The organism is Paenibacillus sp. FSL R7-0210 (assembly GCF_038009085.1).
Classification (GTDB): Bacteria; Bacillota; Bacilli; order Paenibacillales; family Paenibacillaceae; genus Paenibacillus_AQ; species Paenibacillus_AQ silagei.
In genome coordinates, this window is record NZ_JBBPAR010000001.1 from 7,321,575 (window position 1) to 7,436,917 (window position 115,343).

The 115,343-nt window shown below is 48.3% G+C and carries 124 protein-coding genes, 14 tRNA genes, 4 rRNA genes and 1 pseudogene (2 of these 143 cut by a window edge); 133 read left to right on the forward strand and 10 right to left on the reverse strand.

The genetic code is table 11. The annotated features are described in order from the left end of the window. From rpoB to tuf, 7 genes are all read left to right on the forward strand, one after another. A protein-coding gene (gene rpoB / locus MKY64_RS31290; RefSeq protein WP_036721858.1) for a DNA-directed RNA polymerase subunit beta crosses the window boundary here: on the forward strand, positions 1–1,326 show its final stretch. 2,220 nt of this gene lie to the left of the window's left edge; 1,326 of the gene's 3,546 nt are visible here — the last part of the coding sequence; its start codon lies off the left edge, out of view; it ends in the stop codon at positions 1,324–1,326. 113 nt (positions 1,327–1,439) lie between these two features. After that, complete coding sequence (rpoC, locus tag MKY64_RS31295) at positions 1,440–5,051, forward strand: DNA-directed RNA polymerase subunit beta' (RefSeq protein ID WP_036721855.1); 3,612 nt, start codon at positions 1,440–1,442, stop codon at positions 5,049–5,051. Positions 5,052–5,230: 179 nt separating this feature from the next. Beyond that, entirely contained in the window at positions 5,231–5,482 is a 252-nt protein-coding gene (locus tag MKY64_RS31300) for a ribosomal L7Ae/L30e/S12e/Gadd45 family protein (protein WP_036692367.1), read from the forward strand. 134 nt (positions 5,483–5,616) lie between these two features. Beyond that, entirely contained in the window at positions 5,617–6,036 is a 420-nt protein-coding gene (rpsL, locus tag MKY64_RS31305) for a 30S ribosomal protein S12 (RefSeq protein WP_036721853.1), read from the forward strand. A 45-nt stretch (positions 6,037–6,081) separates the two neighbouring features. Further along, on the forward strand, positions 6,082–6,552 hold the full coding sequence (gene rpsG, locus MKY64_RS31310; RefSeq protein ID WP_020427074.1) for a 30S ribosomal protein S7: 471 nt from the start codon (positions 6,082–6,084) through the stop codon (positions 6,550–6,552). Between the two features lie 47 nt (positions 6,553–6,599). After that, positions 6,600–8,678, forward strand: coding sequence for an elongation factor G (gene fusA / locus MKY64_RS31315; RefSeq protein WP_036721851.1), 2,079 nt, complete (start codon positions 6,600–6,602; stop codon positions 8,676–8,678). Positions 8,679–8,786: 108 nt separating this feature from the next. Next, positions 8,787–9,977: an elongation factor Tu gene (gene tuf / locus MKY64_RS31320; RefSeq protein WP_036721850.1), complete on the forward strand. Its 1,191-nt coding sequence runs from the start codon at positions 8,787–8,789 to the stop codon at positions 9,975–9,977. A gap of 91 nt (positions 9,978–10,068) precedes the next feature. Here tuf and MKY64_RS31325 read toward each other — a convergent pair whose 3' ends face one another. Further along, entirely contained in the window at positions 10,069–10,410 is a 342-nt protein-coding gene (locus MKY64_RS31325; protein ID WP_036721849.1) for a cupin domain-containing protein, read from the reverse strand. 33 nt (positions 10,411–10,443) lie between these two features. Continuing rightward, on the reverse strand, positions 10,444–10,860 hold the full coding sequence (locus tag MKY64_RS31330) for a V4R domain-containing protein (RefSeq protein WP_340957836.1): 417 nt from the start codon (positions 10,858–10,860) through the stop codon (positions 10,444–10,446). Between the two features lie 254 nt (positions 10,861–11,114). Between MKY64_RS31330 and MKY64_RS31335 the strand changes: the two genes are divergently transcribed. The 35 genes from MKY64_RS31335 (at position 11,115) to rpsI (ending at position 29,230) form a co-directional block, all read left to right on the forward strand. Next, complete coding sequence (locus MKY64_RS31335) at positions 11,115–11,774, forward strand: Crp/Fnr family transcriptional regulator (RefSeq protein WP_340957837.1); 660 nt, start codon at positions 11,115–11,117, stop codon at positions 11,772–11,774. Between the two features lie 236 nt (positions 11,775–12,010). Then, positions 12,011–12,319, forward strand: coding sequence for a 30S ribosomal protein S10 (gene rpsJ / locus MKY64_RS31340; protein WP_017692074.1), 309 nt, complete (start codon positions 12,011–12,013; stop codon positions 12,317–12,319). Positions 12,320–12,357: 38 nt separating this feature from the next. Then, entirely contained in the window at positions 12,358–12,981 is a 624-nt protein-coding gene (rplC, locus tag MKY64_RS31345) for a 50S ribosomal protein L3 (protein ID WP_036721840.1), read from the forward strand. Positions 12,982–13,006: 25 nt separating this feature from the next. Next, entirely contained in the window at positions 13,007–13,630 is a 624-nt protein-coding gene (gene rplD / locus MKY64_RS31350; RefSeq protein ID WP_036721837.1) for a 50S ribosomal protein L4, read from the forward strand. Next, positions 13,630–13,923 carry a 50S ribosomal protein L23 gene (rplW, locus tag MKY64_RS31355; RefSeq protein WP_019908225.1) on the forward strand — a complete coding sequence of 98 codons (294 nt, stop codon included), beginning with the start codon at positions 13,630–13,632 and terminating at the stop codon, positions 13,921–13,923. Before rplD ends, rplW begins: the two co-directional genes overlap by 1 nt. A gap of 27 nt (positions 13,924–13,950) precedes the next feature. Beyond that, on the forward strand, positions 13,951–14,781 hold the full coding sequence (gene rplB / locus MKY64_RS31360; protein ID WP_036692392.1) for a 50S ribosomal protein L2: 831 nt from the start codon (positions 13,951–13,953) through the stop codon (positions 14,779–14,781). Positions 14,782–14,858: 77 nt separating this feature from the next. Then, entirely contained in the window at positions 14,859–15,137 is a 279-nt protein-coding gene (rpsS, locus tag MKY64_RS31365) for a 30S ribosomal protein S19 (protein ID WP_036721834.1), read from the forward strand. Positions 15,138–15,168: 31 nt separating this feature from the next. Beyond that, on the forward strand, positions 15,169–15,501 hold the full coding sequence (gene rplV, locus MKY64_RS31370; protein ID WP_019908228.1) for a 50S ribosomal protein L22: 333 nt from the start codon (positions 15,169–15,171) through the stop codon (positions 15,499–15,501). A 13-nt stretch (positions 15,502–15,514) separates the two neighbouring features. Beyond that, positions 15,515–16,180 (forward strand): 30S ribosomal protein S3, encoded by a 666-nt coding sequence (gene rpsC / locus MKY64_RS31375; protein WP_036721832.1) that lies wholly within the window; start codon positions 15,515–15,517, stop codon positions 16,178–16,180. Positions 16,181–16,182: 2 nt separating this feature from the next. Then, positions 16,183–16,617, forward strand: coding sequence for a 50S ribosomal protein L16 (gene rplP / locus MKY64_RS31380; protein WP_020427064.1), 435 nt, complete (start codon positions 16,183–16,185; stop codon positions 16,615–16,617). Then, on the forward strand, positions 16,607–16,804 hold the full coding sequence (gene rpmC / locus MKY64_RS31385) for a 50S ribosomal protein L29 (RefSeq protein WP_019908232.1): 198 nt from the start codon (positions 16,607–16,609) through the stop codon (positions 16,802–16,804). The genes rplP and rpmC overlap by 11 nt, the downstream gene beginning before the upstream one ends. Before the next feature lie 43 nt (positions 16,805–16,847). Beyond that, positions 16,848–17,114, forward strand: coding sequence for a 30S ribosomal protein S17 (gene rpsQ / locus MKY64_RS31390; protein WP_036692400.1), 267 nt, complete (start codon positions 16,848–16,850; stop codon positions 17,112–17,114). Between the two features lie 40 nt (positions 17,115–17,154). Next, complete coding sequence (gene rplN / locus MKY64_RS31395; RefSeq protein ID WP_036680556.1) at positions 17,155–17,523, forward strand: 50S ribosomal protein L14; 369 nt, start codon at positions 17,155–17,157, stop codon at positions 17,521–17,523. 56 nt (positions 17,524–17,579) lie between these two features. Next, the gene (gene rplX, locus MKY64_RS31400) at positions 17,580–17,933 is read left to right on the forward strand and encodes a 50S ribosomal protein L24 (RefSeq protein ID WP_019908235.1); all 354 of its coding nucleotides are present in this window, start codon (positions 17,580–17,582) and stop codon (positions 17,931–17,933) included. A gap of 30 nt (positions 17,934–17,963) precedes the next feature. Beyond that, the gene (gene rplE / locus MKY64_RS31405) at positions 17,964–18,506 is read left to right on the forward strand and encodes a 50S ribosomal protein L5 (RefSeq protein ID WP_209878863.1); all 543 of its coding nucleotides are present in this window, start codon (positions 17,964–17,966) and stop codon (positions 18,504–18,506) included. A gap of 44 nt (positions 18,507–18,550) precedes the next feature. Next, positions 18,551–18,736, forward strand: coding sequence for a type Z 30S ribosomal protein S14 (locus tag MKY64_RS31410; protein WP_036589425.1), 186 nt, complete (start codon positions 18,551–18,553; stop codon positions 18,734–18,736). A gap of 32 nt (positions 18,737–18,768) precedes the next feature. After that, positions 18,769–19,167 (forward strand): 30S ribosomal protein S8, encoded by a 399-nt coding sequence (gene rpsH, locus MKY64_RS31415; protein WP_036692403.1) that lies wholly within the window; start codon positions 18,769–18,771, stop codon positions 19,165–19,167. 30 nt (positions 19,168–19,197) lie between these two features. Then, positions 19,198–19,740, forward strand: coding sequence for a 50S ribosomal protein L6 (rplF, locus tag MKY64_RS31420; protein ID WP_036721827.1), 543 nt, complete (start codon positions 19,198–19,200; stop codon positions 19,738–19,740). A gap of 84 nt (positions 19,741–19,824) precedes the next feature. Then, on the forward strand, positions 19,825–20,193 hold the full coding sequence (rplR, locus tag MKY64_RS31425) for a 50S ribosomal protein L18 (RefSeq protein WP_036692407.1): 369 nt from the start codon (positions 19,825–19,827) through the stop codon (positions 20,191–20,193). Between the two features lie 26 nt (positions 20,194–20,219). Beyond that, entirely contained in the window at positions 20,220–20,717 is a 498-nt protein-coding gene (gene rpsE, locus MKY64_RS31430) for a 30S ribosomal protein S5 (protein ID WP_036652980.1), read from the forward strand. Between the two features lie 14 nt (positions 20,718–20,731). Next, positions 20,732–20,917: a 50S ribosomal protein L30 gene (rpmD, locus tag MKY64_RS31435; protein WP_019908243.1), complete on the forward strand. Its 186-nt coding sequence runs from the start codon at positions 20,732–20,734 to the stop codon at positions 20,915–20,917. A 41-nt stretch (positions 20,918–20,958) separates the two neighbouring features. Next, complete coding sequence (gene rplO / locus MKY64_RS31440) at positions 20,959–21,399, forward strand: 50S ribosomal protein L15 (RefSeq protein WP_036692409.1); 441 nt, start codon at positions 20,959–20,961, stop codon at positions 21,397–21,399. Continuing rightward, positions 21,399–22,697 (forward strand): preprotein translocase subunit SecY, encoded by a 1,299-nt coding sequence (gene secY / locus MKY64_RS31445; RefSeq protein ID WP_036721825.1) that lies wholly within the window; start codon positions 21,399–21,401, stop codon positions 22,695–22,697. The genes rplO and secY overlap by 1 nt, the downstream gene beginning before the upstream one ends. A 98-nt stretch (positions 22,698–22,795) precedes the next feature. Continuing rightward, positions 22,796–23,440, forward strand: coding sequence for an adenylate kinase (locus MKY64_RS31450; protein ID WP_036721823.1), 645 nt, complete (start codon positions 22,796–22,798; stop codon positions 23,438–23,440). Between the two features lie 4 nt (positions 23,441–23,444). Beyond that, on the forward strand, positions 23,445–24,197 hold the full coding sequence (gene map / locus MKY64_RS31455; RefSeq protein WP_036721822.1) for a type I methionyl aminopeptidase: 753 nt from the start codon (positions 23,445–23,447) through the stop codon (positions 24,195–24,197). A gap of 11 nt (positions 24,198–24,208) precedes the next feature. Next, positions 24,209–24,517 carry a KOW domain-containing RNA-binding protein gene (locus MKY64_RS31460; RefSeq protein ID WP_036721819.1) on the forward strand — a complete coding sequence of 103 codons (309 nt, stop codon included), beginning with the start codon at positions 24,209–24,211 and terminating at the stop codon, positions 24,515–24,517. A 2-nt stretch (positions 24,518–24,519) separates the two neighbouring features. Further along, on the forward strand, positions 24,520–24,735 hold the full coding sequence (gene infA / locus MKY64_RS31465) for a translation initiation factor IF-1 (protein WP_018753971.1): 216 nt from the start codon (positions 24,520–24,522) through the stop codon (positions 24,733–24,735). Between the two features lie 53 nt (positions 24,736–24,788). After that, positions 24,789–24,902 carry a 50S ribosomal protein L36 gene (gene rpmJ, locus MKY64_RS31470; protein ID WP_003322638.1) on the forward strand — a complete coding sequence of 38 codons (114 nt, stop codon included), beginning with the start codon at positions 24,789–24,791 and terminating at the stop codon, positions 24,900–24,902. A 19-nt stretch (positions 24,903–24,921) separates the two neighbouring features. Beyond that, positions 24,922–25,290 carry a 30S ribosomal protein S13 gene (gene rpsM / locus MKY64_RS31475; protein ID WP_036721817.1) on the forward strand — a complete coding sequence of 123 codons (369 nt, stop codon included), beginning with the start codon at positions 24,922–24,924 and terminating at the stop codon, positions 25,288–25,290. A 19-nt stretch (positions 25,291–25,309) separates the two neighbouring features. Beyond that, positions 25,310–25,705, forward strand: coding sequence for a 30S ribosomal protein S11 (rpsK, locus tag MKY64_RS31480; RefSeq protein ID WP_020427052.1), 396 nt, complete (start codon positions 25,310–25,312; stop codon positions 25,703–25,705). Between the two features lie 131 nt (positions 25,706–25,836). Then, positions 25,837–26,781: a DNA-directed RNA polymerase subunit alpha gene (locus tag MKY64_RS31485; protein WP_036692422.1), complete on the forward strand. Its 945-nt coding sequence runs from the start codon at positions 25,837–25,839 to the stop codon at positions 26,779–26,781. Positions 26,782–26,823: 42 nt separating this feature from the next. Then, on the forward strand, positions 26,824–27,189 hold the full coding sequence (rplQ, locus tag MKY64_RS31490; protein ID WP_019908254.1) for a 50S ribosomal protein L17: 366 nt from the start codon (positions 26,824–26,826) through the stop codon (positions 27,187–27,189). A gap of 179 nt (positions 27,190–27,368) precedes the next feature. Beyond that, positions 27,369–28,148 carry a tRNA pseudouridine(38-40) synthase TruA gene (truA, locus tag MKY64_RS31495; protein ID WP_036721814.1) on the forward strand — a complete coding sequence of 260 codons (780 nt, stop codon included), beginning with the start codon at positions 27,369–27,371 and terminating at the stop codon, positions 28,146–28,148. A gap of 231 nt (positions 28,149–28,379) precedes the next feature. Next, positions 28,380–28,817 (forward strand): 50S ribosomal protein L13, encoded by a 438-nt coding sequence (gene rplM / locus MKY64_RS31500; protein ID WP_209878867.1) that lies wholly within the window; start codon positions 28,380–28,382, stop codon positions 28,815–28,817. Between the two features lie 20 nt (positions 28,818–28,837). Further along, positions 28,838–29,230, forward strand: a complete 393-nt coding sequence (gene rpsI / locus MKY64_RS31505) for a 30S ribosomal protein S9 (RefSeq protein ID WP_036692433.1) — start codon at positions 28,838–28,840, stop codon at positions 29,228–29,230. Positions 29,231–29,297: 67 nt separating this feature from the next. Here rpsI and MKY64_RS31510 read toward each other — a convergent pair whose 3' ends face one another. Together MKY64_RS31510 and MKY64_RS31515 are read right to left on the reverse strand one after the other, a co-directional pair. Next, positions 29,298–30,191, reverse strand: a complete 894-nt coding sequence (locus MKY64_RS31510) for an ImmA/IrrE family metallo-endopeptidase (protein ID WP_340957838.1) — start codon at positions 30,189–30,191, stop codon at positions 29,298–29,300. An 86-nt stretch (positions 30,192–30,277) separates the two neighbouring features. Beyond that, entirely contained in the window at positions 30,278–30,676 is a 399-nt protein-coding gene (locus tag MKY64_RS31515; protein ID WP_340957839.1) for a helix-turn-helix domain-containing protein, read from the reverse strand. A 204-nt stretch (positions 30,677–30,880) separates the two neighbouring features. Between MKY64_RS31515 and MKY64_RS31520 the strand changes: the two genes are divergently transcribed. The 20 genes from MKY64_RS31520 to MKY64_RS31615 all read left to right on the forward strand — a co-directional run bounded on the left by MKY64_RS31520 (position 30,881) and on the right by MKY64_RS31615 (position 52,197). Then, positions 30,881–31,402 (forward strand): sigma factor-like helix-turn-helix DNA-binding protein, encoded by a 522-nt coding sequence (locus MKY64_RS31520; RefSeq protein ID WP_340957840.1) that lies wholly within the window; start codon positions 30,881–30,883, stop codon positions 31,400–31,402. A gap of 97 nt (positions 31,403–31,499) precedes the next feature. Further along, positions 31,500–31,922, forward strand: a complete 423-nt coding sequence (locus MKY64_RS31525) for a hypothetical protein (protein WP_340957841.1) — start codon at positions 31,500–31,502, stop codon at positions 31,920–31,922. After that, entirely contained in the window at positions 31,919–32,191 is a 273-nt protein-coding gene (locus MKY64_RS31530) for a hypothetical protein (protein WP_340957842.1), read from the forward strand. Before MKY64_RS31525 ends, MKY64_RS31530 begins: the two co-directional genes overlap by 4 nt. Positions 32,192–32,194: 3 nt before the next feature. Further along, positions 32,195–33,640, forward strand: a complete 1,446-nt coding sequence (locus tag MKY64_RS31535) for a phage tail sheath family protein (protein ID WP_340957843.1) — start codon at positions 32,195–32,197, stop codon at positions 33,638–33,640. A gap of 14 nt (positions 33,641–33,654) precedes the next feature. After that, the gene (locus tag MKY64_RS31540) at positions 33,655–34,173 is read left to right on the forward strand and encodes a phage major tail tube protein (RefSeq protein WP_209878874.1); all 519 of its coding nucleotides are present in this window, start codon (positions 33,655–33,657) and stop codon (positions 34,171–34,173) included. Between the two features lie 12 nt (positions 34,174–34,185). Beyond that, positions 34,186–34,506, forward strand: a complete 321-nt coding sequence (locus tag MKY64_RS31545; protein ID WP_051477757.1) for a phage tail assembly protein — start codon at positions 34,186–34,188, stop codon at positions 34,504–34,506. Positions 34,507–34,655: 149 nt separating this feature from the next. Continuing rightward, the gene (locus tag MKY64_RS31550) at positions 34,656–37,586 is read left to right on the forward strand and encodes a phage tail tape measure protein (protein ID WP_036721800.1); all 2,931 of its coding nucleotides are present in this window, start codon (positions 34,656–34,658) and stop codon (positions 37,584–37,586) included. Further along, the gene (locus tag MKY64_RS31555) at positions 37,583–37,783 is read left to right on the forward strand and encodes a tail protein X (protein ID WP_209878878.1); all 201 of its coding nucleotides are present in this window, start codon (positions 37,583–37,585) and stop codon (positions 37,781–37,783) included. Before MKY64_RS31550 ends, MKY64_RS31555 begins: the two co-directional genes overlap by 4 nt. Positions 37,784–37,797: 14 nt before the next feature. Further along, positions 37,798–38,820: a phage late control D family protein gene (locus tag MKY64_RS31560; protein WP_340958219.1), complete on the forward strand. Its 1,023-nt coding sequence runs from the start codon at positions 37,798–37,800 to the stop codon at positions 38,818–38,820. Next, positions 38,821–39,237: a phage baseplate assembly protein V gene (locus MKY64_RS31565; RefSeq protein WP_340957845.1), complete on the forward strand. Its 417-nt coding sequence runs from the start codon at positions 38,821–38,823 to the stop codon at positions 39,235–39,237. Then, positions 39,234–39,674: a phage tail protein gene (locus MKY64_RS31570; RefSeq protein WP_235191732.1), complete on the forward strand. Its 441-nt coding sequence runs from the start codon at positions 39,234–39,236 to the stop codon at positions 39,672–39,674. The genes MKY64_RS31565 and MKY64_RS31570 overlap by 4 nt, the downstream gene beginning before the upstream one ends. After that, positions 39,671–40,000, forward strand: a complete 330-nt coding sequence (locus MKY64_RS31575; protein ID WP_339251581.1) for a GPW/gp25 family protein — start codon at positions 39,671–39,673, stop codon at positions 39,998–40,000. Before MKY64_RS31570 ends, MKY64_RS31575 begins: the two co-directional genes overlap by 4 nt. Before the next feature lie 3 nt (positions 40,001–40,003). Continuing rightward, positions 40,004–41,131 carry a baseplate assembly protein gene (locus tag MKY64_RS31580; protein WP_340957847.1) on the forward strand — a complete coding sequence of 376 codons (1,128 nt, stop codon included), beginning with the start codon at positions 40,004–40,006 and terminating at the stop codon, positions 41,129–41,131. Continuing rightward, a complete protein-coding gene (locus MKY64_RS31585; protein WP_340957848.1) occupies positions 41,124–41,675 on the forward strand; it encodes a phage tail protein I in 552 nt (183 codons plus the stop codon). The genes MKY64_RS31580 and MKY64_RS31585 overlap by 8 nt, the downstream gene beginning before the upstream one ends. Before the next feature lie 12 nt (positions 41,676–41,687). Next, complete coding sequence (locus MKY64_RS31590; RefSeq protein WP_340957849.1) at positions 41,688–47,594, forward strand: phage tail-collar fiber domain-containing protein; 5,907 nt, start codon at positions 41,688–41,690, stop codon at positions 47,592–47,594. 15 nt (positions 47,595–47,609) lie between these two features. Continuing rightward, the gene (locus MKY64_RS31595; RefSeq protein ID WP_340957850.1) at positions 47,610–47,855 is read left to right on the forward strand and encodes a hypothetical protein; all 246 of its coding nucleotides are present in this window, start codon (positions 47,610–47,612) and stop codon (positions 47,853–47,855) included. Positions 47,856–48,178: 323 nt separating this feature from the next. After that, complete coding sequence (locus tag MKY64_RS31600; protein ID WP_036721783.1) at positions 48,179–48,871, forward strand: phosphoadenylyl-sulfate reductase; 693 nt, start codon at positions 48,179–48,181, stop codon at positions 48,869–48,871. Positions 48,872–48,998: 127 nt separating this feature from the next. After that, the gene (gene sat, locus MKY64_RS31605) at positions 48,999–50,174 is read left to right on the forward strand and encodes a sulfate adenylyltransferase (protein WP_036721781.1); all 1,176 of its coding nucleotides are present in this window, start codon (positions 48,999–49,001) and stop codon (positions 50,172–50,174) included. 71 nt (positions 50,175–50,245) lie between these two features. Continuing rightward, complete coding sequence (gene cwlD, locus MKY64_RS31610) at positions 50,246–50,992, forward strand: N-acetylmuramoyl-L-alanine amidase CwlD (RefSeq protein WP_340957851.1); 747 nt, start codon at positions 50,246–50,248, stop codon at positions 50,990–50,992. Positions 50,993–51,087: 95 nt separating this feature from the next. Next, positions 51,088–52,197 carry an Mrp/NBP35 family ATP-binding protein gene (locus MKY64_RS31615; protein WP_340957852.1) on the forward strand — a complete coding sequence of 370 codons (1,110 nt, stop codon included), beginning with the start codon at positions 51,088–51,090 and terminating at the stop codon, positions 52,195–52,197. 91 nt (positions 52,198–52,288) lie between these two features. Here MKY64_RS31615 and gerD read toward each other — a convergent pair whose 3' ends face one another. Then, positions 52,289–52,993: a spore germination lipoprotein GerD gene (gerD, locus tag MKY64_RS31620; RefSeq protein ID WP_036721773.1), complete on the reverse strand. Its 705-nt coding sequence runs from the start codon at positions 52,991–52,993 to the stop codon at positions 52,289–52,291. 127 nt (positions 52,994–53,120) lie between these two features. Here gerD and MKY64_RS31625 point away from each other — a divergent pair, with 127 nt between their 5' ends. Together MKY64_RS31625 and MKY64_RS31630 are read left to right on the forward strand one after the other, a co-directional pair. Next, positions 53,121–53,711: a KinB-signaling pathway activation protein gene (locus tag MKY64_RS31625; RefSeq protein ID WP_340958221.1), complete on the forward strand. Its 591-nt coding sequence runs from the start codon at positions 53,121–53,123 to the stop codon at positions 53,709–53,711. A gap of 134 nt (positions 53,712–53,845) precedes the next feature. Next, positions 53,846–54,667: a PPK2 family polyphosphate kinase gene (locus tag MKY64_RS31630; protein WP_036721770.1), complete on the forward strand. Its 822-nt coding sequence runs from the start codon at positions 53,846–53,848 to the stop codon at positions 54,665–54,667. Between the two features lie 21 nt (positions 54,668–54,688). Here MKY64_RS31630 and pdaB read toward each other — a convergent pair whose 3' ends face one another. Then, a complete protein-coding gene (gene pdaB / locus MKY64_RS31635; RefSeq protein ID WP_036721768.1) occupies positions 54,689–55,492 on the reverse strand; it encodes a polysaccharide deacetylase family sporulation protein PdaB in 804 nt (267 codons plus the stop codon). Between the two features lie 133 nt (positions 55,493–55,625). Here pdaB and MKY64_RS31640 point away from each other — a divergent pair, with 133 nt between their 5' ends. From MKY64_RS31640 to MKY64_RS31735, 20 genes are all read left to right on the forward strand, one after another. After that, positions 55,626–56,237 carry a stage II sporulation protein M gene (locus tag MKY64_RS31640; RefSeq protein ID WP_036721766.1) on the forward strand — a complete coding sequence of 204 codons (612 nt, stop codon included), beginning with the start codon at positions 55,626–55,628 and terminating at the stop codon, positions 56,235–56,237. Between the two features lie 237 nt (positions 56,238–56,474). Next, complete coding sequence (locus tag MKY64_RS31645; protein ID WP_036692450.1) at positions 56,475–56,705, forward strand: hypothetical protein; 231 nt, start codon at positions 56,475–56,477, stop codon at positions 56,703–56,705. A 346-nt stretch (positions 56,706–57,051) separates the two neighbouring features. Beyond that, positions 57,052–58,612: ribosomal RNA gene (locus tag MKY64_RS31650) — 16S ribosomal RNA — on the forward strand. Positions 58,613–58,736: 124 nt separating this feature from the next. After that, a 5S ribosomal RNA gene (gene rrf, locus MKY64_RS31655) occupies positions 58,737–58,853 on the forward strand. A 47-nt stretch (positions 58,854–58,900) separates the two neighbouring features. Further along, a tRNA-Ile gene (locus MKY64_RS31660) sits at positions 58,901–58,977 on the forward strand. Positions 58,978–59,006: 29 nt separating this feature from the next. Continuing rightward, a tRNA-Ala gene (locus MKY64_RS31665) sits at positions 59,007–59,082 on the forward strand. A gap of 203 nt (positions 59,083–59,285) precedes the next feature. Next, a 23S ribosomal RNA gene (locus tag MKY64_RS31670) occupies positions 59,286–62,214 on the forward strand. Between the two features lie 145 nt (positions 62,215–62,359). Then, positions 62,360–62,476: ribosomal RNA gene (rrf, locus tag MKY64_RS31675) — 5S ribosomal RNA — on the forward strand. Together the 16S, 23S and 5S rRNA genes with 14 tRNA genes alongside form the textbook arrangement of a ribosomal RNA operon. A 9-nt stretch (positions 62,477–62,485) precedes the next feature. Continuing rightward, positions 62,486–62,561 (forward strand) — tRNA-Asn (locus MKY64_RS31680). Position 62,562: 1 nt separating this feature from the next. Next, positions 62,563–62,638: transfer RNA gene (locus tag MKY64_RS31685), tRNA-Thr, on the forward strand. Positions 62,639–62,650: 12 nt separating this feature from the next. After that, positions 62,651–62,725 (forward strand) — tRNA-Glu (locus tag MKY64_RS31690). Positions 62,726–62,865: 140 nt separating this feature from the next. Further along, positions 62,866–62,941 (forward strand) — tRNA-Val (locus MKY64_RS31695). A gap of 53 nt (positions 62,942–62,994) precedes the next feature. Next, positions 62,995–63,068: transfer RNA gene (locus tag MKY64_RS31700), tRNA-Gln, on the forward strand. 5 nt (positions 63,069–63,073) lie between these two features. After that, positions 63,074–63,146 (forward strand) — tRNA-Lys (locus MKY64_RS31705). 15 nt (positions 63,147–63,161) lie between these two features. Beyond that, positions 63,162–63,245: transfer RNA gene (locus tag MKY64_RS31710), tRNA-Leu, on the forward strand. Between the two features lie 7 nt (positions 63,246–63,252). After that, positions 63,253–63,327, forward strand: a tRNA-Gly gene (locus MKY64_RS31715). 8 nt (positions 63,328–63,335) lie between these two features. Beyond that, positions 63,336–63,412 (forward strand) — tRNA-Arg (locus tag MKY64_RS31720). Between the two features lie 142 nt (positions 63,413–63,554). Continuing rightward, positions 63,555–63,628 (forward strand) — tRNA-Pro (locus MKY64_RS31725). A gap of 12 nt (positions 63,629–63,640) precedes the next feature. Continuing rightward, a tRNA-Gly gene (locus MKY64_RS31730) sits at positions 63,641–63,714 on the forward strand. A gap of 17 nt (positions 63,715–63,731) precedes the next feature. Further along, positions 63,732–63,805 (forward strand) — tRNA-Pro (locus MKY64_RS31735). A gap of 80 nt (positions 63,806–63,885) precedes the next feature. On the opposite strand, the gene MKY64_RS31740 is transcribed toward MKY64_RS31735, so the two are convergent. Both MKY64_RS31740 and MKY64_RS31745 read right to left on the reverse strand, forming a co-directional pair. Next, positions 63,886–64,299, reverse strand: coding sequence for an ImmA/IrrE family metallo-endopeptidase (locus MKY64_RS31740; RefSeq protein WP_036696270.1), 414 nt, complete (start codon positions 64,297–64,299; stop codon positions 63,886–63,888). 45 nt (positions 64,300–64,344) lie between these two features. After that, on the reverse strand, positions 64,345–64,785 hold the full coding sequence (locus tag MKY64_RS31745) for a helix-turn-helix domain-containing protein (RefSeq protein WP_036724549.1): 441 nt from the start codon (positions 64,783–64,785) through the stop codon (positions 64,345–64,347). Between the two features lie 298 nt (positions 64,786–65,083). Here MKY64_RS31745 and MKY64_RS31750 point away from each other — a divergent pair, with 298 nt between their 5' ends. The 37 genes and pseudogenes from MKY64_RS31750 (at position 65,084) to MKY64_RS31930 (ending at position 104,036) form a co-directional block, all read left to right on the forward strand. Continuing rightward, the gene (locus MKY64_RS31750) at positions 65,084–65,584 is read left to right on the forward strand and encodes an ArpU family phage packaging/lysis transcriptional regulator (RefSeq protein WP_340958222.1); all 501 of its coding nucleotides are present in this window, start codon (positions 65,084–65,086) and stop codon (positions 65,582–65,584) included. Between the two features lie 379 nt (positions 65,585–65,963). Further along, positions 65,964–66,386, forward strand: coding sequence for a phage tail terminator family protein (locus MKY64_RS31755; protein ID WP_340957854.1), 423 nt, complete (start codon positions 65,964–65,966; stop codon positions 66,384–66,386). Then, complete coding sequence (locus MKY64_RS31760; protein ID WP_340957855.1) at positions 66,383–66,589, forward strand: hypothetical protein; 207 nt, start codon at positions 66,383–66,385, stop codon at positions 66,587–66,589. Before MKY64_RS31755 ends, MKY64_RS31760 begins: the two co-directional genes overlap by 4 nt. Next, a complete protein-coding gene (locus MKY64_RS31765) occupies positions 66,589–67,911 on the forward strand; it encodes a phage tail sheath family protein (protein ID WP_340957856.1) in 1,323 nt (440 codons plus the stop codon). Before MKY64_RS31760 ends, MKY64_RS31765 begins: the two co-directional genes overlap by 1 nt. Position 67,912: 1 nt before the next feature. Then, positions 67,913–68,383 carry a phage tail tube protein gene (locus MKY64_RS31770; protein WP_036724540.1) on the forward strand — a complete coding sequence of 157 codons (471 nt, stop codon included), beginning with the start codon at positions 67,913–67,915 and terminating at the stop codon, positions 68,381–68,383. A gap of 166 nt (positions 68,384–68,549) precedes the next feature. Further along, positions 68,550–68,972: a phage tail assembly chaperone gene (locus MKY64_RS31775; protein ID WP_036696211.1), complete on the forward strand. Its 423-nt coding sequence runs from the start codon at positions 68,550–68,552 to the stop codon at positions 68,970–68,972. 192 nt (positions 68,973–69,164) lie between these two features. Continuing rightward, on the forward strand, positions 69,165–71,117 hold the full coding sequence (locus MKY64_RS31780) for a hypothetical protein (RefSeq protein ID WP_340957857.1): 1,953 nt from the start codon (positions 69,165–69,167) through the stop codon (positions 71,115–71,117). A gap of 1 nt (position 71,118) precedes the next feature. Further along, positions 71,119–71,865, forward strand: coding sequence for a LysM peptidoglycan-binding domain-containing protein (locus MKY64_RS31785; protein WP_340957858.1), 747 nt, complete (start codon positions 71,119–71,121; stop codon positions 71,863–71,865). 12 nt (positions 71,866–71,877) lie between these two features. After that, a complete protein-coding gene (locus MKY64_RS31790) occupies positions 71,878–72,840 on the forward strand; it encodes an XkdQ/YqbQ family protein (protein WP_340957859.1) in 963 nt (320 codons plus the stop codon). Positions 72,841–72,845: 5 nt separating this feature from the next. Next, entirely contained in the window at positions 72,846–73,139 is a 294-nt protein-coding gene (locus MKY64_RS31795; RefSeq protein WP_209879675.1) for a DUF2577 domain-containing protein, read from the forward strand. Then, positions 73,136–73,564, forward strand: a complete 429-nt coding sequence (locus tag MKY64_RS31800; RefSeq protein WP_340957860.1) for a DUF2634 domain-containing protein — start codon at positions 73,136–73,138, stop codon at positions 73,562–73,564. Before MKY64_RS31795 ends, MKY64_RS31800 begins: the two co-directional genes overlap by 4 nt. Next, positions 73,557–74,615, forward strand: a complete 1,059-nt coding sequence (locus MKY64_RS31805; protein WP_340957861.1) for a baseplate J/gp47 family protein — start codon at positions 73,557–73,559, stop codon at positions 74,613–74,615. Before MKY64_RS31800 ends, MKY64_RS31805 begins: the two co-directional genes overlap by 8 nt. 1 nt (position 74,616) lies before the next feature. Further along, complete coding sequence (locus MKY64_RS31810; protein WP_340957863.1) at positions 74,617–75,030, forward strand: phosphoglucomutase; 414 nt, start codon at positions 74,617–74,619, stop codon at positions 75,028–75,030. Position 75,031: 1 nt separating this feature from the next. Continuing rightward, a complete protein-coding gene (locus MKY64_RS31815) occupies positions 75,032–76,054 on the forward strand; it encodes a DUF2793 domain-containing protein (RefSeq protein ID WP_340957864.1) in 1,023 nt (340 codons plus the stop codon). A gap of 12 nt (positions 76,055–76,066) precedes the next feature. Next, positions 76,067–76,402 (forward strand): hyaluronate lyase N-terminal domain-containing protein, encoded by a 336-nt coding sequence (locus tag MKY64_RS31820; RefSeq protein ID WP_081751111.1) that lies wholly within the window; start codon positions 76,067–76,069, stop codon positions 76,400–76,402. Positions 76,403–76,404: 2 nt separating this feature from the next. Then, entirely contained in the window at positions 76,405–77,016 is a 612-nt protein-coding gene (locus tag MKY64_RS31825; protein WP_340957865.1) for a YmfQ family protein, read from the forward strand. A gap of 11 nt (positions 77,017–77,027) precedes the next feature. After that, the gene (locus MKY64_RS31830) at positions 77,028–78,485 is read left to right on the forward strand and encodes a hypothetical protein (RefSeq protein ID WP_340957866.1); all 1,458 of its coding nucleotides are present in this window, start codon (positions 77,028–77,030) and stop codon (positions 78,483–78,485) included. 13 nt (positions 78,486–78,498) lie between these two features. Next, positions 78,499–78,972, forward strand: coding sequence for an XkdW family protein (locus tag MKY64_RS31835; RefSeq protein ID WP_340957867.1), 474 nt, complete (start codon positions 78,499–78,501; stop codon positions 78,970–78,972). Between the two features lie 56 nt (positions 78,973–79,028). Beyond that, entirely contained in the window at positions 79,029–79,160 is a 132-nt protein-coding gene (locus tag MKY64_RS31840) for a hypothetical protein (protein WP_340957868.1), read from the forward strand. A 182-nt stretch (positions 79,161–79,342) separates the two neighbouring features. Continuing rightward, a complete protein-coding gene (locus MKY64_RS31845) occupies positions 79,343–79,660 on the forward strand; it encodes a hypothetical protein (protein ID WP_340751553.1) in 318 nt (105 codons plus the stop codon). Position 79,661: 1 nt separating this feature from the next. Beyond that, positions 79,662–79,859, forward strand: coding sequence for a hypothetical protein (locus MKY64_RS31850; RefSeq protein WP_036696237.1), 198 nt, complete (start codon positions 79,662–79,664; stop codon positions 79,857–79,859). Beyond that, positions 79,846–80,238, forward strand: a complete 393-nt coding sequence (locus MKY64_RS31855; protein ID WP_340957869.1) for a hypothetical protein — start codon at positions 79,846–79,848, stop codon at positions 80,236–80,238. Before MKY64_RS31850 ends, MKY64_RS31855 begins: the two co-directional genes overlap by 14 nt. Next, positions 80,210–80,920: a M15 family metallopeptidase gene (locus tag MKY64_RS31860; RefSeq protein WP_340957870.1), complete on the forward strand. Its 711-nt coding sequence runs from the start codon at positions 80,210–80,212 to the stop codon at positions 80,918–80,920. Before MKY64_RS31855 ends, MKY64_RS31860 begins: the two co-directional genes overlap by 29 nt. Further along, on the forward strand, positions 80,920–81,198 hold the full coding sequence (locus MKY64_RS31865) for a holin (RefSeq protein ID WP_200869530.1): 279 nt from the start codon (positions 80,920–80,922) through the stop codon (positions 81,196–81,198). The genes MKY64_RS31860 and MKY64_RS31865 overlap by 1 nt, the downstream gene beginning before the upstream one ends. A 299-nt stretch (positions 81,199–81,497) precedes the next feature. Continuing rightward, positions 81,498–84,290 (forward strand): phosphoenolpyruvate carboxylase, encoded by a 2,793-nt coding sequence (gene ppc / locus MKY64_RS31870; protein WP_340957871.1) that lies wholly within the window; start codon positions 81,498–81,500, stop codon positions 84,288–84,290. An 859-nt stretch (positions 84,291–85,149) separates the two neighbouring features. After that, complete coding sequence (sigW, locus tag MKY64_RS31875; RefSeq protein ID WP_339251528.1) at positions 85,150–85,716, forward strand: RNA polymerase sigma factor SigW; 567 nt, start codon at positions 85,150–85,152, stop codon at positions 85,714–85,716. Between the two features lie 99 nt (positions 85,717–85,815). Next, positions 85,816–86,430, forward strand: coding sequence for an anti-sigma factor family protein (locus MKY64_RS31880; protein WP_036724508.1), 615 nt, complete (start codon positions 85,816–85,818; stop codon positions 86,428–86,430). Positions 86,431–86,641: 211 nt separating this feature from the next. Then, the gene (gene cdaA / locus MKY64_RS31885) at positions 86,642–87,475 is read left to right on the forward strand and encodes a diadenylate cyclase CdaA (protein ID WP_036724507.1); all 834 of its coding nucleotides are present in this window, start codon (positions 86,642–86,644) and stop codon (positions 87,473–87,475) included. Next, positions 87,468–88,922, forward strand: coding sequence for a CdaR family protein (locus MKY64_RS31890; RefSeq protein WP_339251525.1), 1,455 nt, complete (start codon positions 87,468–87,470; stop codon positions 88,920–88,922). Before cdaA ends, MKY64_RS31890 begins: the two co-directional genes overlap by 8 nt. Before the next feature lie 112 nt (positions 88,923–89,034). Beyond that, entirely contained in the window at positions 89,035–90,375 is a 1,341-nt protein-coding gene (glmM, locus tag MKY64_RS31895; protein WP_339251523.1) for a phosphoglucosamine mutase, read from the forward strand. A 658-nt stretch (positions 90,376–91,033) separates the two neighbouring features. Next, positions 91,034–92,866 carry a glutamine--fructose-6-phosphate transaminase (isomerizing) gene (gene glmS / locus MKY64_RS31900; RefSeq protein WP_339251521.1) on the forward strand — a complete coding sequence of 611 codons (1,833 nt, stop codon included), beginning with the start codon at positions 91,034–91,036 and terminating at the stop codon, positions 92,864–92,866. 752 nt (positions 92,867–93,618) lie between these two features. After that, positions 93,619–94,671, forward strand: coding sequence for a DNA cytosine methyltransferase (locus tag MKY64_RS31905; RefSeq protein ID WP_339251519.1), 1,053 nt, complete (start codon positions 93,619–93,621; stop codon positions 94,669–94,671). A 12-nt stretch (positions 94,672–94,683) separates the two neighbouring features. Continuing rightward, positions 94,684–97,767, forward strand: coding sequence for a sensor histidine kinase (locus MKY64_RS31910; RefSeq protein ID WP_339251517.1), 3,084 nt, complete (start codon positions 94,684–94,686; stop codon positions 97,765–97,767). A gap of 1 nt (position 97,768) precedes the next feature. Further along, positions 97,769–99,403: a hypothetical protein gene (locus tag MKY64_RS31915; protein WP_339251515.1), complete on the forward strand. Its 1,635-nt coding sequence runs from the start codon at positions 97,769–97,771 to the stop codon at positions 99,401–99,403. Between the two features lie 204 nt (positions 99,404–99,607). Continuing rightward, positions 99,608–100,763: pseudogene (locus tag MKY64_RS33510) on the forward strand (transposase). A 1,760-nt stretch (positions 100,764–102,523) separates the two neighbouring features. Next, entirely contained in the window at positions 102,524–103,357 is an 834-nt protein-coding gene (locus MKY64_RS31925; protein ID WP_339251513.1) for a hypothetical protein, read from the forward strand. Positions 103,358–103,673: 316 nt separating this feature from the next. Further along, positions 103,674–104,036 carry an AAA family ATPase gene (locus MKY64_RS31930; protein ID WP_445253500.1) on the forward strand — a complete coding sequence of 121 codons (363 nt, stop codon included), beginning with the start codon at positions 103,674–103,676 and terminating at the stop codon, positions 104,034–104,036. Here the strand turns inward: MKY64_RS31930 and MKY64_RS31935 are convergent. Further along, positions 104,029–104,937, reverse strand: a complete 909-nt coding sequence (locus tag MKY64_RS31935; RefSeq protein WP_339251509.1) for an AraC family transcriptional regulator — start codon at positions 104,935–104,937, stop codon at positions 104,029–104,031. The genes MKY64_RS31930 and MKY64_RS31935 overlap by 8 nt on opposite strands. Before the next feature lie 179 nt (positions 104,938–105,116). On the opposite strand from MKY64_RS31935, the gene MKY64_RS31940 reads away from it, so the two are divergent. The 8 genes from MKY64_RS31940 to MKY64_RS31975 all read left to right on the forward strand — a co-directional run bounded on the left by MKY64_RS31940 (position 105,117) and on the right by MKY64_RS31975 (position 110,704). Further along, positions 105,117–105,854, forward strand: coding sequence for an SDR family oxidoreductase (locus tag MKY64_RS31940; protein ID WP_339251507.1), 738 nt, complete (start codon positions 105,117–105,119; stop codon positions 105,852–105,854). Positions 105,855–105,918: 64 nt separating this feature from the next. Then, a complete protein-coding gene (locus tag MKY64_RS31945) occupies positions 105,919–106,527 on the forward strand; it encodes a chloramphenicol phosphotransferase CPT family protein (RefSeq protein WP_339251505.1) in 609 nt (202 codons plus the stop codon). A 68-nt stretch (positions 106,528–106,595) separates the two neighbouring features. Then, positions 106,596–106,964 carry a VOC family protein gene (locus MKY64_RS31950; RefSeq protein WP_339251503.1) on the forward strand — a complete coding sequence of 123 codons (369 nt, stop codon included), beginning with the start codon at positions 106,596–106,598 and terminating at the stop codon, positions 106,962–106,964. Between the two features lie 92 nt (positions 106,965–107,056). Next, positions 107,057–108,010, forward strand: a complete 954-nt coding sequence (locus MKY64_RS31955) for a copper amine oxidase N-terminal domain-containing protein (protein WP_339251501.1) — start codon at positions 107,057–107,059, stop codon at positions 108,008–108,010. A 17-nt stretch (positions 108,011–108,027) separates the two neighbouring features. After that, a complete protein-coding gene (locus MKY64_RS31960) occupies positions 108,028–108,351 on the forward strand; it encodes a hypothetical protein (protein WP_339251499.1) in 324 nt (107 codons plus the stop codon). 187 nt (positions 108,352–108,538) lie between these two features. Continuing rightward, entirely contained in the window at positions 108,539–109,648 is a 1,110-nt protein-coding gene (locus tag MKY64_RS31965) for a WG repeat-containing protein (RefSeq protein ID WP_339251497.1), read from the forward strand. Positions 109,649–109,685: 37 nt separating this feature from the next. Beyond that, positions 109,686–109,934 (forward strand): hypothetical protein, encoded by a 249-nt coding sequence (locus MKY64_RS31970; RefSeq protein WP_076081789.1) that lies wholly within the window; start codon positions 109,686–109,688, stop codon positions 109,932–109,934. 14 nt (positions 109,935–109,948) lie between these two features. Then, complete coding sequence (locus tag MKY64_RS31975; protein ID WP_339251494.1) at positions 109,949–110,704, forward strand: class I SAM-dependent methyltransferase; 756 nt, start codon at positions 109,949–109,951, stop codon at positions 110,702–110,704. On the opposite strand, the gene MKY64_RS31980 is transcribed toward MKY64_RS31975, so the two are convergent. Continuing rightward, a complete protein-coding gene (locus MKY64_RS31980) occupies positions 110,705–112,096 on the reverse strand; it encodes a hypothetical protein (RefSeq protein ID WP_339251492.1) in 1,392 nt (463 codons plus the stop codon). It lies immediately after the preceding gene. A 181-nt stretch (positions 112,097–112,277) separates the two neighbouring features. Here MKY64_RS31980 and MKY64_RS31985 point away from each other — a divergent pair, with 181 nt between their 5' ends. The 4 genes from MKY64_RS31985 to MKY64_RS32000 form a co-directional block, all read left to right on the forward strand. Continuing rightward, positions 112,278–112,943 (forward strand): VOC family protein, encoded by a 666-nt coding sequence (locus tag MKY64_RS31985; RefSeq protein WP_339251490.1) that lies wholly within the window; start codon positions 112,278–112,280, stop codon positions 112,941–112,943. A 207-nt stretch (positions 112,944–113,150) separates the two neighbouring features. Then, a complete protein-coding gene (locus tag MKY64_RS31990) occupies positions 113,151–113,897 on the forward strand; it encodes an SAM-dependent methyltransferase (RefSeq protein WP_339251488.1) in 747 nt (248 codons plus the stop codon). Positions 113,898–114,105: 208 nt separating this feature from the next. Continuing rightward, positions 114,106–115,176 carry a hypothetical protein gene (locus MKY64_RS31995; RefSeq protein WP_339251486.1) on the forward strand — a complete coding sequence of 357 codons (1,071 nt, stop codon included), beginning with the start codon at positions 114,106–114,108 and terminating at the stop codon, positions 115,174–115,176. A 114-nt stretch (positions 115,177–115,290) separates the two neighbouring features. After that, positions 115,291–115,343: the 5' portion of a metal-dependent hydrolase gene (locus tag MKY64_RS32000; RefSeq protein ID WP_339257632.1), read on the forward strand. It continues 883 nt past the right edge of the window; only the first 53 of its 936 coding nucleotides appear in the window; it begins with the start codon at positions 115,291–115,293; the stop codon falls past the right edge of the window.

Sequence of the window (115,343 nt, forward strand, 5' to 3'; positions counted from 1 at the left end):
GACATCCTGGCAGATGGACCTTCCACAGAAATGGGCGAACTTGCGCTTGGCCGCAACGTAGTCGTTGCGTTCATGACTTGGGAAGGCTACAACTACGAGGATGCGATCCTGCTGAGTGAGAAGCTGGTGAAGGAAGATGTATACACTTCGATCCACATCGAGGAATACGAATCCGAAGCCCGTGATACGAAGCTCGGACCTGAAGAGATCACACGTGATATTCCTAACGTCGGTGAAGAGGCGCTCCGCAATCTGGATGAGCGCGGAATTATCCGTATCGGTGCGGAAATCAATGCCGGCGATATTCTGGTAGGTAAGGTTACTCCGAAGGGTGTAACTGAGCTGACTGCTGAGGAACGCCTGCTGCATGCGATCTTCGGTGAGAAGGCCCGTGAAGTTCGTGATACCTCCCTGCGTGTTCCGCATGGTAGTGATGGTATTATCGTTGACGTCAAAGTATTCACACGTGAGAACGGCGATGAGCTGCCTCCTGGCGTGAATCAGCTGGTTCGTGTCTACATCGCCCAGAAGCGTAAAATTTCTGAAGGTGACAAGATGGCCGGACGTCACGGTAACAAGGGTGTCGTTGCCCGTATCCTGCCAGAAGAAGATATGCCGTTCCTTCCTGACGGTACGCCGGTACAGGTTGTCCTGAACCCGCTGGGCGTTCCTTCCCGTATGAACATCGGACAGGTGCTTGAAGTCCATATTGGTATGGCTGCACTGCGTCTAGGTATCCACGTGGCTACTCCGGTATTCGACGGAGCCCGTGAGTATGACGTGTTCGATACGATGGAAGAAGCCGGTATGCAGCGTAATGGTAAGACTGTGCTGTATGACGGACGTACAGGCGAGCGCTTCGAGCGTGAGGTTACTGTCGGCGTCATGCACATGATCAAGCTTGCGCACATGGTTGACGATAAGATTCATGCCCGTTCCACAGGTCCTTACTCACTCGTTACACAACAGCCACTGGGCGGTAAAGCTCAGTTCGGCGGACAGCGTTTCGGGGAGATGGAAGTGTGGGCGCTTGAAGCTTACGGCGCGGCGTATACACTGCAAGAGATTTTGACCGTGAAATCCGATGATGTGGTCGGCCGTGTGAAAACGTACGAATCCATTGTCAAAGGTGAAAATGTTCCAGAACCGGGTGTACCGGAATCGTTCAAGGTATTGATCAAGGAACTGCAGTCGCTCGGGATGGATGTCAAAATCCTCAGCGGTGACGAGCAGGAGATCGAGATGAAGGAACTGGACGATGAGGACGAGACGTCAGGCGATAAGCTGAGCCTCAATTTGGAAGGCGCAGAAGTCGGCATAGAGTAGTTCACCAGCAAGCCAATAATTTCATTACACAAAGGACCATGCCCTCTGTTGACTTCAGCGTCAAGAGAGGGCTGTGGTACTAAATCAGGATATAGGTTAAGGAGGGTTGCTCCTTGTTGGACGTTAACAATTTTGAATTTATGAAAATCGGGCTCGCTTCCCCGGAAAAAATTCGTTCTTGGTCCCGCGGAGAAGTTAAAAAACCGGAAACCATTAACTATCGTACATTGAAACCGGAAAAAGAGGGTCTCTTTTGCGAACGTATTTTTGGACCGCAAAAGGACTGGGAATGTCACTGTGGTAAATACAAACGCGTCCGTTATAAGGGCGTAGTGTGCGACCGCTGCGGCGTGGAAGTTACCCGCGCTAAAGTCCGCCGCGAACGTATGGGCCACATCGAACTGGCAGCTCCTGTATCTCATATCTGGTATTTCAAAGGTATTCCAAGCCGTATGGGTCTGGCGCTGGATATGTCTCCTAGATCGCTCGAAGAGATTATCTACTTTGCATCTTATGTTGTAACTGATCCAGGGGAAACTCCGCTGGAAAAGAAGCAGCTGTTGTCCGAGAAAGAATACCGCAGCTACCGTGAGAAATATGGCTACGGATTCCAGGCCGGCATGGGTGCAGAAGCTGTCAAAAAGCTGCTTCAGGATATCGACATCGATAAAGAACTGGAATTCCTCAAAGAAGAGCTGCGTACCGCTCAAGGCCAGCGCCGCAACCGGGCAATCAAACGTCTGGAAGTCATTGAGGCCTTCCGCAACTCCGGCAACAAGCCTGACTGGATGATCATGGATGTACTCCCGGTTATCCCTCCGGAGCTTCGTCCAATGGTTCAGCTTGATGGCGGCCGTTTTGCTACGTCTGACCTTAATGACCTGTACCGCCGTGTAATTAACCGGAACAACCGTCTGAAAAGACTGCTGGACCTCGGCGCGCCTGACATTATCGTTCAGAATGAGAAACGGATGCTTCAGGAAGCTGTAGATGCGCTGATTGACAACGGCCGCCGCGGCCGTCCTGTAACAGGACCAGGTAACCGTCCGCTCAAATCGCTCAGCCATATGCTGAAAGGTAAACAGGGACGTTTCCGCCAGAACTTGCTCGGTAAACGTGTTGACTATTCCGGCCGTTCGGTTATCGTCGTAGGACCTTACCTGAAGATGTACCAATGCGGTCTTCCTAAGAAGATGGCACTGGAGCTGTTCAAACCGTTTGTAATGAAAGAACTGGTTAACAAAGGGCTAGCCCACAACATAAAGAGCGCGAAGCGCAAGGTTGAGCGCGTAAGTCCTGAAGTATGGGATGTGCTTGAAGAGGTAATCAGAGAGCATCCGGTTCTGCTGAACCGTGCCCCTACGCTGCATAGACTGGGTATCCAGGCGTTCGAACCAATTCTGGTAGAAGGTCACGCGATCCGTCTTCACCCGCTCGTATGTACGGCTTACAATGCCGACTTTGACGGTGACCAGATGGCGGTACACGTTCCTCTGTCCGCTGAGGCTCAAGCTGAAGCCCGTATTCTCATGCTGGCGTCCGGTAACATCCTGAACCCTAAGGACGGCAAGCCGGTCGTTACCCCTTCCCAGGATATGGTCCTTGGTACGTTCTACCTGACCATGGACAACAAGGAAGAAAAGGGTACCGGGATGATCCTGCGTAACGTGAATGAAGCGGTCTCTGCTTATCAGCGCGGAACTGCAGGTCTGCATGCACGTGTTGCTATTCCTGTTAAGGCTCTGGGTAAAACCAGCTTCACAGAAGCGCAGCAGAATGCTCTGCTGATCACTACTGTGGGTAAGATTATCTTCAACGAAATCTATCCAAGCAGCTTCCCGTATATCAACGAAGCTACCAAAACTAACCTGCTGCAGGGAACTCCTGAGAAGTACTTCATCTATGAAAAGGGTGCGGATGTCCGCGAACTGATCATGGCAGCTCCGGAAGCCAGTGCTGTAGGTAAAGAATATCTGGGCCTCATTATCGCCCGCTGCTTTGAGACGTATCACACCACCAAGACTTCAGTGATTCTGGATAAAATTAAGCAACTCGGCTTTACGTACTCTACACGTTCCGGTGTTACGGTTGCCGTATCGGATGTTATCGTGCCTGAGGAAAAAGCTACCATTCTTAAGGAATCCGAAGCTAAGGTTGATGTGGTTGCGAATCAATACCGCCGTGGTCTGATTACCAATGATGAGCGGTATGACCGCGTTATCGAGATTTGGTCGAAGACCAAGGATGATCTGACTAACGTATTGCTTAAATCAATGGACCGCTTCAACTCCATCATGCTCATGGTCGACTCCAAGGCGCGTGGTAACAAATCGCAGATCACCCAGCTCGGTGGGATGCGTGGTCTGATGGCAACACCTTCGGGCCGAATCTTTGAATTGCCAATCAAAGCGAACTTCCGTGAAGGTCTAACCGTCCTCGAGTACTTTATCTCCACTCACGGAGCGCGTAAAGGTCTGGCCGATACAGCGCTGCGTACAGCGGATTCCGGGTACCTGACGCGCCGTCTGGTTGACGTAGCGCAGGATGTTATTGTCCGTGAAGAAGATTGTGGTACTGATAAAGGCTTCATGGTTAGCCGGATTCAGGATGGCAAGGAAGTCATTGAGGATCTCTACGACCGTATTGAAGGCCGTTATTCCTTCGAGACCGTCCGTCATCCTGAGACGAAGGAAATCATCGTTCACCGTAACGATCTGATTGACTCGGATAAGGCTGAAGAAATCGTGAATGCTGGCGTGACCAAGCTGCAGATCCGCTCTGTACTGAGCTGCCGTGCCCGTCACGGTGTCTGCAAGAAGTGCTACGGACGTAACCTGGCAACAGGTAAATTCGTGGAAATCGGGGAGGCTGTCGGTATTATTGCCGCACAATCCATCGGTGAACCGGGAACACAGCTTACCATGCGTACGTTCCATACCGGTGGTGTAGCCGGAGACGATATTACGCAAGGTTTGCCGCGTATCCAGGAGCTGTTTGAAGCCCGTAACCCTAAAGGTCAGGCTACAATCAGTGAGATTGACGGGGTAGTTAAGGAAATCCGCGAAACCAAGGACCGCCGCGAGATCGAAGTCCAGGGTGAAGCAGAGTCCAAAACGTATTCCATCACTTACGGCTCCCGTCTGCGTGTCAGCGAAGGCCAGGAGATTGAGGCCGGCGATGAATTAACAGACGGTTCAATTGACCCTAAAGAAATGCTGCGTATCAAAGGGATCCGCGGGGTACAGAACTACATTCTGCAAGAAGTACAGCGTGTATACCGTAACCAGGGCGTTGAAATCAATGATAAGCACATTGAAGTTATGATCAAGCAGATGCTGCGCAAAATCCGTATTATCGATGCCGGAGATACCAGTCTCCTGCCGGGTGCATTTGCGGATATTCATGAATATGAAGCAGCCAACAAGGAAGCCATTCTTGCCGGCAATGAACCAGCAGTCGCCAAACCGGTTCTGCTCGGGATTACCAAGGCCTCCCTGGAAACTGATTCATTCCTGTCTGCGGCATCCTTCCAGGAAACTACCCGCGTCTTAACAGATGCAGCTATTAAGGGTAAAGTGGATAAGCTGCTCGGTCTGAAAGAGAATGTAATCATCGGTAAGCTGATTCCTGCAGGTACAGGCATGAATCGTTACCGTAATGTGAAGCTGAGCGATCCGAATGCTGAAAGCAGTGAAGAAGCTTTAGAGCCGGTACCCGCTGAATAATTGAATACTCATGGCAAGCAGTATCCGCGTCACGCAGAAATCTGGCGTGACGCGGCTGTCTGCTGTGATTATTAATAAATTTATTGTCGTTTTTCTTGACATCATGTGCTGAGGATGCTAATATGTCTAAGGTGCGTGAGTAGTCTTGTCATTCTTATTCAGTGGAGGTAATGATTTTCATGACTGATGACAGAGGGTTACAGGATGCTCAGGTCAAGATCGGTTCCAAGCAAACCGTCAAGGCGGTGGAGTTGGGCCAAGCCGCAGAAGTCTATGTGGCAGAGGACGGAGATCAACGGCTTACTTCCAGAATTGTAATGCTTTGCAACAAACAAGGTGTGAAGGTCACTTATGTGGACACGATGCTGAATTTGGGCAAGGCCTGCGGTATAGAAGTTGGTGCTGCGATGGCAGCCGTCTTAAAACAATAGCAGCAAGAGAACGTTTTTGTACCGGGGTACACTTCGGCAGCAAGGACTTTTCATTTGTCTTTTTATGAACCACCTGGGTCTGTGGACTTAATGTTTGTAAATTGACTATCATTTCAGGAAGGGGGTGGCACAACATGCCAACTATTAATCAATTGGTTCGTAAAGGCCGTCAAGCCAAAATCGAAAAATCCAAATCTCCCGCTCTTCAAAAAGGGTTCAACGCCCTCAAGCGTGAGGCTACAAATTTGAGCGCTCCGCAGAAACGCGGTGTATGCACTCGTGTAGGCACAATGACTCCACGTAAACCAAACTCAGCACTTCGTAAGTATGCCCGTGTTCGTCTGACGAACCGTCTTGAGGTGACTGCTTACATTCCGGGTATCGGACACAACCTTCAAGAGCACAGTGTAGTATTGCTGCGCGGAGGTAAAGTTAAGGACCTTGCAGGAGTTCGTTACCACATCGTTCGTGGTGCACTGGATACTGCAGGTGTTGCTAACCGGATGCAGGCTCGCTCCAAGTATGGTGCGAAACGTCCTAAAGTCAAGAAATAAGATGAGCTTATCCGAATAATAACCATATAAGAAAGGGGGATATCCATGCCACGCAAAGGTCCAGTTACTAAAAGAGATGTATTGCCAGATCCATTGTATAATAGCAAGTTGGTTACTCGTTTGATCAACCGTATTATGCTGGGTGGTAAAAGAGGTGTCGCTCAAAGCATTTTGTACAATTCGTTCAAGTTGATTCAAGAACGTACAGGTAAAGAGCCGATGGAAGTTTTCGAAGCTGCCATCAAGAATATCATGCCTGTATTGGAAGTTAAAGCTCGTCGTGTCGGCGGTGCTAACTACCAAGTACCTATTGAGGTTAAACCTGAAAGACGTACTGCTTTGGGATTACGTTGGCTTGTAAACTACTCACGCAACCGCGGTGAGAAGACTATGGAAGAACGTTTGGCGGCTGAGATTATTGATGCTTCCAACAACACAGGCGCTTCCGTTAAGAAACGTGAAGACACACACAAGATGGCTGAAGCGAACAAAGCGTTTGCTCACTACCGCTGGTAGGATTGCAGTCGTTCAAATAACTTCTATTTTGAAAGGAGATCCATTTCATGGCAAGAGAGTTCTCCTTAAAAAATACGCGTAATATCGGGATCATGGCGCATATTGATGCTGGTAAGACTACTACCACTGAGCGGATTCTATTCTACACAGGCCGTACGCACAAAATCGGTGAAGTTCACGAGGGTGCTGCTACAATGGACTGGATGGAACAAGAACAGGAGCGCGGAATCACGATTACTTCCGCTGCTACAACTGCTGCATGGAAGGGTCACCGCATCAATATCATTGATACCCCAGGACACGTTGACTTCACCGTTGAAGTTGAACGTTCCCTGCGTGTATTGGATGGGGCAGTTGGTGTATTTAGTGCGAAAGAGGGCGTAGAACCTCAGTCAGAAACCGTATGGAGACAGGCTGACCGTTACAACGTTCCACGGATCGCATATGTGAACAAAATGGACATTATCGGTGCGGATTTCCTTAACGTTATCGAAACGATGCGTGATCGTCTTCAAGCCAATGCAGTTGCTATTCAACTGCCAATCGGTGCAGAAAATGATTTCGCAGGTATCATCGACCTCGTTGAGCAAAAAGCACATATGTTCAGAGATGATTTGGGCCAAAATATTGAAGTTACGGATATTCCGGAAGAATATTTGGCAAAGGTTGAGGAACTGCGTCTTGAGCTGATCGAGAAAGTTGCTGAACTTGATGAAGATCTGACTATGAAGTACCTGGAAGGCGAAGAAATTACTATTCCGGAAATCAAAGCTGCTCTGCGCAAAGGCGTAGTTGAAGTTAAAATTTTCCCAGTAATTTGCGGCTCTTCCTACCGGAACAAAGGGATTCAGCTTATGCTGGATGCTGTTGTTGATTACTTGCCTTCACCTTTGGATGTACCGGCTATTACGGGTCATCTGGAGGATGGAACAGAAGCGGAACGTCATCCTTCGGATGAAGAGCCATTCGGTGCCTTGGCATTTAAGATCATGACAGACCCTTATGTTGGTAAACTCACGTTCTTCCGTGTATACTCCGGTATCCTGGAATCAGGTTCTTATGTAATTAACGCTACTAAGGGCAAACGTGAGCGTATTGGGCGTATCCTGCAGATGCATGCGAACAGCCGTCAAGAAATCTCCATCGTTTACGCTGGTGATATCGCGGCAGCCGTTGGTCTGAAGGACACTAGTACAGGCGATACACTCTGCGACGAGAAGCATCCGATCATTCTGGAATCCATGAACTTTCCAGATCCGGTTATCGAAATCGCAGTCGAGCCAAAAACCAAAGCTGACCAAGATAAACTGGGTGTTGCTCTCGGAAAGTTGACTGAAGAGGATCCTACTCTTCGCGCTCACACTGATGAAGAAACAGGCCAAACCATCCTGGCAGGTATGGGTGAGCTTCACTTGGACATCATCATCGACCGTATGCGTCGTGAATTCAAAGTAGAAACCAATGTGGGTAAACCGCAGGTTGCCTACCGCGAAACGTTCAAGGCATCTGCCCGCGTAGAAGGCAAGTTTGTTCGCCAATCCGGCGGTCGCGGTCAGTACGGTCACGTATGGGTTGAGTTTGAACCCCTCGAGCCAGGTACTGGCAGCCAATTCGAAAGTAAAGTTGTCGGTGGCTCGGTTCCAAGAGAATACATCGCTCCTGCACTTGCCGGTATTGAAGAGCAAATGAAGAACGGCGTTATTGCAGGCTTCCCGCTTGTTGACGTTAAAGCTACCATCGTAGATGGTTCTTACCATGATGTTGACTCCAACGAAATGGCGTTCAAAATTGCCGGTTCGATGGCGCTTAAAGCTGCAAAAGAAAAATGTCAACCTGCATTGCTTGAGCCAATCATGAAAGTGGAAGTAACTGTTCCTGAGGAATACATGGGCGATGTAATGGGTATGCTGAACTCCCGTCGCGGTAGAATCGAAGGTATGGATTCCCGTGGTGGAGCGCAAATTATCCGTGCGAAGGTGCCTTTGTCCGAAATGTTCGGATACTCCACAACACTCCGTTCCGGTACTCAAGGACGCGGCGTATTCTCAATGGAGCTTTCTCACTATGAAGAAGTACCTAAATCCATTGCTGAAGAAATCGTAGCCAAGAACAAAGGCGGAGAATAAGCTTAATTTTTAACTTGCCGTCCGGGTATAACACTTAAGTCACCTTAGAACTGCAAATAGGCGGACGGCTCAAATATATGGACCCCACAATAAGGAGGAACTGTTCAAATGGCAAAGGCAAAGTTTGAACGTAACAAACCGCACGTTAACATCGGTACTATTGGTCACGTCGACCATGGTAAAACAACTCTGACTGCTGCAATCACAACTGTATTGTCCAAAAAATACGGTGGTGCTGCTGTAGCATTCGACCAAATTGATAAGGCTCCTGAAGAACGCGAACGCGGTATCACTATCTCCACCGCTCACGTTGAATATGAAACTCCTAACCGTCACTACGCTCACGTAGACTGCCCTGGACACGCCGACTATGTTAAAAACATGATCACTGGCGCAGCGCAAATGGACGGAGCGATCCTGGTTGTATCCGCAGCTGACGGCCCTATGCCACAGACTCGTGAACACATCCTGCTGTCCCGTCAAGTAGGCGTTCCTTACATCGTTGTATTCCTGAACAAATGCGACATGGTTGAGGACGAAGAGTTGCTTGAATTGGTTGAAATGGAAGTTCGCGATCTGCTTAGCGAATACGACTTCCCAGGCGATGACACTCCAATCGTTCGTGGATCTGCTCGTGAAGCTCTGCAGAACCCTGATGGCGAGTATGCACAGAAGATCGTTGAAATGTTCGAAACGATCGACACATACATCCCGCTTCCAGAACGTCAGACTGACAAGCCTTTCTTGATGCCTGTCGAAGATGTATTCTCCATCACTGGCCGCGGTACTGTGGCAACTGGTCGCGTAGAACGCGGAACAGTTAAAGTCGGAGAAGAAATCGAAATCGTTGGTATTCACGAAGAAACTAAGAAGTCTGTAGTTACTGGCGTGGAAATGTTCCGCAAATTGCTTGATTCCGCTCAAGCTGGCGACAACATCGGCGCATTGCTGCGTGGTGTTGACCGTAACAACATCGAGCGTGGCCAAGTATTGGCTAAGCCGAACTCCGTTAAGCCACACACTGAGTTCACTGCTCAGATCTACGTTCTGACTAAAGAAGAAGGCGGACGTCACAAACCATTCTTCACTGGTTACCGTCCACAGTTCTACTTCCGTACAACTGACGTAACTGGCATCATCAACCTGCCAGAAGGTACTGAAATGGTTATGCCTGGTGACAACATCACTGTAACTGTTCAGCTGATCTCCCCAATCGCTATTGAAGAAGGTACTAAATTCTCCATTCGCGAAGGCGGACGTACAGTTGGTGCCGGTTCCGTAGCTTCCATCCAGAAATAATTCAGGCTCTATCCGTTAGGATAGACTGAATATAAGTCAGGCCCCCTTCATTCGAAGGGGGCCTGTTTTATTTTATAGATATGATTGAGAATTAGATTTCCTTCGCATAGTCCGCACTTGGCAACTTGGATAAAACCACATGCAGGCTGGACGGCGATGAACTATTATTCGTATAAGCGAATGACTCGTCACCGGCAATGTAGATGGTCTCTCCTTGGATGAAGGAGAACTCTTCCTCATTAACATGAATGGTACCGTCACCGTGTAAGGCGAGGATATAGACATCTGCTCCCGGGTGCTTGTGAACGGGCAGCTTTTGCCCAGGCATGAAATTAAGCACAAATACTACGCTATCGCCTTTTTGGAAAATGATCTTTTTGGTAAAGCGTTCCTCTTGATACTGTACAGCCTCAGCTAGTGTTTTCTTTTCCATTATAAATCCCTGCTTTCATTATATTAGTATTATTTAAAGCTTAACTTCGTACTCGCAGTGCTCATGACCGGTGACATTACATTTGATCTCTTTCACTGAAACCTTGCGGCCGAGAATTCGGCACAGAGCACCTTCAATGATAGCTCCTTCCAGATCACAGACCATTCTTTCATCTTCAAGGGAAGGTAGTCCTTTGCAGAAGCAATCGTCAACAGCGATATTAATTTTGCGCTCATCGGAATGAACAATTCGGGGAATCCCGATTTTGAGCTCCTCAAAGATCTGCAGCAGCTCTTCCACGGAATGGACAGGCAGGCTCTCGCCGATCTTTCTGCCAATGGTCACAGTCGTTCCCTTTCCGCCTAACGGCAATCCCTGGTTCATTCCAATTAGACGGATGGTCCGGAATAGTTCAAGGGGTACCATATTGCCCAGAGTTGTTCTATTCATCTGGCGCATGTCCTCAAAAGTGTATTGCTGCAAGCCCATCAACTCCTTTTCTCTCTATGAACCTATTGTATAGACAGCCGGCACGTTAATCCTTGATATAGATCAAGTTTTATGAAAATTTGTGCGTCCAGTCACCCGGCAGCGCTTCGATCATTGATATGGTGGGATAAGCGACAGTAGAGGAGGAATGATGTATGGAATGCAATACGTGCAGTTCTCATGCCTGTGTGCGCCAGGTTCCGGTATTCAGGAGTTTGTCCGATGAAGAATTGGTTATCATAGAATCAATCACAGAATCCCATTCATATAAAAAGGGTAGCCAAGTTTGCCGAGAAGGGGAGCCGTCTGAAGCTTTGTTTGTGGTGAAGAGCGGGCTTATCAAACTGACGAAGAACAGTAAAGAAGGGAAGCAGCATATTGTCCGTTTTCTTTTCCCGGGGGATTATTTCGGTCAGTTTGCCTTGCTTCACAATAAAAATAATGATGTAACGGCGGAGATTATTGAGAGTGGAGTGGTCTGCCGGATGCACCGGAAGGATTTCATTCCCCTGCTGGAGCAGAATGCGGGCCTGGCGTTTAGCTTTCTGATGTCTGTTAGTGAGCAGCTGCATCTGGCGGAAGAAACAGCAGGGGCACTGCATATGTTTGAAGTGGAAAAACGGTTAGCCCGGCTTCTAGTCTACTTGTACACGAGGAATCTACCAGAATCAGCTCTGACAATGCAAGCTTTAAGACATTCCGTGGATCTCCCATCGGCGCAAAAAGAAGTGGCAGCGATGATCGGCACTACTGCCGAGACCCTAAGCCGTAAGCTGAACAAGCTGGAAGCGTTGAAGATCATCGCTATGCATAAAAGAACCGTGAATATTCTGGAGATGGAGACTTTAATTCAGCTCGCTGAAATCAGTCATTAACAATTTTCAGATAAAACCGTGTATTTTTAAACTTTTTTTCTGGAAAAGGTGATTTGTTTAGCAAAGGCTCTTGCAATATAGCCGCCTATTAGATATAATAATAAATGTTGTTCTGAGACGTTGCGATGATGTGAGAGGTTACTGACACACCCGGCCCCTTTGCCATGAGGTCGACGTCAGAAAATTTTCACGGAGTATGTCCGATAATAAATTGGGCGATAGAAGGAGGGACTAAAATGGCAAAGCAAAAAATTCGTATTCGCTTGAAAGCATACGACCACAGAATTCTTGATCAATCCGCAGAGAAAATCGTTGAAACAGCAAAACGTTCGGGTGCTGGTGTATCCGGGCCGATTCCGCTGCCAACTGAGAAGCAAATCATTACCATTCTCCGTGCGGTACACAAGTACAAGGATTCCCGTGAACAGTTTGAGCAACGGACTCACAAACGTTTGATTGATATTGTGAACCCAACACCACAAACTGTGGATGCCTTGATGCGCTTGGATCTACCGTCCGGTGTAGATATCGAAATCAAATTGTAATTCATTAAGTAATCAGGAAAAGAAAAGAGGTGTCAACATTGAAAGGTATCTTAGGAAAAAAACTCGGTATGACTCAAGTGTTTACTCCAGAAGGTAACGTAATCGCGGTTTCTGTTATCGAAGCTGGACCTTGTGTGGTACTGCAAAAGAAAGACCTGAATATCGACGGATATGAAGCAGTGCAGTTGGGCTTTTCCGATAAAAAGGAAAGTCGCTCCAACAAGCCTGAACAGGGTCACGCCAAAAAGGCAAATGCAACACCTAAGCGCTACGTTCGCGAAATTCGCGGTGTTGACCTCGGGTCACTCGAGGTTGGACAAGAGCTTAAGGCTGACATCTTCGCTGAAGGCGAGTTTGTTGACGTAACAGGTACTTCGAAGGGTAAAGGCTTCCAGGGTAACATCAAACGCTGGGGACAAAGCCGCGGACCAATGGCACACGGATCGCGTTACCACAGAAGACCGGGCTCGATGGGTTCCATCCAGGCTAACCGTGTTCCTAAGGGCAAACGCCTGCCAGGACATATGGGTCACACGACCGTAACGGTTCAAAAGCTTGAAATCATCCGGGTTGACGTAGAACGTAATGTACTGCTGGTTAAAGGCGCTATTCCAGGTCCTAAGAACAGCTTCGTGAAAGTTAAACAAACCGTTAAGAAATAATTACTGAAGAAAGGAGGAACATGAAATGCCAAAAGTAACACTTTTCAATACTAGTGGTAACGAAGTTGGCGAAGTTGAACTGAGTGATTCAGTTTTCGGTATTGAACCGAACGTACATGTGCTGCATGAAGCTGCACTTATGCAAAGAGCTTCCCTTCGTCGCGGTACACATAAAGTAAAAGGACGCTCTGAAGTGCGTGGCGGCGGACGTAAGCCTTGGAAACAAAAAGGTACAGGTCGTGCTCGTCAAGGCTCCATTCGTTCTCCACAATGGAAAGGCGGCGGCGTAGTCTTCGGACCAACACCACGCAGCTATTCCTGGAAATTGCCTAAGAAGGTTCGCCGGTTGGCCATCAAATCCGCGTTGTCCTCAAAAGTGCTTGAGAATGACATCATCGTATTGGATAGCTTGACTCTGAATGCTCCGAAGACGAAAGAATTCGCAGCGATTCTGAACAACCTTAAAGTGGGCAGCAAAGCCCTGATCGTAGCTCCTAGCTATGATGACAACGTAGCACTTTCCGCTCGTAACATCCCTGGGGTGAAATTCGTAGCGGCTGACGGCATCAATGTTCTTGACGTACTGACGTACGACAAACTGATCATCACTAAAGAAGCAGTTCTGAAGGTAGAGGAGGTGTTCGCGTAATGAAAGATCCTCGTGATATAATCAAGCGTCCAGTGATTACGGAACGCACATCCGAATACATGAGCGAACTGAAGTACGCTTTTGAAGTGGATATCCGTGCTAACAAGACCGAAATCAAAAAAGCTGTCGAGGCTATTTTTAAAGTAAAAGTCGTTAGTGTGAACACAATGCGCGTACCTGGTAAACTGAAACGTTACGGCAAATATTCCGGTTACACTCCGGAGTGGAAAAAAGCCATCGTGAAGCTTAGCCCGGACAGCAAGCCGCTTGAGTTCTTTGAAGCGGTAGAATAATACTCTTAAAGTAAGGAGGAAACTATAGTGCCAATCAAAAAGTACAAACCGACCTCTCCGGCAAGACGCAACATGTCTGTGTCTACGTTTGAAGAAATTACAACAAACCAGCCAGAGAAATCGTTGCTGTCCCCGCTGTTCAAGCATGCCGGACGCAACAACCAAGGTAAAATTACGGTTCGTCACCATGGCGGCGGACACAAACGTAAATACCGTATCATCGACTTCAAGCGGACTAAAGACGGCATACCTGGTAGCGTTGCTACAATCGAGTATGACCCGAACCGTACTTCCAATATTGCTTTGATCCACTATGCTGATGGAGAGAAACGTTATATCATCGCTCCTAAAGGCCTTAAAGTTGGGGATAAAGTTGAGTCCGGCCCTGCTGCGGACATCAAAATTGGTAACAGCCTTCCGTTGATCAACATCCCGGTAGGTACAGTTATCCACAACATCGAGTTGAAACCAGGCAAAGGCGGACAATTGGTTCGTGCTGCAGGTACTGAAGCTCAGTTGCTGGGTAAAGAAGATAAATACGTATCTGTTCGTTTGAACTCGGGTGAGGTTCGCAGAATCCTCAGCGTTTGCCGTGCGACTATCGGAGCCGTAGGTAACGGAGATCACGAACTGATCAAGATTGGTAAAGCCGGACGCAGCCGCTGGCTCGGACGTCGTCCTGAAGTACGCGGTGTTGTCATGAACCCTAACGATCACCCACACGGTGGTGGTGAAGGCCGCGCTCCTATCGGACGGAAATCGCCAATGTCACCTTGGGGCAAACCAACCCTCGGCTACAAAACGCGTAAGAAAAACAAAGCATCTGATAAATATATCGTTCGCCGCCGCACAAAATAAGACGCTTCAGGCAAGTTAGTTAAGCGCGAAGCGTCGATTCGCGGTTTTGAAGAACCGGATGAAGGGAGGATTCACACATGGGTCGCAGTTTAAAGAAGGGGCCGTTCATCGATGGCTACCTGCTGAAAAAAGTTGAGGATTTGAACGAGTCAGACAAGAAAGTCGTAGTAAAAACCTGGTCCCGTCGCTCAACCATTTTCCCTCAGTTTATCGGACATACGTTTGGTGTATATGACGGCCGCAAACACGTGCCTGTATACGTAACGGAAGATATGGTAGGTCACAAGTTGGGCGAGTTCGCGCCAACACGTACTTACAAAGGCCACGCGGGTGACGATAAGAAAACCAGAAGATAATTAACGTCTTCGTTTGAGAGGAGGGAAAACAATGGAAGCAAAAGCACATGCAAGATCGGTGCGGATTTCCGCTCGTAAAGCGAAACTGGTTGTTGACTTGATTCGCGGCAAGCAAGTGGGGGAAGCAATTGCAATTCTTCGCCACACTCCGAAGTCCGCTTCTCCGGTTGTTGAGAAGCTACTGAACTCGGCGATTGCGAACGCTGAGCATAACTACTCTATGGACGTTAACAGCTTATTCGTAAGCGAAGTTTTCGTTAACCAGGGTCCTACAATGAAACGTTTCCGTCCGCGCGCCATGGGCCGCGCAAGCCGGATCAATAAACGTACCAGCCACATTACTTTGGTGGTATCTGAGAAATAAGGAGGGATAACACGTGGGTCAAAAGGTAAATCCAGTCGGACTCCGAGTCGGTATTATTCGCGATTGGGAATCAAAATGGTATGCAGGCAAAGATTTCGGTACTCTTTTAATGGAAGACGTCAAAATCCGGGAATACCTTAAAGGCAAGTTGAAAGATTCCTCTGTTTCCCGCATCGAGATCGAAAGAGCGGCAAGCCGAGTGAACGTTACAATTCACACTGCCAAGCCAGGTATGGTAATTGGTAAAGGCGGAGCAGAAGTAGAAGTACTTCGCAGCGCAGTTACAACTATCGCCGGCGGTAAGAAAGTACACATCAACATCAATGAAATCAAACACCCTGAACTGGATGCTATTCTTGTTGCTGAAAGCATTGCACAACAGCTGGAACGTCGCGTATCGTTCCGTCGTGCTCTGAAACAAGCGATTCAAAGAACTATGCGTTCCGGCGCAAAGGGAATTAAAACTCAGGTTGGCGGACGTCTTGGCGGCGCTGAGATTGCCCGTTCAGAAGGTTATAGCGAAGGAACAGTTCCACTTCATACGCTTCGTGCTGATATCGATTACGGAACAGCTGAAGCACATACAACTTACGGCCGTATCGGCGTAAAAGTATGGATTTATCGTGGAGAAGTTCTTCCCCCAGCTAAGAAACAAGCTGCTCAGGAAGGAGGCAACTAATCATGTTGGTACCAAAGCGCGTTAAACACCGCAAGCAACAACGCGGTCACATGAAGGGTATGGCAAAAGGCGGAACCGAACTTAACTTCGGCGAATTCGGTTTGCAGGCACTGGAGCCATCTTGGATCACTAACCGTCAGATCGAAGCTGCTCGTATCGCAATGACACGTTACATCAAACGTGGCGGTCAGGTTTGGATCAAGATTTTCCCGGATAAGCCAATCACTCAGAAGCCTCTCGAGGTTCGTATGGGTAGTGGTAAAGGTAACGTTGAGAAGTGGGTAGCTGTAGTTAAACCGGGTAAGATTATGTTCGAACTCGGAGGCGTGTCGGAAGAAATCGCTCGTGAAGCGATGCGTCTTGCCGCTCACAAGCTGCCTGTAAAGACTAAGTTTGTGAAACGTGAAGAATTGGGTGGTGAAGCAAATGAAAGCTAATGAACTTCGCAACTTAACCACTGCTGAGATTGAACAGAAAATCGCCGGATTTAAGGAAGAACTTTTCAATCTCCGTTTCCAATTGGCAACAGGCCAACTGGATAACCCGACTCGGATTCGTGATGTGCGTAAGGAAATAGCTCGTGCTAAAACCGTTATCCATCAAAGAGTACTTGGGATTAGTTAAGTGACGGCGGATGCATAATCCGTAATCAGGAAGGAGGCTAATTATGAGCGAAGAGCGTAATGCACGTAAAGTGCTGATCGGTAAAGTAGTCAGCGACAAAATGGATAAAACCATCGTAATTGCTGTTGAAACCTATAAAAAGCACAATCTGTATCACAAACGCATCAAGTCCACGAAGAAATTCAAGGCACATGATGAAGAGAATGTAGCTAAAATTGGTGATGTCGTGAAAGTCATGGAAACTCGTCCATTGTCGAAGGACAAACGGTGGAGACTGGTTGAAGTGGTAGAAAAAGCGGTAATCATCTAAGACATGAAGCAGATCCCTTTCCGGAAGGAGGAAAATAATAATGATTCAACCATTTACACGTTTGCATGTGGCTGACAACTCTGGTGCGAAGGAACTGATGTGTATCCGCGTACTGGGTGGTACTGGACGCCGTACAGCAGCAATCGGCGATCTGATCGTTTGTTCCGTTAAACAAGCAACACCAGGCGGCGTTGTCAAAAAAGGTGATGTTGTTAGAGCGGTAGTTGTTCGTACAAAACGTTCGGTACGCCGTAAAGATGGATCTTACATCGCATTCGACGAAAATGCAGCTGTTGTTGTCAAAGACGACAGAAGCCCGCGCGGAACACGTATCTTCGGACCAGTTGCTCGCGAACTTCGCGACAAGGACTACATGAAGATCGTTTCCTTGGCACCGGAAGTAATCTAAAAATCCGAGTGATGCTCGGTTGTACTTGAAAAGGTCAGTTATAGGAGGTGTAATCAATGCCTAGAGTTAAAAAAGTTCTGGAATCCCATAACAATAAACTGCACGTGAAAAAAGATGATGTGGTGCTTGTGATCAGCGGGAAAGACAAAGGTAAAAAAGGCCGTGTCATCGCTGCTTATCCTCGTGAAAACCGCGTCCTGGTAGAAGGCGTGAACATGGTGAAGAAACACCAGAAGCCTAACCAGTTGAATCCGCAAGGCGGAATCATCGAGCAGGAAGCTTCGATCCATGTGTCCAACGTAATGCACATTGATCCGAAGAGCGGGAAAGTTACGCGTATCGGCTATAAAGTACTAGATAACGGTAAGAAGGTTCGGGTAGCAAAAAGATCCGGAGAGATTATCGACTAATACAGTCCTAATGAAAGGAGGTAAATCTTCATGGCAGCAAGAATGAAAGAACGTTATCTGAATGAAATCACACCATCTTTGATGCAGAAGTTTAACTACACAACAGTTATGCAAGTGCCTAAGATCGAGAAGATCGTCATCAACATGGGTGTAGGTGACGCTGTTCAAAACTCCAAAGTACTTGACGCTGCAGTTAACGATATGCAACTGATTTCTGGTCAAAAGCCGGTTATCACTAAAGCTAAGAAATCCATCGCCGGTTTCAAACTGCGCGAGAATATGCCGATCGGGGTTAAAGTAACACTGCGCGGCGAGCGTATGTATTACTTCCTGGATAAATTGATCAACGTAACGCTTCCACGCGTTCGTGACTTCCGTGGTGTTTCCAGCAAAGCCTTTGATGGCCGTGGTAACTACACACTGGGTCTTAAAGAACAATTGATCTTCCCGGAAATCGAGTATGACAAAGTGGATAAGGTTCGCGGTATGGACATCGTTATTGTAACGACTGCTAAGACGGACGAGGAATCCCGTGAGCTGCTGAATCAGCTGGGAATGCCTTTCACAAAATAAGAATCATCCATTTCTCCGAAAATGTTTAGGAGGTGTCAGTCTAAGTGGCAAAGACTTCAATGAAAGTTAAACAACAACGCGAGCCTAAGTTCAAAGTACGTGCATATACACGTTGCGAGCGTTGCGGTCGTCCACATTCGGTACTGCAAAAGTTCAAAATTTGCAGAATTTGTTTCCGTGAATTAGCTTATAAAGGCCAGATTCCTGGCGTGAAAAAAGCAAGTTGGTAAGAAGTTTATAAACGGGAAGGAGGTTTACACACATGACTATGTCTGATCCTATTGCAGATATGCTTACTCGTATTCGTAACGCCAACACTGTGCGTCACGAGACAGTAGAAATGCCTGCTTCTACTATGAAAAAACAAATCGCGGACATCTTGAAGCGTGAGGGCTTCATCCGTGATGCTGAATTCGTTGAAGATAGCAAACAAGGGATTATCCGTATTTTCCTGAAATACGGCCCAAGCCAGGAGCGCGTTATCACTGGTCTGAAAAGAATCAGTAAACCAGGTCTTCGCGTATACACGAAGAGCAATGAAGTGCCTCGTGTACTCGGTGGTCTTGGAATCGCGATTATCTCCACATCTAAGGGAGTTATGACCGACAAAGAAGCTCGTCAATCTAAATCCGGCGGAGAAGTTGTCTGCTACATTTGGTAATAAACGTCACAAGATAAGGAGGTGCAACACATGTCTCGTATTGGTCGCAAACCAATCGCAGTACCTAGCGGTGTAGATGTCACTTTGGACAACGCCGTTATTACAGTAAAAGGTCCTAAAGGCACTTTGACTCGTGAGCTTCATAAAGACATGAAGATTACAGTTGAAAATAACGAAATCACTGTTGTTCGCCCGTCGGACAACAAATTGCATCGTTCACTTCACGGCACAACCCGCTCCGTTGTCAACAACATGGTGAGTGGTGTGACTGAAGGTTTCTCGAAATCTCTGGAACTGGTTGGGGTCGGATATCGTGCAAGCAAATCCGGAGATAAGATCGTATTGAACGTTGGTTACTCCCACCCGGTTGAAATCACACCGGAAGCGGGTATCGAGTTCGATGTTCCTGCGAACACGAAGATCATCGTTAGAGGGATTGACAAAGAACGCGTTGGCGCTTATGCTGCCAAAATTCGTTCCGTACGTGAACCTGAACCATACAAAGGTAAAGGTATCAAATATGAAGGCGAGCGTATCATCCGCAAGGAAGGTAAAGCTGGTAAGAAGAAATAACCAGCTCTACCTTAATTGTAAGATACCCCGTGCATCTTAAAGTGAAGCTGTTTACGGCAAACTGAAGGGAGTGAAAGGGAAGTCATGATTACAAAAGAGGATAAAAACAAGGCTCGTCTCAAAAGACACCTGCGTGTTCGTAAGAAGATCCAGGGTACTACTGAGCGTCCACGTTTGAATGTGTTCCGTTCTTCGAAACACATCTACGCTCAACTGATCGATGATGTGACTGGCGTTACTATCGTATCGGCCTCCACACTTGATAAGGAATTGAGTGCTACAATCGGAAATGGCGGCAGCGTTGAAGCTGCAAGCAAAGTGGGTCAATTGATCGCTGAGCGCGCCAAAGAAAAGGGTTATGCAGTGGTTGTATTTGACCGCGGTGGATACTTGTACCATGGACGGATTCAGGCTCTGGCTAGCGCAGCTCGCGAAGCTGGTCTTGAATTCTAGAATATTTCTAAAAGGAGGTTAACGACTTGCGTGTAGATCCGAACAGTTTAGAACTGACAGAAAGAGTTGTACACATCAACCGTGTTGCAAAAGTTGTAAAAGGCGGACGCCGTTTCAGCTTTAGTGCACTTGTTGTTGTGGGCGACGGCAACGGCTACGTTGGTGCTGGTATCGGTAAAGCCGGCGAAGTTCCGGATGCCATCCGTAAAGGCATTGAAGACGCCAAGAAAAACCTGATCCACATTCCAATCGTAGGAACTTCGATTCCTCACCTGGTTACTGGACATTTCGGCGCAGGACGCGTTCTGCTGAAACCAGCATCCGAAGGTACCGGCGTTATCGCTGGTGGACCGGTTCGTGCGGTGCTTGAATTGGCAGGCGTTGGCGATATCTTGACAAAATCTTTGGGTTCTTCGAATTCCATGAACATGGTCAATGCTACTCTAGAGGGACTTTCCCGTCTGAAGCGCATTGAAGAGGTCGCGAAGCTTCGCGGCAAATCTGTCGAAGAATTACGCGGTTAAGGAGGGGAACGTCAATGGCTAAATTGCAAATTACCCTCGTACGCAGTGTAATTGGACGTCCAGAAACACAACGTGTTACTGTTAAGACGCTCGGCCTGCGCAAAACCAACTCGTCCGTGGTTCACAACGACACTCCTGCAATTCGCGGGATGATCAACAAAGTGAGCCACTTGCTGTCCGTTACTGAAATTGAAGGCTAATAAGCCTCGCATAAATTTACAAACATAAGGAGGTGCAAACGATGAAGTTACATGAACTTGCTCCAGCTCCTGGATCACGGAAAGAACGCAACCGCGTTGGTCGTGGACCAAGTAGCGGTAACGGTAAAACTTCGGGCCGTGGACACAAAGGTCAAAACTCCCGTTCCGGCGGTGGTGTACGTCCAGGCTTCGAGGGTGGACAAAACCCACTCTATCGTCGTCTGCCTAAACGTGGTTTCGTCAATCCTACCCGTAAAGAGTACGCGATTGTGAACCTGGAAGATCTGAATAGCTTTGCAGAAGGAACAGAAGTAACTCCTGAGCTTTTGCTTGAAACTGGTGTTGTCAGCAACACTAAGAGCGGCATCAAGATTCTCGGCAATGGTGAACTGGCTGTTAAATTGACTGTCAAAGCAAATAAGTTCTCTCAATCTGCGGTAGAGAAAATCGAAGCTGCCGGCGGTAAAACCGAGGTGATCTAATGTTCAAGACGCTTAAGAATATATGGCATGTTGAAGATTTGCGCAAAAAGATCCTGTTTACCCTGTTCGTTCTGATCATTTACCGCATCGGTTCGTTTGTACCGGTTCCCGGTGTGAACAAAGAAGTACTGGAATCAACAAATCAGGGCGGAGACGCTTTGATGGGTCTTTTGAACACCTTCTCGGGCGGAGCGCTCAAAAACTTCTCGATTTTTGCGATCAGCATTTACCCGTATATCACAGCATCCATCATCGTTCAATTGCTTTCGATGGATGTTGTCCCTAAGTTTGCCGAATGGGCTAAGCAAGGGGAACACGGGAAAAAGCAACTGGCGCAAATTACGCGTTACGGCACAGTAGTGCTAGGTTTGATCCAAGCGTTTGCCACATCTATCGGGTTTAACCGGATTTATGGCACTGAGATGATTCCAAATGCAACCTTTGCGGATTACCTGCTTATTGCGATCATATTGACGGCGGGTACATCGTTCTTGATGTGGTTAGGTGAGCAGATCACTGAAAAGGGTATAGGAAACGGGATTTCGATCCTGATTTTTGCGGGAATCGTCGCCGCCTTTCCGGGATATATCACCACTACGGCGCAATCAAGCTTCATTCAGCCGGGTCAGATGTTCCTGAATATTCTTAAAGTCGTTATTGTACTGATCGTGGTTGTTGCGATTATTGTCGGGGTGATCTTTGTTCAACAAGGTATCCGTAAAATCCCTGTACAATATGCCAAGCGCGTAGTCGGTAACAAAATGTACGGTGGACAGAATACGCACATTCCGCTTAAAATTAATGCGGCTGGTGTAATTCCTGTTATCTTCGCCGTTTCACTGCTTCAATTCCCGGTCGTTTTATCGAGCTTCTGGTCCACCCACGCTTGGGCTAAATGGGTCTCGGCCAATCTGGATCATACCAAGCCGCTCGGCATGCTGCTGTATGTAGTCATGATCATCGGATTCACGTTCTTCTATACGTTTGTCCAGATGAACCCGCAGCAAATGGCTGACAATATGAAAAAGAATGGCGGATACATTCCAGGTATACGTCCAGGTAAGGCTACTGAGAAATATCTGACTAGAGTTATGTCGCGTCTGACCATGTCCGGTGCGCTCTTCCTGTCATTAATCTCTGTACTGCCAGTATTATTTGGATCGTTGTCCGGGTTACCGAAGCAAGTGCAGATTGGTGGTACGGCACTGCTGATTGTAATTGGTGTTGCGCTGGATACCATGAAGCAGATCGAGAGCCAATTGATCAAACGCCATTACAAAGGCTTCATCAATAAATAGGCGATAGGTTCCGGAGAAGTACCTAAGGCTTTAAACTTCCCGGTACCTATTGTGCTGTTTCTTGCTTGGTGGCGAACTTTCGGGGGGAGAAGAGAATCGTGAACATATTATTCATGGGCCCTCCTGGGGCAGGCAAGGGAACACAAGCCGCTGTTGTTGTAAAAGAGTTGGGTATTCCTCATATTTCGACTGGTGATGCATTCCGCTTGGCTATTAAGCAAGGCACACCGGTTGGACTTAAGGCCAAATCTTATATTGATCAAGGGTTGCTTGTACCTGATGATGTGACTATTGGAATCGTCGAAGAACGGCTGCAGCAGTCCGATTGCGAAAAAGGTTTTTTATTGGATGGCTTTCCAAGAACCCTTTCGCAAGCGGAAGCGCTGGGAGAAATCCTCAGCCGGCTTGGAACTTCACTGGATCACGTTGTCAACTTGAATGTGGACCGCGGACTGCTGATGGCGCGTCTTACCGGACGCCGGATCTGCTCAGTATGCGGAACATCCTACCATTTAATTTTTAACCCGCCGAAGCAAGAAGGCGTCTGCGACATTGATGGCGGAGAATTGTATCAGCGTCCGGATGACAACGAAGAAAGTGTAGGCAAGCGTCTGGATGAGTACGATAACAAGACAGCGCCGCTGCTTGCATTTTATGACGATAAAGGTCTTGTGCGTCAGGTCAACGGAGAAAACGAAATCAATGTCGTTTCTTCTGAAATCGTATCTATGCTGCGGGGTTAATGTAATGATCATTTGCAAATCCGAACAGGAACTTGTCTTTATGAGGGAAGCTGGTCGAATTGTTGCCGAGAGTCACCGTCTTATTGCTGAAGCTATCCAGCCAGGCATTACTACCGGTGAGCTCGACAGAATCGCCGATGGGTACATTCGCAGTCAGGGTGCTGTGCCGTCTTTCAAAGGCTACAACGGTTTTCCTGCCAGCATTTGCGCTTCAGTCAACGAACAATTGGTGCACGGATTTCCAGGGAAACGCAAACTGGTAGAAGGCGACATCGTTACGCTGGATATCGGTGCAGAGTACCGTGGTTATCACGGTGATTCCGCCTGGACATACGGGGTGGGCAGCATTTCCGAAGAGGCTCAGCGTCTGCTGGACGTCACGGAAGGCTCCCTGTACGCTGGACTGGCGTTAGTCAAACCGGATGTGCGCTTGTTTACAATCTCCCATGCCATTCAGTCATACATTGAAGACGCCGGATTCTCCGTTGTCCGCGAGTATGTTGGTCATGGCATTGGGGCAGAACTGCATGAAGAACCGCAAATTCCGAACTATGGCATAGCGGACCGCGGACCACGTCTGAAGCCGGGTATGGTACTCGCCATTGAGCCGATGGTTAACGCTGGAGAACGTTATGTCAGAACGCTGGATGATAACTGGACGGTCGTTACGGTAGACGGTTCACTGTGCGCTCACTTCGAGCATACAGTAGCAGTTACACCGGACGGCATGGAAATTTTCACAAAACTGAATGCGTAGGTGATCTTCACGTGAATACTGGGAGCAGCCCGCAGGTTGGTCAAATCGTGAGAATTCTCAAAGGCAAGGATGCCGGAGAGGCTGCCGTTGTTATCGCAGTTGTGGATAGCAGATTTGTATATATTGCTGATGGGGACAAACGTAAGTTTGACAGCCCAAAGAAGAAGAATATTCAGCATTTGGAGCTCATACCCTTCATCAGCAGTGAGATTGTAGACAGTTTGGAAGAAACCGGCCGGGTCACCAACGGAAAGCTGCGGTTTGCAGTGATGAAGTATGGCCAGCCCGCTGGAAAAAGTGCTAATGAGAAAGGAGACTAACTGTGGCTAAGGAAGACGTCATTGAGGTAGAAGGAACGGTTATTGAGCCGTTGCCTAACGCAACTTTTAAGGTTGAGCTTGAGAACGGTCATCAAATACTTGCCCATGTGTCCGGGAAATTGCGGATGCACTTTATCCGTATCCTAACCGGAGACAAAGTGGTCGTGCAGTTATCGCCTTATGATTTATCAAAAGGCCGTATAACTTACCGTAAATAGATGGGAACTACAACAAAAGTTTTGCTTCGCAAAACTTTGAGGAGGTAATTAACATGAAGGTAAGACCTTCTGTAAAGCCCATTTGCGAAAAATGCAAAGTCATCCGCCGCAAAGGGACTGTTATGGTAATTTGCGAAAATCCGAAACACAAACAAAAACAAGGTTAAGAAGGGGGTGTAGCGTAAAATGGCTCGTATAGCTGGAGTGGATTTGCCACGTGATAAGCGCGTTGAGATCGCCTTGACTTATATTTTCGGAATCGGTAAAACGACTTCCCAGAAAATTCTTAATGAAACAGGCATTGACGTTAACACACGTGTCCGTGATTTGACGGAAGATGAAGTCAGCAAACTGCGTGAAACGATCGACAAAGAGGTTAAGGTTGAAGGTGACCTTCGTCGTGAAATTTCCTTGAATATTAAGCGTCTTACTGAGATCGGCTGTTACCGCGGTGTTCGTCACCGTCGTGGATTGCCTGTTCGCGGTCAACGTACCAAAACCAATGCTCGTACCCGTAAAGGCCCGCGTCGTACTGTAGCAAACAAAAAGAAATAAGAAGAGGTGATAAGAGACAATGGCTAAACCGAAAAAAGTCGTACGTACGAAACGTCGCGACCGGAAAAATATCGAGTCTGGCGTGGCACATATCCGTTCCACGTTCAATAACACTATCGTTACGATCACGGATCCCCACGGAAATGCAATTTCCTGGGCAAGCTCCGGCGGTCAAGGATTCAAAGGTTCCCGTAAATCGACTCCATTTGCAGCGCAAATGGCAGCCGAAACAGCTGCTAAGGCAGCTATGGAACACGGCATGAAGTCCGTTGAAGTTATGGTTAAAGGACCGGGCGCGGGCCGCGAAGCAGCCATCCGTTCCCTTCAGGCCGCTGGTCTTGAAGTAAACCTCATTAAAGACGTTACTCCAGTTCCTCACAATGGATGCCGTCCGCCGAAGCGTCGCCGCGTTTAGTACAATCAGAATTGTGATTGTGGTATAATTCTGACGCATCTGCTAATAATAGGTGTTTAGGCATACTACATGATACACCTGATGGGGTGACTGTTTCATATAGGAGCGACGTTTGAAGGAGGGGTACACTCGTGATAGAAATCGAAAAGCCGAAGATTGAGACCGTAGAAGCCAATGATGATGGGACCTATGGGAAATTCGTAGTTGAACCGCTGGAACGTGGATATGGCACGACTCTGGGGAACTCGCTTCGCCGGATCCTGCTTTCCTCCCTTCCGGGAGCCGCAGTGACTTCGGTCCAAATTGACGGCGTTCTGCATGAGTTCTCGACCGTTCCCGGCGTAATGGAAGATGTGACGGAAATCATCCTGAACCTTAAAGCTCTGTCTCTGAAGATTCATTCGGATGAAGAGAAAGTGTTCGAGATTGATGCTGAAGGAGAAGGCATCGTTACCGCGGGTGATATCCGTGCGGACAGCGATGTTGAGATCCTGAACCCGGATCTTCATATTGCAACGCTGGGACCTGGCGCGAGACTGCACATGCGCATTTTTGCAGGCCGTGGTCGCGGCTACGTCCAAGCGGACCGGAACAAACGCGACGATCAGCCAATTGGTGTAATTCCAGTTGACTCTATCTACACTCCTATTTCACGTGTGAATTACGGTATTGATAATACCCGTGTTGGTCAAGTGACTAACTACGACAAGTTGACGCTGGAAATTTGGACAGATGGCAGTATCCGACCGGAAGAAGCCGTTAGCCTTGGAGCCAAAATTTTGAACGAGCACCTCGTTCTGTTCGTAGGTCTTACGGATGAAGCGAAAGACGCCGAAATTATGGTTGAAAAAGAAGAAGACAAAAAAGAAAAAGTACTTGAGATGACGATCGAGGAGCTTGATCTTTCTGTCCGTTCCTACAACTGCCTCAAACGTGCCGGTATTAATACCGTGCAAGAGCTGACTACGAAAACTGAAGAAGATATGATGAAGGTTCGTAACCTGGGCCGCAAATCTTTGGAAGAGGTTCAAGAGAAGCTTGAGGAACTTGGTTTGGGACTTCGTACAGAAGAATAGGACCCCGGAGTTCTTGAGACTTGAGTGAAGGAGGGAAAACAAATGGCATACCAAAAATTGGGCCGTGATTCCAGCGCGCGTAAAGCTTTGTTCCGCGATATGGTAACGGATCTGTTCCTATACGAACGTATTCAGACAACAGAAGCCAAAGCGAAGGAAGTTCGTTCCATCGCTGAGAAACTGATCACTAAAGCGAAAAAGGGCGATCTTCATGCTCGCCGTCAAGTAGCTGCATTTGTTCGTCGTGAGACTGTAGATGGTGAACAAGATGCAATCCAAAAATTGTTCTCTGACATTGCTCCACGTTACACAGAGCGTCCAGGCGGATACACTCGTATCCTGAAGCTGGGACCTCGCCGTGGCGATGCTGCGCCTATGGTTTATCTTGAACTGGTAGACCGCGCGTAGTTTCACAAGCCATGATTTCCGGATGTACGCTTTACGTATTTAACGTTATTGTACTGCAGGGCATAGTACCCTGCCGTGCAAATAACCGCGGGAATCACCTTGTATAGAGTAGAAGGAGCTCCCGCCGGGGCTCTTTTTTTTGAGAATAAATTAAGTATATGGACCAACAGGAGAATGAAATGCGCAATCTATTGATGAAAGTCAATTATGACGGTACCCACTATGATGGCTTTCAGACCCAGCCTCAGGGCAATACGATTCAGGACAAGCTGGAGCATGCAATTCAGCATCTGACCGGTGAGACGCTCAAAATCACGGGCTCAGGACGGACTGATGCAGGGGTGCATGCTTATGGCCAACCTTTTAACTTCATAACCTCCTCACAGATTCCGCTGGAGCGCTGGTGTCTGGCGCTGAATGCCAGGCTGCCGCAGGATATCGTGGTTACTGAGGCTGCTGAGGTTCCGCTCTCGTTCCACTCCCGTAGAGGGGCGAAGCGTAAAACCTACCGCTACACGATTAACGGCAACCGGTTCCCGGACCCGTTCCAGCGGCGCTGGCAGCATCATCATCCGATGAAGCTGAACGTTCCTGCAATGGAGCTGGGGCTAAGCGCGCTGCTGGGGACCCATGATTACACCTCGTTTGCGTCCAGGAAGTCTACCAAGACTTCGCATGTGCGGACCATTTATGAGGCTTATCTTGAAGTAGACCGCAGTATGTGCCGCCCGGGCTCTCCTGACCAGGGAGTGATCCATACCTATATTACAGGCAGTGGCTTTTTGCAGCATATGGTACGCATTATTATGGGCACGCTGATGCAGGTGGGGCAAGGTAAAATCAGCGCAGATAGAATGCCTGTCATTCTTGCGGCTTGTGATCGTGCAGCGGCCGGACCTACGGCTGTGTCTAAGGGGCTGGCACTCTGGAGTGTGGAATATGACGAGATAGACGACTAAACGGCCGATACTATATTTTTTATGAAAATAAGTACTGATTGTTTAAAAATCGCTTGCGCTTGTCATGTTTATACTGTAATATAAAAGTTGTGTTTTCTTGATGGCTATCCCACAGCCCCGATCAAGGAAATGCCAACAAATAATTTTTTTAACTCACTAAATTGTAATTCAATCGCGAAACAAGATATACGAAACAGATGATTTTCGTACGAGAACAAGGAGGAAACATTCATGCGTACCACCTACATGGCGAAGCCGAACGAAGTTGAACGCAATTGGCACATCATTGATGCCGAAGGCAAAACACTTGGCCGTTTGGCAAGCGAAGCCGCTGCCCTGATCCGCGGCAAACACAAACCGCAATTCACTCCACACGTTGATACTGGTGATTTCGTAATTGTTATCAACGCTGAGAAGATTCACCTCACAGGTAAGAAAATGCAAAACAAGAAATACTACCGTCACTCGATGCACCCAGGTGGCTTGAAAGTTACCGTTGCGGAAGAACTGCTCAAGACCAAACCTGAGCGTATGATTGAATTCGCAGTTCATGGTATGATTCCTAAGACTCGTCAAGGTAATCACATGAAGCTGAGACTCAAAGTATATGCAGGCGTTGAACATCCACATGCAGCACAAAAACCTGAAGTTTACGAACTTCGCGGATAAGAATAAAGGAGGACAGTTTCATGGCACAAGTACAATACTATGGGACAGGTCGTCGTAAACATTCGGTAGCACGTGTTCGCCTTGTACCGGGTGAAGGACGCATTGTCATTAACAAACGTGAGATGGACGAATATTTCGGTGTTGAAACACTGAAAATGATCGTAAGACAACCTTTGAACCTGACTGAAACTCTGGGCAGCTACGATGTAATCGTACTTGCACATGGTGGCGGCATTTCTGGTCAAGCTGGCGCAATCCGTCACGGGATTTCCCGTGCATTGCTCAAAGTAGACCCTGAATATCGCGGTACGCTGAAGAAAGCCGGCTTCCTGACACGTGACCCACGTATGAAGGAACGTAAGAAATACGGCCTCAAAGCTGCTCGTCGCGCACCTCAGTTCTCGAAACGTTAATATTCCCTTGTTTTCAAGGAAAAGAAGCTCCTGGCCTATTGGCCGGGAGCTTTGTTTTTGTTACCCCTCACAGAAATCTTCGTACTGTACTTTGATCCGCTTCAAAGATCTGTTCAACATCTCTCATTTGGAGTACAAAGTTTCGTTTGGATGAACCATACCGGTGTACAAGCTGGTGAAGCTGTAAGGTAAGCTGTCCATCGAAGCAGATCAGATCTCCCCTTGCGGCTGGCGCAAGTTCGAAATTCCTCAGGGCATCCAGCTCAATTTCTTGAAACCTCTCCTCTAAAGGAATCCTCCATTCAGTTCGTGTAGATAACGTGTGTTGATCAAGACAGACAATAAGCTGATCGGGGCCATCCAAAGTGCTGTGAGGATCATAATAGGCAAAGACTGCTGGTTGATCCGAAGCTTGGCACCATTCCTCTTCAGCTTGATAAAAGGCATACGGATGCTCTTTTCTCTTCTTAGGCCACATTTCTCCTTCATACTCCCGACGTAAGATTTGATCAAACCGGATTTTGGCCATATCTATGGGTACACCAAAGAGCTCTGAAATCTGCTGAACTGCAATAGAATATTGATCGGATAAACTGTACGTTTGGAGCATAAAAAAGGGCATAGTGGCATAAAGAACGAATTTCTCGGCATCCTCCTCCTGCGCTTTGATGAAGGGGACAGGCATTACCGTCTGATTGCCAGCGTGTCTCAGGATGTGGCATAGCTCATGCAGAAAATCAAACCGCTGCTTCATAGGAGAATCCCGATTATCCAGAAGTATATAACGTACACCTAATGAGGACTCATAGGCACGGCTTGTCATCGGCGCATAATTAACAAGCACATCTAACTCCTCTGAAAGCTTAGGAATCGTGATGTCCTCTGGTTGCAGAATCGAATGTGTTATGTAGAGATCCTCCACGAAATGTTCCAAATGTGTTTTTGTATAATGAATAAACATAATAAACCTCCGAAATAGAATGTATGTTCGTATATATGGATATGCGGAATCAGCCCGTTGGCTGAAACCACGATTTGTTCTACTTTTTAATTGGTGTCTGAAGAATTGGCTTTTTTCTTTTCTTGGTCTTTGATGAATTGCCAGAAGGTTAACATTTCGCGTTTACGCTCCTCGGGTGCATCCAGGTAATCCTTGAAAAATAGCCCATGCTCTGGATTGTTTAAAAAAGCTTCAAATTCAGACAGCTCAGATAATGATGAAGACGAAGTGTCTTCTGCGCCTCCATTGGCCAGACGGTCCAGTTCTTCGGTAGTGATCCCTAAAGCACGGCAAACCTTAAGAACATTATCAACAGAAGCTCCTCCGACACCTCGCATTAGAATGGACCTCAGCGTAGTATAAGGAATTCCTGCCTTTTCTGAAAAAGCCTTGGTGTTCAGGCCGGTTTCCTCGATTAATCGCTTTAAGACTTCAGCCCGTTGCACACGCAGTCCTCCTCAAAATCCATTAGTGTATACGCTACTTCGTATTCTTAAGTTTATTGTAAAAGGTTTGAAATCAAATGTAAATATGCATTATCGTATTATTTCGGGTACAAGGCTTGACATAATGCGAAGTTGAGCATATTATGATTTAAAAATACGAAATTAAGTATATTTAAAACTATTTTTGATAAGGGGGGAGTAAACATGTGGTGTATAGAGCAGGAGGATTTGGAACTTCTGGATTCGAATTGTGTGCAAAAACTGCTTCCGGAATATCAAATTTCTTTAAAGAGTGTAGAGCAATTATACAGAAATGCAGATGCGGATGATAAGAAGGTAATCGCCGGAATGGTCAGTGACTGCAAGTATGTGATTGAGTGGCTGAGCAGCGGACGCCGGCCGGGGAACAAGCGGGGAATCGAACGGCGTGCGGGATATGAGCGGGAAATTCTGTTAGAGCCGGTTCGTATGCAGAACTTTACCGCCGGGTTCAATGCGGTCCCTTCTGAAGGACTCACTGAGGATCAATGTTTTCAATTGGAATATGTATTGGGGCTGTTAAGCAGAAGGGAGCGGGAGTGCTATATGCTGGCTAACGGTGAAGGATTCTCGCATGTTGCTATTGCTGGAATGCTCATGATTTCGGCAGGCAGTGTAAGTGAGTACATCCAGCGGGCACAAAAAAAGATCAGCTCCGTAATGGAGGAGTATAGGTCCCTTATCTGACAAAGTGAGCTTATTATAAATAATTTAATGGGTTTGTCTAGTGAAAGCCCCTAATAAATAGAAGGGAGGTTAACCAACGTAAATAAGGAGGGCGACAGTGACCATTACATTATTAATTTTGGCCATTCAAAAGTTTCTGCAAAAGGAGTTGGCTGATGATACGCAGCCCGTGCCCCCAGTGCAGCTTGGATATCTTTCACCGAATACAAGCGTAAATCCGGTATATCCGGTAATTATGATTCGGCCTGCTGAGGGTGAAGGAGATTCTGGCCAAGGGCAAATTCAAATGAAGCTTCAATTTGGTACTTATTCAGAAGATGACACAGGCCTGGTTGAGCTGCTTAATCTGATGGAGCGGGTACGTATCCTGCTATTGCGCCAGAGAGTTCTTGAACAGAAATTCAGGTTGGAGGCCAGTTGGACATGGAAGCTTGACGAAGAGCACCCTTCAGCAGTCTGGAGGGGCGAACTTACAACAACCTGGGCATTGCCCCAAATTCGACAGGAGGTAGTATTGTGAATTCTATTGAAAATGCAGACCAGAAACAAACCCAGCGGGAGACGATCCGGATTTATCTGGGGCCTAACCTGCGTGGCGGTCAACTGCTGCAATCCACCGTATTCCGTTCAGGTATTCCATCTTATTTAACGCCGTTAATGGCTGAACAGCCGGATGTGGCAGAACTGATTGTACCTGTTGATGAAATGACGGAAGTGCAGGAGCGCATCCTTCAAGCGGGTACCGCTGAATATACAGTCTATCAAAGGCTTCTAGGGAAGGGGAACTAATCAATGGCATTTAAACATGGTGTAAGCATTATTGAACAATCAACTTCGGTTCTGGCTCCGGCAAAAGCAACAAGCGGGATTCCCTTTGCAGTAGGGACAGCTCCGGTTCATCTGGCGGCGGCAGCTGTACCCGTTAATACTCCCGTGCTTGTGAATAACTACGCAGAAGCCGTAGCAGCTCTGGGATATAGTGACGACTGGTCACAATATACGCTGAGCGAGTTAGTGTATTCTCATTTTGCCTTGTACGAAAGAGCTCCAATGATCCTGGTCAATGTGCTCGACCCGGCTGTCCATAAGACAACGGTTGCCCCGGCAGCGGTAGCAGTCAGCAACAGGCTGGCAACCGTGCAGACCGAAGGCGTGCTGCTGTCAACGCTGGTTGTTAAATCTTCAGATGGCGCTTCTACTTATGTGTCCGGTACAGATTACACGGCTGCTTTTGATGAGAATGGACATGTACTGATTACTACGAAGTCTTCTGGGGCTATTGCAGCCAATGCAGATCAGCTATCCGTCGGATATGACAAGCTGAATCCCGGTGCTGTAGAAGCTGAGGATATCATTGGAGGCGTAACCGCTTCGGGTGAATACACTGGTTTTGAACTGGTTCATCAGGCTTACCCGCGTTTCGGGATCCTTCCGGATCTGCTGCTGGCCCCGGGCTGGTCGCATTTGCCTGCGGTTGCCGCAGTGATGAAGGCGAAGGCCGGAAATATTAACGGGAATTTCAAGGCGATTGCCCTGACGGATATTGATCCATCCCGATCATATACAGATGCCGGTACTTGGAAAGCTAACAATAGCTACACGGGTGCTCTGCAAATTGCCGCCTATCCGATGCTGACGCTTGGGGATAAAAAATATCATTTCTCCACTCAGCTTGCCGGTCTTATTGCTGCGGCGGATGCCGATAATGGCGGTATCCCTTTTGTATCGCCTTCAAATAAGCCTCTGCAAGCGGATGGCACTGAACTGTCCGATGGGACAAGCCAATTCCTCGGAATTGATCAGGCCAGCTTCCTGAATAGTGCAGGCATTGTAACAGCACTTAATTTGGGAACAAGCGGCTGGAAGAGCTGGGGGAACAACACCGCTGCGTATCCGGGCGTAACCGATCCTAAAGATAGCTTTATTCCGGTCCGCCGGATGTTCAACTGGATCGGAAACAGTCTCATTCTGACCTATATGCAGAAGGTGGATGACCCGATGAACAAACGGCTGGTAGCTGCGGTTACGGATTCAGTCAATATCTGGCTGAACGGCCTGACAGCATCGGGGGCTCTGCTGGGCGGTCGGGTAGAATTCAATGAATCCGAGAATCCGGTGACAGATCTGATGGCCGGTAAAATTACATTCCATCTGCATCTTACGCCGCCTGGACCGGCACAGGAGATTTCCTTCCTGCTTGAATACGACACAACATACTTGGCTGCGCTGGTAGCGTAGAAGGAGGAGCAATAATGCCAAAAAGATCAGAACGGGTTATTGATTATTCGGTGTACTTGAATGCCGTCGATTACTTGGGAACAGCAACCGCGACTCTGCCGGAAATTACTTACCTGGTAGATACCATCAAAGGGGGCGGGATTGCCGGAGAAATGGCGGCGCCTTCTCCAGGGTATACGGGAGCGATGAGTCTGGCGCTTAAATGGCGCACGATTGAGAGTGCAGCAGCCTCTCTACTGGCACCGAAGGTCCACACGTTGGATCTGCGTGCTTCCATTCAGACGTTCGATACCGCAACAAGTGAATACCGCGAGGTGCCGTTCAAGGTTACTGTCCGGGCGAGACCGCTCGGCTTGACACTCGGTAATCTGGAGACTGGAGCAGCAATGGATACTACCAACAACTTCTCGGTTAACTATCTGAAGGTCACCCTGGATGGTGTCCAAGTACTGGAAATTGATAAGTATAACTACATTCATAAAGTATACGAAGTGGATTACCTTGCGGCTACTAAACAGAATCTTGGTCTATAAGGAGAGAGCATGATGGGAACAAAAGAATTGGAGGAGACCGGAGCGGAAGTATACACTTTCGCCCGGCCCGTTAACTTTGAGGGCGATACGTTTGAAAGCCTGAGTATTGATTTTGACAAGTTAACCGGTGAGGACATCCTTACCTGTGACCGGCAATATCAGATGGAATCTGCCCGTCAATCTGGCGGGGAATTGATTAAAGAGACCAATAAAGCTTATCAGGCTTATATTGTGGCCAGGGCTGCTGGTGTTCATGTGGGGCTGATCAAAGCTCTGCCCGCTAAGGATTTCACAAAACTTACCTTACAGGCACAAAGTTTTTTGCTGCTGTAGGCTGCGGAGACGGCGATGGGATCAAAGACATCGCCGTCTCTTTGGCCATGCTTACCCACACTCCAATCCCCTATTTTCTCAGCCTGCCTGTTGAGGAACTGGGGGATTGGGCAGAGCGGGTGGCGAGAATTAAAGAAGGGAGGTAACTTATGGCAGGTTCAGGTTCAGGCAATCCAAGCAGCATCAGTGAGCTTATTGTCCGGTTGAATGTATTGGTGAATCCAAATGTTCCCCGCTCTGTTGAGGAAGTGGAACAGCAAATTAAGGATTTGGAAGACGTGCTTAAGGGGCTGGCCAGGGCAGGCTACTTCGATCAACTGCGCGGAGATGCTGAGGACGCTGGCGACGAAGCCGAACAACTTGGTGACAAACTTAAGGCTGCTTTCGAAAAAGTGGATTTCTCCATGCTGACTAAAGCGGTTGAACCCCTAAAAGCCGTCTGGACGGCTGTAAATGATTCTGCCGGGGCAATGGCGCAGCTTCAGGCATCAACCGGATTAACCGCCGCTGAGATGAGCGGAATGAAAGAAATCTCCGATAGCCTGTACAGTCAGAATTACGGTAAAAACTTCGAAGATATCGGTGAGGCGGTTGGAACGGTACAGCAAGTTCTGGGCCAAACCGGAGATGAGCTGGAGAAGACCACCCAGACGGCTATGACGTATCGCGATGTTTTTAAGGGGGATATATCAGACTCAGTACAAGCCGTTGACGCGATGATGCAAAAGTTCGGCATCTCTTCAGAGCAGGCCTATAATCTGATGGCCCAAGGTGCGCAGAAGGGCATGAACACATCCGGCGGGCTTCTAAGTGCCGTAGAGAAGTACAGCGCTGACTTCAAGAAGATGGGATATTCTGCTGACGAGATGTTTGAATTATTAAGCTCTGGCATGGACAATGGGGGGAATTCCCTTGAGGGTCTTGCCGGGCTTGTGAAGAAATTCAGCTCCACCGTAAAAGAGGGTTCGGATTCCACAAAGGCCGCTGTCTATGAGCTGTTTGCACCTGAGCAGCTGAATCAATTCAGTGCTGCGCTTGTAAGTGGCGGAACGAAGTCGAAGGAATTCGGCGAATTGGTGAAAGTGGCCGGGAAGAATGGAGCTGTTGCCCTGGTCAAGGATTTGAAGGCGGGCGGAGATTCGGCGAGCAAGGCCATGCTTCAACTGCGCAAGACAATGGGCAATGGGGATGAAATCTTCAAGGGGCTGGCAGACGGGTCTATGACCGGTAAGGATGCCATGAATCAGTTGATTGCGAAACTAAAAGCAATTAAAGATCCGGTTCATCAAGCGGCCCTGGCCAGCGCTATATTCGGGTCTCAGTTTGAGGAGATAGGTAACAAAGCGGTGTTGTCGCTGGGCCAGACTCGGCATCAGTTTGATATGACCCGGCAGACGATGGATGAAGTGTCTGCGATTAAGGATAATACGCTAACCGAGCAGTTTGCAGCCATAGGGCGGGAGTTGATGTCCGGTCTTGTGGTTCCTCTGGGAGAGAGCGTGATGCCTGCACTTCAGGGGTTGACCAGCTGGGCGTCAGACAACAAAGAAGTGCTGATGGTCATCGGTCTCGCTGTTCCTGCTGCGATGCTGGCCACAAAAACAGTGAAGATTGTTCAGGGGTTCTCCACGATCATTAAGGCGGCCAGCGCGGCCAGCGGAGCGGCTGGAGGATTTGCAGGTGCACTGGGATTGCTGACGAATCCCGTAGGTCTCGCTGTTGCCGGTGTCGGACTGGTCACGGCCGGTGTCATCGCCTTCAAAAAGCATCAGGAGGATGCGCGCCAGGAGCTTTTGAATATGGGGGATGTGCTGGGTGAATCCTATGCTAATTATTCAGCGATTGAGGAGGCTAATTCCAAAACCCAGAATCTAATCACTGAGCATGACCGATTGACAGGGAAGATTAAGGATGCAAGAACTCCAGCTGATGAATTGTTAGAAGCCAGACGAAAACTGAAGGATGTAGAGCAAACACTTATCGATATGAATCCTAATATTTTGTCTGCTGAAGGCTCCAAGAATGATAAATTCCGAGAACAGATGGGTCTTGTCGGAGATATTGCCAAAGCCCGAGAAGAAATGGGACGTCGTGAACTAGAACATGAGGCCCTTACTGCACAAGCCAAATTGCCTGAATTGGAGAATAATTATTCAGAGCTGACTCAGAATCTTAAAGATCAAAGTGCCGCCTATGAGGAGATGAAGGTAAAGTATAGGGACTACGTCGTGCTTATGGAGGAGTACAACGAAATAGAATATAGTGATCTCGATCCTAATCAAAAAGGCGAGAAGTTTTTAGCTTTTTCTAAAAAAGCAAGCCAAGTGACTGGGAAAGATTATACAATAATAGATCACTTTGAAGATGACTATTTTAAAATGGAGGAATCCATTAATAAGAAGAACAACCAACTTAAGAAAACAGATAGTGATAGGAAAGAGGCAGAAGATGGTCTGGTCAATTATTATAATACTCAGAAAAAAATAATTGAACTTGATCTTGGTGGTACCTTGCAAGAGCAAGCAGCCAAGTACAAGGATATGTCTGTTGCTGAACAAGATCGATTTAGGCAGGCTCTGGATAAGGTGATGCTTCTTAACGCTGCGCTTGATAAGCTGCCTGCTGAAATGAAAGTGAATTTGCAGCTTATTTGGGAGCAGATAGGGAAAGTTCCGAATGCTACTGGAGTTCCAGGGGGAGAAGGCAAAGAAGGTGTCAAACCGAAAGTGAAACCATACCACCCGCTCTATGGTGGGCCAAGCATTGCAGAATACGCTGAAGGCGGTATCGCATATGTGCCCTCTATTTTTGGTGAGGCTGGCCCTGAAATTGCTATTCCCTTAAACCGCAAGCCCCGGTCGAGGTCTTTGCTTGAGAAGGCAAATGATTTAATGGGGTATAATAATAATTCCGTTAACAATGGGGATATCCATGTAACTTGGGCGCCTAGTGTAACCCTTCAGGGTGGCGATAAATCTGTAGCTGAACAGGTACGGGAGGCTTTAAGGCAGTCTGAGGACGGATTCGAACGCCGGTTCAAGTCGATGCTAGTGCAACAGAGGCGGGTGAGCTTCCAATGATCTATAGAACGGTACAAGGCGATATGTGGGATGGGATTGCTTTTAAAATCTATGGAGATGCCCGTTTCCTGACGCTGCTCCTGAATGCTAATCCGGCACATGCTGCTGTCAGTGTATTCTCAGGCAATATTGTACTGAATGTACCGGAGCTGCCCTCCGACATATCCAGCTCATTACCTCCTTGGCGAAGGGAGTGAAGCACGTGGAACTTATGCAGGATGCACGCAGAGCGGTACTCGAGCTGCGCTATAACGGAAAGGACGTTACGCAGGATATCACTAAATCGTTGACAGACTTTCAGTATAATGATGCTGCCTCGGGTTCGTTAGATGATCTTACAGTTACGCTTGAGGACAGGGAGCGCAATTGGCAGGGGCCTTGGTCACCGGTTGAAGGCGATCAATTGGTTGCTGCGATACGGACGGTCAACTGGGACAAGCCGGGTGAAATTAAGAAGCTTCCGCTGGGCACCTTTGAGGTAGACAGTATTGATTTTAGCGGTCCTCCCGACACGATCTCGATTAAGGCGGTCTCGCTTCCCGTGACCTCCGAAGTTCGGATGCAGCGCAGCTCACGCAGCTGGGAGAAAACCAATCTGAAAACAGTAGCTGCCCAAGTAGCCAAACGCGCGAAGCTCAAATTAATCTACGAGGCACAGGACAACCCCTCTTATGATCGGCTGGAGCAGTCGGAGGTGTCGGACTTGGCCTTTTTGCTGAACACAGCTACACAAGAAGGTATCGCGATTAAAGTATCTTCTGGAAGCCTGGTGCTTTTTGATGAACAGGAATATGAACAGAAAGAAGCGGTGGCCACGATCGTGCGGGGGGAGACTAATGTGACAGATTACAGCTTCACTTATAATACTGCCTTTGCAGCTTTCCGGGCATGTACAGTGACGTATACTCCATCACAGGGCAAAGAGTCCTTGAAGGCCACGTATACCCCTCAAGGCGCGCCTAAGAGCGGTCCAATTCTTAAGATTAATGAACAGGTCGACTCGCAAGCAGATGCTATGCGGCTGGCCCGTAAAAGGCTCCGGGAAAAGAATAAAGAGGGCGGCAAAGGTACTCTCTCGCTTATGGGAGATCTAAGGATGGCCACAGGACTCACGATTAATATCAAAGGCTGGAAGCGGTTTGACGGTAAATACATTATTGAATCGGCAAGGCACTCAATTGGAAGCAGCGGATATACAACCAGTCTGGACATTCGTAAAGTATTGGGGTGGTGAATGGTGATACTTATTGGCAGGGTATCTACAGCTAATCTGGCAGCCGGAAGTGTCAGGGTTACTTTTGCAGACCGCGATGATATAGTTTCCGCCGAGTTACCGGTTCTAACACCGGGCGGCTGGGGAAAAGGCAATGCAGTACCGTTGCCGGGAGAGCGGGTCGTGTGTGCTTTTTTGAATCATGCGCGTTCCGCTGGCATCTGTTTGGGAACCTATTTTGCGGATGACGGTCAGCCTTCCGGCACCCAGGATCAGCGGGGAGTATGGTTTGAGGATGGCAGCTATGTCTATTATGACCGAACAGCCCAGAAGCTGAATGTTAAGGCAACCGGCGGGGTGCTGATCGAGGGAGACTTGACGGTTACCGGCAAGCTGTCTGCCAGCTCAGTTCATGATGGAGGAGGCAGAACCGGATGAGCAATAAGGGCAGTAATGACCAGAAGCAAGATTATAAGATGAATAAAATTGGCAGTCTAGGCCCGGTGGTCTTTGTCGTTGCGGAAGGCGCCATTCGTACCATAGATGAATTCAAACGCAGCAGCTCCAGCCGGTGGGCGCAGCATGACATTATCGGCAAGAAGCCCAAGAAGGAATTTCTGGGACCGGGCGCAGATTCGGTTTCATTCTCGGTTCATTTCTCGGCGGCGCTTGGCCTTAATCCGCGCAAAGAGCTTGACAGGCTTACCGAGCTGGACCGTGCCGGCAAAGCGATGCCGTTAATCATAGGACGCAAGAATGTCGGGGTTGGGCTATGGGTGATCAGCAGTCTGTCGCAGGATTGGAACAGGCTGGATAGCATCGGCAATGTGCTGGACGCACAGGTCACGATCTCGCTTGAGGAGTATGTGAAATGATGTATACCATTGATATGACTCAGCCTAGCCTGATTGATTTTAGCCCGGTAACAGTAGCAGAGGAAGTGGCTCAGAATATAAGGATGATCCTGGCTACTCCGCTTGGGAGCGCACCGTTGGCCCGTGGAGTTGGTCTGGACTACTCGATTATTGATGAACCGGCATACATCGCTGAATCCCGCCTGACGGCAGCGATCATCACAGCCATTACAGAGCAGGAGCCGCGCGCAATCGTGGCCGATATTTCTTTTCACAAGGATATAGAAGAACAGCTTACAGGCAGCTTGGCCGTTGTATTGAAATATAGCCTGGCAGAGGAGGAGTAGGAATTGGAATATGCTGAATTACCGGATATCCGCTTTTCGGAGGAGGATGCAGCAGCCATACAGCAGAATGTCATCACTGTATATGAAGGCCTTGCCGGACGCACTCTACAGCCTGCCGATCCGGTGCGGCTTTTTTTGTCTTCGCTCGCAGCGGTGATTATCCAGCAAAAGGTGCTGATCAATCAGACAGCCAAAGGAAATTTACTGCGGTATGCCTCCGGAACATTATTGGATCACATGGGGGCTTTTCAAGGATCGAAGCGGTTAGAGGCATCTGCGGCAATCGTTACGCTTGAGTTTGCTTTGTCCATCCCGCTGGCTTCAGCGACCCCGATACCGGCAGGGACACGCGTCGGAGTACAGGGAGGGAAGGGCACGATTTATTTTATAACCATGGAGTACTTGGAGATTCCTCCGGGAGAGACTGCGGGAATGATCAAGGCAAAATGCTCCGAATCGGGGACAACAGGGAACGGGTTCTTGCCCGGGCAGATTAATGTTCTAATGGACCCGCTGCCTTTTGTCCAGTCGGTAACGAATCTGACCACCAGCTCTGGCGGCGCTGCTGCTGAGACAGATGAAGCATTCAAGGAACGCATACGCCATGCGCCGGAATCATATTCAACGGCCGGGCCTCAGGGAGCATATGAATTCTGGGCCAAGTCCGCTTCCTCGGCAATTAAGGATGTTCATGCCTTCTCTCCGGCGCCCGGGCGTGTAACCGTGGTTCCGTTACTGGCAGAGGGGGAGATTCCAAACGAGGATGTCCTGAATTCAATTGCCGAGACTTTGGAGGACAGGGGAATCCGGCCGCTGACAGATCAGGTAACCGTGAGTGCGCCGCAGCCTGTCAGTTATAATACTGCGCTGACCTATTATATTAGCCGCAGCCGGGCTGCTGAGGTTCCGGGTATCCAGGCGGCAGTATCGGCAGCTGTTGCTGCTTATCAGCTATGGCAGCGCTCCAAGCTTGGCCGGGATATCAACCCGTCAGAGCTAATATCCCGTATTATGGCTGCCGGGACACTACGGGTGACGGTAACAGAGCCCGTGTATAAAACCATGTCCGCAACCCAAGTGGCTCGATCCGGCACAACGGCACTGACTTATGGGGGGCTGGCAGATGATTAATATCCAGACCCTAAGCCTGAGCGATCTGCTCCCGCCTTCCATTCGTAAGGACCCTGCCATGGCCGCGGCCGCGGCTGCGTTAGATATACAGTTGCAAGAGACAACCGCTATGATCGCCGGTCTGAATATATTCAGCCGGTCAGCGGAATGGACAGATGCGGAAACGGATGAGCTGGCCTGGCAATTCAAGCCGCCGTATTATGATCCGGCTCTGCCTGTTGAACAGAAGCAGCTGCTGATTCAAAATGCAATTCCCTTTCATAGGCACAAAGGGACTGCCGGTGCAGTAGAAGATCTGATCGCCATCCTGTTTGGCCAGGGTGCAGTGGAAGAATGGTGGCAATATGGAGGAGATCCTTATCATTTCCGGGTGGTCACCAACAATGCAGATGTGACTGCTGCACGGGCTCAGGAATTCATTGCCGCTGTTGATGCGGTTAAGCGGTTGTCTGCTGTACTGGATAGCGTCACTATTTCACAAGCGGAGCCGCTGCCTCTTTATTTGGGCGGCTTTTTACATTTCGGGGAACATATTCAGATTTAGGGAGGGAATCATGTGGCAGTATTTGGAGGCATGACACTGACCAATAAAGGTCTTGTGCTGCAAGGGAAAGCCCAAGCGGGGGGCAAGTTGAATTATACCCGCATTGCTGTAGGCGACGGCTCACTTACAGGACAAGCTGTTCCGGCGATGAATGGCCTGATTTCGCAAAAAATCAGTTTGCCGATTACACGAATAACCACACAGCCGCCTAATAAGGCGATTATTGGTTCGGTGCTGCGGAACGCGGATGTCTCTACAGGATTTTACTGGCGTGAAGTAGGAGTCTTCGCACAAGACCCGGATGCGGGGGAAATTCTCTACGCCTACGCTAATGCCGGAGTAACCGCAGACTACATTCCACCAGGCGGCGGATCAGACATTATCGAGAAAACGTTCGATTGTGTCGTAGTGGTAGGCACAGCCGCCAATATTACCGCAGTCATTGATGAGTCGCTGGTGTTTGCGAAGAAGACCGAACTGGACGCTCTTGCTGACGCCAAGGTGGATAAGGTATCTGGCAAGGGGTTGTCTGCTAATGATTACACCACGGCTGAGAAGAATAAGCTGGCCGGGATCACCGCAGGAGCAGGCGGGGCAGGCACTGCCACGGATGCGGTTATTGGAAACCGGACGATCTCAGATACGACAGCGCCAACAGGAGACAGCGGCACCGTCACCAATCTGCTGGGTTGGCTGGCGAACACGATCAAGTCGATTACAGGCAAATCTTCCTGGAGGACAGCGCCTGCAACAACACTGGAGGCGGCTAAGGCGCATGCGGATGATACTACCCGGCACCTGACGGCAGCGGAGCGTACCGCATGGAACGCCAAAGAGACAACTGCAGGAGCGCAGGCCAAGGCGGATGCGGTGAAGGCTGCTGCTGCAACGGATGCAAGTACTAAGGCAAATGCAGTTCAAGCCAATTTAACGAGTCATACCGGGAATACAACGGTCCACATTACAGCAGAAGAACGGACCGCTTGGAATGCCAAGGCCGATTCTAGTCAATTAGGCCGGGTAGATCTGACCCAAACCCTGGGGACGGGCACATCAGTGATCCAGGCGGACCAGAACGGTAGTGAATTGGATTTGGTGGTACATGGGCGCACACTGGCTAATCTTATTTTTCGTAATAAAGCAGCAGATTTTATGGCTAATGGGGGAAATTCCACCGTTTCAAGAGATACATTCTCCACCAAATACTCAGACGTAGAGACAATCCAAGTAGCTTATACAGGATCAACCGCTGGAAGTGGTACGGGATACCAATTACTTCCTAATGGTCAAATTGACCCGACAAAGTATTATGTGTTCGCCATTGACATCCAAGTAGTGGAGGCGGTGTCTGCCCGGGCATTATTTGAGTTCGGTACAGGAACGCTTCCGAACGGGACGGTAGCAGGTAACTCTGTAACGCTTGGTGGCCCCGGACAGTGGAAAACGTCTTTCGGAAAAGTGGGCCCGCTCGAACTCGCAGGAAAGACAAAATTCTACTTCCACCTACAGGTGTTTGGAGAAGCAAACCTCTCGTTCCAGTCTGCGATTGGTACAGGATTCCGATTTTATGAGATTTCTAAGGACGAATATGATCGTATTGGTACATCACTAACAGCCGATAACTTTGATGACTACTACCCATTTGTCGCGGGTAGGCAGCACATTCAAGGTGTTTCCGTCACTAAGCAGGGACGTAACCTGTACAGTGGCGGGGGCTATTCGCTAGGGAATGGCGCTGGAACAGCGTTGATTGAGGATTTAGCTAAAAGTAGTATAACTGTCACCTCTGGGACAGCAGCGTACAGCTATATGAGATCAAAGAGCTATACAGTCGTACCCAATACGGTGTATACCTTGTCAGCAGTCTTAACCAATGTTGCAGGCTCGGATGCGCCGCAAATCAGTGTGAGAAAAGGCAGTGATGAGGGCTATAGTGGTATTACAGGGGCAGTACTTTCTGGTACTGGAGCTAAAAATATCAGCTTTAATTCAGGCAGTGAAACTGAAATAATCTTGTTCGCTTATGGATCAGTCGCAACTTCCACTGCGCAAACCAAACGCTATGATAATATTCAGATCGAACTTGGCAGCACCACTACACCTTTTACACCAGCAGAGCCGCAGTCCGTTGTTCTCCCTGTCACCCTTGGGCAGATAGGGGATGTTCGGGATAGTGTGTATAGTGCAGGGGTTGAGTGGATGTATTTGGAGCGGGTAAAAAAGCGGATTCTGAGTGGGTCTGCCCCCTGGATGCTTGCAGGAAATGTTTCAGGAGATGTGAAAAGGGTGTATTTGTCAGGTTTAGAGGGAGCCCTCAGATATAACAGTTTTATAGCCATGAAATATGACGGACGTATTCTCAGCTCTGTTTCTAGTATGACAGACGCAGATCAAGCGTATTTTACAGAAGCGTCTAGCAGAAGGGACTTTTATCTTTCGGTGGCTAATACTGACGGTGGTTGGGGAGCTAGTTATTCCCCAACAGCAGCTGAAATTTCAGCCTATTTTTATGGATACCGTATGAATAACGGTACCTTTGGTACTCCGTACAATGGAAGCGGCATGAAGACGTGGACAGTTATCGGAGCTACCAGCAATGCCGGTGCTGTGACTACAGTGCCGGCAGCACAGGCACCTATTACAACAGTCTGGCAGCCGTATACGCTGGATTACATGCTGGCACAGGCGGCGCAGCCAGTATCGCTTCCCAATGCTGAGGGAAGTATTACGCTCCATCCGGGTGGCAATCAGATAAGCGTGGAGACGGGCGTAATTCAAAGGGAGTCCGTTGTTCCGAAGTTAGATTCAGGAAGATACTATATTCTTGCACAAACGGATAGCTATTGGGGAGCTGCCCGGCTGAGCAAGCTATCATCTAAGATGTTAGCGGTCTATAGAGGGGCAGATATTGATCCAAAGTGGAGGTTTACGGTTCCCAACGAAGTAGCTACGGCATCACTCGCTCCAGAAGACTATGACTCTAAAGCCGCATACTATGTGACTTATTTGGCCCGGGACAAATTCATGCTCACGGCTAACGTCACAGAGGTCGCCGCAAGCTGGCGGACGGGCCTGGGCGGCGTGGTCTCCGAGGTGGTCCAGAGTGTCGCGGAGTTGCGACAGGATAATGATCGACAGGACTTCGCTGATGATTATATCGAGGCCAAGGTCGATAATCTGAAGCTGGAGATCGCTGATGCTTCGGCGTTGCCTGATACGATTCAAAAGTTCAAATTGACGGAAAAGACTGGATATAGCAGAGCCCTACTATCTTCAGACTTCAATAACATTCTTCAATCTGGGGAGTACTCCCTTATTGGGTCAGTTATGCAAAACGGTCCCGTTGCTACACCATCTGGTTACCTTAGAGTACGGGCCATTGATGCGGGAAACGTTATTCAAGAGGTCGTACTGACTCCCACTTTCATCGGCTGGTCTCGTCGTATCACAGGTGGAACGTGGAATTCTTGGGTTGAAAATGAGAATTCCAATAAGAAAAATGCAGCCGGAGGTTATGCTGGTCTGGATGCTACAGCTAATATTTCCGTCGATAATCTACCCTTTGGAAGTGTAACTAACATACTGGGGGACTCTGGTAGGTTTGTAGGCCCAGAAAATGGTGCTCATGACATATATTGCTCAGACACATTTGTCAATAACCGATTTTTCACACCAATGAATGGAACAAGTGTGTCAAGCGGAGGGAAATTCTATTTTGATAATTCTACCTTCGGAGGTACAAGGAATGCTTTAACTGATGATATTACAAGCTTACTGAATCGCATAGGATCAATTGCAGGAGGTGTAGGCACGCGTTACGGTACAGAATACCATATAGCGTCTTACACTATGGGGAGCGGTACAGGTAACCCCAATGGTACTATACCATCAACCAATTTGATGACAGCTAATGGCACCTTACCAGCAGGTGGGCTTAACAAGAGTTTTACTACCTCATTCTGGATACGTGTAAAGTCAGGCACACGAGTAATAATTAATAAGAGTGGAAGACTGAAGAAGAACGGAGTAACTCAGGCTACTCATGTGCAACTAACCACAGCGGATGGATGGGTACACATTGAGCGAGTTGAAGTTGCGGCCAGTGGGTACAGTAATGGTGCCCCTGCTATATTTGCAACTGCTGGTGATGTGGTTCAAATAGCTTTACCTGTTGTGACTGCAGGCGATATCGGGGTCGGTATTCATAACAACCCAGTCATGGGGGCTTCATTAGGGTATGTTCCGCTCGACTCTGCAAAGTACACTGCTGCTGATGTGCTTTCCAAATTAATTACAGTGGATGGTTCAGGAAGTGGATTGGAAGCAGACTTGCTAGATGGACTTCATGGGATCAACTATATGCGGACCGATACTGTTGCAGGAGATGCAGACCTTAACACAATTGTGTCGACAGGAGTTTATAGACTGATGGCATCCGCAATGAAGAATCACCCTGGTCCGAATTATTATTACGGACAGATGCTTGTGTTACACGCACCCAATTCAGATACCATAACACAGATTGTATATCCTTACACGGGTTTTGGCCCTATGTATCGTAGAGGAAATCCGACTAATGTAGGGGGCTCCGGCAGTTGGAGCAATTGGTTCAAAATGTGGACAGAAGAGAATGACGGTGCAGGCAGTGGTCTTGATGCCGACCTTCACGCAGGTAAAACATTGGCCGAAGTGGTTCAGGGTTCTTTGTCTTACCTTGGTACCATCGCGGGCAGCTCGCCTAATTTCACTGCTTCCGCAAACCCACCTATTGTGACGCTTGCATCTGGGCAGCGGCTATCCTTTAAGGCGTTATCATCCACCTCCGGCCCGATCACGCTTAACGTCAATGGCCTGGGGGCCAAGTCCATCAAAAAGCCAAACGGCAATAACCCGCCGTTGGTGCAGGGCGGGGTGTACACGGTAGTCTATGATGGAACGGCTTTTATCTTACAGGGTGAAGGGGGTGAGTATGGTACAGCAACTGCATCCCATGTTTTAAGTGGGTATTCTATTGGCACAGAGAATGGAGTCGTGAACGGAGAAATAAGTAATAATGGTCCTGGTGGAACAATAACCCCAAACGCTAATGTACAAACAAAACCAGCGGGATTTTATAGTAGCGCTATTTCGATCTCTGGAGTAGCGGTTCCTGTGGATAAAGTATTAAATGGAACAACTATTGCTGGCAGTTTAGGAACAATGCCAAACAGATCAGCGGAAAATAACAATATGCCTCCACAGGAAACGGCATATTGGCCAGTGGGAGCTTATAATAATCCGTATGCCAAAGTGCACTTTCGTCCCCCTGCGGGATATTATAATGGATCTACCTGGATTTCTGCTGATTCTGCAGACATGCTGCCTGAAAATGTACTTGCAGGGAAATCTATATTTGGGATGAAAGGTAATATTCCGAATAGAACGAATGACCAACAGGCTGTGACTTCATGGACTAACGGAGCTGGTGCACTGTCCCTTGGTTTTCCTACTGGGGCATATCTCACGAGTAGCGGTTTTGGTGCAGGTATTGCATCAGTTGCAATTACTAATGGAAACTTTACTTCTGGTAACATTCGAAGTGGAGTTAACATATTCGGAGTTGTTGGAAATCTAAAACCTATATCTTCGGCAAGCGGAATCATATGGGCAGGTGGATCAATTACAATTTCAGGGTTAGGATTCAGGCCTAAAGTTTTTTCATTTTCTTATAATCCCAATGGAGAATCATGGACTAATATTTGGGGCTATTTTATCGATAGTTCAATTTTAGCCTCTCCCTATAGCAGAGAGATTTTAAGCGTTTATGATTCCGGAGGATCTATAAGTGCCAATGTTACTATTTTAGATAATGGAATTACCATATCCAATAGCTACAATCAAATCGCTACCCAAAATTATTTATGGTCAGCATGGGGCTGAGAAAGGATTGAGATAATGAATATTGGTAGGAAAATTTATTATGAAAAGTCTACAGGAAATGTCCTCGTAGATACTGGGGAAAGATCTGGTGATGTAATCGAAACTACGCAAGAGCAGGATTTTGAATCCTTTAAATTACTTGTGCAGAGAGTACCTGAATCGGTTGGGGTAATTAAATTGGGGTATGGTCAGTATGGCGAGGACTTCGCAGCAGCAAGCGGTTACCGGATTAATCTAGATACAGAAGAACTGGAGTTTTAATTATGAATCAGTTAAAGAGCCGAAGTAGTGTTGACCAAATATCAAACAATAACAAATTGGATTAGGCACACTTTGTTTTTTAATTTCCAAAATGAGATATTAATTTCATCCATCAAAAAGGCCTCTCCAGAAACGGAGAGGTCTTTTTTTGTCTTAAACCAAGTTAATCTTGATCAGGGTTAAATTCCACTCCAAACTTTATTCCAAATTGAACAAAACCCATTGACTTCGCCGGATAAACGGATATACTATATCTTATAGAATTAGTCGGGATTAGCCTCGTAGGTTTCGATCTTGACGATATCCGGATGGAGGAAACTAAGATGAACCTGCTCGAGAAAGAGGATTTAATCAAAGTGAAAGCGGAAGAGCTGGAGAATGCTTCTCCCGAGGAGATTATCCGCTGGGCGGTGGAGACCTTTCCGAATATAACCTTTGCCTGCAGCTTCGGGGCGGAGGATGTAGTGCTGGTGGATATGATCCAGAAGGTGAGTCCTTCGACAGATGTGTTCTATTTAGATACGGATTATCATTTCAAGGAAACCTATGAGACTAGAGATATTATGGCTGATAAGTACGGGATGGAATTCGTCCGGGTGTCTCCGCAGATTACGGTGGAGGAGCAGGCCTTGCAGTATGGGGAGGCCCTATGGAATACTGACCCTAACCAGTGCTGCGCGATCCGTAAGGTAGAACCGCTGACCCGTATTCTCTCACAATACGACGCTTGGATTACCGGGATTCGCCGGGATCAGGCTCCTACCCGGGCCAATGCGAAGAAGATAGAATATGATAATAAGTTCGGGCTGGTCAAGTTCAATCCGATTGCGAACTGGACTACAGAGGATGTGTGGAATTATATCCGCGAGAATGATGTAGTCTACAATCCGCTGCATGACCGAAATTTCCCGAGTATCGGCTGTGAGCAATGCACCCGGGCTGTTATGCCTGGTGAAGATCCGCGTGCCGGCAGATGGTCCGGTTCGGACAAGACAGAATGCGGACTACACAAATAAGACACGCCTAAATAAATATCGCTCAGATATGATCACTAATTTATCCGCACTTATTTACCCGCACGCACTAAATTACCAGCACTCTATACAGCACTACACAGGCATTGCACAGGAGGAGAGAACAGGGATGACTTCAATACTTCCTCACGGAGGAACGCTGATCCGGCGCATCGCAGACGGAGAAGAGAGAGAAGAACTGCTGAAGCAAGCTTCAGGCCATCAATCGATTGCCCTCAATACATGGACCTTATCTGACTTGGATTTAATTGGTGTAGGTGCCTTCTCGCCGCTCACCGGATTCCTGAACGAAGAGGATTATCACTCGGTAGTAAGCAATATGCGCCTGGCTAACGGAACCGTATGGAGTATACCGGTTACGCTGGCTATAGGTGACGAGCAGGCAGCGACTCTTGCAATAGGCGACAGAGTGGCACTCAAAGGCGAACACGATGATATCATCTACGGTTTGCTGGATATTGAGAGTATTTATACGGTAGACCAACAGGTTGAGGCGCACAATGTGTTCAAAACAACCGATCCCGCGCATCCCGGAGTCAGTAAGCTGCTGTCCCGGCCGGCAACCTATGTAGGCGGACCTATAACGGTGCTCAACCGCCCGCAGCCGGAGAAGTTCGCTGAATTCTATTTTGACCCCGCCGAGACCCGCCGGATCTTCGCCGATAAGGGCTGGAGAACGGTTGTAGGCTTCCAGACGCGTAACCCGGTACATCGTGCCCATGAGTATATCCAGAAATGCGCTATGGAGGTTGTAGACGCTCTGTTCCTCAATCCCCTGGTTGGTGAGACCAAGTCGGATGATGTTCCGGCCAACGTGCGGATGAAGAGTTATCTGGCCTTACTGGAGAATTATTATCCGGAGAACCGTACCTTCCTTGGCGTCTTCCCGGCAGCGATGCGTTATGCGGGCCCCCGTGAAGCCATCTTCCATGCCATGGTGCGCAAGAATTACGGCTGTACACACTTCATTGTCGGCCGTGATCACGCGGGTGTTGGTGATTATTACGGCACGTATGAAGCGCAGGAGATCTTTGCGAACTTCACCGCCGAGGAGCTGGGCATCACGCCTCTGTTCTTCGAGCACAGCTTCTTCTGCGTGAAGTGCGGCAATATGGCCTCCAGCAAAACCTGCCCGCATCCGTCTGACCAGCACTTGACTCTCTCCGGTACGAAGGTACGTGCGCTGCTGCGTGACGGACAGTGTCCGCCTCCTGAATTCACTCGCCCTGAGGTGGCGCAGATTCTGATTGAAGGTATGTCACCGGAAGTCTCTGTAAACTCCTGACAGCCAGTACTATTTGGCCCTCTTGTCCCATATAGATGAGTAGAATCTATCGGGACGAGGGGGTCTTTGTTATGTCTGGAGGGCAGAAGCATAAAGTCTCGGTCTGGATCTCTTGGCGCAGCATCAAAAAAGGTATCCTGGGCGCTGTGCTGCTCACGATAATGATCGGAATCATTGCCTACGACATGCCGACTGCGAGGACGGTCAATTATTGGAGCCTGCCGCTCTCCGGCAAGGTGATTGCCATTGATGCAGGTCATGGGGGACCGGACGGGGGAGCAGTGAGCCGCTCAGGCCTGATTGAGAAGGATATCAATCTCTCCGTGTCGCTGTATCTGCGCGATTATCTGCAGCAGGCTGGGGCGATTGTGGTGATGACCCGTGAAGGCGATTATGATCTGGCCCAGGACAGCACCAAAGGGTACGCAAGACGCAAGACGGAGGATCTGAAGCAGCGGGTGCGGAGCATTGAAGAGAAGGGCGCCGATCTGTTTGTCAGCGTACATATGAACAGTATTCCCTCCAACCGTTGGAGCGGGGCGCAGACCTTCTATTATCCAAGCAGCGAGAGGAACAAGGCCTTGGCCGGGCTGGTTCAGGATGAGCTGAGAGCTACACTTGAGAATACGGACCGCGTGGCGAAGACGGCGAATACCATTTATTTGTTAAAAGTGTTAAAGATGCCGTCCGTGCTCGTTGAGGTAGGCTTCCTGTCACATCCTCAGGAGTCCTTGCTCCTAGGGGATGATCTGTATCAGCGGAAGGTGGCAACCAGCATCTACCGGGGCATCCTGCGGTACAGCTCCGAGCAGCCATAGCGGCATAGGGTGGGACTACTCTTCCCTCCGGGGGTAATGCTATAATAGGTACAAATCCCGGGGCTTACCGCCGGATAGGAACAGAGGTGCTTTCCATGCAGACCAGGGAACAAATTCAGGAACTTTTACAGCCGCTTACAGACCCGGAATCCGGAAAAAGCCTGATCGAACTACAGTTAATCCGCGATATCATGATCAAAGAGGACCGTATTTCGTTATCCATCGTATGTCTGGATTCGGATGAGAAGAAGCGGATGGAGCTGGAGCAGCAGGTACGTGACCTGCTTACGGCGGGCGGGGCAGAACAGATTCATATCCGCCTGCGTGATGCCACCGATTATGAACGGGCTATGCTTCGCGGAGAGGGCAGCGGGGACGAGCCGGATTCAGATGAAGGGGAGAAGCTCAAAGGACACGCAGCAGGCCTTGAGGGGCATGAGCTGATTAACGAGAACTCAGGGGTGAACTTCATCGCGATCGCCAGCGGCAAGGGCGGGGTCGGGAAATCAACAGTAACTGTGAATCTGGCCGTGGCACTGGCCCGTAAGGGCAAGAGAGTCGGCCTGATCGATGCAGATATTTACGGCTTCAGTATCCCGGACATGATGGGAATTGAAGAAGGGCCGATCGTGGAAGAAGGAACGATTATTCCGGTAGAACGCTTCGGCGTCAAGGTCATGTCGATGGGCTTCTTCATCCGAGAGAATAGTCCGGTGATCTGGAGAGGACCGATGCTTGGCAAAATGCTGCGCCAGTTCTTCGCCGATGTCGGCTGGGGGGAACTCGATTACCTGCTGCTGGATCTGCCTCCAGGTACGGGCGATGTGGCCCTTGATGTCCACCAGATGCTGCCGCACAGCAAGGAGATCATTGTCACTACCCCTCATGCTACAGCTGCCTTTGTGGCAGCGAGAGCAGGCTCTATGGCTCTGCAGACCGAGCATGAGATTCTTGGCGTCATTGAGAATATGGCGTACTACGAATGCTCCTCCTGCGGCAAAAAGGATTATATCTTCGGCAGAGGCGGCGGAGCCCGTCTGGCGGAAACGCTGCATACAGAGCTGCTGGCCCAGGTGCCGCTGGGTGCCCCGGACAACCATATTTCCGAGCCGGACTTCTCACCGTCAATATATAAGGCGGATACGGCTACAGGAATATTGTTCGCAGACATTGCAGACAAGCTGATTGCCAAGTACGAGCAATAATCACCCTTTGACCTTGAACGCACATAAACAAATAAACAAATAAGGCCATGTCCCATCCACGGGGCAAGGCCTTATTTTAAAATATAAGAGGTTAAGAACCCGAACCGGAATCGTCTCCGCCTTCCTGCTTCTGGCTGTCACCGCCCTGCTTGTCCTCCCCGCCGCTGCCGCCTTTACCCCCATCCTTTTTCTCAACCTTAGGCTGCAGTTCATCCTGGACCACGGATTTGAGAAGCGTAAGTACTTCCATACGGAATAGCGGGTTCTGCATAGCCTCCTGCATAATCGTCATGGACTGCTTGCGGTAATCCGGAGTCTTCGTTAGATCGAGGAACATTTTCGTCATTTCGGGCGACTTCATAATTTCTCCAACCGACTTCTGATAAGTGGGGTCCTTGATCAATTGAAGATGAAGTTCCTTGCTCTGTTTATTAATCGCTTTGGCGAAATCGCCGGCAAACTGCGGATCAGTCATGATTTTTTCAATTTCCTTCTGATACTCCGGCGCGGTGAGGGTATCTTTAACAGCAAGCCGGATCTGCTCCGTGGTTTGCATAGGCATCATCTTCATGCTTAAGCCGCTGGCGGCGCTGCCCTCTTCTGAGCTTGGAGTAGACAAGGCCTCCTCTACAGCCTTTTTCCCTTCATCACTTTTCAATATATCGACAACCATCGTCTTCATTTCCTTATATCCGCCTTGTCCCGAAGAAGAACTGCTCTGTTCGCCCCCGCAGGCCGTCAAGGTGATTATCAAGCCAAGTGCCAAGCCTCCAGACCAGATAGCCCTCCATTTCATTGGCGCTGCCCTCCTTTATAGAATTACTGATTGTAGTATGCCGCGCCAGGGCACATTTATGTTGAAGCGGAATGGTTTTTTGACGGTAACCTTGGTAAAATAAATCTGACACGGGGAGGTGGAAGCGCTGAGCTTGAGAAAATGGTTTTATTTGTTCTGGACCACGCTTTTGATCGGTGCAGGCGGGGCTGTCATTGCTGGACTTGCTCTGCAGATAGGGAATGGCGGTATACAATTTAAAGGCACTGCCGATCTTCTCCTGTACTCCCTGATTCTTTTGGGCTACGGAGTGCTTGTAAGCGTATACGCCCAGCTCGGATTTTTTGCATATCTGATCCTCAACTATACGGGCATCGGGGTGTTCCCGCGCAAGGCGTGGCGTTACATACAGCTGGTGCTGGCCGTGCTGGCGTTGTTTGAGCTGATGTTCCTGCGCACCTTTGTCAGCGGAGACCAGAGCGCCCGGACGGATTTGACGCTAGGTGTGGCTATTCTGTTCACTGCACTTATCGTATCTTGGCTCAAAATGCGCAGCACGAACGCGTCAGCCTGGGTCCCGACCTTTTTTTTCATGACAGCCATCACTATAGTGGAGATTATCGGTGTGCTGCGGATCGGCGTGGACAACGCCACCATCTTTATTCTTGTACCGCTTATCGCCTGTAATGCCTTCCAGATTCTGATGCTGCACCGTGTACTGAAGCCGGCCACAATCTGACCATAGCAATCATGCTCAAAACCCCGCCCCTCTGTATACAACCAGGGAGGCGGGGTTTTGGCATTGCCTGTGGGGAGCGGTTAGAATGAAGATGAAGAGGTTAATCTTAAAGAACAGAGTGGAGGAGGGAATATATGAACATCAAGCGCTATATGATAAAAGACACCAGTGAAACACGCCTGAAGGACCTCGATCCTGATGAACGGGGAGACTTCAAATCCAAAGAAGAAGCCGAAGCCAAAATGGAGAAGCTGAAGGAACGGCTGGTCAAGCTGCAGGATATCCTTTTTGCACAGAAAAAGCATTCACTGCTGGTCATCCTGCAAGGAATGGATTCAAGCGGTAAGGACGGAACCGTCAAACACATCTTCTCCGGCATCAATCCGCAAGGGTTCATCGTAACCAGCTTCAAGAAGCCTTCACTGGAGGAAGAAGCGCACGATTTCCTGTGGAGAGTTCATATGAAGACCCCGCCCAAAGGCTATATTGCCGCATTCAACCGTTCGCATTATGAGGATGTGCTGGTGCCCCGCGTGCATGGCAGTCTTAGCAAGGAGGATGCCAAGCGGCGGTTCCGCTACATCCGCCAGTTCGAGGAGATGCTGGCGGAAGAGGGAACGACAGTCATTAAGCTCTTTCTGCATATCTCCAAGGAGAAGCAGCTGGAGAAGATTAAGGAGCGGCTTGAAGATCCGGCGAAGCACTGGAAATTCGATGCCAGTGATCTGCAGGAACGCGAATACTGGGACGATTATCAAAAGGCGTATGAGGATGTTTTCCAGGAGAGCAGTATAGATAAGGCTCCATGGTACTGGATTCCGGCGAATCACCGCTGGTACCGCAATTATCTGGCGCTGAAGATTGTGGTCAAAACGCTGGAGGGGCTTGACCTGAGTTACCCGAAGCTGAATACACCGACGCCTGATATCTCTCAGCTGATCTCACCGCGTCACTGATGCCATACACAGGTAAGGGAGTTACATTCCTGCAGCGTCTTCCAGGCCATTATTCAGCAAGGCGGAATCGCGGACTTCCTTACCGTTTGCACTGCTTTGGCTGATTAGCTCAGAGACGGTTACGAACTCATACCCCTGGCTGCGGAGCTTATCAATAATCTGAGGCAAGGCTTCATGCGTTTGTTTACAGGAGTCGCTGGCATGCAGCAGCACAATATCCCCGGGATGGGCTTTGCTCGTTACACGGTTAACGATGTTATCCACACCGATGTTCTTCCAGTCCAGTGAGTCCGTGTCCCATTGAATGACTTTATAGCCGAGATCGGTGGCCACCTGCAGGACTCTTTTGTCAAAATCACCGTTAGGCATTCTGATCAGGTTGGGCTGAGAACCGGTTAGCTCCGTCAATACTGTATGGGCAGTACTGATCTGCGTGCGGATTTCATCATTGCTTAGCGTACTGTAGTTCACATGCTTGTGACCGTGGCTGCCAATCTCGAACCCGGCATCTTTGATGCTCGTTACGATTTCAGGATGGGTTTTGCTCCAAGGTGAGGACAGGAAGAATGTCGCTTTATCCACCTTCTTGTCTTCCAGCACCTTCAGAATCGGCTCAGGCCGTTTCTCTCCCCAGCTGATATCGAAGGTCAAGGCGATCAGCTTCTTTTCCGTCGGCACACTGTAAATGGCAGAAGGGGCAGCTTCAGAGAATACGGTGATATTGCCCCTCTCCACATAGACAACGCCGGCGGTAAGAAGCGCAGCAGCAAAAATGTACAGGAACCGTTTGATCTTTTTGCCGCTAAATACATAAAAAGAATTCATAATGTCAGCGCTCCTCTCCCATGCGAAATGCTTGTTTGTTCTAAATGTATGCTCGTACAGGGCGCTTATGACCTCAGATATGAATCATTCCATACGAAATGCAATTCGGCAGAATCCAAATCAGGAGGTACGCATGTTATCTTTTAATACATTTATCAAGGATCTAAGGACAATTCGCACCGCGCTCCTAATGGCCACAATCCTGTTCATAGCCGGGGGAATCTTGGGCTGGCTCGGCACAGGTAGTCTTCAGCAGCTGCTGAATGAGCAATTGAAGGGGATCAGTAAGATTAGCGGGAACCTTAGAGAGTCGTCCAATCCGCAGTGGAGCTTTTTTGTATTCATTTTTCTGAACAATAGTATCAAAAGCGTAGTCATCATTTATCTGGGCGCCTTATTCGGCCTCTTGCCGGCATTCTTCCTGCTCATCAACGGTGCGGTTATCGGCTATCTGATTCATTTGTCCGCGATACAGGGACAGGATCTGTTCACGCTGATTGTAAAAGGACTGCTGCCGCATGGCATCATTGAGATTCCGGCCATCATCATTGCCTGCGCCTTTGGGCTGAAGTTCGGCAGTAAGGTGCTCTCTGCACTCTTTGGAGCGATGAAGCGGAGCGGGGAAGGGGCAATGAATTGGCAGGCCTTTATGCGGCAGACCTTCACCGCTTCGGTCTGGATTGTGATTCTGTTATTTGTGGCAGCAATCATCGAGAGCACAATTACATTTTGGCTTTTATCATAAAATCTTGGGGAATTGTGCATAACAGTAAAGCCGAAACATTTGGATCTGCTGCCAGGTTGAATAAAGAGAGTCCATAAATGGAATTTTCTTATGATAATGGTTATAGGTTCAATACTCCGGTTAATTTAGTGTAAGCACTTCAATAGAGCTTCCCACATCAAATGGCTTTTTTGATTGAGATGAAACGGCGTTTGATGGTTTTGGATAACTATGAATTTCATGAAGGAGGCCAAGCATATGTTGGGGATGTTATTCAATGAGAAGGAATGCAAGGAGCTGGACTATGTTTTGCGCAAAGAGCTGGATGAGATGCTGCTGGATATGAGTGATCAGCGTTTAGATCAGAACATTAGGCATGCGATTGCCAATCGATATAAAACAGTTTTCCGTATGTATGCACGATTTGCTCCACAGAAAGAGCTGTCTAAGTATGCATGGGGTGGACGTTCTTCTCAGTTCAAGCACTAGGCTGAAGCAGGCTGATAACCGGAATAAATAAAATGAATGAAATAGCTTGACGAAAAGGGAGCCGACATGATACATTATATCTCGCGCTCCTTTTGAATGTTTAAAGAGAAGACGCAGGCAAGAAATAATGAAAAATAACTTTTTCAAAAAAAAGCTTGCCAAACAACGAAACACTATGATATATTATGAAGGTCGCCGCTGAGATGCGGTGAAGAGCTAAAATGAGACATTGATCTTTGAAAACTGAACAACGAGTGAGTGGGAAATCACTTCGGTGAGATCCAAAAATGAGAATGTGAATTCTCGTCAGATGTTTGAAAATGAGCAATCGCTCTTTCTAAATACCAATTTGGAGAGTTTGATCCTGGCTCAGGACGAACGCTGGCGGCATGCCTAATACATGCAAGTCGAGCGGAGTTTGAGAGGAAGCTTGCTTCCTTTCAAACTTAGCGGCGGACGGGTGAGTAACACGTAGGCAACCTGCCCTCAAGCCTGGGATAACTACCGGAAACGGTAGCTAATACCGGATAATTTCTTTTTTCTCCTGAGAGAAGAATGAAAGGCGGAGCAATCTGCTGCTTGGGGATGGGCCTGCGGCGCATTAGCTAGTTGGTGGGGTAACGGCCCACCAAGGCGACGATGCGTAGCCGACCTGAGAGGGTGAACGGCCACACTGGGACTGAGACACGGCCCAGACTCCTACGGGAGGCAGCAGTAGGGAATCTTCCGCAATGGGCGCAAGCCTGACGGAGCAATGCCGCGTGAGTGATGAAGGTTTTCGGATCGTAAAGCTCTGTTGCCAGGGAAGAACGTCCGGTAGAGTAACTGCTGCCGGAGTGACGGTACCTGAGAAGAAAGCCCCGGCTAACTACGTGCCAGCAGCCGCGGTAATACGTAGGGGGCAAGCGTTGTCCGGAATTATTGGGCGTAAAGCGCGCGCAGGCGGTTATTTAAGTCTGGTGTTTAAACCTTGGGCTCAACCTGAGGTCGCACTGGAAACTGGGTGACTTGAGTACAGAAGAGGAAAGTGGAATTCCACGTGTAGCGGTGAAATGCGTAGATATGTGGAGGAACACCAGTGGCGAAGGCGACTTTCTGGGCTGTAACTGACGCTGAGGCGCGAAAGCGTGGGGAGCAAACAGGATTAGATACCCTGGTAGTCCACGCCGTAAACGATGAGTGCTAGGTGTTAGGGGTTTCGATACCCTTGGTGCCGAAGTTAACACAGTAAGCACTCCGCCTGGGGAGTACGGTCGCAAGACTGAAACTCAAAGGAATTGACGGGGACCCGCACAAGCAGTGGAGTATGTGGTTTAATTCGAAGCAACGCGAAGAACCTTACCAGGTCTTGACATCCAACTAACGAAGCAGAGATGCATCAGGTGCCCTTCGGGGAAAGTTGAGACAGGTGGTGCATGGTTGTCGTCAGCTCGTGTCGTGAGATGTTGGGTTAAGTCCCGCAACGAGCGCAACCCTTGACTTTAGTTGCCAGCAGGTGAAGCTGGGCACTCTAGAGTGACTGCCGGTGACAAACCGGAGGAAGGTGGGGATGACGTCAAATCATCATGCCCCTTATGACCTGGGCTACACACGTACTACAATGGCCGGTACAACGGGAAGCGAAGCCGCGAGGTGGAGCCAATCCCAGCAAAGCCGGTCTCAGTTCGGATTGCAGGCTGCAACTCGCCTGCATGAAGTCGGAATTGCTAGTAATCGCGGATCAGCATGCCGCGGTGAATACGTTCCCGGGTCTTGTACACACCGCCCGTCACACCACGAGAGTTTACAACACCCGAAGTCGGTGGGGTAACCCGCAAGGGAGCCAGCCGCCGAAGGTGGGGTAGATGATTGGGGTGAAGTCGTAACAAGGTAGCCGTATCGGAAGGTGCGGCTGGATCACCTCCTTTCTATGGAGAATCGTTTCCTGCAACGGAAACATTCAAATCGGAAGCTTTGCTTCCACAATAGAACCTTCGGGTTCGGACACTCACTCGTGTTCAGTTTTGAAAGAGCAAGTCTCTTTCGTATGCGTTTGGTGGCGATAGCGGAGGGGTTCCACACGTACCCATCCCGAACACGACCGTTAAGCCCTCCAGCGCCGATGGTACTTGGACCGAAGGGTCCTGGGAGAGTAGGACGCCGCCAAGCGAACAATCAATTCATTGATTGCTTCACTACTGCAAGTTTTGTTATATGGGCTTTTAGCTCAGTTGGTTAGAGCGCACCTCTGATAAGGGTGAGGTCGGTGGTTCGAGTCCACCAAGGCCCACCATATAACAATTAAGAACTGAATACTAATTTGGGGCCATAGCTCAGCTGGGAGAGCGCCTGCCTTGCAAGCAGGAGGTCAGCGGTTCGATCCCGCTTGGCTCCACCAATCATGTTTTACAACAGTATATGCACATCGTCTGTTATTCCGAACATCACAGCCGTGATTGTTTCATAATAACAGCAACTTGATCCTTGAAAACTGGATACCGAAACGAATTTGCGTTTTAGAACATTCCTTTAAGCTGAACTTGTGTAAACAAGTTTTGAATTAATGGCGATGCTAGCGATTTTCCTTAGGGAAAACACATTGGTTAAGCTACTAAGAGCACACGGAGGATGCCTAGGCGCCAGGAGCCGACGAAGGACGTGGCGAACAACGAAACTGCCTCGGGGAGCTGTAAGCAAGCTTTGATCCGGGGGTGTCCGAATGGGGAAACCCAGCTGTGGTAATTCGCAGTTACTCATTTCTGAATACATAGGAAATGCAGAGGCAGACCAGGGGAACTGAAACATCTAAGTACCCTGAGGAAGAGAAAACAATAGTGATTCCGTCAGTAGCGGCGAGCGAACGCGGAACAGCCTAAACCAAGGGGCTTGCCTCTTGGGGTTGTGGGACGTCTCACATGGAGTTACAAAGGAATTCAGTAGGTGAAGAGGTCTGGAAAGGCCCGCGATAGAGGTAAAAGCCCTGTAGCCTAAACTGTGTTCTCTCCGAGACGGATCCCGAGTAGTGCGGGGCACGTGAAACCCCGTATGAATCCAGCAGGACCATCTGCTAAGGCTAAATACTACCTGGCGACCGATAGTGAAACAGTACCGTGAGGGAAAGGTGAAAAGCACCCCGGAAGGGGAGTGAAATAGAACCTGAAACCGTGTGCTTACAAAAAGTCAGAGCCCTCTTTATGGGTGATGGCGTGCCTTTTGTAGAATGAACCGGCGAGTTACGTTTAACATGCAAGGTTAAGGTGAGAAGCCGGAGCCGCAGCGAAAGCGAGTCTGAATAGGGCGACTAAGTATGTGGACGTAGACCCGAAACCGTGTGATCTACCCCTGTCCAGGGTGAAGGTGCGGTAACACGCACTGGAGGCCCGAACCCACGCATGTTGAAAAATGCGGGGATGAGGTGGGGGTAGCGGAGAAATTCCAATCGAACTCGGAGATAGCTGGTTCTCCCCGAAATAGCTTTAGGGCTAGCCTCGGTGAATGGAGTGGTGGAGGTAGAGCACTGATTGGGTGCGGGGCCCGCAAGGGTTACCAAGCTCAGTCAAACTCCGAATGCCATTTACTTCTTGCCGGGAGTCAGACAGTGAGTGCTAAGATCCATTGTCAAAAGGGAAACAGCCCAGACCATCAGCTAAGGTCCCCAAGTGTGTGTTAAGTGGGAAAGGATGTGGAGTTGCACAGACAACCAGGATGTTGGCTTAGAAGCAGCCACCATTGAAAGAGTGCGTAATAGCTCACTGGTCGAGTGACTCTGCGCCGAAAATGTAACGGGGCTAAACACACCACCGAAGCTATGGCTAGATGCTTTGCATCTGGGGTAGGGGAGCGTTGTATGTGGGTTGAAGGTGTACCGTAAGGAGCGCTGGACAGCATACAAGTGAGAATGCCGGTATGAGTAACGAAAAGATCAGTGAGAATCTGATCCGCCGAAAGCCCAAGGTTTCCTGAGGAAGGCTCGTCCGCTCAGGGTAAGTCGGGACCTAAGGCGAGGCCGACAGGCGTAGTCGAAGGACAACAGTTTGAAATTACTGTACCACCGTAATCCGCTATGAGCGATGGGGTGACGCAGGAGGGTAGTGACGCGGACTGATGGATGTCCGTCTAAGCAGTGAGGCTGGTGTGCAGGCAAATCCGCACATCGTTAAGGCTGGGCTGTGATGGGGAGCGAAAATTATAGTAGCGAAGGTCATGATCTCACACTGCCAAGAAAAGCCTCTAGCCAGGAGAAGGTGCCCGTACCGCAAACCGACACAGGTAGGCGAGAAGAGAATTCTAAGGCGCGCGGAAGAACTCTCGTTAAGGAACTCGGCAAAATGACCCCGTAACTTCGGGAGAAGGGGTGCCTCGGTAGGGTGAATAGCCCGAGGGGGCCGCAGTGAAAAGGCCCAAGCGACTGTTTAGCAAAAACACAGGTCTGTGCGAAGCCGCAAGGCGAAGTATACGGGCTGACGCCTGCCCGGTGCTGGAAGGTTAAGGGGAGCGGTTAGGGGTTAAACCCGAAGCTGTGAACCGAAGCCCCAGTAAACGGCGGCCGTAACTATAACGGTCCTAAGGTAGCGAAATTCCTTGTCAGGTAAATTCTGACCCGCACGAATGGCGTAACGACTTGGGCGCTGTCTCAACGAGAGATCCGGTGAAATTTTAATACCTGTGAAGATGCAGGTTACCCGCGACAAGACGGAAAGACCCCATGGAGCTTTACTGCAGCTTGATATTGAATTTGGGTACGATCTGTACAGGATAGGTGGGAGCCGTGGAGGCAGGAGCGCAAGCTTCTGCGGAGGCGCCGTTGGGATACCACCCTGATCGTATCTAGGTTCTAACCTAGTGCCCTTATCGGGTACGGGGACCGTGTCAGGCGGGCAGTTTGACTGGGGCGGTCGCCTCCTAAAGAGTAACGGAGGCGTTCAAAGGTTCCCTCAGAATGGTTGGAAATCATTCGCAGAGTGCAAAGGCATAAGGGAGCTTGACTGCGAGACCTACAAGTCGAGCAGGGACGAAAGTCGGACTTAGTGATCCGGTGGTACCGCATGGAAGGGCCATCGCTCAACGGATAAAAGCTACCCTGGGGATAACAGGCTTATCTCCCCCAAGAGTCCACATCGACGGGGAGGTTTGGCACCTCGATGTCGGCTCATCGCATCCTGGGGCTGAAGTAGGTCCCAAGGGTTGGGCTGTTCGCCCATTAAAGCGGTACGCGAGCTGGGTTCAGAACGTCGTGAGACAGTTCGGTCCCTATCTGTCGTGGGCGCAGGAAATTTGAGAGGAGCTGTCCTTAGTACGAGAGGACCGGGATGGACGTACCGCTGGTGCATCAGTTGTTCCGCCAGGAGCATGGCTGAGTAGCTACGTACGGACGGGATAAGCGCTGAAAGCATCTAAGCGTGAAGCCCCCCTCAAGATGAGATTTCCCAGTATGTAAGACCCCTTGAAGACGACGAGGTAGATAGGTTGGAGGTGGAAGTGCAGCAATGCATGGAGCTGACCAATACTAATCGGTCGAGGGCTTATCCAAAAGTTACCCCAAAAAGTGAAGATGAAGCTGACGAAGCGGATTCCGAGTACTTTCCGGGGGCCCCGTAAGAAGGGCAAACGCAGATTCGTTTCGGATTCAGTTTTCAGGAATCAAATTCCTGAAGCATTTACGCTGTAAATGCCCGTTTGGTGGCGATAGCGGAGGGGTTCCACACGTACCCATCCCGAACACGACCGTTAAGCCCTCCAGCGCCGATGGTACTTGGACCGAAGGGTCCTGGGAGAGTAGGACGTTGCCAAGCGGACAATATTCCCTGATAGCTCAGTTGGTAGAGCACTCGACTGTTAATCGAGTTGTCACAGGTTCGAGTCCTGTTCGGGGAGCCATGCTCTCATAGCTCAGCAGGTAGAGTGCTTCCATGGTAAGGAAGAGGTCACCGGTTCGAATCCGGTTGAGAGCTCCACAAATTTTTTAAGGCCCGTTGGTCAAGGGGTTAAGACACCTCCCTTTCACGGAGGTAACATGGGTTCGAATCCCATACGGGTCACCATTTTTTATGGGATGAGAAATCCCTGGGTTCGTTGAAGCATAGGCATCGTAAGGAATACTTCGCAATCTCGTAATGGAGTGAAGAGTATCCCATACGGGTCACCATTTTTAACTAGTACCCTTATTAGTCACCATACATATGGAGGCTTAGCTCAGCTGGGAGAGCATCTGCCTTACAAGCAGAGGGTCGGGGGTTCGAACCCCTCAGCCTCCACCATAATGTTCTTGATATTTGAGGGAGATTGTGGGCATTATATAGGTATCTATTGTAGGGGATTCGCCAAGTGGTAAGGCAACGGACTCTGACTCCGTCATCATAGGTTCGAATCCTATATCCCCTGCCAAATATGAGCCATTAGCTCAGTTGGTAGAGCACCTGACTTTTAATCAGGGTGTCGAAGGTTCGAGTCCTTCATGGCTCACTTGTATTGATTCATGCGCGTGTGGCGGAATGGCAGACGCACCAGACTTAGGATCTGGCGTCGTAAGACGTGGGGGTTCAAGTCCCTTCACGCGCACCACTTATTTGCGGACGTGGCTCAGCGGTAGAGCATCGCCTTGCCAAGGCGAGGGTCGCGGGTTCGATTCCCGTCGTCCGCTCCAAATTTTTTGCGCCCTTAGCTCAGCTGGATAGAGCGTTTGACTACGAATCAAAAGGTCGGGAGTTCGAATCTCTCAGGGCGCGCCATTATTACTTCTTGAATATTCAAAGTGTCCTCTAGATTCGAACGAGTTCGTTGGAGCATAGGCTTCGATAGGATTACTTCGCAATCGGATGCGCAGCATCCGTATCTCTCAGGGCGCGCCATTATTACTTCATTAATTATTAACGGGATGTAGCTCAGCTTGGTAGAGCACCTGGTTTGGGACCAGGGGGTCGCATGTTCAAATCGTGTCATCCCGATATTTCACCTTTGCGGGTGTAGTTCAATGGTAGAACTTCAGCCTTCCAAGCTGATAGCGTGGGTTCGATTCCCATCACCCGCTCCATAATAATTTCATAGTTTCGGGATGTAGCTCAGCTTGGTAGAGCACCTGGTTTGGGACCAGGGGGTCGCATGTTCAAATCGTGTCATCCCGATCGAACAGCTTACGGCTGGCCAATGAACTCTTACTGCGGTAAGAGTTTTTTGTTGCGTCATTAAAGGAACGTATGTTCCTTTAATCGTCTAAAAAAAAGACAACCTCAGCCGGGATGCCAATCCTTGCATAATAGCTCTGTAGGGACTCATCCTGCTCAATGGCAGTGCCGACCGATAGCAGCTTAACCGCGAACAGGTTAGCCTGCCGCTCCAGCTTGCCTGGCGAGAAATACGAATTCTCCTCCAGAAAAAAACGGTTGACCCCTTTGTGCAGACGGTCATGCGCGAGTTCATGGGCGCATACGAATCGTTGCCACTCCAGCGGCAGCTGGTTATGAATGACGATGAACCTTCTTCTTAACTTCCGATAGTAGAGGCCCTTGGTGCCGTCACCCAGATGCATGAACCGGATGTGAATCCCCAGTGCTTCAGCCAGCTCGAAGGGGCTGCTGGTATTGTATTTTTTGACCAAACGCTTGATTAGCTCATCCATATTCTTCACCCGCAGCATGTTAATAGTAGTTGGATTGCCTGGTACTTACTCCTTGCCTGGATCGTGCTTGGGCTTGGTCCGCTTGTTCATCTGCTTTGCCTCCCAGAATAAGCCGGTTAATACGTCCTTGATCCGCTGCTTATCCTCCTTGTTCAGGGGAATTCCATCAAACATCAGCTCACCATCATCCTCCAGCATTTGGCGGAAGTCCCGCTTATCCTTGCTGGTGGCCCAGGCAGGCACAGCGCCCTCTGTACTGCTCTCCGTCTCGGTTAAATAACCGGCATGGCCCATCAGCTCCTCGTACGACACATCGGTCGCTTCAGCAATCTTACGCAGGGTAGCCGGCTTGGGGACACCCCGTAATCCATTCTCGATTCGTGAGATTTGGGCTCCACTGATACCGGCAAGCGCTGCCAGCTGATTAATGGTCAATCCCTTTCCTTCCCGAAGCTGTCTCAGATAGTATCCGAATTCCTCTGCCATCGATAACCACTCCTTATCCCTAATCACCTAAAAAGCTGTTGTACTTACTATAAGCTATTTATGCCAATAGGTAAACAATAAAGAGTCTATTATTGCCAAAAGGTAAGAATGGGCATGCATTTAGCTTGTTTGTGCTGCAAAACGGGCTAAAATGAGGTTTTACTGAATTGGTAGATAAGTGGTATATTATGAAAAAAGGCGAACAGTATACGAACAAGTAGAATTTTAACACATTTGGCCGGAAAGGTCCGCAACAAAGTTCTTAAATCTGTATAACATCTAAGGAGTGGTATAAATGATGATTCTATCTTCGCTGCCCGAGCTTGACCGCCGCCGGACTCAGGTCACTATAGAGAATATGCTGGAGAAGTACCGGATTTTCAAATCTGTAACGTTTGAGGCTAAAGAGGCCGGGATTACGTACTCCTATACGGAACGGTTCCATGGCGCAACCCATACGGTTACTGATCAGACAGCAGCGATTGCCACGCATAATGTAGATGTGCCTGCTGCAAGACGGGCGTACTGTGCTGTGATTGATTCGGTTGTAGAGCGGCTTACCCAGAGGGAACAACAACTGGTGCGGGAGAGATACATGCGCAGAGAGGAGAGCTACGACTACACGATATACAATCATGTGTTCGATCCTCCGGTGAGCAAGGATACTTATGTGAAAATAAGGTCGAAGGCGTTCTATAAGATGGCGCTGGCGCTTGCCGATCTGCAGCTGTTGTCTCTGGCCACGCTCACGAAGACCCCGGCTGGAGGGAACGTGTCTAAGGAGCAGAAATCCTTTTGACAACATGCAGCTACCATATGTAATCGACATGGCCGTATTGCCCGCCGGGGTGATGCGGCTTTTTGTTTCAGATGAGGTGACCGCCTTTTACCATCCCTAGTACCACCGGAAGTTATCGCTAATTCCTCTGTAATAGCGCCTGCGCAAGGTCTCAGGGGGTCTATGATTATAACATGGCAAATGAAGCAGAAGGACACCGCAGGAGCATGAATGCTCCACCTCATCGAAGCCTAAGACAGGCCGGCAGACAAGCGCGGTGAAAGCTCCTTCGGTCATTGCCGGATACAAGACGGGTCCTATTCTTCCTGAATCGAATCCGCGGGTGACTTCAAGAAAGGCAGGAGGGATTACCACATCTAATCATGAGAGGAATGAAATCATGACGGTACAACATCTACGGGGGAATATCACTGCTGCGCTGGAGCAGTTTTTCCCGGATATTCCTGTATATGTGGAAGGGGATAAGCCGCAGTCAGCCTACTTCAGGCTGGAGCTGCTCTCGGCAACCTACGACAGGCAGCGTGAAGGAAGATACATGGCGGTCTACCGCTTCGGTATCCGCTATGAACAAGGCAGTCTGCTGGATGCAGAGGCTATAGCTGACGGGCTCTGTGAGGCGCTGGACGCAAGAGAAAGTGTGAATCCCGCTTATCGGGTGGTGCGCCAGTCCTGGGTGGCCGGAGCAGAGGGACGGGGGGCGCTGTTCACCGTGGACTATATGCTCTATCTCCAGAAGCAGAAGCAGCCGGAGGAAGAGGCAGAGCTGATGGGACACCTCACAGAAGGGGCGCGGCTGAAATGAGTTCTAAGGAAATGACGGCAAGTGAGCAGGGACGCGGGAGCGGGGGACCGGATGTTTTTGGGAAAAAGCAGATCAGGAACTCGGCCCTGTTCGGCCCTAAGGAAAAGGATGTACTGGAGGTAGTTCTGCAAGAGGACGGGAGCTACACCTTGGAAGAGGCTAAGCATTTGATGGAGCTGTATCTAAATAAGGAGGTTATCTAATGGCTGGAGGAACATGGACAACACAAAACAAGGTGCGTCCGGGGGTATACGTAAATGTGGCCTCGAACGGTATTGTGGCAGGGAAAATGGGAGAACGCGGTACGGCTGCCTTGGCACTTGCACTGCCTTGGGGGCCTGCGGGAGTCATTCTAAAGCTTACGGCACAGGATGATTTTCAGCAAAAGCTGGGCTACGATCTCACGGCAGCAGAGCTGCTGCCGGTAAGAGAGGTGCTGAAGCGGGCAGGCACACTGTTGCTCTACCGTCTGAATCAGGGTGTGAAGGCTGCTGTGACCAATAACGGAATTCAGGCGACTGCGCGGTATGGCGGAGAACGCGGGAATTCACTTAAGGTAGTAATCGAGAAAAATATCGATGACACTAATCAGTTCGATGTCCGGACGCTGCTGGACGGGGCAGAAGTGGACAAGCAGACGGTAAGTGCTGCTGCCGATCTGGTTGCGAACGCTTATGTAGAATTTAAGCCGAATGAAGCCGGTGCGCTGACGGTGACCGCTGGACTGCCGCTGGCAGGCGGAGCGAATGGAACAGTCACAAATGCGGAGCATAGTGCGTTCTTGTCGGCGCTGGAGGTTCAGGATTTCCAGACGGTAGGTCTGGTATCGCAGGATAACACGCTGAAGTCCCTGTATAGCGCCTATGTGAAGCGTCTGCGTAATACGGAAGGCAAGAAGGTGCAGGCGGTCTTGTCCGATTACGCTACGGCTGACCATGAAGGCATCATCAGTGTGGCGAACGGCGTCATTTTGAGTGATGGAACGGTAGTGGATAAAGCTCATGCCGTGGCTTGGGTTGCGGGGGCAACTGCCGCCGCTGCTGTGAACGAATCTCTGACTTATCAGGCCTATGACGATGCTGTAGATGCGGATGTGCGTTTCAGCCATTCCGAGACTGTAGAAGCACTTACAGACGGAGAGCTGCTGTTCACCTATAGCGGAGGCCGTGCAGTAGTGGAGCAGGACATTAACACGTTCACCTCCTTCTCCACAGACAAAGGTAAGGCCTTCTCCAAGAACCGCGTGCTGCGGGTGCTGGATGGGATCGCTGGTGATTTGAAGCGGATTTTTGAGAGCTACTTCATTGGCAAATTGCCGAATAATGAGGACGGGCGTGCGCTGTTCTGGTCGCAGTGCGTCACTTATATGAATGATCTGCAGAACCTTGGTGCGATTGAGAACTTCAATGCACAGAGCGATATTGTAGTGACTCCTGGAGCGGACAGTGACAGCGTAGTGCTGGAGGTAGCTGTGAAGCCGGTAGATTCCGTAGAAAAAGTATATATGAAAGTGAAGGTGGTCTAAGATGACATTCTTGAGAGCCAGCGATACGCTGTCCGGCCAGGAGGGCCGGGCGTATGCCACGATTAACGGACAGACGGAAGAAATGTTCTATGTTAAAACCCTGGAAGCCACTGTAGAGAAGCAGAAGGCGGAAGTGAAGACGCTTGGACGCCGCGGGGTGCAGCATAAGGCGACCGGCTGGTCGGGCAGCGGTACGATGACGATTTTTTATATGACGAGCCGTTTCCGCCAGATGATGCTGGAGTACATGAAGACTGGGATAGACCAATATTTCAGCATTATCGTGACCAATGAAGATCCGTCCTCAACCGTGGGCGCTCAGCGCATCATGCTGAAGGATGTCAACCTGGACAGTGTCATTATGGCTTCTCTGGATACGGAGTCGGATGCGCTGGAGGAAGAGGTTGCTTTTACCTTCGAGGATGTGGAATTGGTGCAGCCCTTCGCGGCTCCGGCTAATGCCGGCCAATAAAGCTTAAGCGGGCTATCCGCAGGTTGTAAAAGAGTAATTGAATGAATAGGTTCGGGAGGCGCCGCAAAGTATCTGGATATTCATTGAAGCCATGGCCGCTGCGCGGCGGTATTCTGCGGCGGGCCTCTTCGCTGCCCTAACACAATAAGAATCCGGGAGGAACAACATGAGTGAATTAAGTTTGTTTTTTGCGCAAAATGCGGCTTGTGATACAACAGAGGAATTCGCGGTCTCGCTGCGGTTCAAGGACAAGGAAGGTAACCCTGCCGTCTGGAAGCTGCGCAGTATGAATGAGGAAGAGAACCAGGAATGCCGCAAGGCGGCTACCCGCAAGGTCAAAGGAAAGAACGGCACTTACACTACGGATATTGATCCCAATGAATATATGGCGAAGCTGATGACGGCAAGCATTGTGCATCCGGATCTGAAGAATACGGAGCTTCAACGCTCCTACGGGGTGATGGGCGCCGAATCGCTGCTGCGCAAAATGCTGCTGCCCGGGGAATTCGCTGCGCTTGGGGAACGGGTACAGGCCCTGAACGGCTTCGCCACAGATATGAACGAGCTGGTGGATGACGTAAAAAACTAATCAACGAGGGCGATGGTGAGGCCAATCTGGCCTACTACGCCCTCCATGAGCTGCATATTCTCCCACATGAGCTGATGAAGCTCTCCGTCCGCGAACGCGCGGCGATCTATGCCATGATCTCTGTACGCGTTGACAAGGAGAAGCGGGAGCGCGCACGGAGCAAGGGGAAAAAGAGATGAAGGGGGTGAAAGAATGGAAATCGATAGCTCCAAAGCAGTCATTATCTCGCGCAGGTCGGTTACGATCTGGAAAGCCGTCCACAAACAAAGCCTGCGGATGAATAATAATCTCGACATGGTTAACCGGTCGGTAAAAGGTTTTCAGGCGGCGGTGAAACGTTCCAGTGAACAAATCATCCGTGCAGAGGATCGGATCATTCAATCCTTGCAACAGATTAATGACACGCTGCTGGAAGGCTTCAAACGGCTGCCTGTCAAAGTGGATGTGTCCAGAACAGTGGTGATGCAGCAAAGCCAAAGGGCTGCGCAATCCCAACAGTTGGGGGTCCGAATGCTTGAGGCCTCGCCTGCTGTAGAGAAGACGAAGGAAGAAGAGGCCAAAAAAGTGAACTGGTGGAAAGGGCTTAAAGAAAAAAAGAAAAAGGAAGAAAAAAAGCCTGAGGTGAAAAAAGAGGATGTTAAACCGCCAGTACCCGAGGTCCTACCGAAGCCGAAGATTAATTTGAAGAAAGACCCGGTGCCGCCACCTCCACCGCCGCCACCTCCATCTCCACCGGGCGGCGATTCCAAGATCATGAAGTTTCTCAAAACAGCTGATGTGGTTAAGCCTTTTAACGCGATTAAGTCCTTCGGGGAGAAGGCTGTGAAGGAAGCTGCACTGCCTGAGGATATTGCCAACTGGAACAAGATGAATAAGAATATTGATCTTGCCCTTGGGCAGATAGGCACCAAGGCTCTAGGTGCTCTGCGGCCGGTAATGGATACGATTAACAACGCATTAACTTCAGGACAGCTGGCGCCGCTTATTGATGCGATGGCTAACGGGTTTCTTTTCATAGCGAATGTGATCTCAATGGTCGTTGACGGGCTGTTATGGCTGGCTCAGGTGGTTCAGGATAACTGGTCATTTATTAAGCCCATCCTTGAAGCGATAGCCATTGTCTTCCTGGCAGCCATGATCGTTCAGGTCTATATGCTGGCTGCCGCCTGGCTGGCGGCGAACTGGCCGATCTTAATCGTCATTGCCGTGATAGCAGTCTTATTGATGATTCTGCAGCATCTTGGCGTATCGGCGGGTGAGGTGGTTGGATTTATCGTGGGATCGTTCTACTATCTGGCTGCAGTTGTACAGAATATAGCCATTGGTATCCAGAATTTTTTCACTTTGGCTGGCGATGGGTTAGTTTTTATATTTAATTGGGCTGTCAATAAAGTGCAGGGATTCTTTTATGGTCTTGCCGCTGGTGCGCTGGATGTTATGTATAGTATTGCTGTAGGCGCAGAAGGATTTGCTGGAGGATTTATGAAGGTAATGGCTAAGGCTATTCAGTGGGTGCTCGACAAATTCAACTCGCTGGTTGATATGCTGAGCAACATTCCATTCTTCGACACATTAGGGATCAGCAAGGTCAAAATAGATGTAGAGGAACCCGAGACTCCTCATGGTGCCAGTGATATTATTGCTAAATACCGCCAAGGGCTTGAGGTGTATAAACCGGCAGACAAGGTAGTCTTGGAATTGTCCAAGCAGAAAGATTATAAGGATACAAAAGCAGCATTTGGCGAGGGTAATCAAACAGGAAAGAATATAGTTAATAATTTCATGGATAAGGGACAACAAATGGCGGATAAAGCCAAGGAGTTAACCAACCCTAAGTCTCTTAAGAATATCCCGGGAGGTTCTACTAACGCTTTCGCCAACCAAACCGGCAGCCTGAACAACGTAAACAAGGTAGGCGAGGTAGGTAAAATCAGAGATAAGGTCGATGTCTCCAGCGATGATCTGGATATGCTGCGGGAGCTGGCGGAGATTCAGTCGATTCAGAATTTTGTTGAGCTGACGCCAACGGTGCAGGTAACAACCGGAAATATTAATAATTCCGGCGATATTGACTCCATCATCACGAAGATCGGGCAAAAGCTGAAAGAGGAGTTCGTCTCTACGGCGCAGGGGGTGTACACGTAACATGGAGGAGTATGGATTCTATCTTAGCTTCAATAATTATGAAGAGGTGATCCGGCTTCCGGTGAACCCGGAGACGCTGGAGATCAAGGAGAACAGCGATGGCAAAAGCTATACCATAGTGGATTTCGGTGAAATCAATGCTATCGCTTATCCGAAGCTGACAGAGATTACGATTGAGAGTATGTTTCCGGCACAATATTATCCGTTCGTGGTGTATTCCGGCGAGAATGCCGGCAAGCTGCTAAAGCCCTATGAGTATGTAGAGCTGATCCGCAAGTGGATGCTCAGCCGCAGGCCGGTCCGGTTTGTTTTCTCAGGGCTGAAGTCGGCGAACATGCAGGATACGCAGACTCCCGATTGGCTGAAGCAGGCCAGGGCGCAGGCGCAGCAGGCTTTTACCGGGGATATTGGCATTAATATGGCGGTCAGTATTGAGAACTTCTCCTGGAAGCTGAGTGCGGGGTCCTCGGGGGATATCGATTATACACTTGGACTCAAAAAGTATGTGTTCTATCAGGCTCTGGCTGTGAAGGTGGGCAGCACCGGTGAAGTGAAGAAGCAGCAGAAGCGGGCAAGCGAGAAGGCAGCACCTGCTACCTATACGCTCAAAGCCGGGGATACGCTCTGGTCGGTGGCCCAAAAGCTGCTCGGTGACGGCAGTAAATCCAAAACACTGCAAAAGCTGAACAATATCTCGGACAGCGAACTGAAGAAGCTCAAAATTGGCCGAGTGATCAAGCTGTCTTAGGAGGCCGTGGCGATGGAATTAATCGTAATTAATAAGGAAGGCGCCATCTGGAATATTGCCGGAATCGTTACGGATATCACGTGGAAAACCACCCGGACCGGCAAGCCTGCGACGCTTGAGCTTACGCTGGTGGACAGCGGTATATATCAGCATAAAAAGTTCGCGATCAGCAACGGGGATATTGTGCAGTTCCGCAGAGATGGAGTCGATGTATTCTACGGCTTCGTTTTCAGCATCGACACGGGTGCGAATCAGGAGATCAAGCTGACGGCGTACGATCAGATCCGCTATCTGCTGGGCAATGGCAGTTATGTGCTTCAGGACGTTACTGCGGCTGAGGTGATCAGCACCATTGCCAAAGACCGCGGCTTGCGGCTTGGATTACTGGAACCGGCGGAGTACAAGATCCCCTCGCTGATCGAAGACGGCAAAAAGCTGCTCGATATTATTATGGGTGCGGTCGGCAGTGAGCTGCAATATAAAGGCCAGTTGATGGCGTTCTATGATGATTTTGGCAAGCTGACGCTGCGCAGTCCGCAGTCTATGCTGCTGAAGGTGATTCTGGGGGCAGGTCATTACCTGTATGATTATTCGCTCAAAAGAAGCATCGACGATAATACGTACAATACGATTCTGCTCTACCAGGACAACGAAAAGACCGGCAAACGCGAGTTTTACCCGGTCACAGATAAAGAAAATGTAAAGCGCTGGGGTATCCTGCATCTCTACCAGAAGGCGGACGATAATGCGAATGCTGCGCAGATTCAGGAAAAGGCAGGCAATCTGCTCAAGCAGCATAACCGTGAGAAGGTCAGTCTCTCTGTGCAGGCTATTGGCGATATACGGGTGAGGGCGGGGAACTTCATCTATGTGCTGCTGGATGAATTCCAGACGCAGCTGTTCCTGGTGGATCAATGCAGCCATAAAATTTCCGGAGGGGAGCATACGATGTCCCTAGACATTAAGGTGGTGTAGACAACATGCTCGATATTATTAAACAGGCAAGCCTCGGGGCCGTATCGAATACGAATCCGGTGGCTTTGTCTTATGGAACAGTGGTTCTGGCACAGCCGCTGCAGATTCAGGTGGAGCAGCGGCTGCTGCTGACAGGAGCCGCACTGGTGGTGGTTGAATCCGTGATGGAGAGCAAGGCCGTAATCGAAGGCCGGGAGATTCTGCTGCGCCGTGGACTTGAAGCGGGAGACCGCGTACTGCTCGTGCGGATGCAAGGCGGACAGAGCTATATTGTCCTCGATCGGCTGGTGGACCTATGATTCCGGCGATAGGCAGATCCGGTCCGGTGACGGGAGCGCTGGAAGGGAATGTGACCGCTCCGGGGAGTGCTCCGAGCCTGACGTACCGGATGGACTGGGAGCGCAGGCGGATCGGCGGGCAGGTAGATGGGCTTGAAGCGGTGAAGCAAGCAGCAATTAAGGTGCTGCAGACCAGCCGTTATGAACACCTGATCTATAGCACGGACTACGGAACGGAGTGGAAGCTGGTGCTGGGACAGGACAGGCTGCTGGCCCGGCCGGAGCTGCGCCGGCTGATCAGCGATGCGCTGCTTCAGGATGAGCGGATTCAGACGCTTGAGGATGTAGAGATTTTTTTTGACGGAGATACGGTTAGCTTCAGCTGTACCGCTGTCACGATATATGGTGATGTGGAGCTGAGAAAGGAGGGGATTGGCAATGTATGAGGATCAGACGTACGAGGCTCTTCTGGAACGCATGCTGGATCGTGTGCCAGAGGGGCTGGATAAGCGCGAGGGAAGTATTATCTATGATGCGCTTGCGCCGGCGGCGGCTGAAATGGCCCAGATGTATCTGGAGCTTGAGGTCAGCAATAATCTGTTCTTCCCGGATACGGCAGATGGCGAATATCTGGAACGAACCATTGCCTGGACGGGATTGAAGCGTCATCCGGCAGGCAAAGCGCAGCTGGGCGCGAGGTTCTATACCAGCGGCGAACAGCCTCTGGACATTCCGCTGGGCAGCCGTTTCTCCCTGGGACTGCTTCATTATAGTGCGGCGGAGAAGCTGGCTCCCGGGACGTACCGCCTGGAGAGCGAAACTGCTGGGGCTGAGGGGAATCAGTATTCAGGCGCGCTGCTGCCGATTGATTATATCCCGGGACTGGCCCGGGGGGAGATTACGGGCCTGATGGTTCCCGGCACGGATGCGGAGACAGACGAAGCGCTGCGGCAGCGGTACTTCGATTCGGCCCGGCGGCCTGCAACGAGCGGCAATAAATATCATTATATGGAGTGGGCGCAGCAGATTCAGGGCGTAGGGGGAGCGCGGGTCTTCCCGCTCTGGGCCGGACCGAAGACGGTCAAGGTGGTCATTGTGAACGCGGAGCATCAGCCCGCCTCCCCGCTGCTGGTCTCCCAGGTGCAGCAGTTCATTGATCCTGCGCCGGGTCTTGGCGAGGGCCAGGCTCCAGTGGGAGCGGTGGTGACGGTGGAATCGGCCACAGGCAAGGTGGTTGATGTCTCAGCTAAGGTTACGCTCGCTGCCGGCTATGCGCTGCAGCCGGTTATTCAAGCTTTTACGGCGCTCCTGGAGAAGTATCGTAAGGAGAAGGCTTTTGCCGCTACCTATATCAGTCAATCGGTCATTGGCGCATTGCTGCTGAATACGGAGGGCGTTGTGGATTATAGCGGGCTGAAGCTGAACGGCGGGACGGCAAATATCCCTCTGCTGGAGACAGAAGTGCCGCTGTTCGGCAATGTCGTACTGGAGGTGTAGCATGGGATATCCGGAGCAGATCGATGTCTTTCAGGATAAGCTGAACAAAAAGGCAAACGGCGGCAGTCATGTTGTAGAGGAGAAGCTTCGGCTTACAGGTGGTGCATTCAGCGGACTGCTGGCCCACGACAATATTAACAATCAGACGCTGGCCGTGTACACAGGCTCCCGCTTCAGCGGGACAGAGGTGAGGAATTACTCGGTCTCTTTCCCGGACGAGGCTCCTTGGCGGCGGCTCATTAACATCTATGCGGATGTGAAAGAAGTCTATGTGACTTACGAGACACCGGGAGACACTGTGGAAGCGGATGATGTGAACCAGTTACAGGGCGGGCTTACGGCTACGCAGCGTGAACTGGAGCGGTATAAACAGGCCGGTCTGATTGACGGCGGATCTTTTAGAAGAGAGGTGTAATATGGCACAGACCATTCAGGTCAAACGTGGTACCCGGGCCGAGCTGTCCACTTACGGGATGCTGAAGGCGGGCGAAATGGGCTTCTGTACAGATACGAAGGAGGTCTATATCGGAGACGGTAGCTCCAACTCCATGGTGGGCCGGGCCTTGTCCGGTCCCGAAGCTTCGCGTCCTGCGGCAGCCTCGGCGGGGCGTCTATACTATGTGAGCAGCGGGAGTAACAGCGGGTATTTGTATTTCGATGACGGGGCCGCCTGGCGCCGGGTCAATGCGCAGAAATTAACAGATGTGAGCGGAACGGTGGACGATATCGCTGACGGCTCCACATATGCCAAGGTGCTCAAGGCGGATATTACAGCAGGGCATCCCAATAAAGTGTCGGACGGCACGAATTCGAAGACTGCCGCAGAAATTGCAACGCATCTTAACGATGCCGCGAAGCACAGGGTTATCAACGATGGCGGGTCGACGATTACAGACCTGTGGTCCGCGCAAAAAATCAAAAACGAAATCGAGCTGGCCAAGCATAATATTGAGCCGCAGGCTTCGGTGAAGGATCAGAACTTGACGGCTCCACCATCCAGTCCTGCGGAAGCTGACCGGTATATCATTCCTTCCGGCGCAACCGGCGTCTGGGCAGGTAAAACCAGTCAGATTGCGGAATATGCCGCAGGTGCCTGGGCTTATTATGTTCCGGCTGTCGGCTGGACGGCCTATGTGGACGATGAGCAGAAGATCTACAGCTGGAACGGGAGCGCCTGGGTGCGGACGGGCGGCGCGCTGCAGACGATCACGGCTGGGAATGGTCTTACCGGCGGCGGGCAGGCGGACAGTGTCACGCTGACCGTCGGGGCAGGCAACGGGATCATTGTCGGCTCAACCAGTGTTGCGGCCAAGCCGGGTAAGGGTATTCTGGTAAACTCGACGGGGATTGAGGTCAACATTGACGGCTCAAGTATCGTCTACGATTCGGCCAATGGCAACCAGCTCACGGTAAGCACTATCGATGGCGGAACATTCTAGGAGGCGGTGACCATGGCACGGAAGACATTGATTCAAATCCGCCGCGGCCTGGAGAGTGCGCTGGGTACGCTAGCCGCAGGCGAGCTGGGCTACTGCACGGATAGCGGTAAGCTGTTCATCGGCAGCGGCAGCAGCAATATGCTGCTGGCGGCAGGCCAAAGCACAGGCGATATGCTGAAAAGCATCTACGACACGAATAACAACGGTAAAGTCGATTATGCCCAGGCTGCGGATACGGTTCCGTGGTCAGGTGTGGACGGCAAGCCTTCGGTCTATCCGGCGGCTGCACATACCCATGATTATATGCCGAAGGGTCCGCTGACCTGGAATCAGCTGAAGGGGGTGTAGCTGTGGCTTATGGAGACAGTATCTATGGACTTATGACGTATTCGGCAGATGGTGTGACAGGGGAAGGGCCGGAGATTACCGCTCCCGATCTAATGAAATACCTGCCAGATTATTATCAGGGCGTGCCTGAGATGGAGGCTGTGCAGGCCAGCGCCGGTGCAGCTTGCGGTGAAGTGGCTTATGCCATGGCCGACAGTGATAATCAGAAGACACTGGAGTCCGCTACCTGGGGGCTGTCCCGCTGGGAGCGGATGCTGGGACTGGCCTCAGATCCGAACAAGTCCTACGCCACCCGCCGGGAGATGATCAAGGCCAAGCTGCGAGGCAGCGGAACAACTACGCCGGAAATGATTAGGCGGACGGCGTCTGCTTTTTCCGGGGGAGATGTGGAGGTAGTCGAGGTGCCCGAAGCGTACAGCTTCGAGGTGCGCTTCGTCGGCACACTGGGTATCCCGGCCAATATGGCAGGGCTGATTCAGATTATGGAAGAGATTAAGCCGGCCCATCTGGACTATAGCTTCGTGTACAGCTACACCTGGTGGGACTCCTTGAAGTCCCTCACCTGGAACGGTGCGCACGGCAAGACCTGGAATGAACTAAGAGTATATGAATAGGAGTGTGAGCGATGAAAACAACGGGTAATCTGGGGCTGAAAAAGCCCGATGGTACAGACATTGTAGATATCACCGACCTGAACGGCAATATGGATATTCTGGACACCGCCGTCAAGGCCGCGCAGGATCACTCTGCGGATGCGGTCAAGCACATCACAGCCGCGGAGCGCACGGCATGGAATGCCAAGGCGTCTACGTCAGTTGCGACCACGACTGCTGCCGGGCTGATGGCTGGAGCAGACAAGTCGAAGCTGGATAGCGTGGCACAGGGGGCTAATAATTATGTGCATCCTTCCACGCATTCGCCATCGGTCATCGTCCAGGACTCGTCCAACCGCTTCGTAACCGATGCGGAGAAGACGGCCTGGAATGGCAAGGCGAATCTAGTGACTACACCGCAGCAGACTACGGCGGATGTTACCTACTTTGTCCGTACTGATGGGAATGACAATAACACCGGGCTTTCTAATACGGCGGGTGGGGCTTTTAAGACGATTACAAAAGCAATTAATACGCTCCCTAAAGTAATCAACCATGATGTGAATATTAATGTTGCGGCAGGTAACTATGCTGAAACAATAGTAATTAAAGGATTTACAGGAAAAGGTTCTTTTGGCATTTCGGGAACAGCTACCGTGAATATATTAAATGTTTTAGGCAGCGCAAATACAATTCCTGTAACATTATCTACACTTACCAGTACTACAAACAGTTCGAATTGTTTTGAATTTAGTTATTGCTCTTGGACATATTTTAATAAATGTTCAGCGTTAGCAGTTGATAATTCAAACTCTGCGTTCGTTATCTATGGCGGAACTGCAGTTCTTGCAACGTGTACTATATCTAATAAATGGGCGGCTATATTGGCTCGCAGTGGGTCAAATGTCTACGTAATTTGGTGTTCTGGTGTTTCGAATTCTAACGCATATTATGCAATGGAATCGGCGAAAATCGGTGGAGATGGAAATTCCTTGTCGGGAGTTTCATATACCTCAAATGGAGCAACTATTTCAATGGGGCCTGGGGTTATTAACCCATGGGGGGATAATACAACATTAAATCGGCCTATGGCTGAAATGAAGCCTCTCTCTGACCAATTGTTAAGTGCTGGAGTATGGGGCAAGGTTACATTAAACCAGTCTCTTTACAGTATTAAAAATGTTGCGGACATAGCAAACAGTCGACTTGTTTCTCCTGAAACGGGAGTATATCTATTGAATGTCCGTGTAGCGATATCTAATTCAGGAGCAGGGCGGGCCGCTATTGGAGCTTTCGTAAATGGGAATCTAAATGGACTTTTAATAGAACAGACGAGTGATGCGAGTCAATTAGGGCTATCATTGGGTGGATCTTCGCTTTTGCGCCTTAGTGCGGGAGAGTACGTAGAAATATTCATAAACCCTACTCAAAATATTTCTATTTCTGCTCATGATCCATACACACATGTATCTTTAATTCGAGTTGCATAAAGGAGATGAATAAATGAACCTAGCACAAGCAATTAACTATTTATACCCAACTGCCAACCCCATGCACGACTTCATCGTCCAAGACAACGGCCCAGAACCCGTCCTGCGGCCGGAAGCCGAAACCAAGGGCCAGGTACGCTACGAGATCAAGCCGCCAGAAATCGGCGAACAACTCGTAGAGGGCGTCCACTACCGCCATGGCATTGACTATAATCTGCTGATCGAAGGCGAGGACTATGATCTGGTGGAGCGCGGCCCATATATCGCCGTCTGGAATCTGGACGCGCCACAGCCGACAGAGGCTGAATTACAGGCGGCGTGGGAAGCGTATCAAGAAGAAGAAGCGAATAAGCCGCCGGTACTTACGGAGATGGAACAGCTTCAGCAGGAGAATCTGTGGCTAAAGGCGCAGAATAACGCACTAAGCGAACGGGCGGATTTCATTGAGGATCTCATTGCGGAGATGGCCACGCAAGTCTACACGTAATCGTTCAGCGGATCTAACCTGCGCATTACCTCTATTATAGAAAGGTGGTGAGAGCAATGGCATTATTTTTCGCACAACGCGTCATGCTGGGGAAGACGAAGTATAGCGAGGTCCCCTCTACGCTGAAGCCTGCGGTCAAGCAGATTCTGGTGGAGAACGGACTTACGTTCCTTGTAACTGAAGAGTAGATTGCCACAGGCGCCGCTCAGGGCGTTTTTATTTTGCCCTCGGACTCGTCCGGGGGCTAAGTCCAAATATTCACCACAGTGACGATGAAGCTTCAAGTTTAAATCTTAAGTGCGTCTTATAGAACTACTTTAATAACCACTTTAATAACCACTTTAATAACCACACAGAAGGGAGTGAAGCAATGGACAGCAACGATGTTGCGAATCTGGAGAAGCTGCTGCCGCTTGCGGATAAGTATGGACTGGCTTATATCATCGCTCTGATTCTGCTCATGATTATGCTTGTGCTTTTACGGTCAATTGTGAAGGGGAATCTGGTGCCGCGTGAACTGCTGGAGCGTGCTGAGGAAGACCGGGACCGGCTGCAGAATATCCTCGACAAAGAGCGGTCAGACTTCATGGCACCCACGCTTGAAGTCCTGCAGCGATTGAAGATAGACCATTCCGCGGGCAACCATACGGGTAGTAATAGTATTAATGAAGAAGACAGGGGGGGATAACGTGCTGAGTGCGTGGATCAAGCGTCTATCGCCCCTGCACCGGGACAGAGAGCGGAGGCTGGCGCTTGCCGGACATAAAGTTTCGCTCTCTATCCGCAGGTACAAGAATGTCTCTCAGGACATTCAGGATGAAATCAGGAACAACGGGTTCGCCGAGTTCCTAATCTATGATCGGGGGGCAGAAGATGAGCAGCATTGATATTGTGTTGTTACTGGCCTATTCTATATCCTTTATCTGTGCGCTGCTGCTGATGGCTGCGCTTTTTTTGTATTTCCGCCGAAGATTCCGGGTGCGCGTGGTCAGTCTGTTTATGCTGGCGGCGTTCTTTTTCCTCGGGGCGTATACGGTAAAAATGGCGGTGGCCTTCTGGATCAGATTCAGCTCCGCTCCCGCCCCGGACGCTATACGAAGCTCGCTGCAATCGGATGCCTGGGCTATTGCCCAGACGGGAACGACCCTAGGGCTAGTCATTCTAACCCTCTTGATGTACACCAGACGCCGGGATCTGTTCGTGGTCCTCTCTGAAATCAGGAAAGGGGAGGAATCGCATGCTGACGCTGGCTCAAGTCCTGAATAAATCCGCTGCCCGCCTGTCCGGACTTCATCCCGCCGTCCTTGCCGCAGCGACTGCACTGATTGAACGCAGTTATGCTGTTGGAGTTCCCATCCTGATCACGCAAGGTCTGCGGACGATTGCCGAACAGGATGCGCTCTATGCCCAGGGGCGAACCCGGCCGGGAGCAATCGTGACGAATGCGCGCGGCGGGTACAGCTATCACAATTATGGATTGGCGGCGGATTTTGCGCTGCTGCTTCCGGATGGTTCAAGTGTCTCTTGGGATATGAACAGGGATGAGAACCAGAATGGGACCCGGGATTGGCTGGAGGTGGTGCAGCACGCTAAGGCCATCGGGTTCGAATGGGGCGGCGACTGGACCAGCTTCAAGGATTACCCGCATCTGCAGATGAGCTTCGGATTAAGTCTGGCAGATCTGCGAACGGGGAAAAAGCCTACGGCTGCGGCCGTGGAGGCGGTGGTTGAACGCATCAAGCCCAAGGAGGAACAAGCGATGAGGACTCAGATGAAAGTTGCAGTACAGGTGAATGGGAGGAAGATTGCGGACGGGTGGCTGGAGAATGGGGTTACCTATGTTCCTGCACGTAAAATTGCGGAGGCACTGGGCGCTCAGATTGCCTACCATCCGGCTGCCAACACCGTTGATATCACCACCATCCCGCAGAAAGGAGCAATCTCATGATGAACAGCGAACTGCTGGATAATGTATTGGCTTTTGCCTCAATCCTGTCGGTCTTTATTCTTACCCTAGTGCAGCTGATCAAAAATAATACCCGTTTGCCGCGTAACAGCATCCCTTTTATCGGACTTGGCATCGGGCTGCTGGTTGGAGCGGCGGCGTATCCTTTTACAGAGCTGGAGTTGATCTTGCGTCTATGGTCAGGCGGATTGGCCGGGTTATCGGCTACCGGATTATTCGAATTGGCATTCAACAACCGCTCAGGGCACACAATGAAATAAAAGTTAACCTGTGATCAACGGCCGGCTCTGCGGAGCTGGCTGTTTTTGTCGTTTTACGTCATATAACTTCACATGAACACTGCATAAAGTACATATCAAAGAGAGAATATACCAGGAAGAAATACATAATTTTTTGGGACTGCATAAATGGCCGGTTTGGTGTATAATCGAAATCACTGCACTGCTTTACCGCGCAATAAAGTTGAAGATTTCCGGGCGGTTTTATTGTATGATATGAGGAAGCTTTTCAAATAGACAATGTTAAGAGCATTGATCCGGAAGAGGATGGGGGGAGCAGCATGACCGAACTTACGACTACCGTTAGCAAAAGCAACTCCAACAATCTGCTGCGGCGGGACGTACGGTTCCTGGGGAACATACTGGGCGAAGTCTTGGTACACCAAGGCGGCAACGAACTGCTGGATATTGTGGAGAAAATCCGGGAGACCAGCAAATCGCTGCGCTCATTGTTTTTGCCTGAACTGCACAACGAATTTAAAGAGCTGATTAGCTCACTGGACCCGGAGAATCGCCATCAGGTGATCCGTGCCTTTGCGATTTATTTCCAGCTGGTGAATATCGCCGAGCAGAACCACCGGATTCGCCGTAAACGCGACTACGAACGTTCTGCCGGGGAGACTGTACAGCCGGGGTCGATTGAGAGCGCGGTTCAGGAGCTTCGCGAACGGGATTTCTCCCACGAAGAGGTTCTTGAGATTATGAGCGGCATGTCACTCGAGCTGGTTATGACCGCTCACCCTACTGAAGCTATGCGCCGTGCGATTCTCGATATCCACAAACGGATCTCCGACGACGTCATGGGCTTGGATAATCCGACGCTAACGTTCCGCGAACGGGAACAGCTCCGGGAGAAGCTGCTGAATGAGGTTATTACCTTGTGGCAGACCGATGAACTGCGTGACCGTAAGCCAACGGTGCTGGATGAAGTGCGTAACGGGATGTATTACTTCCATGAGACGATTTTTGAAGTGCTGCCGGATGTATATCAGGAGCTTGAGCGCTGTCTGAGCAAATATTATCCGGGCCAGAACTGGCACGTACCGACCTATCTGCGTTTCGGTTCATGGATCGGGGGAGACCGCGACGGCAACCCTTCCGTGAAGGCATCCGTTACCTTGCAGACCCTCCGTCTGCAGCGCAAGCTGGCTATTCGTGAATACCAGCGTATTATGCGCGAGCTGATGCAGTACCTGAGCTTTAGTACAAGCATTGTGAATGTGACGCCGGAACTGCTGGAATCGATTGAGGCAGACCGGAATATTATCAATCTTAACCGGGTCGATGCCTGGCGTAATGATAACGAGCCTTACCGGATTAAGCTCAGCTATATGATCTCCAAGACACAGAATGTGCTGGACGATGAGAAAAAAGGAACACCAGAGCGCTACGCAACCCCGGCGCAATTCATCGACGACCTGAACGTGATTGACCGCAGCCTGCGGCATCACTACGCCGATTATGTAGCAGATACCTACATTAAGAAGCTGATTCGTCAGGTGGAGCTCTTCGGCTTCCACACCTCTACGCTGGATGTCCGCCAGCACAGCCAGGAGCATGAGAATGCAATGACAGAGGTTCTGGCCAAGATGAATGTTACACCGGATTACTCCAAGCTGTCGGAGCAAGAGAAGATTGTGCTGCTGGAGAAGCTGCTGAATGATCCGCGTCCGCTGACTTCCCCTTACCAGTCGTATAGTGAAGGGACAGAGGAATGCCTGGCGGTATACCGTGCGATCTATGAGGCGCAGGAGGAATACGGCAAGCAGTGTATCACAAGCTATCTGATCAGTATGGCGGAGGCGGCAAGCGATATTCTGGAGGTTATGGTCTTCTCCAAGGAAGTCGGCTTGTTCCGCAAAGACAACGACGGTACGGTAGTCTGTACTCTGCAGGCTGTGCCGCTGTTCGAGACGATTGACGACCTGCATGATGCGCCGCAGATTATGCGTACGCTGCTCAACATGCCGATCTACCGCGATGCGGTCCGTGCGATGAATGATCTGCAGGAGATTATGCTGGGATATTCCGACAGTAATAAAGACGGCGGCGTCGTTACCGCGAACTGGGAGCTGCGAGTGGCCCTGAAGCAGATCACAGCGACTGCCGATGAGTTCGGCATTAAGCTGAAATTCTTCCATGGACGGGGCGGCGCCCTGGGACGCGGCGGTATGCCGCTCAACCGGAGCATTCTGGCCCAGCCGGCTTCCACCATCGGCGGCGGGATTAAGATTACCGAGCAGGGTGAGGTTATCTCCTCCCGTTATTCGATGAAAGGCATTGCTTACCGCAGTCTGGAGCAGGCGACATCCGCTCTGATTACGGCCGCTATTCATGCCAGATCGCCGCAAGCGGATCTGTACGAAGCCAAGTGGGATGAGATTATTGCCCGTATCTCTGAAGTCTCGCTGAACAAGTATCAGGATCTGATCTTCCGTGATCCGGATTTCCTGACGTACTTCAAAGAATCAACCCCGCTGCCGGAGGTAGGCGAGTTGAATATCGGCTCACGCCCTTCGAAGCGGAAGAATAGCGAGCGCTTCGAGGACCTGCGTGCGATTCCTTGGGTATTCGCTTGGACGCAGAGCCGTTATCTGCTTCCAGCATGGTATGCCGCCGGAACTGGTCTGCAGAGCTTCTATGAGGGCAAGGAAGAGAATATGAAGATCATGCAGCATATGTATGCGAACTTCTCATTCTTCACGACCCTGATCGATACGCTGCAGATGGCTATTGCGAAGGCGGATCTTGTCATCGCCAAGGAATACGCCGGAATGGGCAAGAACGAGGAAGCACGTGCGCGAATCTTCGGCCAGATTGAGGCTGAGTTCAAGCTGACCTCCGAGCTGATTCTCCAGATCACCGGCCAGCAGGACATTCTGGATAATGTTCCGGTCATTCAGGAATCCATCCGCCTGCGCAATCCGTATGTTGATCCGCTCAGCTACCTCCAGGTTCAGCTCCTCGCCGAGCTTCGCGCCCTGCGTGAGGCTGAGGGGGATGACGCTGAGCTGCTGCGTGAGGTACTGCTCACGATCAATGGTATTGCTGCCGGTCTTCGGAATACCGGCTGATGGTTTGTGAGTACCCGCTCTGACGATCTTGATCTAAAAAGTCGGCGAAGCCGCTTTAGGATTTTGGATCTCAAAGTCGGCGAAGCCGCTTTAAGGTTTTGGATCTCAAAGTCGGCGAAGCCACTTTAAGGTTTTGATTTTCCGATCTTAGGCCCTGGTCTTTCGGTCTTGAATCTTTGAAGCCTGCCCTAAGCCGCTTCAGAATTCCCCGCCCGCTTCCTAACCGGAGGTGGGCTTTTTTTATAGGAATTGGCGGTCACGAAGGCACATATGAGCCAATGTATGTGAAAAACCGAATAGAAATAGAATGAGGATAAAGCAGGTGGATGCAAAACAGTGGGGTGCTGCCCTAAGAGGGGCATAAGGCAACGTCATGCTCTATGTGTTAGGAGGATTTTGTTGTAAAGGAAGGGAGGCCGGGAGTCGCAGACCCGGCCGAGCCCATGCCCCACCCCATTGTTGCCTGAGATATACCTGGGCAACAAGAAAAGCAGTGGGGGGAACCAGGCTGATGGAGGGGGCGGAGCGGAAATTTGGAACTGTAGGAGCGATAGCGTTCGCCTTTATTGGCAGATTTCAACCGCAGCGTGCGGTTCCAATCAAGAAATCTGCCAATAACAGCGACCGGAAGTCCAAATGTTCTGCGCAGCCCCCGACTAATCAGCCGCCAGGGGGGCCAGGGGGTTCCTCCAGCGATCAGCCGCCAGCAACCCGGCAGCAAGCTTTTCCAGCACATTATATAGAAGGTAACAATACAAACCTTGATTTTTGCAAGCACATGATTTACGATTTAAATGCTTGTACCGTGGTCTTCGAAGAGCTGAAAGTCCAAGGGCGGCAAGTCTGGGGGAGTTAACAGGTGGAGAATCTGGAAGGCAGACTGACAAAGCTCGCCCTGAAGGGTGACCAAAGGGCATTTGCCGAGCTTGTGGAACTATATAAAGACAAAATTTATCATTTGGCTTACCGTATGCTGAATAACCGCCATGAGGCGGAGGATGTTGTTCAGGAGACTTTTTTGCGCGTCTACAGAAATTTGGATAGGTATGATGATAAGCAGAAGTTCTCGACATGGATCTACCGGATTGGCACGAACCTCTGCATTGACCGGCTGCGTAAGCGTCGCCCGACCTATTCCCTGGATGCCGAGATGAACGACCAGGAGGGGATTGACGGGTATTCGATGATTCCGAGCAATAATGTGACCCCGGAGACGGAACTGCTGCTCTCGGAGACACAGAGACTCATCTATGAAGCCATCGACAGCCTGCCCGTGAAGTACAGGTCGGTTATGATTCTGCGCTATCTGCAGGATTTGTCGCTTCAGGAGATCGGCGATGTGCTGGATATGCCTGTAACGACGATCAAGACCCGGGTGCATCGTGGCCGTGAGTTTTTACGTAAAAAGTTAGGACCCAAATTGTAAAAATAGATTATTTTTTATGAAACTCCTGCATTGCAGGGACGTATGTAAGTTAAGCAAGTCTTATGCACTAAATTAGCACGTATGAAAGGATTGGCTCCTATGGAATGCAAACTGGCCGTCTCTATGATGCACGACTACCTGGATGACGACTTGCCCGACCTGCAGCAGAGGGAATTGAAGGAGCATCTTTTATCCTGTACGGAGTGCCGTGCGAGGTTCAAAGAACTGGAACAGACCGATATGCTGATGTTTTCCCTGATGCACCAGACACCTGTGGCCTCGGAGGATTTGGTTGGCCGGATTATGGATTCATTACCGAAACCCAAGAAGGAAAGAGCCTTCATCACCTGGATCAAGCGGCATCCGGCCCTGACGGCGGCGTCTATGTTCATTCTTGTGATGTTGATGAGCTCCGTAACCTTTTGGAATCAGGATCGGCAACTTGTGGTTAGAGGGGCAGACCTCGACCAGGTTGTGATCAAGGGGAATACGGTGATTGTACCCTCCGGCAAAATTATCTCCGGCGATCTGACGGTGGAGAACGGTAAGACTCAAGTCTACGGGGAAGTCAACGGGAACGTAACGGTAATCGACGGCTCGCTGTATCAGGCTTCAACCGCCCATATCTCCGGGCAAGTCAAAAGTATAGACCAAGCCGTAAGCTGGATCTGGTATAAAGTGACGAACATGTTCTCTGAAGTTGCCTACCGATAGCTAAATGTTGGTCGCTTGTAGCAGATAACTCATTTGCGCCTCTTTTTCCGGAAAGATGGCGCTTTTTTGTTGCCTGAAATGACAGGTTCATCAATTTACCAGCCGCCAAACTTGCAACCGGAGGCGTAACGTTATACCCTAGAATAAGATTCAAGCTTAACAGACAATTTACATAAACCCAGTTAATTTGAAATCACGGGGGTTTTCGGCCATGAGCTACTTTACCGACCTTACATGGAAAGAATCCATTAAAGATATAATTGATATTCTAATTGTCAGCTACATTATCTATAAAGTGCTCAATATGGTGCGCGGGACGCGGGCGGTTCAACTGCTGAAGGGGATTATGGTCCTGGTCGTCATCTGGGGCGGCAGTACTCTACTGGATCTGTATACCCTGAGGTGGCTGATGAACCAGGTGTTTACTTTTGGGATACTCGCGATTTTTATTATTTTTCAGCCGGAGCTGCGGCGGGGGCTGGAACAGCTCGGCCGGGGCAAGTTCTTCGGGCGGAATGCGGAGAATGATGAGGAGATCAGTAAATTAATCGGTGAAGTGATTAAAGCCGTGAATTATCTGGCTGTCCGCAAAATCGGGGCATTGATCGTATTCGAACGGGCCACGGGGCTTAATGAATATACGGAATCCGGGATCGCCATGCGCTCTGAGGTCAGCTCCGAGCTGCTGATTAATATCTTCATCCCCAATACGCCGCTGCATGACGGAGCGCTGATTATGCAGGGAGGCCAGATCGCTGCGGCAGCCTGTTACCTGCCGCTCTCGGAGAATCCGTTCATCAGCAAGGAGCTGGGAACCCGGCACCGGGCCGCAATCGGTATCAGTGAGGTGGCAGACTCGGTGTCTGTGGTCGTCTCTGAGGAGACCGGCCTGATCTCGCTGGCCATCAATGGACAAATTGTCCGGGATATCAAGGAAGAGTCCCTGATCTCGAAGCTGCACCAAGAGCTGAGCGCAACCAGCTCGCCCCTGATGGAGAAGAGCTCCGCTTTCTGGAAACGGAGGGGGAATAAAGACAATGGATAAATGGATGAAGAACAATAACTTCAACAAGATCCTTGCCCTGGCTCTGGGGATTATTCTGTGGACCATTGTGCATGTGGATACAGCGCCAACGTACCAGACTACGGTTAATACCGAATCGAAGACGATTGAGAATGTCAAAGTGGAGATTGAAGGCTTCGACAGTGAGAATTATGTACTGACCAAGGATGTGGACAGCGTCAGGATGGAAGTAAGAGGCAAGAAGTCCGATCTGACCTACAAGTTCTCCGATGCCTATCGGGTATGGCTGGATCTGAAGGATGTGAAGCCCGGTGATAACACGCTTCCGCTGATGTATTCGACTCCAAGCGGTGTAACCCTGGATGATATGGTCCCGAATCAGGTGAATGTGCATATCGAGGCGCGGACGACGAAGTCTTTTCCCGTCTCGCTGAATATTACGGGAGAGCCGGCAGCAGGCTATGAAGTAGGCAGTCCTGTGATTGACCCGGTATCCGTGGAGGTTACTCTTCCGGCAAGTGATCTTGGACGGGTAGCGAAGGTGCAGGGGAAGGTGGAACTGGAGGGGCAGAATGAGACTTTTAGCGAGAAGAGGCTGAAGCTCTTTGCTCTGGACAGTAAGGGGAATGAGCTGGAGGATGCGGTCATTGAACCCTCTACAGTAGCGGTAGAAGTCCCTGTTACCCTCCCGTCCAAAACCTTGCCGCTGGACATCAGCTTCACCGGCAGTCTGCCCGGTTCCCTGGTGCTGTCCAGGGTAACGCCTGAACAGGATATGGTCACCGTGTACGGCAGTGCAGAGACCCTGAAGACCTTATCCTCATATGAGGCTGTACTGGATTTGAGCACTATCAAGAATGCGGGTACAGAGCAGATGAAGCTGGAGCTTAAGCCGCCGGAGGGCACAGGCAAGATTGAACCTGCCGCAATGACCGTAGCGGTCTCTGCGGCGGAGATTACCCAGCGGACCCTCTCTGCTATCCCCATTAAGCTGGAGGGCGTCAGCAGCGGGCTGACAGCCCGTGTCATAGACCCTGGAAGCGCCACTATGGATCTGACCCTATCAGGTGCGCCAACACTGCTGGACCAGCTCGACCAGGATAGCATCAGTGTGGTTGCAGATGTCGTGGGGCTTACGGCCGGTGTTTACGATATTACGCTGCAGGTGTCGCTCCCCCGGTTCATTACCCTGGAGAATGCCGCCTCGCAGCTTGTTGCGAAGGTGGAGCTGGTAGCGCCTGCTGCTCCGGCCGCGACTGCCGTGCCGGACAGTAGCCCTATCCCGACGCCTACGCCGGAGCCCAGTGCTGAGCCTGCATCCGGGGACGAGACGCTCGTAGAGCCAACCCCGGAGCACACCGCCGAGATTATAGAGGAGACCCCGACGCCGACACATATTCCGCCGGAGACTGCTGAACCAACGCCGCCCGCAAGCGGCAATAATGCCGACAGTACGGGCGGAACGTAACCTTCCGGGCATGTAAAAGTCTATTTATATGCACCTGACATACACGAATTATCGAATCATTCATACTATAATTTATTAAGCTGAAGCAGCGTATTCTAAAGGAGAAAAAAAGATGGGTAAGTATTTCGGAACAGATGGCGTACGCGGGGTGGCTAACCGTGAATTAACAGCAGAAATGGCCTACAGTATTGGACGCTGCGGGGGATATGTGCTGGCAGGAAATGTGGAAAAGCCTAAAGTGGTCATCGGCATGGATACACGGATCTCGGGTCCAATGCTGGAATCTTCACTCATTGCGGGTTTGTTGTCCATTGGGGCAGATGTGATCCGTCTGGGTGTAGTCTCTACACCTGCTGTTGCTTATATCACAAGATTGCTCCAGGCGGATGCCGGAGTGATGATCTCTGCTTCACATAATCCGGTGGAGGATAACGGAATCAAGTTCTTTGGCGGAGACGGCTTCAAGCTGACAGACGAAACGGAGCTGCGCATCGAGGAGCTGATGGATGCCGAGCACGATGAGCTGCCGCGTCCGGTAGGATCGGGTCTGGGCACGCTGCGGGTCGATGATCAAGCGAAATATCTCTACCTGGAGTATCTGAAGACTACCATCGACCAGAGCTTCAAGGGCACGAAGGTGGTGCTCGACTGCGCACACGGCGCAGCCTATGAGCTGGCACCCCGATTATTCAAGGAACTGGGCGCTGAAGTAATTTCCATTGGGGCAGAGCCGGACGGGCTTAATATCAATGACGGCTTCGGCTCTACACACCCGGAGACTCTGCGTGCAGAGGTGCTGCGCCATGGTGCGGATCTTGGGCTTGCTTTTGACGGGGATGCGGACCGCCTGATCGCTATCGATGAGAACGGCGACGAGGTGGACGGCGACTTCATTCTCTGCATTTGCGGGGATGCGATGAACCGTGCAGGGAAGCTGAAGGATGGTACCATTGTATCTACAGTAATGAGCAACATCGGTTTCTACAAGGCAACAGAGAAGCTGTCGCTGAATACGGCGAAGACTGCGGTCGGTGACCGTTATGTGATGGAAGAGATGCGCCGCGGCGGCTATAATCTGGGCGGGGAACAATCCGGCCATGTGATTTTCCTGGATTATAATACTACAGGTGACGGAATTCTGACTGCGATTCAACTGGTGAATACCATGAAGTCTTCCGGCAAAAAGCTAAGCACACTGAAGTCCATGATGACTAAGTATCCGCAGGTGCTGGTCAATGTGCGTGTTCAGGACAAAACCAATTATCCGAATAATCCGGCCATTGAGGCCGCGATCATAGAAGTGGAAAGTAAGCTGGGCGACAACGGACGTGTGCTGGTGCGTCCTTCGGGAACCGAGCCGCTGATCCGTGTAATGGCCGAAGGGCCGGATAAGGCGGAGCTAGATCTTTTTGTAGGGCAGATTGTTGAAGTGGTTCAGCGCGAGCTGGTGTAATCACTCACTGAAGTAGCAGGAACGGGTAGCCGGTGGATGGATCAATCCGATTCGTTCACCGGCTGAATGATTAATGTGGTCATGGCTGTTTGGAAAAAGTGTGAAATGGATGAAAAAGGTTTTCTTCGCCACATCGTTGCAAAAACGGGTTGAGGTGCATATAATAGACTAAGTGTCATTCCAGAAGGAAAGCGGGGATCGTAAGGTCATTGCAACACAAGCGCCAGAGCTTGATCTTGCGCGGGAGAGAAGGGAGGACCGGTGGCTGCGTAAGCAGTACAGGACGGTCTGAACGGATCACGGCAGATGTAAGCTGACGAGGTGGAGGTGTTCGAAATGTTCGGCGGGGACCTCCCGGTGATGCACCAGAGCCGTAAATGGAAGCGGAAAATGCGAGGGCGACCTTGCACACAACGCTTTTGTGGGTGCTAACTTAAAGATGTACAAATCATGGGTATGCGCATTTGCAGGATTGCAGACGGTTCTGCCACGGCAGAGGAGAAGACTGTGCATAATCGTGACTAACGATGTAATTGACAGGTTATCATGTTGGGTGTAATGGACAACATCATATTTGCTTTTCTTCAAAACATGCCGCACGGCACGTTTCTTTCCTCATGCGCGCCTAATTACGATAAATTGGACGGAGGAAATTATAATGTGTGGTATTGTAGGATATATTGGTAATCAGAATTCGCAGGGGATCTTGGTCGAGGGTCTGAAGAAGCTGGAATATCGCGGGTATGATTCCGCTGGTATTGCTGTGTTCACGAAGGATGGTCTGCAGGTGGTAAAAGCACAGGGACGTATGGCGAACCTGGAATCCCGTCTGGATGCGACTCCACTGACAGGAAGTGCCGGCATCGGCCACACCCGCTGGGCAACACACGGCAAGCCGTCCGATGAGAACTCTCATCCTCACACTGACAACAGCCACAAATTCTCGGTAGTACACAACGGGATTGTCGAGAATTATCTGGATCTCAAGGAAGAACTGATTGCCGGAGGATGCCACTTCACCTCGGAGACAGATACAGAAGTCATCTCCCACCTGATTGCCCGTGAATACAAGGGAGATATCGTTAAGGCTGTACAGCAGGCGATTTCTTACATGCGCGGAGCGTTTGCCCTGGGTGTACTGACTGAATATGAACCGGATAAGCTGGTAGCTGTGCGTCAAGCCAGCCCGCTGATCATCGGTCTTGGAGAAGGCGAGAACTTTATCGGGTCCGATATTCCTGCATTGCTGGAATACACCCGGAACGTATATATCCTGAACGACGGCGAAATGGCTGTATTGACACGGGATGCTGTCGAACTGATGACGATTGAAGGCAATTTTATTTCTCGGGAAATGATTACTGTCGATTGGGATGCCGTTACCGCAGAAAAGGGCGGTTATGAGCACTTCATGCTGAAAGAAATCCACGAGCAGCCTAAGGCATACCGTGATACCATGCGCGGACGGATGAATGCGGAAGGCAACAAAGTCATTCTGCCTGAGCTTAACCTGACAGAAGAACAAATCAAGAACATCCGCAATATCCAAGTGGTAGCTTGCGGTACTGCATATAATGCCGGTCTGGTTGGACGTAACCTGATTGAGTCCCTGGTACGCATTCCTGTAGAGAATGACATCGCTTCTGAATACCGTTACCGTTCGCCAATCGTAACTCCGGAGACACTGGTTATTGTAGTCAGCCAATCGGGTGAAACTGCAGATACACTGGCTGCTCTTCGTGAAGGTCAAGCGAACGGAGCCCATGTGCTGGCGATCACCAACGTAGTAGGCAGCTCTATCGCCCGGGAAGCAGACAGTGTACTGGTTACGCTGGCTGGTCCAGAGATCGCTGTAGCTTCGACCAAGGCTTACACTTCTCAGCTGATCGCATTCACTTTGCTGGGTCTGTATCTGGCTGAAGTACGCGGCACACAGTCTGAGTCTGAGGTTACCAAGATTCTGGCCGCTATGCAGTCTCTGCCGGAGCAAGTTGAAGTCATCCTGGGTCAAAAAGACGCGATCAAAGCCTACGCTGAGCAAATCGCTGAGCACAAGCACCTGTTCTTCATCGGCCGCGGCGTAGATTACGCTGTAGCTCAAGAAGGCTCTCTTAAGCTCAAGGAAATCTCCTACATTCACTCCGAAGCCTATGCTGCGGGTGAACTGAAGCATGGTACCCTGGCACTGATCGAAGAAGGTGTTCCGGTCATCGCTCTGGCTACCCTGGAATCCGTGCTGGAGAAGACCGTCAGCAACATCAAAGAAGTGAAGGCCCGTGGCGCCCATGTCATGGCCATCACCCACGAAGAGCACAAAGACGACCTGCTCCGCTCCGTTGACCAGGTATTCGTAATCCCTCAGACTCTGCCGCTGCTGACTGCTGCACTGTCTGTAGTTACCCTGCAGCTGCTGGCTTACTATGCTTCGCTGGCTCTGGGTCATGATGTGGATAAGCCAAGAAATCTGGCTAAGAGTGTTACTGTGGAGTAGGGGATATAGATTTACTGTCAGAAGAAAATAAAGTTTAGACTGATGAAATTGGCGATACTGTTATTAGAGCTGTTCTACTGTCTACAGAACTTACATCCAGAATAACACCATGACTCCAAACGGGGCTACCTTCGGGTAGCTCCGTTTTCTTTTAAGGAGGTGCTGTCATCTTGGCCAAATGAAAACGTGAAATCTCAGACATGAAGATCAATAGGTTAATTAATGAATATTAAGCCAAGGAACGAGGGCCGCCTATCTTCCGTGGTTGTGAATACAGGGTGGGCTCTGCTTAAGGAAATGCCTTCTTATTCAATCCGAATCACTATAGTGTGTATTTCTTCTGGTAAACGATTTTTAATATGTCCGAATGGTGCGCACCTATGCAATTGTTCAAGTATCCAATAGTATGTTTACGAAGTAAATAATAGAGATTGAACGGTCGGGTAATTGGTGATATTTACATTTTTTTATAGAACCAATTAGAGATAGTGCCTCGAAATTGATATAGAATGAGATAAGTGATTTATTGAATAGTCTGGTATTTAAAAGGGACTATTGGGATAAAGTAATGTTTAATCAAATTAACAATTTGAAAATAGAAAAGATGAAGCATCTTACAGCTGATTTCATAAAAGACTGGTCTCGCAAAATATGTAGTAAACTACAATAATATATACAAAAATATGTGTTGAGACTAAGAATTTACTATATAATCTACTTATAAGATAACTAAGACTGGTAGGTAACTAACTGTGAAATATACTTGTATTGAAGTCTTTTGTGGTGCTGGGGGACTAGCTTATGGACTAAAAAAGGCAGGATTCAAAGTATTGTATGCATTTGATCATAATGAGTCAGCGATTAAAACATTTAAGCATAATATAAATAAAAAAGCTGTTATTGCAGATGCACTAAAAATATCCGCAGAGGAAATAATAAAGAAGACCAAACTTGCAAAGGGTGAACTCACACTTTTATCCGGAGGGCCTCCCTGTCAAGGGTTTTCTAGACAAAACAAAAATGGTGAGAATGGTGATAAACGAAATAGATTAATAGTAAAATATATCCGATTAGTGCAAGGAATAGAGCCTAAGTTTTTTTTGTTAGAAAATGTGGATACCTTTAAAAAAAAGCGTGGCCAAGCATATCTTAATCTACTCCAGCAAGGATTAACAAACACATATAATATCATGGTAAGAGAAATTAATTGTGCTGATTTTGGTGTTCCTCAAACCAGGAAAAGGACGATTGTAATTGGTGTTCGTAAGGATATTAATTGTATATATACATTCCCTGAAGTAAGTCACCCACAATATAAATGGGTTACTGTTAGGCAGGCGTTAAAAGGACTAGATTCACCACCAGCAGATGGATCGGAACATCCTGAATTACCAAATCATACCCTTGCAAATATTACGGAGATAAACCGGGAGAGAATTAAGTATGTTCCTCAAGGTAGTGGACGAAAATGCTTACCTCGAAGACTTCAGTTACAATGTCATAAGAAAAAAACAGGTTGGCCGGACGTTTATGGTAGGATGTCTTGGGATAAGCCTGCACCAACAATCACGGGAGGATTTGATAACTTTACTAGAGGTAGATTTGCTCATCCTCAAGAACATAGACCCATAACATCTAGAGAAGCGGCAATACTTCAGAGCTTTGATAACAAGTTTGAATTTTTTGGAACTAAAGGTGATATAAGACAACAAATAGGTAATGCCGTTCCACCATTGTTAGCAAAGGTACTTGGAAAATCCATAATTACAGCTCTAAAGGCTGCAGAAGTAACAAGTCTTAAATAAGGAGTGGTTCTTTTGGCAAGATTTCGAACCAAAGCTCGAGCAGTAGATCTACTGGGTAAGCAGCAAATTCGAGATGAGATTACAGCAATTTCAGAGTTATTGAGAAACTCTTATGATGCCGATGCATCAGAGGGACTCATTGATGTGTCTTTAAAAGAAGAACATATAGTGGTCTGGGATGATGGCGATGGAATGAATGAAAAAGACCTCGTAAATAACTGGTTGACTATAGGCACTTATTCTAAAGCAAAAGCTTCACCTGTGAAAACTTCCAAACGTCGCATTAAAATTGGTGAAAAAGGTATCGGTCGATTAGCTATATCTTTGCTAGGAAATCAGTTGTTGATCATTTCGAAAAAAAAGGTTGAGAATGTGTGGTCTCTGCTTTATTTACACTGGGGCTTATTTAGAAATGAACAGCTGTTTTTAGAAGATATTGAGATACCAACAAGAAGCTTTAATTCAGTATCTGATCTTAATAGTTTTTTGGAGAACGATTTCCAATCTCTAAAGAATGAATTGATTGAAAATCTTGATTATCCGAATAAATGGAATGATGAAGAAAAATCAAAAATTAGGAGCGAAATTCTTAACTTCAAACTTTCTAAGGATATTTATAAGAGAATACAAATAAATGAATCTCGAGGTGGAGGGACAATCTTTTTCATTAGAAATATTGAGAACGATTGGGATTGGGAAATTTATAAGACTAATATTGAAGATGAGAGTCGAAAAGAGAGAAAACGGAGACTTCAAAATGTGCTTGTGTCTTTCTCGAATTTAATTGATTTATTTGATAAAAAAGAAGATGAAAATAGTAATGATGGTTTCACTCCACGTATACATATAGATGGTCAAAAATTAGAACGAGAATCATGGTTTAATCCAGATGACATTGAATTATATGATTATGCTCTTAAGGGGAAAATAGAAGAGGGCTTATTTACTGGGCAGGTTTATGTTCGTAATTCATCTGACACTGATGTTTTTGACGTAACAAACATTGAACTGACCAATGGCATCCATACAAGCAGTATGGCAAATTGTGGTCCTATTGATGTTAAGTGGTTTTTTATTGAAGGGAGAGATGATCTAACTTCACTGACAAAAGAACAATCAAATATGATGCGTGAAAAACTAAGCGATTCTGGAGGTATATATGTCTTCCGTGATGGTTTAAGAATACTACCTTACGGAGAGCCAGGGAACGATTTTCTGAGAATCGAAGAAAGACGTTCAAAAGGAGCAGGCTACTATCTTTTCAGTCATAGAAGAATGTATGGTTTTTTGGAGATTAGTAAACTGAAAAATAAAAACCTAATTGATAAATCAAGTAGAGAAGGTTTTGTAGAGAATACGTTTTACAAATATTTTATAGCAGTTAGCCAAAATCTACTGGTTTGGTGGGCAAGAGATTTTCTTGAATCTACAAAGGAATCTGGATTGCGCGCTCAAAGAATTAAGAGATTACAAGAGGATAGAGAAAGAGACGAAAGAATAATTAAGCAACAGAGAGAAGAAGAAAAAAGAGAAAGAATGTATTTCCGTGAATTAATGGATGTATTGAATTCATTTCAAACACAGGTGGATAGTAGCTACAATCGTATTAAGAACATCATTCAATTGGAATTAGAATCAAAAGTAAAATATTTAGAACACAGATGTGCCAATATACAGGAATATTCTGACGAATTATTCTATATAAAAATGGAACTATATAAGTTCATTTCTGATTTGGATGAATTGGTAATCCCCTATAATTCGAGATATTTTCATTCTCCAGAGACTCTAGATCAAATTGATCAAGCAGGCTTGCTGATTAAAATGTATAAAACTAAATTAGAGAGCATCATAGAAGATTCAATCAATAACTTGGAGGAACCCGACTTTAGTACTGCTAACGACAGTAATGAAGATAAGGTTGATGTGCTCTCGGATAGAATTCAGCAAATCACCAAGTGGAAAGATAATGTATTTAAGCCTCTTTGTGATGAGACGATAAGTAAACATTTAAATGAATTGAAAAACGAATTTTATACTTTAATTAATGACATAATTCATAATTATGAAATTAATCTAAGAAAGTCTCAGCTTCGCTTCATTGAATCTATTCAACTGGAGTTAGAAGAGAGTAATGCTTTATTATATGAAGTTCTAGAGAAAGTACAATCTTTTGATTATATACTTGATCCAACAAATGTTGAAATAGAGATCAGTACCGTAATTAGCCAGCATGAACTTTTAATAAATAAAGCCCAGCAAGAATTATTACAGTTTTCAGTCGGAATAAAAACTTTGGATCTTACAAGGAACATACGGAGTTTTTTACATGAGGCCAAGGAAAAGTTAATAGATGGTGATAAGTATTTTTCAGATGACGATTTCATTGGTTTCTTAAAGAAAGAAGTCATAATGTATAGGGAGCTTTCGTCAATTGGCTTAGCTGCTGAACTTACTAGTCACGAATTTAATGCTCTGTATAATAGCATAAACGAGAATATAAATATACTATATAAATCTCTAAGCAAAACTAAAGCGTTGCCGGTGATAGAGAGAACAAGAAATGCATTTAAATCTTTGGAAAGATTACACCAGAGAATGAGTCCTTTATACCGTCAAGTTAGAGCAAGAAAGGAAAGAATTATTTTAAAACAGTTCATTGATAACGTGCTAGAATATTTTGAATCGGATATCAATAGATATAATATTCAAGTTCATATCCGCTTCTCAGAAGAATTGTTAATTAAAGAAAATGAAGCCGTTTTATTTACTCCTATAGTTAACATTATATCAAACTCTATATATTGGTTACTTAATCAGAGTACCAAAGAAATACATTTTTACGCTAATGATAATAAACTCTATATACATGATACAGGTCCAGGCATTCCTACTAAAGATCAAACAAGGATTTTTGAACCGTTTTTTACAAGGAAAGTTGAAGGTAGAGGTTTAGGACTTTTTTTATCAAGGGATATTTTGGAAAGCAGAGGCCATAAACTTTACCTCATAAGCCAAGGTGAAGAAGTAATACCTCTTAGCGGTGCATGTTTTTGCATTGAGTTTAATACAGAAGCCTTTGGAGATGATATTTAATATGAGTGAGATCATGCAGGTTGAAGCGATAGTGAAGCGATATTTTGATAATGCAGTTATTGTTGATGATCAATTAAACTTTAATGAAATTGAACTGCCTGAAATAACAGACGAAGAACTTGGGGAAATCCCTGATGATTTTTTGATGATTGATGATGTTGCTTCAACTACTGAAAATGATTTAAATGAAAGACCTAAAGAGTTACTTCAACAACTGACTCTTGACGGATTTATTGCATATCCATATAAATATGGTACACAAAGTGCTAGTGCACAACTGAGGTTTTTATCAAAAGTATTAGATACAACAAAATTACTTTTTATCGATTGGAACCTAGAAAATTTCAATCCTGATTCTCCTGAAAAACCTGGAAAAGCAGCTATTGAAATTTTGAATTATTACTCAAGCCAACTAGTTGGTTTAAAATGTGCAGTAATCTACACACAAGAAGATTGTGACGTTGTTATAGGTCAAATCTCTTCACATTTCGATGTAATTGATAGAGAAAGTTATTTTTTTCAAGAGCACGGAAAGACGGAAGGAAACTCTTTATTTGGTTTCGTAATGAAAAAGGATATTGAACCAGCAGAACTTATAAGAAAGATATCGCAAATTTTATTGAGTGATAAATGTATCCCAATTCATATTATGGATAGTGCTAGTAGACTTGAGAAGAGCATAACTAAAGCAATTCATAAATTTAACGCCCCTTTTGAACAGGTACTGTTAACACAGATTTTATCGTCAGAAATTAAAAATGAAGGCATACCGAAATTTTTAGATGATACGTTTCTATCAAGTGTATTATCAGACGACACAGTAATACAACCAAGTAATTTTCTTTTTAGTGCGAAAAGAAACAAAATAAAGAATGTCTTAAAAGCAAAAACAATTCAAATTTCTAATATTTCTACTTTTTTTGATGTTATAAACTTTAAAGGGAAACAAGTGATATTGGATTTATTTAAAAATTCTGAATTTGTTGAAGGTCTGGAGAAAGTTTTTGGGGACGAAGAAATTATATCATTTGAAGATTTGAAAACGAGAATTCGTTCAATACTCCCAAACCCTTCACTGGATAATAAAATCAATGAAATAGTATTAATGATATTCTTGATTGTCGATTATATTGATAATACTGAGGGATTTAAAAATGCATTTTTAGAACAAACTTATTACTTCACTAAGCTTCTGAAATTTATGGATACAGCAGGAGAAAAAATTCATACAGGAAGCATTTTTAAAAAAAATGATGACGATACTTATTTGTTATGTATTACACCTTTCTGTGATACTCACCGACCAGATAAGGTGAAGGATATATTTAAATTTGTTGTGGGCAATATTGTGAGTTCTGATAAAGAGTTACTTAAGAATAATAGTGATAATTTTGCCTGTACAGGAGTGCCTTTTGATGAGGAGAAAGCTGTGAAATTTATTAGATGGGATTTCTACCACGTAATTTCTATGAAGAAAGAAGAGGTTTTAAGGGATTGTGAGAAGATTTCCACTTTAAGGAAGGAATATATTCAAAATATAATTAATAGATACATTTCATATCAAGCAAGAGCAGGAGTAAATGAACTTTTTTTCAAAGAAACTTACAGAGAATCGTTTTACAACGTATTTAACTAATTAGCCTTAGTCTAATACTTTATTTTTTGTTTTATAACTGCTACATATAGTATAAAAAAGTCAGTATAAAACCTATTTGAGCATTTTTCACTAATCTAAGCCCTTATTATACAAAGGTTTTTCGAGCATGAAAAAGGACTTCACCCCAACTTGTAGAAGTTTTTTGGTAACGACACCAAAATACTCAAGAGGAGGAAGTCTGCTTTGTATATTCTCCAAGAAAGTCTATTTTCCTTTGAGGAGCTTCAAAAAATCGAATCGAAAGAGCGATTGCCTATCTTTTTCAGTGGACTGGACTTACGACCGTATGCGAAATAATTAAGAAATCCTTCACCCCGAGGAGCAGACGGACACTGCCGTCAAGGTATTCTTCACGAACTACTCACGACCTGCTTAGAGAACATCGATACTTTCACCGGTCTTGCGCACAGACTGGAGTTTGACCTTCGCTTCCGTTACCAATGTGGACTTCGACTAGACATCCCTTGCCCCTTCAATTTCTACGTTAAGCCGAGTCTTTGCTGAGTTGACTCGCAAAAGCCTTGCCCAGCGGTTATTTGACGATCATGTCGCTTAGTGTCAAGATGCTGGACTCATCGATGGAAGTCATGTCGCCATCGACAGCGCAGCCATTCACGCCTACGAGAAAAAAGAACCCAAGCGAAAAAGCGAACTCACCGGCAATGCCAACTGGGGAGTTAAACTCGATACGTTTGGCAACAAAGTCAAGTGGTTTGGGTATAAGCTGCATCTGGCCGTCGATACGAAGAGTGACCTTCCGATCGCCCTAAACGTTACACCTGCTCATGTGAATGATGGCGATGAGGAACCTACACTCATGAAGCAAACCGCCGAACGATTCAAGCCTCGTTTTTTCATGTTGGATGCAGGATATGACCAAATGAAAAACTAAGAAACGGCTCGCAGCGTCAAGGCTCAATCGATTATTCCCATGAACCGGAGAAACGAAAAGGAAACTCCCGCAGGCATGACTAACAAAGGGACACCTTGCTGTTCGATGGGCTTTCCGATGACGTATTGGGGATAGGAAAAGGAACGGTTGAAGTTTCGTTGTCTACATGTTACGGGGCAAGGGTTTGTCCTTTAGGCATGACAAGTTGTTGTCGTCTAATAACGGAATGGTCGTTAAAGTTAGCAGCATAGACGATTTACGCCGATATGCGTTACCACACCGAGAACGCGGAAATTGGAAAGAACTCTACAACTAAGGAACCAGTGTGAAACGATGTAACTCTCGAATGAAGTCGTACCTCACCGCAGACCAATTGCATGTTTGGGAATTCAGAAGGTCGCGACTCACCAATATTTGAATGCAATTGTTTACTTGCTTCTGCGCTAGCAGTTATGGAGACAACGAGTCACAAACGCCGCTTGAATTTTCAATTTTATGAAAATCCTGCCCTTGTCCATTTACATCTTCTTCTCTAGAAATTTCATTTCAGCTTGTCAGTCTAACCTTACTTTTTTTTCCGAAATGAATTATGCAAAATGCTCATTTTAAAAAAGTTAACGATTATGTAGCCAAAAAACCGCAACAGATCAACAACACTAGTCTAATATTTTATTTTCTTTAAGAACTGGTGGAATCCGTGGGCTTAGTATGAAATCATCAACCGGAGAGTAGCAGCTTTATTACAAATATACGAAGGATGTGAGCCTTTTGACGAGACTGGTTACAGCTATCCTGAGCCTCCCAGTAGAAGACTGGATCACTCTAGACCCGAGAAACCCCAAACATTTGGATGTCGATGAATCCATAGTAGTTATGAAATGCATTAATTCTTCCTTGTATACGCCGATGCAAACAATGGGGATGTCACACCGTTAGATCAACGGAGAACGGGTGGCCATACGGTTAAGTAGCCTGAAGCTAGTTTTTATAATCCAACGACAGGGCAGCGAGCCATCGTTGAGATTAAGCGCTTCGGATATGAATCTGATAAAGCCAAAGCGGATCTTCTCTTTAAATACCCACAATTTTACAATTATTTTTTAGAAATCAATAGACTTTATTCCAATCCATATACCCGTATTTATTTTAAGTTCACAATTAATAAATTCGGAGTGAGTCTTTGTGATCCTGAAGATATATTTCTTGAATTTCATGGCGATTGGAATGATAACTGGGAAATGCCCCAGTAAACCGTATAGCGAACGCTTGTTTTGCATCTGTTAAACTGCTGCTACTTCCTCAGCGGCTTTCACTTTCTGAATTTCTGCATATGTGTATTTCAATGTATAAGGACACAGAGATATTTAATCTCAGCTGTTTTTTAATTCTCCTTAACCAGTTTCCCCCAACTGCCCCGGATCTTAATTTGATCACCAGGTTTTAAATTGTCTTATTGTATTGAAATGCCCCCGATCTCGTCCAACTTATTATGAAGAAATGCAAGCTTATCCATTTCATATTCTATATTTTCCAAGAGCTTTTCCAGGTAGCTTTCATTTACAGACTCCGCAGCCTCAACCTTTTTAATTCGCCGCTCATACTCGCGGATATTTTTATTGCATTCCTCATGTAGAAAGAAAATAAAGTGTTAGAATTGGAAAATAAAGTTGTAGACTGGTTTTCCGAATGAAGCTGGGCTATACGTTTAGCGCGATTAACGGTGGAGGCCGGCATGAGCGGTTGCTTCTATTAAGGTAACGGAGCCCGATACTTTTCATACCAGTTCGTACAGTTCAGTCTAAACTTATGTTTTCTTCAAACCTAAAGAAGGTTTGAGTATGATTTATTTGAGGTTATATGAACTTACTGTAACAACTAAATTCTTCCTGTCTATAAAGGCTTTGTTAGCTGCGCTTATACGGGTTTTTTTTTTTGGAAATAGTGCTTTTCCCATGGATTATCAAAGATTATAATTGATATTATTCCTCCGTAAGTGAATATCTGTTTTGTTCCTAATAAGGTATTGTTAGGATTAGGTGGCTTAATAACTTCGATTGATTATTAATGGAACTCTAAAAGTTGATCTATGTAGAGGTGAGTAAATGTCGTATCAAAGGTGGACAGCGTTTGACCATTCAACATGGGTATACAAGGTATTTAATCATCATCATACCTCATTGAATAAGTATTATTGGAGTTACGAGCCAGTGCATAAACATGCAAAATTGTCTTTTGCAAGTTCAATATCTATCTCGAATCAAATAACCCCAAAAGATTTCTTTAGTTTTAGTGACCCTGTTGATGAACGGAGAATACCACCGAGCCACAAGGATTGGGAAGATGATATTGATGGATTTTTAAATTGGGTTAGGTACTCGTGCCTAGAGTCGGCGAGCTCATATTTTGAGATATACCTTGCAACGGTATGTTCTCTAGCGCTCGAATCAGATCCGGGAGTTGAGACGCGACATACTAGAAGCTTAGATGGAATTCATAATTTAAAGACTACGCCTAATTACTCAAAGGTTACCTTAGTAGAAGATATAACAAAAGGAAGCTGGAGTAGCAGGATAAAAGCATACCGGCGAGTGTTTGGTCACGTCCCAGCAACGCTATCGGTTAATCTTTCTCATCTTGATCACGTACGAAAATTAAGGAATAAATTTGCACATGGTTTTGGTAGGGACATCTCGGTTATGAAAGCCGCCCGAGGACGTACTTCTGAAGCGAATGCCATGGAAACTATTACTCTTTTGGATTTAAAAACTTATTTGGGAATGTTTGATACTGTTGCAAAGGCTGTTGATGAACATTTATACCATAATCATATCGGGGACTATGAGATTGTATACTTGTTTCATGAGTACTTGACTAATCCACCAATTGTTGAAATTAGACCAGGAGTTTTTGAGAGAGTAATGTTAAAAGGTGCGTCACAAGATAAAGCTCATAGATTTAAGAAACTAGTTGGAGAGTTAGGAGTATTATTGAGGAGTAAGGATTACTTTGAACAGATGGTTCGCCACTACTACTCTGTTTGACAAAAAAAAATACAAGGTAATAAGTTTTTTTAGGAACCAACTTTAATGTCACTGAACACATTGTTAATTAATGTAGATATGAAAATATTCATCGATTAAGTTAATTCATCTTGAGCCGTCCTGAGAAATTAGGACGGCTCATTTTTGATGGAAAGATAAAAAAATAAATCAAACTTCATCGTTAAATCCGGTAGTGTCTGCTATCATTTATAAACGATTACATCCTGCGGGACCTAGGGTAGTTAAGATATCATGATTTTCAAAGAAACAGTAGGCATAGAACAGAAAACAAGTTGTCATGAAAGAGGAAATCCATATGCTGTATATATTCGGCGGGTTGCCAGGCACCGGTAAGTCTACATTAGCATCAGCTTTAGCAAGCGAACTGCGGGCACCGTATCTTTGGGTTGATGTCGTAAGTAATGTAGCAGAGTCTCTAGGAATTCCGTTTGTCGAAATCGAAGTGGTCTGTTCGGACGAATGTACACACAAGCATCGAATTACCACTCGTACAACGGATATTCCTGGATTTACCCTCCCCACTTGGAGTGAGGTGAAGAACAGACATTACGATGCTTGGGACCGTGACCACATCGTGATTGATACAGCGCATCAGACCGTGACGGAAAGCTGGATGTCGTTACGTGAACAACTAAGTCTGAAGAAGTTAGCTACTTAGATAACCCAAGAATCCCCTGAACATCGGTCGCCGGAGGTCTCCCATACTGGCGGGCATATTCGCGGCTGAACTGGGAGGGGCTCTCATAGCCTACGCGGAAGGCGGCATCGGAGGCTTGGAGGGATTCGGTTAGCATGAGGCGGCGGGCTTCCTGCAAGCGGATGACCTTCTGGTATTGCAGCGGACTCATGGCAGTGACGCGCTTGAAGTGCTTGTGGAAGGCGGAGTTGCTCATATTTACGGACTCTGCAAGCTGTTCAACGACAAGGGATTGATCGTACTGCTTAGTGATCACTTGGATAGCTTGAGCAATCCGGTGCGCATGGCTGCCGATGATGGCGAATTGATGCAGGTGGGAGCCCTGGTCGCTTTGAAGAACGCGATACAGAATTTCGCGGATCAAGAGCGGGGCCAGAACAGGGATATCCTGTGGCGCATCGAGTAACTGGATGAGCCGTACGATGGCAGCAAGTAAGGACTCAGAGGTTCGGGCAACTGTGATGCCGAGGGACGTTTCACCGGGAACGAGGGTGGTGTCCGCCATTTCTTTTACAATTTCCAGGATGGTGCCAGGATCGAAGCTTAGCTTGATGCCAAGAAACGGATGATCAGGCGAAGCTCCGGTTATTCTTCCGTTGATCGGCAGCTCAACCGAAGTGACCAGGTAAGTGGAAGGATCATAATGATAAGTTTCGCTGGACAGGGTGGCTGCTTTGGCTCCTTGGGCAACGACACAGATCGACGGCTTATAGACAGACTCCAGCGGTTCTGCTGCATCCGTGGCGCGCATCAACTGCAAGGAAGGAATATGCGTCTGGTAGGTGCCTGCAGATGGAGCATGGCGAAGAATCAGCGCAGCCAATTGCTGCAAAAGCGGCCCGGTCCGCAATGTATCGTCCAAGTTAGCTGCCTCCTTTTCATGTGGTCATAAGGTTTGCTGTTATCATAGCGGGAAAAAGAGAAATAGGCAAGAAGTGAACAGGTCTGTTATAACGGGATGCTCTTCGATTGATGTACAATGAAACCATAAGGCCAACAGATCATCATCCGGCCTAAGCGAACTTAAGGAGAGTGGTCTAAGTGAGTCAGAACGGAAAAGTAGCCATCGTCACAGGTGCATCGAGGGGCATTGGAAGACAAATCGCTATTCAATTGGCCGGGTTAGGAATAAAAGTAGCTGTCAATTATTCATCTAACCCTGGGAAAGCGGACGAGGTCGTCCAAATCATTAAGGAGTCTGGCGGGGAAGCGATAGCCGTTCAAGGCGATGTAAGCAAGGTGAGTGAGGTCGAATCCCTGTTCTCGGAGACAATCGGGCAATTCGGGCGCATCGATATTTTGGTGAATAATGCCGGAGTTATGGAATGTGTGCCTATCGCAAACGTAACAGAGGAGATGTTCGACCGTCAATTTGCTGTCAATGTCAAAGGCACTTATTTCGCCTGCCAGCAAGCGATGAAGCATATGGAGCGGGGCGGAACGATTATCAACTTCTCGACCTCTGTATCGGGTGCAATGCTGCCAACCTATAGTGTCTATGCTGCAACCAAAGGGGCAGTCGAGCAGTTAACCCGCCAGTTAGCGAAGGAATTCGGAGCAAAGGATATCGTTGTGAATTGTGTTGCACCCGGGCAAGTATCGACGGAGTTATTCCTGAACGGGAAATCTGAGGAGCTGGTGGATTCCTTCCGGCGGATGAATGCTTTTGGACGGCTTGGCGAGCCTGAGGATATTGCGAATGTGATCGACTTGCTTGTCAGTGACAAGGCCCGCTGGATTACAGGACAGACGATTCGTGTGAATGGTGGATTCAACTGATACAACTGATGAGTTACCTCCTCTAACGCCTATGGTTTATAATGGGTGAAAAGGAGGGGACGAAATGAATAAAGGCATGCTTCTTGTTCTAAATGGAACTTCAAGCTCCGGGAAGAGCTCCATCTCGGCTGAACTTACGAAACAGAAAGAGATTCCGTTTTATCATGTGTCGATTGATGATTTTTTCATGAATTACAATGATTTCATTAATCATAAATTTCCAGACGAGCCTGTACGGGAAATAGACCATCAGGTGGTCTCGCAAATACTGGATGACTCCATAGTCTCCGTGTACTACTCGACGATTAAGCTGTTATCCGAAATGGGATTCAATGTCATCGTGGATACCGTATTCGACAACGATAAGAGATTTAATGAGTTTTGGGATCATTTTGCTGATCGGACTACGCTATTTGTTGGTGTCCTATGCTCCCGGGAAGAGCTCATCCGAAGAGAGCAGGCCAGAGGGGACCGGCAGATTGGTCTAGTGGATGCCCAGTTCGACATCGTCTATCGTTTTGATGAATATGACCTTGAAGTGAACACGGAAGAGCTGACTCCGGCAGAATGCGCCGAACAGATAATTAACTATATTAAGTCCAATCAGGAATACTCGGCATTTCAGAAATTGTGCAAAAGAGATGGTAATCTTAATAGAACGCTACTGACATAACGTTGTCAGGAAGGGTGGGTATAATGAAGACTATATAAACCTACAAACACGAATATTAGGAGGCTATTATGTCTGTCATTGGACCCGATTTCATCTCACTTCAGGTCAGCGATCTTGAAGGCTCTGCTGAATTTTATCAACACTATCTTGGACTCGTCCGTTCACAGGCGGGCCCGCCTCATGCGGTGGTTTTTGACACAAAGCCTATTGCCTTTGCACTTCGTGACCTCATGCCGGGAGTCGAGCTCATTACGGGGACTCAGCCTGGACTTGGTGTTGCGCTATGGCTCTATGCCCCGGATACGCAAGACATTCACGATAAACTCGCAGCAGCAGGCGTGACAATTACATCCGCCCCCATCGACGGCCCCTTCGGACGTACCTTTACCTTCGCCGATCCGGACGGTTATCTGATAACTCTTCACAGTAAAGGCTGATTACATTAAGATTATATTACTTTAAGTATATTGCTCCCCATATGGTAAACAGGTGAACTGATAAATCCTGTTGCTAAATGGGGAGTTTCTGTTTGACCGAATTGTATTTTATAGAGAAAGCAGATGCGAGAGAGAAATTTGTGGTGAATTATTTAAGAGGAGGAAATATTATGATAAAAAAATGGACATTTGCATTGCTTTCATCAGCATTTCTTATGCTATCTTTAACAACTGGGTCTAGTTATGCGGCTGAGGCACAAACATCTACAACGATTAACAATGGTCAAATAAACAACGGACGAGTCTTAATTCCCTTACGTGCTGTCTCCGAAAATCTTGGCGCAAGCTTGGAATGGTTTCAAACAGATAAAGTTGTTAAAATCAAAAACGGGAATTCGACTATATGGCTTGCGGCAAATTTCAAACGTGTGATTATTGAATCTGCTCCATCGAGTGAAACTCCAGATACACCGTCACGGAAATATGTCGATTTGGATACTGCAACACAAGTCATCAATGGAACAACTTATGTTCCTCTTCGTTTTGTTAGTCAGTCGTTAGGGGCAACGGTAATGTGGAACCAACTGTCTAAACAAGCAACAGTAACAGTGGGTAACAAAGGATTGGTTGTTAATATGGAGACCCCATCTGTTCAAATTCCGGAAAAGAATAAAATTTCTGAAGCACGTTTGAAACTTCTATCAGATAAATTAAATCAAGCCTCAAATGTATCTTCAATTAAAAATGTAAATTCAACCTTTAAACCGTACTTCACGGATAAATTAATTAAGTCTATTACTCAGAACAAAGGATTGAAAACAGCGGGTACTTATGAAACGCCTGTCACTTCACCTATTTATACTAGTAAGAATTCTTGCACACTTTCACAATCTGTAATAGTAGCGAATGGTCTTACAGGTGAAGATCAATATGCAGAAGATCGGACAGTCTCGCTAATATTCGCGAACGGAACTTGGAAGGTGGATAGCGTCACCAAGGGGTCTAGAGTTCTGATTTCGGGATTCTCTGATTATCATCCACAGTGAACAGGAGGTGTGTAAATTTGAGACCTGGGGTGAAGTGGTCAGCCTTTTTCTTATCCCTACTGGGTATTGGACTAAGTTTTCTGTTTCTGTTTGATAACCCATACAGTGAGCAGGCGGTATCCAGCAGCACACAAGTGATTGTGGTCCTCATGCTCATTGTACCTTCAGCCGTCATGGCCATTTCAATCTGGCGTGGTCTTCGCTTACTTATGGCCATTTCTTTGATCTGGCTGGCACCCTATTCCTTCTATTTCGCGATTGCATCTATTCCGAGCATTTGGAACGTTTTTTTCCTGATCCTATTGGTTCAATTCGTGGCTACCGTTTCATGCAAACGCTAGGACTTCATCTATGAGACCGCGAGGAGTTCGACCTGAAGGAGCTGCGCCATATTCGCAAGGGGCAGCCCTCTTTTTTGTGGCGAGCTATCGATCTTCATTATTTTTCCAAACAATGCACAACAAAACCGGTACAATCACCGTCTAACCTAAAGAATGGAAAATAGCCTCTGAGGAGAGTGAACCACAGGTGTTTAAAAAGCTGGCTTTAACCCTACTAATGACGACGATGGTGTTCAGTGCAGGCATAGCGGGTCCATCGCAGGACAAGGCCCAGGCTGCCGGTGCTGGTACTGTGCAGGCCAAGACAGCAGATCAATTATATCCAATTGAAGTGAACGGGAAATACGGCTTCATCAACGGCAAGGGCAAGGTGGTTATTGAAGCGGTGTATGATAGTTATGGTTACTCAGGAATGCCCGGAGGGACGGTGTATGTCGAGGACCATGCGGCTAAAAAGCAATATTATCTCAGTTCAGCAGGCACCAAGCTGTTCGAATACAAGTTGAGAGATGCCGGCATTCTGTATAATGACCGCGCGCTGTATACAGCGAAGGTTCAACTCGCCGGCGGGGCCACGGCGACCCGGTACGGGTATATCGATAGCCAAGGCAAGGTGGCCATACAGCCAATCTATGTCCGGGCATTTAATTTCTCCGAAGGTCTGGCCCGGGTCAATATGGGTAAAGCCTCGGGTTACATTAACACTAAGGGCACGCTTATCGTTCCTTACAGATATAGCTTTACTTCTGATTTCTCGGAAGGCATGGCGGCCGTTACACTTGCCGTTGGCGGCAAATACGGCTATATCGACACCACCGGCAAGCTTCGCATCACCCCAAGGTATGATTACGCCACACCGTTCTCCGGCGGGGCGGCAGTTGTGTATGTGAACGGCAAATACGGCTACATCGACAAAACAGGCAATTACCTGATTAAGCCGCAGTTCAGCATGGCCCAACCCTTCTCGGAAGGGCTGGCGTTCGTCGAGCGCAATGGAGCCACCTTCTATATTAATAAGAAGGGCGCCAAGGTCATTCAGGGATTCACGGCTGGAGGTTTGTTCAAGGGTGGTCTGGCTCCGGCAAGCCCGGGGCAGAGGTACGGCTATATTAATACCTCTGGACGCTTCGTGGTTAAGCCGCAACTCTATTGGGCCGCTGATTTTAAAGGCGAACTGGCAGAAATCACCCTGCTGGTTCCAGATACTCGCGAGGAAATCAGAGGGTACATGAACCGCAGCGGAACCATCGTCTGGCCGCCGGCTTCCGAGCTTCCGGGCGGAGTGGTGAAACCGTAACTAAATCAATCAAGGGTAGAGGAGGCAATAATATTCAATGGGCAACGACTTATACAGAAAACTAGGGGCAGCCTTTCTGATTACGGCCGCGTTAATCTACACTATCGAGCGTGTAGGTACATTGATCGCTCGAAATTATGAAATTTCTGCGTTATACCAAGCGCAAATGTACGATGTCCAGCCTAAAACTCATATCGCAGGCTTCTTCGATAATCTCTTTGTGCCAATCCTTACGTTAATTGGTGTGATACTATTCGTATACGGTTTTCCGAAGAAAACAAAATAGGAGAGTGAACAGCGATGAACAGTGATGAAAGGTTTTCGAACCGGGTCGATTCCTATTTGAAGTACCGCCCAAGCTATCCACAAGAGGCTATTGATTATTTGTACGACAATATTGGTCTGCGCCCGAACAGTAAAATAGCAGATATCGGTTCTGGCACTGGGAGCCTGTCCAAGCTGCTTCTGGAACGCGGCAGCGATGTAATCGCGGTCGAGCCCAATCAGGCAATGCGTGAAGCCGCAGAGCAAAGGCTCAACAGCAACCCGAGCTTCCAGAGTAGATCAGGATCTGCGGAAGCTACCGGGTTACCGGATCGGTCGGTTGAGTTTATTGTCTGTGCGCAGGCATTTCACTGGTTTGACCGGCAAGCCGCGCAAACGGAGTTCCGGAGAATACTACAGCCTGGCGGGAAAGTCATACTCATATGGAATTCCCGGCTTACAAACGGTACTTCATTTCGTGAAGAGTACGATCAACTGCTTCACACCTACGGAACCGACTATGAACAAGTGAATCATAAAAACATTTCTCAGGCGATGCTTGTCTCTTTTTTTAAAGAGAATACGATGCATAAAAGCCAGTTTGAAATGACTCAGGAGTTCGATTTCGAGGGTCTGAGCGGCCGGCTGTTATCCTCCTCCTATAGCCCTGTTCCCGGACATCCGAATTACAATCCGATGATGACAGAGCTGCAGAATATATTTGACAGGCATAATCAGGGCGGTGTGGTTCCATTTGAATATGAGACTGAGATTTTTTGGGGAGAAGTATAGTTAAAAGGTATACACATGATCCTTAATATCCGCCCAGGCAAGCGTTCCATCCGGCATCCAGCCCAGCAGTGTGCCTGCGGATATGAACGTAAAGGTCCGTTCCTGAGTGTCATAGACCTGTATGGTTCCTGTATCCGACTGGAAGGCTGCGAATCTGTTGTCGGGTGACCACATCAGCCCGGATAGCAACAGGTCATTATGCGGTTGCCGCTCATGCTCTGCGAGATCCTTCTTTAGCTGGTCCGTGATCCGCTGATCCTGCATCACCGTGGACGTTCCGCTTCCGGTGTTGTAACGGACTTGTCCAAGCGGGTTATGCTCACCTCTGTCTGCGGGAAGGATCAGATTTGAATCGTCCTCCCAAGTCAGAGAATACACGAACAGGAAGCCGTCACTATGGGAGATGAAGGCGGCGTTCTGCTGCGAATGCAGTATTTTCCCCTTCTGATCCAGCACCGTCAGGTCCGCCCCAGGTCCAATGTATTCGTCATGAGCAGTTAATACAGCTATGTGCTTGCCGTCAGGCGAGGAGGACATGCCGTAGACCGGCTTGCTGAATACATGAAGCTTCGTACGGGTGAAGCCCTTCAGGTCTACACGATACAGCGTCTTATTGCCCGAGATCATATAAGTAAAGTCCCCATAGAAGCGGTCAGAATACATCTCATGGTAACCATAGTCATTGCCGTAGGCATCCTTCTCCTGAGCAAAAACCGGAATCTCCAGCGCCTCGCCTGTCAGGGCGTGCACCAGATGATGCTTCTCCTGTCCGTAGAACAGATAGGAAGGGGCAACCGATTCCCGGGTCTGAATGGACTTGATCCAGCCCGTGTTCCAGGCAGGTACTACGCGCCGGGTACCGGAGGTGACGCCTTGGAACAACAGACTGCCCTCACCGTCTGCAGCTCTAATCACTACCGTGTTACGGTACGGCTGCTCTGTACTAGCATACTTGCGCCCGTCTGTGGTGACGGCTTCGTCCAGATTGAACGTCCCGGACCAGACACTGCCCTCATCGAGATGCAGGCGGATTTGCACAAACCGCGGAGACTCCCATTCCAGCGTGTAACGGAATTCGGTCTCGGGATCACTGGTCTGTAGACTATTTTTCAGCGCTTGCTCCAATGATCGCTGGTCAATATCAAAGTTGGATTTCACCTGCACCAGTTGTCCGCCTCCGCCGATAGTTTTCAATTGCTCAATATAGAGCAGCGGTTCTTCCTCGATTGAAGATGCTGAAGGGGAAGGGGTGGCTGACACAGCTGTGGGTGATACGATGGATGGGGAAGCTGTGGGCGGAGCTGAGGAAGAGCCGTTCACGCCCGCCTTGTCTGCCCCCTGACACCCTGAGAGCAAAGCCGCCGCCAGCACAATTGCTGCCATATAGCGCATACATAAACCTCCTGTTGTGTTCGATTGTCCTATTGTTTTCAGAGAATAGATAGATTTTCCATATTGTTATGGACGCGGTTGCTGCGCAGAAGTTGCAGATGCCGGTTTGACTTCCATTCTCTGCATGGCTACCATGGAAGCAAAGCTTTGGGTGATATGCCACAAACAGAGGTGATCCTAGATGATAAGAGAAGTAGAGATGCAGACTCATTCCTTGAAAGAAATGAAAGACTTTTATGAGAATACTCTTGGGCTGGCGGTATTCCAGGAACATCGGGCATCCTTCAGTGTACGAGCGGGAGAGTCCAGTCTAACCTTCAATGAGTCTGATCCAAGCAGACAGCCGAAATATCATTTTGCTTTTAATATTCCTGAGAATCAGATCAATGAAGCGTTGCGGTGGTTTACTCCTAAGGTGTCTGTCATTCCTAATGAGGGCCAGGAGGTTGTGCGCTTCGAGTCTTGGAATGCCGATTCCATCTATTTCTATGATCCGTCAGGTAATATTGTAGAGCTGATTGCCCGGCACAATCTGAACAATTCCGCCAATGGAGCCTTTTCTCCAGCCAGTCTGTTATGTGTAAGTGAGATCGGGCTGCCTGTACCCGATGTGGAGGAGGCGCTGCTTAAGCTATCTCGGGTAGGGATTGTTCCTTGGCAGGATTACCATAGCCAGTTCGCCGCTGCAGGTGACGAGCACGGGTTGATTATTGCTGTGAAGCAAGGCCGGGTCTGGTTCATGTCTGATCAGGAGGAAGCCTATCCGCATCCGCTAACTATTAAGACGGCTGTTTGTGAGATCACGCTGGATGATACAGAGGGGGTGCAGGTCCGGGGGCTTCGTTAAGCTAACCGTACAGAATGAGTATAACGGTTCTTTCTTTTGACTTCCCGGCTACGAATGTCTACCCTGAAGTTACATAATAAGGAAAGCGAGTGAACTTATGAATAGATGCGCTGACAGGCTGAACGTTGTCATTCGGGACACGGAAGAGGTTAAGCTGTCACGCCAATCCACTTCCGTGTAGGCACAACAGATACGGAGGGATAGCTTTTGAAGAATACACAAGCAGGCTTTGAGTACAGTGGGGATCATTATGAAGCAATCGGAGATTTCATGCGGGAGCAGTATTTGACATTCGGTTTCGCCCAGGGAACGATGCAGGAAGTAGACTTTTTAATGGAGTTAATGAATCTGCGGCAGGGTACCCGCACCCTGGATATTGGCTGTGGTCCGGGGCGGCATAGTCTGGAATTGGCTCGGCGCGGAATTAGAACAGTGGGCGTGGATATTTCTGCGGAATTTATCAGGCACGCGAATAGCGAAGCTGCGAAGGAAGAGTTACAGGCAGCATTTCTGGTGGCGGATGCCCGCGAGTTAACGTTTGATCAGGAATTCGATGGCGCAATTTGTCTGTGTGAAGGGGCCTTTGGACTGGCTGGCAGTGAAGAGAATCACCGGAAGGTCCTTAAAGGAGTTCATCGGGCGCTGAAGCCGGGTTCTCTATTTGTTCTTACGGTAATTAATGCACTTAACTTAGCCCGGCGTATACAGGATGAGTCGTTATTTGACCCGTATTCATGCACCGTAATCCATAAAGAAGAGGTTCACAGCCCCGAGGGCGAATCCAAAGAGGTATTGATCTATACCACAGCTTTTACCTTCCGGGAATTACAGATGCTTCTGGTTAGTGAGGGCTTTGTAGTGGAGGCCGCATATGGCTGTACCGCAGGACAATTCGGGAAACAGCCTTTACAGCTCGGCAGTATGGAGATTATGATGGTTGCCCGCCGTAAGTAAATAGTAGTGTGGTGAATAACCAGCGGTAGCCGGGACTCTTAAGGGGCCAGGGCTGCCGCTGTATTTTGATATGCGCCCGTCTGAGTTAGTTTACTGGACCTGAAAAGAGTTTTAAAAAAGAAACTGAGTTGAGAAGATTATGCAACTTTTGGAAGAGCGGTTCAGTCTATTATGGTGAGGTGACAAATCAACAAGTGGAGGATATTCCATGAACTACAAAAGGAAAGTCGTGTTTATTGGTTTGCTGCTTGGTGCTTTATTAGCAGGATGCAGTCAGAATGTAAATTCATCTTCAAATACTCCTGCAACTGAAAATTCCGCCAATAATGAAGGTGAAGGAATGACAGAAGCCGAGCCGTTCTCTTATACCGCAGAACAAAAAAATGAAATTAGTGAAGCTGCTAAGAAAGCCGGATTAGATAAAGTCTATATCCCTACAGTAGAATTAGGTGTCGATGATTTTCTGGATCGTGTTGAAGCTAAAGACAATCAAGTCCGTATTGTATTTTTTCGCGGTTCAATCACTCAATCCAGAGAAGAACTTAAACCAACTAACGAGATTGCTTCGACTAAAAAAGTTGTGCTTTCTAAAAATGTATCGGGGGAGTGGATCACTCAAGAGAATGGAGCAACCTATTTATACTTTGAAATAGGCGGACTGCATTTCAGTATGGAGTCAGCTAGAGACATTTCTCAGGCTGATTATGAGAGAGCGGCCGCTTCGCTTGAACCATTAACAGTTCAAGATAAGGCAGGTACGAAAACAATTCCTTACGCCATTACAAACAGTAGCGCCATTAGCTACGGAACATTTTCTGAAATGGATGCACAAACAGATATTGTTGTTAAGGGAACGAAGGCAGGGGCTCAGGAAGTAGTTCTGAAAAAAGAAGATGTGGACGGATTGGTTATTGACAATCGCACATTATCCAAATTTGTACTGAGCGATGTATTTAGAAATAATACCGGTCACACGTTGTCTAGCGGGGAGACCATCACCGTCCAAGAAAATGCAGCGGCCGACTCATCAAGAGTTTACAGCACATTTGGATATCAGTTGATGAATGAAAATGAAGAATACTTGCTGTTTTTGAGAGAGAGCCTCACTGATCCTGGTGTATACATTATCCGTGGCGTTGTTTATGGTAAAGTACCTGCTGCGGGTGAAGGCATTCAATCTAAGAGCACTGCTGATGATATACAGTTTAAAGGAGACGATTACACCAGGGTACAATTAGATACTATTTTTGAGGACGCCCGGAAAGCATATCTAAACTGAGTGTAAGTGATCTTTGTATAGCAAATGAACCTTTTCCCCGCTCCGTTTGTTTATAACTTGCCAGGCTCTGAGTAGTGAAGCTTAACAACCAAAGCGGGGGGATTAAAGGTGTCTATGATATTGGCTATGCATATTGCTACACATCTGCTTACGGGCAGTTTTATTGT

Bases quoted from the DNA above. Each gene is read 5' to 3' on its own strand.
- MKY64_RS31595 (WP_340957850.1), top strand. From the start codon at position 47,610: ATGAATATTGGTAGGAAAATTTATTATGAAAAGTCTACAGGAAATGTC.
- rpsK (WP_020427052.1), top strand. From the start codon at position 25,310: ATGGCTAAACCGAAAAAAGTCGTACGTACGAAACGTCGCGACCGGAAA.
- MKY64_RS31630 (WP_036721770.1), top strand. From the start codon at position 53,846: ATGAACATCAAGCGCTATATGATAAAAGACACCAGTGAAACACGCCTG.
- MKY64_RS31645 (WP_036692450.1), top strand. From the start codon at position 56,475: ATGTTGGGGATGTTATTCAATGAGAAGGAATGCAAGGAGCTGGACTAT.
- glmS (WP_339251521.1), top strand. From the start codon at position 91,034: ATGTGTGGTATTGTAGGATATATTGGTAATCAGAATTCGCAGGGGATC.
- MKY64_RS31555 (WP_209878878.1), top strand. From the start codon at position 37,583: ATGATCTATAGAACGGTACAAGGCGATATGTGGGATGGGATTGCTTTT.
- rplF (WP_036721827.1), top strand. From the start codon at position 19,198: ATGTCTCGTATTGGTCGCAAACCAATCGCAGTACCTAGCGGTGTAGAT.
- gerD (WP_036721773.1), bottom strand. From the start codon at position 52,993: ATGAAATGGAGGGCTATCTGGTCTGGAGGCTTGGCACTTGGCTTGATA.
- MKY64_RS31760 (WP_340957855.1), top strand. From the start codon at position 66,383: ATGAGTTCTAAGGAAATGACGGCAAGTGAGCAGGGACGCGGGAGCGGG.
- rpsJ (WP_017692074.1), top strand. From the start codon at position 12,011: ATGGCAAAGCAAAAAATTCGTATTCGCTTGAAAGCATACGACCACAGA.
- MKY64_RS31985 (WP_339251490.1), top strand. From the start codon at position 112,278: ATGATAAGAGAAGTAGAGATGCAGACTCATTCCTTGAAAGAAATGAAA.
- rplR (WP_036692407.1), top strand. From the start codon at position 19,825: ATGATTACAAAAGAGGATAAAAACAAGGCTCGTCTCAAAAGACACCTG.
- MKY64_RS31930 (WP_445253500.1), top strand. From the start codon at position 103,674: ATGCTGTATATATTCGGCGGGTTGCCAGGCACCGGTAAGTCTACATTA.
- rplW (WP_019908225.1), top strand. From the start codon at position 13,630: ATGAAAGATCCTCGTGATATAATCAAGCGTCCAGTGATTACGGAACGC.
- rplV (WP_019908228.1), top strand. From the start codon at position 15,169: ATGGAAGCAAAAGCACATGCAAGATCGGTGCGGATTTCCGCTCGTAAA.
- rplX (WP_019908235.1), top strand. From the start codon at position 17,580: ATGCCTAGAGTTAAAAAAGTTCTGGAATCCCATAACAATAAACTGCAC.
- MKY64_RS31865 (WP_200869530.1), top strand. From the start codon at position 80,920: ATGAACAGCGAACTGCTGGATAATGTATTGGCTTTTGCCTCAATCCTG.
- MKY64_RS31800 (WP_340957860.1), top strand. From the start codon at position 73,136: ATGATTCCGGCGATAGGCAGATCCGGTCCGGTGACGGGAGCGCTGGAA.
- MKY64_RS31835 (WP_340957867.1), top strand. From the start codon at position 78,499: ATGAACCTAGCACAAGCAATTAACTATTTATACCCAACTGCCAACCCC.
- rpmJ (WP_003322638.1), top strand. From the start codon at position 24,789: ATGAAGGTAAGACCTTCTGTAAAGCCCATTTGCGAAAAATGCAAAGTC.
- rplE (WP_209878863.1), top strand. From the start codon at position 17,964: ATGGCAGCAAGAATGAAAGAACGTTATCTGAATGAAATCACACCATCT.
- MKY64_RS31860 (WP_340957870.1), top strand. From the start codon at position 80,210: ATGCTGACGCTGGCTCAAGTCCTGAATAAATCCGCTGCCCGCCTGTCC.
- MKY64_RS31585 (WP_340957848.1), top strand. From the start codon at position 41,124: ATGATTAATATCCAGACCCTAAGCCTGAGCGATCTGCTCCCGCCTTCC.
- MKY64_RS31820 (WP_081751111.1), top strand. From the start codon at position 76,067: ATGGCACGGAAGACATTGATTCAAATCCGCCGCGGCCTGGAGAGTGCG.
- MKY64_RS31950 (WP_339251503.1), top strand. From the start codon at position 106,596: ATGTCTGTCATTGGACCCGATTTCATCTCACTTCAGGTCAGCGATCTT.
- rpmD (WP_019908243.1), top strand. From the start codon at position 20,732: ATGGCTAAATTGCAAATTACCCTCGTACGCAGTGTAATTGGACGTCCA.
- MKY64_RS31510 (WP_340957838.1), bottom strand. From the start codon at position 30,191: ATGTTTATTCATTATACAAAAACACATTTGGAACATTTCGTGGAGGAT.
- tuf (WP_036721850.1), top strand. From the start codon at position 8,787: ATGGCAAAGGCAAAGTTTGAACGTAACAAACCGCACGTTAACATCGGT.
- MKY64_RS31830 (WP_340957866.1), top strand. From the start codon at position 77,028: ATGAAAACAACGGGTAATCTGGGGCTGAAAAAGCCCGATGGTACAGAC.
- cwlD (WP_340957851.1), top strand. From the start codon at position 50,246: ATGTCTGGAGGGCAGAAGCATAAAGTCTCGGTCTGGATCTCTTGGCGC.
- fusA (WP_036721851.1), top strand. From the start codon at position 6,600: ATGGCAAGAGAGTTCTCCTTAAAAAATACGCGTAATATCGGGATCATG.
- MKY64_RS31550 (WP_036721800.1), top strand. From the start codon at position 34,656: ATGGCAGGTTCAGGTTCAGGCAATCCAAGCAGCATCAGTGAGCTTATT.
- MKY64_RS31565 (WP_340957845.1), top strand. From the start codon at position 38,821: ATGGTGATACTTATTGGCAGGGTATCTACAGCTAATCTGGCAGCCGGA.
- MKY64_RS31540 (WP_209878874.1), top strand. From the start codon at position 33,655: ATGCCAAAAAGATCAGAACGGGTTATTGATTATTCGGTGTACTTGAAT.
- MKY64_RS31750 (WP_340958222.1), top strand. From the start codon at position 65,084: ATGATTCTATCTTCGCTGCCCGAGCTTGACCGCCGCCGGACTCAGGTC.
- MKY64_RS31325 (WP_036721849.1), bottom strand. From the start codon at position 10,410: ATGGAAAAGAAAACACTAGCTGAGGCTGTACAGTATCAAGAGGAACGC.
- MKY64_RS31600 (WP_036721783.1), top strand. From the start codon at position 48,179: ATGAACCTGCTCGAGAAAGAGGATTTAATCAAAGTGAAAGCGGAAGAG.
- MKY64_RS31330 (WP_340957836.1), bottom strand. From the start codon at position 10,860: ATGAATAGAACAACTCTGGGCAATATGGTACCCCTTGAACTATTCCGG.
- MKY64_RS31520 (WP_340957840.1), top strand. From the start codon at position 30,881: ATGTGGTGTATAGAGCAGGAGGATTTGGAACTTCTGGATTCGAATTGT.
- rpsL (WP_036721853.1), top strand. From the start codon at position 5,617: ATGCCAACTATTAATCAATTGGTTCGTAAAGGCCGTCAAGCCAAAATC.
- MKY64_RS31300 (WP_036692367.1), top strand. From the start codon at position 5,231: ATGACTGATGACAGAGGGTTACAGGATGCTCAGGTCAAGATCGGTTCC.
- MKY64_RS31995 (WP_339251486.1), top strand. From the start codon at position 114,106: ATGAACTACAAAAGGAAAGTCGTGTTTATTGGTTTGCTGCTTGGTGCT.
- rpsH (WP_036692403.1), top strand. From the start codon at position 18,769: ATGACTATGTCTGATCCTATTGCAGATATGCTTACTCGTATTCGTAAC.
- ppc (WP_340957871.1), top strand. From the start codon at position 81,498: ATGACCGAACTTACGACTACCGTTAGCAAAAGCAACTCCAACAATCTG.
- MKY64_RS31785 (WP_340957858.1), top strand. From the start codon at position 71,119: ATGGAGGAGTATGGATTCTATCTTAGCTTCAATAATTATGAAGAGGTG.
- rplN (WP_036680556.1), top strand. From the start codon at position 17,155: ATGATTCAACCATTTACACGTTTGCATGTGGCTGACAACTCTGGTGCG.
- MKY64_RS31975 (WP_339251494.1), top strand. From the start codon at position 109,949: ATGAACAGTGATGAAAGGTTTTCGAACCGGGTCGATTCCTATTTGAAG.
- rpsG (WP_020427074.1), top strand. From the start codon at position 6,082: ATGCCACGCAAAGGTCCAGTTACTAAAAGAGATGTATTGCCAGATCCA.
- pdaB (WP_036721768.1), bottom strand. From the start codon at position 55,492: ATGAATTCTTTTTATGTATTTAGCGGCAAAAAGATCAAACGGTTCCTG.
- MKY64_RS31570 (WP_235191732.1), top strand. From the start codon at position 39,234: ATGAGCAATAAGGGCAGTAATGACCAGAAGCAAGATTATAAGATGAAT.
- cdaA (WP_036724507.1), top strand. From the start codon at position 86,642: ATGAGCTACTTTACCGACCTTACATGGAAAGAATCCATTAAAGATATA.
- MKY64_RS31615 (WP_340957852.1), top strand. From the start codon at position 51,088: ATGCAGACCAGGGAACAAATTCAGGAACTTTTACAGCCGCTTACAGAC.
- MKY64_RS31755 (WP_340957854.1), top strand. From the start codon at position 65,964: ATGACGGTACAACATCTACGGGGGAATATCACTGCTGCGCTGGAGCAG.
- secY (WP_036721825.1), top strand. From the start codon at position 21,399: ATGTTCAAGACGCTTAAGAATATATGGCATGTTGAAGATTTGCGCAAA.
- rplP (WP_020427064.1), top strand. From the start codon at position 16,183: ATGTTGGTACCAAAGCGCGTTAAACACCGCAAGCAACAACGCGGTCAC.
- map (WP_036721822.1), top strand. From the start codon at position 23,445: ATGATCATTTGCAAATCCGAACAGGAACTTGTCTTTATGAGGGAAGCT.
- rplD (WP_036721837.1), top strand. From the start codon at position 13,007: ATGCCAAAAGTAACACTTTTCAATACTAGTGGTAACGAAGTTGGCGAA.
- MKY64_RS31765 (WP_340957856.1), top strand. From the start codon at position 66,589: ATGGCTGGAGGAACATGGACAACACAAAACAAGGTGCGTCCGGGGGTA.
- MKY64_RS31915 (WP_339251515.1), top strand. From the start codon at position 97,769: ATGAGTGAGATCATGCAGGTTGAAGCGATAGTGAAGCGATATTTTGAT.
- MKY64_RS31815 (WP_340957864.1), top strand. From the start codon at position 75,032: ATGGCACAGACCATTCAGGTCAAACGTGGTACCCGGGCCGAGCTGTCC.
- MKY64_RS31790 (WP_340957859.1), top strand. From the start codon at position 71,878: ATGGAATTAATCGTAATTAATAAGGAAGGCGCCATCTGGAATATTGCC.
- MKY64_RS31535 (WP_340957843.1), top strand. From the start codon at position 32,195: ATGGCATTTAAACATGGTGTAAGCATTATTGAACAATCAACTTCGGTT.
- MKY64_RS31880 (WP_036724508.1), top strand. From the start codon at position 85,816: ATGGAATGCAAACTGGCCGTCTCTATGATGCACGACTACCTGGATGAC.
- sat (WP_036721781.1), top strand. From the start codon at position 48,999: ATGACTTCAATACTTCCTCACGGAGGAACGCTGATCCGGCGCATCGCA.
- MKY64_RS31970 (WP_076081789.1), top strand. From the start codon at position 109,686: ATGGGCAACGACTTATACAGAAAACTAGGGGCAGCCTTTCTGATTACG.
- MKY64_RS31840 (WP_340957868.1), top strand. From the start codon at position 79,029: ATGGCATTATTTTTCGCACAACGCGTCATGCTGGGGAAGACGAAGTAT.
- MKY64_RS31810 (WP_340957863.1), top strand. From the start codon at position 74,617: ATGGGATATCCGGAGCAGATCGATGTCTTTCAGGATAAGCTGAACAAA.
- MKY64_RS31775 (WP_036696211.1), top strand. From the start codon at position 68,550: ATGAGTGAATTAAGTTTGTTTTTTGCGCAAAATGCGGCTTGTGATACA.
- MKY64_RS31780 (WP_340957857.1), top strand. From the start codon at position 69,165: ATGGAAATCGATAGCTCCAAAGCAGTCATTATCTCGCGCAGGTCGGTT.
- rpsQ (WP_036692400.1), top strand. From the start codon at position 16,848: ATGAGCGAAGAGCGTAATGCACGTAAAGTGCTGATCGGTAAAGTAGTC.
- MKY64_RS31945 (WP_339251505.1), top strand. From the start codon at position 105,919: ATGAATAAAGGCATGCTTCTTGTTCTAAATGGAACTTCAAGCTCCGGG.
- rplM (WP_209878867.1), top strand. From the start codon at position 28,380: ATGCGTACCACCTACATGGCGAAGCCGAACGAAGTTGAACGCAATTGG.
- MKY64_RS31575 (WP_339251581.1), top strand. From the start codon at position 39,671: ATGATGTATACCATTGATATGACTCAGCCTAGCCTGATTGATTTTAGC.
- MKY64_RS31855 (WP_340957869.1), top strand. From the start codon at position 79,846: ATGAGCAGCATTGATATTGTGTTGTTACTGGCCTATTCTATATCCTTT.
- MKY64_RS31545 (WP_051477757.1), top strand. From the start codon at position 34,186: ATGGGAACAAAAGAATTGGAGGAGACCGGAGCGGAAGTATACACTTTC.
- rplQ (WP_019908254.1), top strand. From the start codon at position 26,824: ATGGCATACCAAAAATTGGGCCGTGATTCCAGCGCGCGTAAAGCTTTG.
- MKY64_RS31795 (WP_209879675.1), top strand. From the start codon at position 72,846: ATGCTCGATATTATTAAACAGGCAAGCCTCGGGGCCGTATCGAATACG.
- MKY64_RS31980 (WP_339251492.1), bottom strand. From the start codon at position 112,096: ATGCGCTATATGGCAGCAATTGTGCTGGCGGCGGCTTTGCTCTCAGGG.
- rpsI (WP_036692433.1), top strand. From the start codon at position 28,838: ATGGCACAAGTACAATACTATGGGACAGGTCGTCGTAAACATTCGGTA.
- rpsM (WP_036721817.1), top strand. From the start codon at position 24,922: ATGGCTCGTATAGCTGGAGTGGATTTGCCACGTGATAAGCGCGTTGAG.
- MKY64_RS31640 (WP_036721766.1), top strand. From the start codon at position 55,626: ATGTTATCTTTTAATACATTTATCAAGGATCTAAGGACAATTCGCACC.
- MKY64_RS31740 (WP_036696270.1), bottom strand. From the start codon at position 64,299: ATGGATGAGCTAATCAAGCGTTTGGTCAAAAAATACAATACCAGCAGC.
- MKY64_RS31745 (WP_036724549.1), bottom strand. From the start codon at position 64,785: ATGGCAGAGGAATTCGGATACTATCTGAGACAGCTTCGGGAAGGAAAG.
- MKY64_RS31845 (WP_340751553.1), top strand. From the start codon at position 79,343: ATGGACAGCAACGATGTTGCGAATCTGGAGAAGCTGCTGCCGCTTGCG.
- rplO (WP_036692409.1), top strand. From the start codon at position 20,959: ATGAAGTTACATGAACTTGCTCCAGCTCCTGGATCACGGAAAGAACGC.
- MKY64_RS31560 (WP_340958219.1), top strand. From the start codon at position 37,798: ATGCAGGATGCACGCAGAGCGGTACTCGAGCTGCGCTATAACGGAAAG.
- rpsS (WP_036721834.1), top strand. From the start codon at position 14,859: ATGGGTCGCAGTTTAAAGAAGGGGCCGTTCATCGATGGCTACCTGCTG.
- truA (WP_036721814.1), top strand. From the start codon at position 27,369: ATGCGCAATCTATTGATGAAAGTCAATTATGACGGTACCCACTATGAT.
- glmM (WP_339251523.1), top strand. From the start codon at position 89,035: ATGGGTAAGTATTTCGGAACAGATGGCGTACGCGGGGTGGCTAACCGT.
- rpmC (WP_019908232.1), top strand. From the start codon at position 16,607: ATGAAAGCTAATGAACTTCGCAACTTAACCACTGCTGAGATTGAACAG.
- MKY64_RS31890 (WP_339251525.1), top strand. From the start codon at position 87,468: ATGGATAAATGGATGAAGAACAATAACTTCAACAAGATCCTTGCCCTG.
- MKY64_RS31770 (WP_036724540.1), top strand. From the start codon at position 67,913: ATGACATTCTTGAGAGCCAGCGATACGCTGTCCGGCCAGGAGGGCCGG.
- MKY64_RS31805 (WP_340957861.1), top strand. From the start codon at position 73,557: ATGTATGAGGATCAGACGTACGAGGCTCTTCTGGAACGCATGCTGGAT.